Raw genomic sequence first — 115,343 nt, 5'->3', positions numbered from 1 at the left:
GTATCTGGATACCTACTCCTGCGTTGGGGTCTGCGGCAGCGGTATTCGAAATGGTCAGACCAGCTACCTTACCTTCCAGCATCTGCAAAGGGCTGTTAAAAGCTCCCTGCTGCAGTTCTTCGGCAGTTACGGTAGTAATGGCGCTGCTCACTTCTTTCTTTTGCATGGTACCGTAGCCCACTACCACTACTTCTTCGAGGGCCTTGGCATCTGTCTCGAGCTGCACATCTATCACCGACTTGTTGCCGATCGGAATCTCCTGCTTCACAAAGCCAATGTAGGAAAACACCAAGGTGCCATTTTCCTGGCCATCCGGCACGCTTAAGCTGTAGTTACCATCCACGCCTGTAGTTGCACCGATGGTGGTTCCCTTCAGCACCACAGATACGCCGGGCAGCGGCATGCCTTTCGCGTCTGTTACTTTACCATTTACTTGCACAGCAAATGCAAAGGAGTGATTTGCTGATAACCCCTTTTTGGAGGCTCCGGTAGAACTGTCTGGCCGAGGTAGCTCAGCCGCCCGGCTTTGTGTAGCAGTTAAGCCTGCACATAATGCAAAAGAAAGCACACCGGTACAGAAGTACCGGCCTCTTACTCTCACATATTCACCGTCGAACAAATTTGTAAATTTGTGTTTCATACAACTACATTTAAGTGAAATTAAAACTAAGCTAAACCGTTTTAGCAGATAAAACAATTTATTTTTTCATTAAGTCGAATTAAACGTTAAGATTGTGCTGACAGGCTACTCCCAAGCCCCTAAATAATGATTCTTCCCTGGTACTTCTCACACGCACCTGCCCTCTTCTTCGTGATTAATCACTCAGTTATATACAGGTATAATAAAATAACACTAGCCCGCAATTAGCACCGCAGAAAATGATAGTATAATTTTATCGTTTGTTTATCTAAATTTAGCAAATAAATTTTAAAACAAAACACTTAGCTCCACTTTATTTTAAACCAATACCTGTTTTTCAGGCGTTTAAACAATTACTGCTCGGCATAAGATGAACGTCCCTGTTCCGTTCTCCTACAACTCTTGCACGCAAGCATTTCTCCTGGCTTTGCTCTAGTAAGTAAGCAGACGTTTAAAATTAAAACTGTTTGCAGGTATTCCGCTCCTCTCCTGCTTTTACTGCTCAGTATTCCTTCACTCATACTTTGTCCAGCCTCGAAGAGTCCCGAACAATCAAGGTGGCCGGAAGCACCACCTGTTGTACTTTCATTTTATGATCCGGTTCGTCCAGGGCACTCAGCATAAGTTGGATTACCTGCTTTGATATCTCTACTACAGGCTGCGCAATAGCTGTAATAGGCGGATTATACAACTTAAAGAGGTCCAGATCATCAAAAGCGACTACCCCCATGTCAGCCGGAATCCGAAGGTTTAGTTCTTTAATCGCCTGCAGCCCCCACACCCCAATGTAGTTGGTAGCGAAGAACACAGCATCAATCTTTTTATTCTTCTTCAGGTAAGCGGCAATGGCAGCAATGTTCTTTTCTCCAGCAGTATGAAAGTCTAACTTTTTCACAAATGGCTTCAGTTCATGTTCTGCCAACGCTTTCTGGTAGCCACTCAAACGATCCATCATCTGCCCTTGGGTAGAGTTCAGGGTGATAAAGGCAATGCTCCGGAAACCCTGCTGTATCAGGTGGTTGGTCGCTTGGTAGGTGCTGTTTACGTTATCAATCACCACGGAACTGGACTCCAGTCCGGGGATCATGCGGTCAGCTAACACCACCGGCACATTTTCTTTTAGAAGCGCCTGGATATCTTCTTCCACCCCTTCGGGGGGCGTAATAATATAGCCATCTATAAGCCGGTCTCTGAAAATCTTGATCAGTTCACGGGTTTTCTCTGCATTATTTTCAGTGCTGCAGTATAAAATCCGATACCCTTTGTTATGCGTTTCTTCTTCAATCAGCCGGGCAACCTGGGCAAAAAAAGCGTTTGAAATATCCTCCACCATTAGGCCAATAATCCTGGATTTACCTGTTCTAAGCCCCTGGGCTATTGAATTTGGCTTGAATCCCACTTCCTCCACAAAGTCCAGCACTTTTTTCGTCAGGCTTTCACTGATGCGTTTCTCTTTGGCTTTCCCGTTAAGTATAAAAGAAACTGTGGTAATAGATACGCCTAATTCTTTCCCTATATCACGGATCGAAAGCTTCTTACTCATTCGTTGGTTGCATTAATTCTATCCTAAGCAAGCCATGGCGCCCCATGCTCTTTCGTGTTCCTACGGCCTACCTTTATCATGGCACTATACCTTATAATGCCCCTCAAAGGTAAGGCTTTAACCCTATACTCTGTTAAAACTATTGCTTGCTGCAGCAGAAAGTAAGCCACGGAAAAGCAGATTGCCTACAGGCGTTGGGGCGGCACGCCTGTTTTCGTAATCTTCACCGGTTTGATATAGCCCTGGTCATCAAAGTACATCCTGTCGATGCTGGTTACCCGGTGGTTGGCGTCCGTTTCACCCAATGGTCTCCGATGATAGACAATGTACCACTGATCCGCTTTTTCGTTGTGAATTACGGAATGATGGCCGGCTCCGGTAGCCACCGCTGCATCCTGCTCCAGTACAGTAGCTACCCGCTTGAAAGGCCCCACAGGCGAATCTGAGATAGCATAGGCCACTTTATAGTTAGGGCCTGTCCAGCCTCCCTCCGACCACATAAAGTAGTACTTGCCATCTTTTCGAAACATGAAAGGTCCCTCCACATACCCTTCGGGCGTGATTTCTTTAAATGTGGTGCCATCAGCAAATGGCACGAAGCCGGTGAAGTCGTCCTTCAGTTTGGCGATGTTGCAGTGACCCCAGCCACCATAAATCATATAATAAGAACCATCTTTATCTTTAAACACAAACTGGTCGATAGGTTGTGCCCCGTTGTGGATCTCACCAATGAGCGGCTTGCCCAGGTAATCTTTAAAAGGTCCCTCCGGCTTATCGGCCACCGCCACACCGATACCCCCCACTTCGCCTTCGTGCACGTCGTTCGCCCCGAAAAACAGGAAGTACTTGCCGCCCTTCTCCACAATGGCCGGTGCCCACATCGCCCGCTTCGCCCATTTCACACTTGCCGTGTCCAGAATGCTGGGGTGCTTGGTCCAGTGCACCAGGTCGGGAGAGGAGAAGGCATCAAAATGCACCTGCTGCTCATAGGGAGCCGAGTAGGTGGGATATATCCAGTAAGTATGGTCAAAAACGACACCTTCAGGGTCGGCGTACCACCCCGGGAAAACAGGATTACCGGAAGTTGCTTTTTTCGTTTCGGTACTGGCAGTAGCCGGTGCTTTTCCCTGTTGAGCCGTGCGCTGTGCACAGGCCTGCAACATTATACTTCCCAGAAAACAAACGATCAATGATTTTCTCATAATTACTCTTAATATTATACTTCTTATGCGACTAACTATTAAGACTACGTTATACTTACTTTACCACCGGAAAAGCGGAGATTCGAAGCCTGGCCCCTCCCATCGGCACCAGCGTTAGGGGCTCCGTTTGCTGGCTGGTTTGCACAGGGCTTTGCGGCAGCACAGCAACCAGGCCATACTTGTCAAGCTTCCATCCGGGAATCTGCTTGCCCATAGCCTTTAGCTGGATGGGAGCATGGGCGTTGGTGAACGGATTGTTATCGGCTGGCCAGTCCTTTTTCACCACCTCAAACGACTCTGCCGGGTGCTGCTCATTTAACACAAGGCCATAGTTCCAGTCGGAGGCGGGGTGTATCTCAAAAGAAGGCCATTTCTGCGGGTCTGCGCCGGGCTGCCACTTAGAATCTCCGATGGCAGTTTGCTTGCTATCCTTCTGCACGTAGTGCTCGTCGATTTTGAGCGAGAAGGTCAGCGGCCCATAATTGACGCTCACACTGTTTTTGTTTTTGGCCCACTCGCGCACCTTCACCTCCATCGGCAGCTCCAGCGCCACTTCGTCGCCGTTTTTCCAGGTGCTGGTGAGTTTTACATATTCCCCCGGCTGCGTTGTAACTGCTACCAACTGGCCGTTCACCCGCACCACTGGTTTGTGGCACCACGACGGGATGCGCAGGTAAAGCGGAAAGCGCACAGCTTTGGGCGTACTTACGGTAAAGTTAACCTGCTCCTCAAACGGATACTTCGTATTCTCCACTAGCTTCACCTCAGTGCCATCGCCCACTTTCGCCGTTACCTCACCCTCGGAGTAGAGTTGGGCAGCCAGGCCGTTGTCGGGTGTAGCCATCCAACTGTTCTCAGCATAGTATACCCAGCCGGCGGCGTGGTTATGTTGGCAGCAGCGGCTACTAAAAGGGTTCATCATCAAAAAAGGGCCGGCATTCTGAATACCTGGGCTATGATCTCTGCTGTCGCTGACCACCATGTTGGGAGCTGTCAGGTAGCGCAACGCCCGGTAATCGGGCGTAAAAGCAGCCGGAAAGGTATTGAAGGCGATGTCTTCGGCATTATCAGCCCAAAAACTATCGCCGGTATACCGCAGCAGCATTTCATCAGAGGTGGTTTGCTCTACCATGCCACAGGTTTCCACAGCCTGCCGCGGGTCGGCATACCCTTCGCGGGCGTTCTCGTCGGCCCCGAACATGCCGCCAGGCACCTGGCCATACAGCTCCCGCACCAGCTTGAAATCATGGTAAGTTGCTTTCAGGTCGGTTGAGTCCGCGCTCTGCTCATAGTAGGTGGCGGGCTCCCGGAAGCTCTGCGCGATGTTGACGTTGTGCCAGTTGGGCAGGTTGTTTTTCTGGCGCCAGTCAGCCGTGTTCCTGTCTATTTTAGAGGCCAGGTCCAGCAGCCATTTGTCGCTGGTGCGGTTGTAGAGCCAGTACACGCTGTAGAGGTTGTCGCCGCCGCGGCTGTTCTCCCAATAGTCCTCCAGAAATTTATCATCCGGTATCGATAGTTCCCATTTAAAGTACTTTGTCATCAGGCTGAGCACCCGTGGGTCTTTGGCATACTCATAGTATGATTGCAGGCACCAGAGCATGGGCATGTTCGTCCACAGGTCGCGCTTGCCCTCACCTTTCTCCACATTCGGACCAAAGTCACCGCTCTCCCGCTGGTTGGTCAGCACAGCCTCCAGCCAAAACTTCGATTTGTCGATTATCTCCTGGTCATCGAGCATGTAGCCGATGTTGGCGTAGCCTTTGAGCCAATAGGGCAGTTCTTCCCAGCCATACTTGCCTGTTCCGGCTTTGTTGAGCCAGGCGTTGTCGTCTTTGGAGAGCCAGATGCTGATCTCCCCCAGGTTGCCCGTTAGGCCGTCGCGCTGCAGCTCCAGTTGCCGGCGCAGCCAGCCACCGGGTTTGATGCTGGTGACAGGCAACTTTACGAAATACTGCGGCTGCAGCGGCGCTTTGTTGCTGACGTAATACCTGTTCGTCTCCTCGTTTGTAGGCCGGCGCACTGCCTCAGCCTGCACGTTGTCATGCACCTGGCCAACGGGTGTTTTGCAACTGCCTGCACATAAAAGCACGGTAAACAGGAGGAAGGACTTTTTCATAAGCTTACAAGTATAACCGCATGTTTCTTCAGGCTAATTCCGGCGTTATAAGTATAAGATCCGGGTTTACCGGCTTTGCATTTTCGTCTCCAGTAGCTTCATAAAATAGCCGCCAACTACCGAGCGTGCCCGAAAGCCCACCGAGGCACCGTCTGTTGTTTCATGCCAATCACTTAGCGGTATCCTGTCTTTTGTTTCGTTGGCATACTTCCACACCGGCTGCACAAGCGCTTTAAAGTCCGCCGGGTTGTCAGTCAATGTTGCGGTCCAGAGTATCCAATCTGATTTGGTGTATGTCTTACGGCTATCTAGCGGCAACCCATAGGCGCCCTGGTGTGCCAGGTAATAAGCTATTTCCTTTTCACTCACCACTTTTGGAAATACGTTCAGGTCCAGGATATCATCCCAGGCCAGGTTATACTTCTGGCTCCAGGTGCCCGGCTTGTCAAAGGCCAGCGTGTAGTGGTCGCCATCGTTGGCCAGTTGCATCCATTGCTTCGCCATCTCTTTAGCTAATGTTCTATACTGTTTCTCGACGTCGGCTTTACCCAGCATACCGGCCAGTTTGCCGTAGCAGGCCAGGGCTTCGATGGCTTTTACTGAGAGGTTGGCATTGTGGGCCAGGTGACCTGCAAAATCATCGGTCGACAGCTGGTTGGCGGGGTCAAAGCCGCTCTGCTTCAGGTATTCGGCCCAAGTGGTGAGGGTTTCCCAGTGCTTTTGCGCATAGGTGGCATGGCCTTCGGCTTCGGCAAGGGCTCCGGTCAGGATCAGCACATTGCCCGCCTCTTCCACCGGCATGTCTTCGCCGTAAGTCTGGCCGTTGGCAACGGGGTAGGTGCCCAGGTCATGGGCCGGGAAAGGCTTTTTCCAAGCGCCGCTCTCGCTATAATAGAAAATGCCGTTGAGCATTCCTTCTACCAGGCGGGGATTATAAACCAGGAAGAGCGGTGCCGATGGGTAAGTTATGTCCACGGTGTTGATAGAGCCGTTGCTGAAGTTCTCTTTTGACAGGAACAGGAGTTCACCGTTCGGGCTCTTGACCAGCGTATGGGCAGCAACAGCCTGGCGGTAGGCCACTTCACACAGATCTGCGTACGCCTTACCGCCTGCTTTCAGGGCGTCAGCGTATAATTTTTTGTCAAATGCCTGGCACTGCTTCGTTACCTGCTGGTAGTCTGCTGCTGCTTGCGCCAGTTCTTTCTCCATCGTGTCGGAGGCATCCTGCTTCCACCAGGGCTTCAGGTTTTCATGAAAATACTGCACGGCGTATAGCTCATCATAGCCCAGCAGGAATACTTGTTCTTTGGCCTTGGCACCAACTTTACCTAACGAAATGATGGTATTTAGCACCAGCCCTTTACCTGTTTTAGCCTCTGTGAACGAAGCTTTTTCCTGGGCCGCGAAAGGCAGTACCGCCTGTGAGGCAGCTGATACATACTGGATGGGGTTTGCAGCCTCGGGTACCGCTACATACAGGTAGCCCCAGTTGATGCGCACGTCGTCGCCTTTCTGCTGCAGCACGGGTTGTGCTTTGGTGCCTGCCTTTAGAATAGAGAGCTTGTCAGACGTATACTGCACGGCGCTTACTTCTTCCTCCGGCGTGTTGACAGCCAAAGCAGTAGAAGCGCCCAGGTATAGTTGCACCTGGTGGGTAACCTTATCGTTGGCTTTAACTTTTACTGAGATGTAGGATACCGGCCTGGCCAGCACCTCGAGGTGTTGCAGCAACAGCGGCGAAGTAAAGGTAGCTGTTACGTCCACGCTGCCACAGGTAAACAGGTAGGTCGTTTGGGTAGCATCAAGTGCCACGCTTTTCTGCACGGCAGGCGTAATTTCTATAAGCTGCTGTGATGTTTCCTCCACTACCAGGCCGGCATCAAGCCACCGGCCACCAGCGGTGTTGGCGACGTGAATGGCCAATACGTTTCCCGTTTTCTTCAGCTTCCGGGCCACGGCATCACTCACAGGAATGTATACATACTTGTTTGTCCAGCCGGTGCGACGGTAAATCTCTTCGCCGTTCAGGTATACTTCCACGTTGTCATCGTGGTTCAGTTTCAGGTAGAGTTTGCCTGGTGTGGCATCCGGGAGAGAAAATGTTCGCCGTACCCACAGGTTGTCGCTTGGCCAAACCGTGCTGGCACGTGCCGGGTCATCACCAAAGGGAGCGTTGCCTGTTTTCCAGTCGCCGGTAGCAAAGGCAGTATTCATCCAGCCTGCTTCCGGGGCCGATTCGGTGTAGGCAAAAGTATAGGGCTGCTCATCCGAGGCTGGCAGTATACTACGGAATGTTTTTGCCTCTTTGCCCAGAAAGCGGTATACTTTCCCGTCTACCTTTACCATACCTGTCAGTGCCTCCTCCTGCCCTGTCCAATGTTTGGTGACCGACTGGTTGAGCGTATCGCTGAACGACCAAAGGCTGAAATAGGGATCATGCGTCAGCAGCGGGTAAGCGGGTGCCCGCAATTCCTGCCCTATGGCGACAGCGGCCGATAGCCAAAGTATGGACAGCAACAGTAGTACTCGCTTCATGCAGTATAGGTAATTACGTCTTGCAATGATTTCCCAAGGGCATAGTAAGAGGGAGACGTTTGCCTCCCTCTTGCTATGTGGGTTAGCTGCTGTATTCGCCACTTTTTATCGGCAGCCGGTGCTTTGCACGGCTATCCGGCAGAAGTATAACGTTATACTTGCGGCAAAGGCAGCCTGGCGTCTTTCTTAAGGTTTATTTACTATCCAGGGAGTTTATCCACTGGGCAATCTTGAGCGCATCTTCCTTCGGCACCTGCGGCATAGGGGGCATCTCGGTGGCATAATCCGGCCAGTTCTGCGGATTCGGATTGTGGATCAGCTCTACAATTTTCTGGTTAGTATACTTGCGCTTGGCTACATCAGTATACGCAGGGCCTATCTGTTTTTTGGTTGGGTTGTGGCAGGCCAGGCAGGTATATTTTGCCAAAATTCCTTTCACATCGGCATACGTTGGCGCTTTCGCTCCTTTCCCGGGCTGCGCACTGGCTTTAGCTGCAGCTGGTTTTGTTGTCGTAGCTTTTGCGGTTGTCTGCGTTGCTTTCGCCGGAGTACTTTTTGCTGCTGTCGTAGCACTGCCTCCTCTGCTCAACTCACTCATCGAGAGTTTCTGGCCATCTGGAATATTATTCAGCGTGTAGTAAGCAGTTGGGTGCACCAGCGAGTAACTGTTATCCCGCTCCCGAACGCCTTCAAGTGTAATGTTGTGGATGTAGTACCGGCGGAGGTTATCGACTACCAAACGGGCTTTCATGCCGTCAGCTGAGACTTTTACACCTTTGATCGGGCACTCCTCCGTGTTCACAGGTGGGCTACCGTAAACAGGCTGGTACTTATAGATGAAGCTGGAAACGGAATAAGAGTTAGGGTTTTCAGCCGTTTTCTTATCGACAGGCTTTGTAAATTCTATCTCAAAGCCATCCGGCATTGCCCGGACAGCCCGCATTTCAAAGGGCACGTTGTTGTTCCATACTACACGCTGCAGGCCCATACTTGCATCACCGGCAGATCCCCAGCCCCTGTTTGTTTCGCCTACAAACAAAGAGCCGTCCTTAGCCCAGGCCAGGCGCAGCACACCCGATTGGAAACCGCTTCTGAACATGAAGGAAGCACCCTGGTATTCGCCATTCACCTTCTCCATAAACACACGTGAGATAATGCTCATGCCCTGGTCTCCTATCAGCACCTGGCCACCAAAAGGGCCGAAGTTGTCTTTTGGTATTTCCACAGGTTCGGAGGTAGAAATGCCCAGTATACCATGCGGCAGCCACACGGCAGGCAACTGCAAAGATGGAATAGCCTTCTTCACCTCGAACAGGGTCTTGAAATCTTCATTCACCCTGTTCTCTGGCTTAATATAATGCCCTTCCGCATCTTTGATAGCACGTGGATCTACCTGGGCATAGAGTTGTTCTTCCGTAACTTTTACCGGCGAGTTAGGCAAACCAGCCCAACGCAAACCGGCCGGGTTGTTCGTAAAAGCCCCCTTCGTGATGTGCCAGATGCCGCCGGAGCCTACCCAGTCGCCCTGATTTTCTGTGTAAAACAGTTCGCCATCTATAAAACCGATGCCGCAAGGCGAGCGCATGCCCGTTGCCCAGGGTTGCATCTGCCCTTTTTGGTTGATGTTCATGATCCAGCCACGCCAAGGCACACGGCTTTCGCCCCGGTACCACTGCTCGTCGCCAAAGGCTACATTGGCCGAAACAAAGAAAGAGCCATCCGGTGCGATCTTCGGCCCGAAGCTATACTCGTGGTAGTGCCCGGACAAAGGCCATTCATACACGGTTTCATACACATCGGCCTTGCCATCGTTGTTGGTATCTTCGAGCCGCGTCAGTTCGCCGCGCTGAGCGCAGTAAAAGGAGCCATCTTTGTAAGCCAGCCCCAGAATTTCGTGCAGGCCAGAGGCAAACTTGCGGAAGTATGGCCGCGGGCTGGTCGGGTTTTCGGCAATGTATACTTCTCCGCGGCGGGTAGAAACGCCCAGATCGCCATTCGGCAGCGTCACCAACCCTCCTACTTCCAGCAAGACGCCTTCGGGTACGCTAACACCGGTGATCCGGAAAAAATCTTCTTCCTTGGGAGCTTCCTGCGCCCATGCAGGCGTACCGATGCCTGCCAGTGTAGCAGCAGTAAACAGCAGTGGCAGCGCGGTTCTCGAAAATAATTTTTTATAGGTATACTTCATCGGAATTACATGTCAAGGTTAGAAAAGGATAGAATAGCTTATTTTACCCTGCACAGGCAGGATAAGCTCTTTCCGGCCATTTGAGTCGCGGATAACCGGCTTTGCTCCGCCGGCATCATCTACCCGCAGGTAATAGGATTTGCCATCCACCAGGTAAGTATCTTTCGAAACCGGCTCGATGGTGGAGCCTTCTGCCAGTCTGGCGTACAGGCCTCCCGAAGGGTTCTGCACCGTTAGTTCGCGCTGAAGGCCCTGGCCGTTTTCCAGCACCCTGATCTGGTCCTGTACCGGGCTACCATAGGCGACATAGCGGAAGGTAGGCTGATCGTTTGCATCCAGCACATAGCCTTTGGGGCGATAACCGGTGCCTGCCGTATCTGTAACCCATGCTGCTTGCGGGGAGGCAAGTTTGGCAAGTGTAAAGGAAGGTTTCCCAAAGGACTCTACAGCGCCTACCGGTCGGGAAGACCCGTTGCCGCGGCTGTACCACATGGGCGTCGCGTCGAGAAAGCCCCCGCGCCATACTTGTACCATGTTCCCGTGATCCAGGTCATACGTATAGTTCACATTAGCCGGATTGCCAACGTTAACGGCATGCACCACCCGGAGGGCCTGACCTTCATCTTCCGGCATAGGCAGGTCCATGAAGCTGCGCTGAATCGTATTAACGGGTGCATTGATCAGGATAGGACCGGCTGGCTGGTAATTGCGGTTAAGCGGGGCCACCGCATCGCCAATGATATATTCCCGGATGCCGGGGCCTACCACTGCCAGTCCTACGGCAGGCTTGTCCCATTCCACAGCCTTCGTATAAAGTAGTTCAAACGGCACATCACCGGCTGGCAGCTTTACGCTCGCCCGCTGATTCCGGGCCTCCAGCGGAATAACCACTTCGTTATTGAGTTTCATCAGCCCCTTGCCGCCTGAAGCATTCAGGTTAAACGTATACTCGCCTGCTTGCGGCACCCGCAACGAACCGGTATACCGGATCAGGAAGTCTTTAGGCAACGCTTTGATAGCCCCGGTCATCAGCACGGAAGTACCCTCAGCCTCTCGTGGCAGGTTCTTAAAATCCGGCACGGTCTCAAACTTACCATCATATACAGTATACTTCAGGTCAACCAGTTCGGGGCGCGGCTTGCTATAGTCTGTTACCTGGATGTTGCGGAAAGCAACAGCGCCATGGTCGCCCTGGAACCGGAGTGGGCCGGTGGGCACCTCCTGCGCAGCCATGGCGCCGCGGGTAGGGCCAAAGAGCTCTACGTTTTCCTGTATAAGGACACCGTTTAGTTCCACCCGAAGCATTTTGGCATTTTCTGTTTTCTTGCCGCTGGCATCAAAATGAGGCGCCTGGAAAGAGATCTTCAAGTGCTGCCACAAGCCGGGGGCGCGGCTCACGTTCTGGCGGGGAGCATACCCCTGGTATCCCTGCTGGCCATTTGGTTTGCTATCGTCCCAACGCTCGTAGATACCGCCGTTAGTGGCTGCTGTTGGCACTGCCTGCGGCCAGCTATCCTCCAGTTGCACCTCATAACGGCCTTGCAGGTAAATACCGGAGTTCGCATTTTTAGCCATCATATAATCCAGCTCTACATCTACGTCGCCGTATTCAGCGGTCGTATACAGGTCGTCGCCATGGTTCTTCTTTGTTGGCTGATTCACCAGCACACCTGTTCCGTCAGAGGTGTGCAGCACGTTAGGCTTCTTCATATCAGCCGACACATCGCCAACAATACTCCAGCTCTTGCTTGGGTTCTTGAAAGCGGACATATTCGTCAGGGGAATCTCATCCTGCCGCGCCGCTGCCGGCTGCGCAAAGGTCAGCCCAGAGCTGCAGGCCCATGCTAAGCCCACCAGTAGCAGCCGGGTGGGAGAAAAAGCTAATCTTTTCATACTTTAAGTTTGAGGGATGTATATAACAACTGTTTGGTTTTAGATGGAAATAACTGCTTTAAGTATGGCAGCAGCAACACTTTATAGCAACGCAGCCAGCATAAGGTATTCGGATGACAAAATGTACGACTGCTGCTCCGTAGGTAAATCAGCGCTTTACAGCACCGTTGAATGAAGAAAGCATTCCCTTAGATAGGGAATGCTTTAACTTTCATCTAACTAACCAATTTAACTAACCTAAATAAATCTAAGAACATACTTGCCAGCCTCTTTAGCGCTTCTGATAAGGCTACGATCCACCCCCTGTAGTTGCAGGGAACCAGGTGTTAGCGGCAAAAGCATTCACTAAGATAACTAAAACGTTTTAGCTTCAAAAGAAAAACATATATTTTTTTTAATGAGTACTCACTTTTTTGTTGCATAACGAGATAAAGTATCCTGCTTGTACAAAGCTTTGAAGTATAAGAGATTCCGACGCTACTGGCTCCAAAGCGATAGCAGGTGACCACGTAGGGCTTACGTGCTGGCTTCAGCTGCTTGCCGGATCGCCCTGATCTTGTTTTCATCGGCTACCTGCAGCGCATACTCTGAAAGTGGTGGCGTAACAGCCATTGCCAGATCGTTTCGGCGGAAAGCCATCTGGCTGGCTGTTGTGAGACGGGCAGAAGTATGAAACTCCTTTGCCCCTGTTTTAGCAAGCAGCTCGCCAACGTTGGTTTCGTTGATACCACTGCCGGGCATCACGACGATCCGTTTTCCGGCTTTCTGAATCAAGTCGCGGATCAAGGCGGCTCCCTGCAGTGCCGTTTCCTGCTGCCCCGAGGTGAGCAGGCGTGGCACTTTCAGTTCCAGCAGATCTTCCAGGGCGCTGAAAGGATCAGGCGTCATGTCAAATGCCCGGTGGAACGTAACGCTGAGCGGATAAGACAGGTTGATCAGTTCCCGCATCCGTTCCTTGTCGATGTTGCCATCAGCTTGTAGTATACCTATTACAATGCCATCAACTCCCAGCGCTTTTGCCACCTCTATGTCCTTTTTCATGATCGCAAACTCGCTATCAGAATACAGGAAATCACCTCTTCTGGGGCGGATGAGCACGTGCAAACCGATATTGATACTTTTTCGGGTAAGCTCAATCATGCCCGCGCTCGGCGTTGTTCCGCCTTCACTCAGCCCGGCACAAAGCTCTACCCGCTGGGCACCACCCTTTTCAGCTGCCACTGCAGACTGTACCGATTCGACGCATATCTCCGCCACCGGCTGCCCACTCTGCACCGGATTAGAGTTTATACTTTGCATCGATCAGCTTATTCGTTGTTTTATCCAGCACAGCATAGTTAAAGCCTTTGTGGATGCAATAACCGCCATACTCGCCCTGCTTGTTTAAGGCGATGTAGCCCACCTGCAGATCCGCTACATCTTTGTTCTGAGCTACAATCCGCTCCACAGCCAGGCGACAGGCGCGCTCCGGTGAGTTGCCCTGCCGCATCAGCTCTACCACCAGGTGGCTGCCCACGGTGCGCATTACGGCCTCACCCAAACCGGTAGACGTAGCGGCACCCACTTCGTTGTCTACAAAAAGGCCCGCTCCGATAATGGGCGAATCGCCCACGCGGCCGTGCATTTTAAAGGCTGCGCCACTCGTGGTACAGGCACCCGCCAGATTGCCCTGCGCATCCAGCGCCAGTAGCCCAATGGTATCGTGGTTTTCGATGTTGATAACCGGTTTATACTTGGATTCCTTCAGCCACTCCCGCCACGCCTTCTCCGAAGCAGGTGTCAGCAGGTTCTCTTTTTCAAAGCCCTGGGCCAGCGCGAACTGCAGCGCTCCCTCGCCTACCAGCATTACGTGCGGCGTATTTTCCATTACTTTTCGGGCAACGGAAATCGGGTGTTTGATATGCTCCAAAAAGGCCACCGAGCCGGCATTGCCGCGATAGTCCATGATGCAGGCGTCCAGCGTTACGTGGCCTTCGCGGTCCGGAAAGCCGCCGTAGCCTACGGTTTGGATGTTGGGATCGCCCTCCGGCACCCGCACCCCCGCCTCTACCGCGTCCAGCGCTTGCCCACCCTGCGACAGGATTTTCCAGGCTGCCTCGTTGGCAGGCATGCCGTGGTTCCAGGTCGAAATAACTACAGGCTTGTTCGCGGCTCCTTTCGCTATAGTTCCGGCAAAAGCTCTTCCGACTGGGTAAAGCCCGGTCAGGAAAGTGGTACCTAAGGCAGACAACTTCAGAAAATTTCTTCTGCTTTTCATTTGATTTTATTTTTTATGAAAGTTAAGATGATTTTTGTTAAAGCTGCAGGTGCTCCGGAGCATTACTATTTGCTACAGCGCGCAGGTAGTTAGCAGGTGCGCTGCCTATACTTAGTTTAATTGCTGCCTATTACTGATTGCAGTTCTCTACCGTGCACCACCTCTGCATGCTCTTGGGCAACGATCACTTTTCAACGGCTGCTCCACGGTTAAAATAGTCAATCATAAAACAAGGGTTCATACTTAAGCAACTGTTAATCAATGACATAACCCATTTGTTTAAGGATTGATTACGCTGAAATTAAAGAGATTTTTTTTCTTAACGACGAGTTCTGCCATAAATTTGCCACTCCCCTAACCTTTCGCAGGGCAAATCAGCAGCTGCACAGGCAATTTATACTTGCTGTAGTTCAGCGAGTAGCTCCCAAGTAAATTTCGGAAAATTGCCGCTTCTTGTGTAACATTTGCCAATGCGCTGTATCTAACACGGCATAAAAGAAAATAGCAAGGCAGCTTGATACACCATGACTGATTTTAAGGAGATATATGAAACGTATGCGCCCAAGGTTTTCAGGGTATGCATGGGCTATATCAATGATCAGGACGAGGCGAAGGACCTTACGCAGAAAACCTTTATCTCAGTGTGGGAGAACCTGCCTTCCTTTCGGCACCAGGCACAGCTAAGCACCTGGATCTTTCGCATTGCCACTAACAACTGCTTACGCGCCCTCGAAAAAACAAAACGCAGGCACACCACAGAACTGCCATTTCAACTAGCAGAACTGGAGGAGGAGCCGCAGGAGGAAAAGCTGCACTTTTTATACAGCTGCATTGCGCAGCTACCTGAAACAGAGCGCATCATTGTCTCCCTGGTGCTGGAGGACGTGCCGCAGGCGGAAATAGCCGTGATCGTAGGACTGAGCAGCGGGAATGTGCGGGTTAAGATTCACCGGATAAAGGAAAAGCTGGCTTTAAAATTTAAGGCGCATGGACAATTTGAATGATATAAAAGCTATCTGGCTCACTGCAAAAACGGAACGCCTGTCTACTTCAGTGGAAGTGGTAAAGCTTGCCAAAAAATTTCGCAGGCAGAGGCTGCTTAAAAAAGCGATGGTGATTGTGATGGCTTTTGTAGCGGCCTTGCTCCTGGCTACCGTAATGGTTGTGTATAAATCTACGCTGGTTTCTACGCGGTTAGGCGAATTGCTGCTGTTAGCGGCATGCGCTGTGCTGGCAACTACAAACATTCGTTCTATCCGAAGATTTTACAAGCCTCAGGTGCTGAGCAACAAGGAGTTTCTTCAGTTTTTAGAGCAGACGCGACAGAACCAGATTAGCTACTACCGGAAAACGCAGGTCGTGGGCCTGCTGCTCTGTTCAGCGGGCTTGCTGCTGTATCTCTATGAATTTGTTTACCAAAACAGGTTGCTGCTGCTATCTGTGTATACAGCCACGGTGGCCTACCTGCTCTTTCTATGGCTTTTTCTGCGGCCGCGGCTTTTCAGGAAAGGGGCTAATGAATTAAAGGAAACCCGGGAGCGACTGGAAGAAATATCTGATCAGCTGAACGCCCCATCATAATTCTGCCGCTTACAATACACCATGCAGGGTCACTTGTACTGCTGCGCTATCATTCTTCGAAACTTATACTATCAATAAATGAATCAAATGAAAAATAAACAACCATCAAAAGCAGTTAGGTTATACACGTTCCTTTTGATAATTGGCCTCCTGACAGCAACTGTTGCGCCATTCATTTCCCGTCGTTTTGAAATCCCTGACTTCTTTGTGGGAAGCATCGTGGGGATTGGAATCGGAATAGAGTTATTGGCTGCCGTGCAGCTTTTCCGCTTTAAAAGGAGTCAGCGCCATTGTGCGTAAAGCGGCGCTCTCACCAACGCGTAAGCGCCATACCAATAGCTCTGCTCCTACTCTTTCCCCTGCGTTTATACTATGACTGAAAGCCACCATCCCAGAACAGCCAGGTAGTCACGTTCTTCTCTTGATTTTGTCAGCTGATAAAGATGTACATCACCGGATCTAAAGCAAACAAGCCTGTTTCAAGTATAAACCTGCTTTCCACTGGCTGGATTAACATGCGCACCTACGCTGCTTTGCCTGACACGCATCCTGTAAAGTAAATGGGAGCACAAGAAAGAAGTTAGTCTTTGAGTACCAGTGGTACCTGGGAAAAGGAAGATAATGGAATGATTTAGCAGCACATAGAAACGAAAGAGCCCGCAAATCAGTGATTTACGGGCTCTTTGCTCTTATTGGTATTGCTACCGGCAGAGAGTGAGGGAGCGGGAGAACAGCAGCTTGACCTTCTTGCCGATGAAGCGGTAGGGCACGCTGTAGTAGTGCTTGTCTGCGCCCAGGCACACGTGGCCGTTCTTCATCATGGTGGCGTGGCACTGCCTCTTGAACTCGTAGCGGAGCATGGGGAGCGGCGCGAGCGCCTGTCGCTCCACCTCCTCAAACTGCAGCCTCCTGCTGTAGTTGCGGCCTCTGAGCGGCTGGCTGTTGTGCGCCTCCAGGGCCTGGAGAATGGCCGCGTTCAGCTCCGGGAGCGAGCTGTGCACCTGTTTCCTCAGGGGCGCGTAGATGCGGCTGTAGACGATCTTGACGGCGCCCTCGACAAGGGCCTTGTCACGGGGGCGGTAGGCCCGGGCGGGCAGCACGGCCGTGCCATAGTGGTCGGCAAAGTCAGCGAAGGCCTCGTTGAGGGTGGGCTCGTAGCGGTTGCTCTTGGTCACGGCCGCCTTCAGGTTGTCGGGCACGATGGCGGCGGGCACCCCGCCGATGTAGTGCAGCGTGTTCTCGCAGGCGGCGATGAAGTCCTCCTTCTGCTGGCTCATCACCGCCTCCACGTACGTGAGCTGGCTGGCGCCCAGTATGGCCACGAACACCTCCACCTGGGTCTGCTCGCCGCTTTCCCTGTCGGTCAGCCACAGCCGCTCACCTGCGAAGTCCACGTACAGCTTGTCGCCGGCCTTGTGGTCCAGGTGCATCACCGGGTTGACCCTGGCCTTCCACTGGCTGTAGTGAAAGCAGAACTGGCTGTACCGGAAGCCCTCGGGGAACTCCTCCCGGTAGGCCTCCCAGAGCGTGCGCCGGGTGACGCCGGTGCGTTTGAGCTCCTTGTCCACATGCGGGAAACAGCGCTGCAGGGCCAGCAGGCGGCTGTCCGGGGAACGCTCCCTGCTTTTGCCGAAGAGCTCCTCCAGCTCCTTGTCATTCAGGGCGTTGACCTCCTGGTAAGTGAATCCGCTGGCATCGAAGGCGGCCAGGTACTTCTTGACCGTGTTGCGGGACGCGCCGGACTGGGCAGCGATGGAAAGGCGGCTGCGGCCCTGGCTGTGCATTCTCAGAATCTGTCTTATCTTACTCATGCTGATTGTAGTGTTAGCCATACTCCTGGAGCTTTGTTTGCTCCAAAGGTATGGTTGCCGCTACAGCATGCATGCCTGGCAGGGTGGTCAGTTTGGTCCGGAATCCCCTGGTCGCTTTCCCGCGGAACCGGTGGTCACATTAACACGGAATGAGGTGGTCAATATATGCGGATTCTCCAGATGAGTGGGCGTATCGAGGTCAGCAGTCAGGTGAACATAGGCACCAGGTTTTCAATTTATTTCCAATAATACCACATGAAAATATTTCTCATTGACGATGATAGCCTGAGCCTCTTTCTGACGCAACGCTTGCTGATGCTGGAGGGATTCAAAGACATCCGGACTTTTCTTTCGGCGGAAGAGGCGTTAGAATTTTTAGCCAGTAGCAGCGTAGAGGAGATCCCTGATGTCGTGCTGCTGGATTTGAACATGCCGGGCATGAGCGGATGGGAGTTTTTGGACGCCCTGCCTCCCCTTGATTCGAAGCTCCGGGGGAAATTTAGCCTTTACATCTTGACGTCTTCTCTTGATGTGTCGGATACAGCTAAAAGCCAAGAGTATTCAATAGTGTCGGGTCTTATTCATAAGCCCATTACCCCTGAAGACATCAAGATGATTGCCCAACAAGTTTCTGAGGGACCTCATCCCAATTTAAAGACAGCGCAAAAGTAGCGGATTCGAGTTTCATTATATTCTCTTGTATCCATTCCTGCGGCGTCATATCCTGAAGCGGCCTTTTGGGGCCGGAAGCCATTATATCCCAGTCTCCATGCCTCTGTCTTCTCCCTTGCATCCTCCATGCTGAGAAACCCGTTCACCTTCAGGCACTCATCCCGAAAGCTGCCGTGGAAGGACTTGGTAAAGGCGTTGTCCGTCAACTTGCCGGGCCTGGAGAAGCCCAGTGTAACCAGGTTATCTTATGCCCATCTTTCTAGGGCCTAGGAATTAAACTCTCTCCCGTTATTCACTTTGATTCGCGCAGCAACCCTGCCGCGTTCCTGTCACCTTAGATGGCCTGATCCACCCCAGTGGCCAGGCATTGTGCTTGCTGCACAGCCCACTCAAGATAAGCGCAAAAGGAGATGGGACCAAATCGATGGTATTATGCAGGGCAGGAAAACTTTTGAGGACGAGTGTGCGCTATTCGCTCAGGCACACGTGCCGGAGCATAGCTTTTATAGACAGCTGAAGCAGTATCTGAATCTGGGCTTTCTCTACGAACTGACCGGGGAGCTCTACGGGTGTTGTGGCCAGCAGCATGTAGGTAGAACTAAATCAATGCCTTATCGTAAAAAATAATACCTTTTGTTTTACTGCTGTATTCAGGCTTCAGTTTAAAGCAACTTGAACTTGTCCAAAATAGGCGGGATTTTGTAGCCTTTCCTCTTATTCAAGCACTGCACCCTCAAGCACTGCACCCTCAAGCAATCCCCCTTTTAACTCTTTTGACGCCAGGGTTTGAAAATTACTTCTGCTTAATTCTATTCCCTTTAAAAAAAACAAGCTTATGTTAGCAATGAATTTTCGCGGGCCCCGTCAAATCAGGGTAGACCGTAACAAGCCCGAACCGGAGATCGAGCATCCCAATGATGCCATTGTCCGCGTTACCCGATCTCTGATTTGCGGCTCAGACCTGCACCTGTATCACGGTCGGGTACCTGATACACGTGTGGGCATGACCTTTGGCCATGAGTTTACCGGCATAGTCGAAGAAGTAGGCTCAGGAGTGCAAAAACTCAAAGTGGGTGACCACGTGCTGGTGTCTTTTAACATTGCCTGCGGCACCTGTCCGCATTGCAAGCAGGAACTCTATGGTAACTGCAATGAGTCGAATCCGGAAGCCACAGCCGTAGGCGGCTTCTTCGGTTATGCTCATATAGCAGGTGGCTATGACGGCGGGCAGGCCGAATACGTTCGGGTACCCTATGCCGATGTGAGCCCCACCAAAATACCGGAAGGGATGGACCTGGAAAATGCCGTGCTCCTGACCGATGTGGTGCCCACCGGCTACCAGGCTGCAGAGCAGGGTGGTAGCCAGAAAGGCGATACCGTGGTCGTGTTTGGAGCCGGCCCGATAGGGCTTATGGCTGCTCGCTTTGCCTGGTTTTTTGGTGCCGCACGGGTCATTGTTATCGACCACATAGACTACCGACTGGAGTTTGCCCGCAAATTTTCCTTTGCCGAGGCTTACAACTTCAGGGAAATGAATGACCCCGTGGTATTTGTAAAAAAAGCGACTGATTACTTTGGCGCTGACGTGTGTATCGATGCAGTAGGCTGCGATGCCACCGGCAGTACCTTTCAAAACATCACCGGTAAAGGGTTACTTCTGCAAGCCGGCAACTCCACCGCCCTGCATTGGGCCATTAATTCGCTTAAAAAAGGGGGCATCTTATCTATTATTGGGGTATACGGTCCGCCCTGGAACCTGGTACCTGTCGGTAGCCTGATGAACAAAGGTATTACGGTGCGGGGCGACCAGGCCTCGGTAAAACGGCTGCTGCCCAAACTAATCGATCACATCATGAGCGGCAGGATCAATCCAAAAGAAATCATTACCCACCGGTTGCCCCTGGAAGAAGTGTCGGATGCCTACCGGATGTTTTCAGATAAGCTGGACCACATCGTTAAACCTTTATTGATTCCTCCACGTGCCGCCAATGTGGCTTAAAACCTTTTTATCATGAAAAATGCATTAGAAAACAGAATAGATGAGTTTCAGGACCGGGTTATTGCCAAACGCAATATGGCCGAACTCACCAAAGATATACCTGGCTGGGGCATGGATGCTGATCCGGAAAATGATCCCACTTACCCGATGAAACATTCCAACGGAGCGGATCACCAGCGTCTTGATTATGAAAAGGCGCCTCAGCAGCCTATAGACATTGAGATCTTTCATTCCATAGAGCGGCCCGACGTTACCCGGGTATTTGGCACGTCCACACCGCCTGCAGGCCTGAGTGGCGCTGTGCGTCGCTATGCCTATAAGTATAGCGAAGCCACCGCTACGCACTGGATGACGCTCATATTGGCAGACCGGATAAACGTCATTGAGGGAAAGATCAATGATCTAAAACACGGCGTTCTCCCTAATCCCTGGATTGAAAGGGGCTGGCGGGCCGAATGGAAGTATAACCGCACGGGTTTTATTGGCAAGGCAGCTACAACGGCTTTGCTTATAACTGCTGGTATCATGCTGATGTCAAAGAAAAACAGAAGTAAGCAATATTAGGAAGAAGGTAGTATAATTCGTGTCAACCCAAAAGCCGGCACAAGCTGAACAGCTTTTGGGTTGACCCTTTATTGAGCCCTTCTGTTTTACAGGACAGCCAGACATTAAAACAGGAGAACTATGCTGGGAAAAAGGCGCTGCACCTGGCTGCCTTGATCATTTGTTTGTGGAGAGTACCTTTTAGTGTTATACCTATATTATTGTTATACATCAGTTTTGCCCTACCTCGGTTTATTGAAAAAAGGGTAAAAGCAAGGAATCATTCAATTATGAATAGGCAGGGATAGGAACGCATTTATTTGTAACACTTTAACATACGAAATTTAAAAGAATCACATTGATACATTGAACCATGACAACGACTACAAAAGGATTACTCGTCCGTTTAGAGGCGAAACACGGTAAAGATGACGAGGTGGAAGATTTTCTTTCTTCTGCCCTTCCATTAGTACGGCAGGAGGCCGGAACAAAAGCCTGGTTTGCCATACGTTTTGGCCGGTCTGAATACGGCATCGTCGATTTTTTTCCTGATGAAGCATCCCGTGATGCACATCTTAACGGGGCAGTTGCCAGCGCCTTACTGCAAAAAGCAGATGAATTATTTGAAACCTCCCCGGATATCCAGAAAATAGAGGTACTTGCCAGCAAACTACCATCCCAGCCGCCAGCTGAACCTGATACAAAAGGATTATTGCTCACATTTAAAGCGAAAGAGGGCCACGAGCAGGAGGTGGTACAATTTTTAAAAGATGCCCAGCCTTTGGCCATGGCAGAAGAAGAGACTATTGCGTGGTTTGCTATCCACCTGCCTAATGATGAGTATGGCATTTTCGATGTTTTCCCTGACAATGGTGCCCGTTTAAAACACCTCACGGGCCGTATTCCCCAGGAGTTAACCAAACATGCGCTTTCGTTGCTTGGCAGTTTCCCGGATATGGATTTGCTTAAGGTTACGGCGGAGAATTTTAATCCTTGATTAAATTAAAAACAACCGGACTGCTTCGGCCGATAACGGCTATTTCATCAGATGTATGAGGCGGAAGACTTCATTGCTTCTCGTTGGGAGGGCCGTATGTTAGCATTAGTTAATTAACTATGGAAGAAAATGAAACACTTCGCTGGCTGCAACAGGGGTTAGGAGCCATAATTCTAGTGTTGGTTTTGCTGGATATTTTCCTTACCATTTTATATGCGCGGATCGGGGCTAGCGTTTTCAGCAACAAAATTGCCCGGCTGGTATGGCGCTTATTCCGTTTAATTTCAAAGCCGTTTGGCAGGCGGGCCGGAGAAGTGCTGACTTTCTGTGGCCCGATAATTCTTATTACCTTGTTAGGTTTTTGGTTCTTAGGCCTAACGTTTAGCGTAGCGCTTATTATTCATCCGGCGCTTGGTTCTGCAATTAAAACCAGTAACGGCCATACTTCCACTGATTTTATAACGGCCCTTTATGCAGCCGGTAACAGCATTTCTATTGTAGGCGCCGGCGATCATTCTCCGCAAACAAAACCGTACCGCATCTTTTATATATTCACTTCAATGGTGGGTATGTCGGTAACTTCCTTAACCCTTATTTATTTAATGCAGGTGTATAATGGGCTGCAGCGGCGCAACGCGCAAGGGCTGAGAAGCTATCTACTCAGCGATGAAACCGGCGATGCTGCCGAATTGCTCTGCGGGCTGGGCCCGGAAGGTAAATTCGATAACGGCTTAGATAGCCTTGCCGAAACAGCCACGGGATTAACCCAGTCAAAAGAAGCGTATCATTTTTACCCGGTGCTATTTTTTTTCCGCTTTCGCGAGCCGTATTACTCTGTTTCCAAATCTTTGCTAATGGCCTTCGATACGGCAAGCCTGATCAAGAGCGCATTAGACGATCAAGAATACAATACCATAAAAGAATCGGCGGTGGTGGCTGCGCTTTGGCGGGGAGCCAGGCTCGAGGTAACTTCCTTAGAAGATACTTTTCTGCCGGGGGGCGTACCTGATGATAAAAAGGAGCCCGATACCCAAACGTATGACCGCTGGGCTCGGCGCTTTACTGCTGCTTTAGAGCGGTTTAAAGAGGCGGGCATTAAAACAATTGCCGATGAGCAGGAAGAAATAAAAAGATATGTTGAGTTACGTTCCCGTTGGGAGCACCACATTACCGCCCTTGCACCCGTTTTGGCCTACCGTATGGAAGAGATAGATCCAGCGGGTTTTAACCCGGAAAGCGCTAAAGACCGGCAGGAATTCCGGAGACGGTTGTATGCTTTTGATTGAAGGGTCATTTTTGAATTTAGATTTTCTTAGTTCAATCTTTCTGAGATTGGTAACATTTCACTTAAAACTACCCACTCATGAGTTCACGCAGTACAAGTGTTTTCAGATGACACCTACCAGCTAACCGGTGTGGCGGTATCCAAAGATGGTCGTTTGTTTACTTGTTATCCTTTATGGCCCGGACCACATAAATACGATGTGGTAGAAATCTTGCCTGACAACCAGGTGAAACCTTATCCGGATGAACAGTGGAACAGTTGGAAGGAAGGAGAGGATGGCAAAAACAAATGGGTTTGTGTGCAGGCGGTGTATGTAGATGAGGAGAATTACCTGTGGGTGGTGGACCCGGCCTGCCCCAAGATGGAACAAGTATATGACAATAGTTTTAAGCTGGTAAAGTTCAACCTGGCTACCAACAGCATAGAAGAAGTATACAGGTTTGATGGCGTATTAAGCAACAAAAGCTATATCAACGATTTGCGGGTCGATACCCAAAGAAGAGTAACTTATTTAACGAACTCCAATGAAGGGGGAATCGTGGTAGTTAATCTTGAAACGGGAACCATCAGGGAGTTACTGCGCAATCATTATTCGGTGAGACATGACCCTTCCTTTAAACTGATCGTGGATGGGAAAGAATTTAAGAAGAACGGTAAACCGGTACATCTTCAATCAGATGGCATTGCCTTAACACCGGATGGCGAATGGCTGTATTACAAACCCCTCACCGATAATAAACTTTACCGCATTAGAACGGAATTTCTGCGTGATGAAGAATTGCCTGAAGATAAAAGGGAGGCTGAGGTAGAAGATCTGGGAAGGTTTTCGGTTACGGATGGGATGATCTTTGACAAAAGCGGCAACCTGTACCTGGGAGATTACCAGAACTACAAAATGGTAAAAATAACGCCTGCGCATAAACAGGAAGATGTAGTGGCAGACGAAAGGCTCATATGGCCTGACAGCTATTCCATTTCGGAGGATGATTATTTATACATCAGCTGCTCCCAAATCAATAAGCAACCCGAATACAATGAAGGCGAAAATAAAAGAACAACACCTTATGCCATTTACCGGATGAAGTTGCCAGCCACTTAAAAAGAGGCTTCCCTGGTAAATACGGACTACTGTTATTTAACGCTTTAACTAGCGAGTTCACGTTTTTCTAAGTATGGAGAATCTCTTTTCACATCTGATCGGAGGAAGCGCAGAGCTTGGTTGGGTAGCAATTAAGGCGCTCCTGCTCTACCTCACAGCCGTGTTCGGCTTTCGGATCAGCAATCGCCGCGCCCTTGCTGAAATGTCTCCTTTTGACTTCGTTGCTGCTGTCGCAGTTGGAGCCATTGTAGGACGTGTGCCGAATTCCGATACCACCAGCTACCTTGCCGGAGCTGTCACGCTATTGACATTGCTCCTCGCGCACAGGTGCATCACGCGGCTGCGCCGGTTCCCCACAATCGCTAGACTGGTCGATCACTCTCCACGCCTGCTTGTATCGAAGGGAAAGGTACTTGATCACGAACTCCAAAGGTGCGGGCTAACCCACAGCGATCTTTATGGTTTGCTCCGCCAGCAGGGAGTAGATGATTTGAGAGAGGTACGGTACGTGATATTCGAACAACGGGGACAGGTCTCTGTCATTCACCACTCGGAACAGGAAGCAAGCGATAAGGGACTGGTGGAAGATATTGTGGCGCGTACGTCATCACAAGCTTAACCAAAGAGCTACAGCGGTAAACACCGTTGCCTGATGAGAGGAGCAGGGCAAGCAGAACCAGGTACCAGATCGGTGAAAACTTTCAAGTAGCCCAGGCTTCTGTGTCTGCTCAATTTGTAGAAAATGTAAATGTAGCGTTCAAATGGATGTCTTTCTTCAATTAGCCGGAAGCGTGCTTGTATTTATCGTGCTGCTGGATGTTTTCTTTACCGTACTTTTCCCCGCCAGCGGACATGGCCCTATACGAAAGCCCCTAGCTCGCTGGATCTGGCATAGCTTCCGGTTTTTCGGAAAGATGACCAGCGGCCAGCGGCGCCGTAACATCCTCTCCTATAGCGGACCCATTCTCATCACAGTCACCTTGACTGTCTGGTTCTTACTACTTGTAATTGGATGGGCCATGATCTTTAAACCAGCCTTAGGATCGGGAATCCTGGCTTCGTCGGGAACGACCGATACCGGTTGGGCAAACGCCATGTACTACAGCGGCTTCAATCTCACGACCCTCGGCGTTGGCGACCTGTCGCCAAACACGGACTTATACAGGATCCTCACGGTTACCGCGGCCGCGGTCGGCTTTGCCTTTTTCAGTATGGCCATCACGTACTTTCTATCGGTGTACTCCAGCCTGACGGGTCGGAATGCGTTTGCCCAAGGGCTGCATCATTTGAGCGGGAATACCGACGATGCCGCCGAGCTCCTTGCCAGGCTGGCCGATGGCGCTGACTTGTCGGAGGCGCGACAGCACTTAGCTTCCAAAGCCGAGTTTCTCCGGCAGATACACCAGACACAACGTTTCTACCCAATACTCCGGTACTTCCATTACCGGGAGCCTTACTACGCGTTGCCGCGAATTCTGCTTACGGCACTTGACACGGCAACGCTCATCCGAAGTGCGCTGGATCAGGAACGATATGCTCGCACGATCCACTCCCCGGACCTCAACACGATGTTTGATGCTGCCATGATGCTCATGCATGAACTCACCTCTGATGCGCAGCCCAGTCCACCATCTAAGCAAGAGGTCAAAATTTGGCGGGAGCGTTATTTGGCCGCCCTCCCCCGGCTCGCCGACGCCGGGCTGCACATCCGCGTTGACACTGTGGCCGGAGCAGACGAGTATGTCACGTTCAGAACAAAGTGGGACCGGCCTGTTCACAAGTTGGCGGCAGCGATGCTTTATGAGTGGGATACCAATACGCGGGCATCATCTGCTTAAGTCGGCAGTCATGATGAAAATTCATCTAGTCATACAATTGTCTAGTCCTGAAATAGGTTGACAAAAAAGTCAACAAAAATGGAGGACAAAGCATTAAGAGAACGTATTGTAGCTGAGTATCTCACCTCCGGGCAGAGCTACCGGGAAGTGGCCGAAAGAAATGGTGTTGATTACCGTAGCCTGCACCGTTGGGTCAAGGAGTACCAAGGGCGCATGAAAAAACCACACAAAATCAGAAGAGCCAGGCTGCTGCGGGAACTGCCCACAGACAAGTTGCCGACCAGTGTCGAAACCCTGCAATCGGAGCTGCGCAAAGCCCGTCTCTACAACCAGGCCCTGCAGGAGGCAATCCTCATAGCCGAGGAGGAGCTCGGAACCCCCATCCTAAAAAAGTCTGGTACCAAGCAATCCTGAGAGTGGAGCAAAGAACGCTCCTCCAAGTAGTTGGAGTGCTTTGCCGCTTGTTTGGTTACAGTAGACAGGCGTACTACCAGCACCTCAAAGCCCAGCAGCAGCAAGCGCTGCAAGAGGACCTGCTGCTGCAAGAGGTACTGCGAATCCGTTGCACGCAGAAGCGCCTGGGAGCGCGCAAGCTGCTGGTGATGATGTCACCCTTCATGGCTGCCCATGGCATTGAGATAGGCCGAGACGCCTTTTTCGAGCTCCTGCGTGAGCGCTGTCTGCTAGTCAGGAAGCGAAGGCGCTCTAAGCCCCAGACCACTTTCTCTGGTCACTGGCTGCACAAGTACGAGAACCTGACAGTGGGTTTTGTGCCCAAGTCAGCCGGGCAGCTGTGGGTGAGCGACATCACCTATATTCACCTGAAGGAAGGCTTTGCCTATCTGAGCCTTGTTACCGATGCTTACAGCCGTAAGATCGTCGGCTTTTACCTGAGCGAGGATCTTACCGCCTGTGGATGCATCCGGGCCTTGGAGATGGCCCTTGCCAGCTGCCCCATGCAGGGCTACCTTATCCATCACTCCGACAGGGGCATTCAGTACTGCAGCCAAGGGTATGTTAGGCTGCTGCAGGAGCGGCGCATCGCTATCTCCATGACACAGAGCGGCGACCCGCTGGAGAATGCGCTGGCCGAGCGGGTGAACGGTGTCCTCAAGCAGGAGCTCCTGGAGGCAGTGTACCCTGACTTCGGGGCGGCCCAACTAGCCGTGGCCACGGCAGTGAGCATCTACAACTATCAGCGCCCGCACTCGAGCGTGGGCATGCTCACGCCTGTGGAGGCGCACGGCAGGACCGGCGAGCTGAAGAGACACTGGAAAAACTATTATACTGACAAGAAGGGAAAGGAGGTGCCCATGTAGTAAGGTGCAGGCCAGGAAGGTTTGTGGTTGCCAGAACCCCTTACTTATGGTGAGGGTATAAGGTGTAAAGGGATGGCAGGATTAAGAACCAGCTGTCAACCTGGTATAGGATTAACAATGTAAACTGTCAACTTTTTTCAGGACGAGTCAAAGGGGGGGCCTTATGTTTAGCACCTAATCTACCTTTGTCTCATAAAACCCTCGTGGCTGTTGCACAACTCAGCTTCCAGCATACTTTTTAGCAGCTTTTATTCTGAATTAATTTACAACGCTCCTCTCTCTGATTGTGGGCAAGCGACAGGGGTGAAACCAATAGCTGAAGGTATGAGCATGTGGCTGCTCCCTTTCCATTGCTATTGCCATGCTCACAGACTTCTTCGGCTTGTACCTCATGTACTTTCTTATATTAAATGCAGCGGCAGCCAGGAGCATGGCTTTATGGGCACCCGACTTTCCCAGCACGCCAACTCTGCGCAGCCCATAGTGATCTACCAGGCTCCCGAAGACCGGCTCCACCGTGCTCTGGCGAAGCTTTTTCATGCGCTTGCCCCGCCTGCTTTGCTGCCGGGCATATGCCCTCAGGTACTGCTCGTCATAAGCTGTGCGGGTAATTTTCCGGCACCGGGCCTTGGGGGCACACGTGGGTTTGGACGCGCACTGCCTGCAGTCCTTGGGCGCTGCCCAGTAGTTTCTCAGCAGCCTGCCGTCCGCAGTGCGGTCAAAGCCCTTGAAGGGGAGTGGCTTTCCCATGGGGCAGATGTAGCGGTCCTTCTCCTTGTCATAGGGAAAGCCGGCAATCTCGGGCTTGTACATCCCGAACACGGGGATCCAGCCTGTGATGCCCTGCTGCTCGAGCATGAAATAGTTAGAGCCGTTGGAGTAGCCGGCTTCGGCCAGCAGTTCCTGCATGAGCAGCGCATTCTCCTTTAGCCTTCCTTGCACCTGCATCACCAGGGAAGGCAGGTGCTGGCTGTCCCTGCCGTCGGCAAAGTCCGCCCGGATGTGGGAAATAACACCTTTGGCCGTATCGACCGCCATGCTGCAGTGGTAGTTGAGCTTCCTAGCTTTGCCGGGCTTGACAGATATGCGGGCATCGGGATCGTGCGGGGAGTAGTGCGTCTTATTACTGAGCAGCTGCGCCTTTTCATTCGATGCCCCGATAGCCCCTGTGGGGCGCTCGTAGAGCCGCTGCTGGCGCCTCACTAACCGCTTAAGGTGGTGTTCGGGAGCCGTGATACACTGCCTGGTAGAAGGATTCTCTTCTTTATTCAAATCCTGATGCTATGTACCTGCTTTTTGTAAGCGGTTTTCTGCTGATGCGGCATCTTGCTTGGGAACCAGGTTCTCCATGGAGGCATTGGCCTTGATGGGGGCTGAGTCTATGGCTTGTGTACTGCCCGCTACCATGTCTTTTTCCACGCACAAGCTGAAGACTTTGTCAAAGAGCATCTCGAACAAGGCCTCCGGGTAAAGCTTACGGGTACGGGAAAGGGTAGAGTGCCATGGCAGAGGCTCGTCGAGCTGGTAGTCCAGAAAGTAGAGCAGGTCCAGCCTTAGGCTGCAGTGCTCGAGAAGGCGACGGTCGGAGACGATGTTCTCCAGGTAGCCCACCAGGCAGAGCTTAAAGAAGACCACCGGATCGATACTGTGCTGGCCGCAGCCGCCGTAGTACCCCCGCGTCATATCATAGAGAAAGTCAAGATTTAGATGTTGCTTGAGCTGTCTGTAAAAGTTGTGCTCCGGCACGTGCGCCGAGAGCGAGAAGTGCAGCTCCTTCTCATCCCTGAAAGTCTTCTTGCCCAGCATAACACCAAAGGTTTAACTCTTATTCTTACGGCTGTATTCGGACAGTTGTGCAACAGCCACACAGTTTGTTTTACAGCCTCCATGCGCCTGATTAGAAAAAGGTGATAACATCTACAACCCCTACTATTGTTTATACTTTTTGTATTCCTTACGAAGTCCAGAAGCCAACTTCATACGTTTCACTGTTTTACACTTTGACTTATCAGTTTAATTAAAGCTTCCTTCTAAATTCCATCAACCCTAAAAAATACAAGAATTAACCATCTGTTTCGAGGCTGTGGAGGAGGACTACAGTATAACAGCGGTTATGTATTCAGGGAAATGGACTGAACAGTTTTCTCCTACTCATTTAAATTTGATATTTACGCAACAGCTTGTTGCGCAGTGACAACAAGCGTCTTGTTAAGTAATCCCGAACATACCTATCAAGCGCAGGCTTCTTATATCTGATACTGGAAGAAATACAGTACAGTATTCTACTTTTAATTTAAGAACTTAACGCGCTTAGCCAGGAGGTAGTGGCATGGTGCGATTAGTCTTAACTAGCTGGTAGGAAAACGCATTAATAAGGAGTTACAAAAACAACTCTACCAGCAAACCGGACAGCAAGCAATCTACAAGGCAGAGGGTATGCGGAAAACACCACTGGGTGTCCCACATACCCTCTGCCTGTTGTTATGATAAAAGCAACATGCCATTCGGCTTCTCTAAAACAGCCTTCTTCAAGCTACAGAAACGCAAAAATCCACTGTCATTCATTCTTGTGCAAAGTTCGCCTTGCGGGCCGGACACGGGAGCAAGGTTGTCCGAACAAAAGGGGTATCCCCCTGGCGGGGGACCCTCCACCTTTTCTTCGGCTCCACCTTGCCCTTAGTCCGACCCGAAGGCAGCGGGGCACCATAATCAATTCCTCACACTTAAAAACCAGATGATTATGGAAAAGCTCCTGAAAAACCCGTCCTTCCAAGTAGCTGAAGTTAAGCTCTCCTACCGCGCCCGCGTGAAGCCCTCCCAAAGGCCGCAGGTTACCAGCTCCACCGATACTTACAACATCTTAAAGCAAAGCTGGGACACTGGCAAGCTTGAATTCGTCGAGCAGTTCAAGGTCCTGCTCCTCAACCGCGCCAACCGGGTGCTGGGCATCTACGAACTCTCCACAGGAGGCGTGGCCGGTACGGTGGCTGACCCCAAGCTCGTCTTTGTGGCCGCACTCAAAGCCTGCGCCTCCTCCCTCATCCTCTGCCACAACCATCCCTCCGGAAACCTGAAGCCCAGTGCGGCAGACCTGCAGCTCACCAAGAAGCTGAAGCAGGGAGGCGAACTGCTCGACATCGCCGTCCTGGACCACCTCATCCTCACCAGCGAGAGCTATTACTCCCTCGCGGACGAAGGGCTACTCTAGCCCTTCCTTTCCCATGCGGAGCCTCAGCGCTTCAAGACAACCTTCCTTAAAACTTAAACTTTATCTCTATGAACGCTTATCAGAAATTCAACCAACTGGCCCAGCAGGTAACCAGTGAAATCATTGCGCAACTACAGCAGGACATCGCCATCTGGCACAAGCCCTGGACCTGCTATGGCCTTCCCAAGAACTATAGCTCCGGCCGCCCTTATGAAAGCTTCAATGCCTTCTACCTAAACTACATCACGGAAAAGCACGGCTACGCCTCGCCTTACTTTCTCACTTTTAAGCAAGCCCTCGAGCTGGGCGGTCACGTGCGGAAGGGGCAGAAAGGTACTCCCGTCGTCTACTGGAAGGTTTATGAGCAGGACGCAGAAAAGCGAGCCGGTGAGCCTCAACCAGCCCGGGGAAAAGATCGTCAGGAAAGAAGGCTCGTTCCCTTCCTCTGGACCGTGTTCAACATCGACCAGATAGAGGGTGTGGACTTTAAGCTTCCGACATTTGCCGAGCGGTCCGGGCAGCAGCTCATTGAAGCTTGCCAGCGCGTGGTAAACAACTACCCCAATCCCCAACCACAGATCCTGCACGGCGGCTCACAGGCCTACTACGCACCTGATCAGGACACCGTACAGGTACCGGAACTAAAGCACTTCGTCTCCTCCGAAGCCTATTACGCCACGCTCTTCCACGAACTGATCCACTCCACCGGACACTCCGACCGGCTCAACCGCTTTACTGATGAAGAAAAGGCAAGCCGCTTCGGGGATGAGGTCTACAGCAAAGAGGAGCTTATCGCTGAGATGGGGGCCAGCTTCCTGTGCGCCTTCACCGGAATCAAAGAGGAAGTGTTTCAAAACTCGGTCGCTTACCTGCAAGGCTGGATCACCAAACTCTGGGATGACAAGACGATGATTATCTACGCCGGCACCAGGGCTTTTAAAGCAGCCAGCTACATCCTCGGCCAGCAGGCACAGACAGCGCAGGAGGAAACGCCCGCTAGGGCTGCCTGATATAGAGAAAGGCTGCTCCATGTTACAGAGCAGCCTTATCCTCATTCTATTTGCAGCGCTTCGCATCAAAGCCTGCATGCTTCAATAGCAGAACAACACATGCTTTGACACAACTGGCAACTGCAGGGAAGATCCCGTTGCAACAGGCTGTGCCCCTTCGCTTGTTTTATCCTGTTTAACGGTTTAGTTTCTCCCGTAGCAACCGCATGTCCTCACTTACCTTAATATCCAGGATCTTCGCATAATGTTGGGTGGTCCTCAGGTTAGTATGTCCCAGCATCTTGGAAACGCTCTCCATAGGGACACCGTTGAGCAGCGTGATGGTCGTGGCAAAGGTATGGCGGGCAATATGGAAGGTGAATGGTTTGTGGATTCCGCACAGGTCCGCTATTTCCTTCAGGTAGGCATTCATCTTCTGATTACTTAGCACAGGCAGCAGCCTGTTTTCATTTACACACTGGGCATGCTCCCTGTACTTCTCCAATATCATCAATGCTGTCGGGAGCAAGGGTATCCGGGAAGGAGTATTGGTTTTCTGCCGTTGCTTGATGATCCACTTCTCGCCGTCAATCCCCGTGCTGATCTCGGTGCGCGTGAGTTTGAGCACATCCACATAGGCCAGGCCTGTAAAGCAACTGAAAACAAAGATGTCCCGCACCTGGGAAAGGCGCTCCACATCAAATGCCTTTGAAGCGACTGTATCCAACTCTTCTGCAGTGAGAAATTTGCGTACCACCTGCTTCACCTTCGCCTTGTAGTTGAGAAAGGGGCTTGCTACCAGCCAGCCGTTGGCCAGGCAGATGCGAATGATCTTGCCGAAGTTCTTGATGTATTTTACTGCCGTGTTGTTGGAACACTTGCGCACGCTGCGCAGGTAGAACTCGTAATCTGTAACAAAGGCATGGTCAATCCTTTTTATATCGATATCAGTAGCCTGATACTTCCACTGCAGGAAATCCAGGGTGTGCTTTAAAGCGGTGTTGTAGCGCTCCAGGGTCGCGGGGGTAAACTCTTCTCCGACCAGGGCCTCCATTCTGCGATTATGATCCCTGAAGATTTCGATGAGGCTCCTGCCTTTCTCCTCCTTGCCAATAACCCTGTTCCTGATCCCAGCAGCAGACACCAGCCCTGTGGCTTCCACCAACTGCCGGTGGGCCTCGTACACTTTTGCCCGCAGGTTATCCAGGTAGGCATTAAGGGATTTGGAGGAAGCCCGGGTGCCAATAGCCCGTCCTGCGGAGGCATGCCAGCAGTCCGGTTCGCACTCTCTCCCGGTGGCTAATTCGGCACGTTGGCCAGCAGCAGTAATGCGCAGGTAGACAGGAACAGGGCCTGTGTGGTAGTTCTTTTGTTTCTTGAGGTAAAAGAGCATGCTGAAGTTAACACTCATAACAGTGACTTTAGAAGTTAAACAAATATAGCTTTGCAGTCAGTCACAGTCAAGATGCACAGCCTCTGTACATCTTGTAAATCAAGCTGTTATCCTCGTTCTGGTGAGTTGAAAGACCTTTTCGTTGAACTCACCGAATTACGCACCTTTCGTTCGCAAAAAAATGAATAATTTGGTACAATTCTAAAAACAAAAAAGCCTGTAAACGCTTTGTTTACAGGCTTTTAGCTGATTTTGGTATTGCTACCGGCAGAGAGTGAGGGATTCGAACCCCCGGACCTGTTACAGTCAACGGTTTTCAAGACCGCCGCGATCGACCACTCCGCCAACTCTCTGTCTTATTTCGTGTACAAAAGTATGGCCCTGTACCGAACTTTCAAAGCTATACGCCAAAATTTTTCTTCTGTTCTGCTGTGTCCGGGGGTAAGCTGTTGGTTCTGAAACAGAAATCTTCTATCAGACTTTGTAAATACAGTAGCTGCAATCCCTTCACACATGGCCGTACTGAAAGATTCAGGAATAAAGTCCCTGTTCTAAGTATAATGTGATTCACCCAAAGACAGCTTATACTGCTCTAAGAAGCTCTAAGAGGCCGCTTTGACGACGCGCTCTTCTACCTGGCTGCGCACCAGGCGCTTTGTTACCGAGTCAATGCTTACGTTAATTTCAAACCCCAGAATCAGGATTACGCAAATAAAGTCGAGCCAGATCATCAAACCGATCAGCGCCCCAATGGAGCCATAGAATTTGTTGTAACTATCAAAGGCGCTGATGTATAAAGAAAACAGTAAGGATACGATAAAGATGAGCCCCGTTGCCACCACAGCCCCCGCCGACACAAAAGGCCATTTGTCTTCCACGGCCGGCACATAATAATATATGAGCGAAGTGGCCAGCAGAAACAGCAGAACAACGGCAATATACTTCAGCAGCACGATTAAGGTATAGGTATAGCTCTCGGTCACCACCTCATAGTATACCAGCACATCGAGTATCCACTGCCCGAAAAAGATAGTAGATACGGCCACCAGCAAAATAGCCGAAAGCGCCAGAGTCAGGAAAGTGGCAATAACCCGTTTGCGCAGATACGTTCGTTTGTAAAAGGTATGGTACTTTTTATCAAATGCATCCATCAGCGACATGATCCCATTGGTGGAGAGCACCAGCGCAAAGAAGAAACCAAAGGAGAGCAGCCCCCCACGCGGCTTGTTCACAATATCCTCAATGGTGCCGTACGCCACGGTATACATCTCCTTGGGCATAAAATCGGCAATAAAGTTGAGGATGCTTTGGCTCAGATCGAGGTTGAGCACGCTTGGGATGTAGGGAATAAGGGTGAAAAGGAAGATGATGGTCGGGAAAGTGGCCAGCGTAAAGTTAAAAGCCATGTGGGCCGCCCGGGTAGTGATCGAATCAAGCCGTAGTTCTCCTATCAGCACGTCCACCACGTCGTATGCCGAAGACCGGCCATCATTGAAGCGCCACTTCTTCAGAAACACAATGAACTTCCGGTACGCGCGCCTGCGCCGCAGATATTGCTGGTTCAGCCTCATTCGTTAAAATAGCTGTCTAACTTCTGGTGTATCAGTTCGGGTACAGCCGTTGGCCTTCCGGATTTCATGTCCACAAATACCATGGTGGTCTCTCCTTTGTTGAGCAGCGTTTGTTCCTCGTTGTACACCTCATATTCGAACAGTATACGAGAACCGGTAGGCTTGCGCTTCAGCAGCAGCTTAATCGTCAGCAAGTCGTCATACTTGGCCGGGCGGATATACTTGCATTTCAGCTCCAGTACCGGCATCATGGTGCCGGTAGCTTCCATTTCTTTGTAGTGGATGCCCAGCCGCCGAAAAACTTCTGTACGGGCTACCTCATAGTAGGCGGCGTAATTGCCATAGTATACATACCCCATCTGGTCGGTCTCGGCGTAGCGCACCCGAAGCTGTACTTCTGATTCAAACACTGCGTTTGGTTTAAGTAGTTGAAATGCTAAAGTATAAAAAAAGAGCCCGCTGCGCCAATAATACGCAAGCGGGCTCCCTCCTTTACAACTTTTACTTCAGAATGTTTCGCTCGTTCAGGGCGCGCTGGTAGCGGTGGGCGTTGTTGATGTGCTCCCGCTCCGTAGCAGCAAAGTTATGATAGCCGGAAAAGTCTTCTTTAGCACAGAAGTAGAGATAATTATGTTGCTCCGGATTCAGAACAGCATCTATGCTGGAAATATTGGGCACGTTAATAGGCCCCGGAGGCAGGCCTTTATACTTGTAGGTATTATAAGGCGAGTCGAACCGGAGATGCGTGTTGAGCACACGACGGATGGTAAAATCATGCACGGCAAACACAACCGTCGGATCGGCCTGCAGGAGCATGCCTTTCTTCAGACGATTCAGGTATACTTCGGCCACGCGGGGTTTCTCATCATTTTTGATGGTCTCGGCCTGCACAATAGAAGCCAGCGTGCTCACCTCTTTCTGCGACAGCCCTATTTCCGCTGCTTTAGCCTGGCGCTCGGGAGTCCAGAATTTATCGTATTCCTTTTTCATCCGCTCCATCAGTTCCGGCGCTGTAGTTGTCCAGTATACTTCGTAAGTGTTCGGGATGAACATACTCACCACAGTAGTAGTATCGAAGCCCAGTGAAGCCAGGTATTGCTGGTCGTTGAGCAGGCTGTCGATGGTCGCTTCGCTTGGCTCTACCTCTGCGGCCAGCTTTTTGGCCAGTTGGCTGCGTAAGCGGACGTTATTAAAGGTCAGCTTTACGGGCGTCTGCTCACCGGAACGTAACGAACTGATCAGCTGCCGGTTCGTCCAGCCATTCACTAACTTGTAGCGGCCTGGTTTCACGGCTTTGTCATAGTCCATGAGTTTGGCCAGAAACCGCATCGAGAGCCGGTCGACTACTACGCCGGTAGCCTCCACCGAATCCATGGCCTGCACAAACGTAGCGCCTTTTGGGATGTACACATAGGTATCCTGGCCCTTGGTGTCTACATTGGGGGTATAAACGATCTGGTAAGCGTAATAAGAAAAGCTTACGAACAGGAACAGAAACAAAGCGACCAGCACCGGTACCAGGCTGCTGCTCTGTTTTCTTTTTCTTCTGGTATTGACTTCTTTAGCCATAATAAGTATAAAGGCAAGGAAAAGGGTTAAGGTTCCGCAGCCACCGCTTAGCGGGCAGCAAAATTACATTAATTGCCGCATTGTTTTATAAGTGGTGCTAATTTGTTGCTTTACTGTTCGCGCCTTCCGCTGCCACAGCCCTAAGCCTGCTTTTCCTTTCGCCTGATTTTTTATCCCTGCAAAACGCTAGTCTGTTAAATTAAGTATGAAGAAGGTATACTTCTACCTTTAACTTCAGCAGCAACATGAGCAGCGCAACTTTAATACAGATCCATCCCGATAATCCACAGGAAAAGAAAGTACGAGAGGTCGTGGAAGTGCTCCGGAACGGCGGCATCGTAATTTACCCCACCGATACCATCTATGGCATCGGCTGCGACATCCACAACACGCGGGCCGTAGAGCGGGTTTGCCAGATCAAGGGCTTTAAGCCCGACAAGGTAAACCTCTCCTTTATCTGCTATGACCTTACTCACATCTCTGACTATGCCAAAATAGACACGCCTACTTATAAAGTGATGAAAAAAGCGCTTCCGGGGCCATTTACGTTTGTGCTGGAGGCTAGCAGCAAAGTACCCAAGTATGCGGGCAGCAAAAAGAAAACGGTCGGCATCCGGGTACCCGACAACAACATTGCCCTGATGCTGGTGCGCGAGTTAGGCAACCCTATCCTTTCTACCTCTGTGCGCGACGACGATGAAGTGGTGGAGTATAGTACCGATCCGGAGCTTATTTATGAGAAGTTCAAAAATCTGGTGGATGTGGTGATCGATGGCGGCTACGGCAACAATGTCGCCTCTACGGTAGTGGATGCAGCAGACAATTTTGCCGTGCTCCGCGAAGGCGCCGGCGACATTGAACAGTTTTTATAATTAGAAAGTTGGAAAGTTAAAGGAGAGAGAACAGCCTGAACGTAAATTGCTATTGCACAAAGTTAGTTCTGCTTGACAACGTCTAAATACAGGACTCCAGTTGATCAATTTTACAACTTCTCAACCTTTTAACTTCTTAACTCTTTAACTTTCTAACTTGCCGCTTCGCGGCTGTGTTTCCAGCGGCGGTGAGTCCAGAGGTAGTCGGCGGGGGCGCGGTGCAGGGTATTTTCCAGTGCCCTTGCAAAAGCCTCTGTGATGGGGTACGCCTCGGGGTTCTCCTCCTGCTGCCTGCCATCAGCCAGTTGCACGAAGGTGAGGGTATAATGGCCACGGCGGGTGCGACGGACATCCATATACAGCACCGGGTAGCCAAACCTGTTCGAGAGCTTTTCGGCACCTGTATAAAAAGGAGTTTCCTGGTGCATAAACTCCGTCCAGAAAGTAATATCGTGTTTGAGGGGCGTTTGGTCGGAGAGCAGGGCCACCATGCGCGGCAGCCGCCGTTTGGCCACAAAATCACGCAACGTATCTTTCATTTTGATGAGCCTGCCGCCGAGCCGGCTGCGCGTGTGCAGCATAAAAGCCTCGAAGAACGGATTGTTCAGCGGCTTGTACACGCCTTCTGCCGGAAAGTTAAAGTTAACAGCCGCTGCAGACAGGCACCACTCCCAGTTGCCTACATGCGACCCAAGTATGATCACCGGTGTACCAGTTGCTACGTAATCTGCCGCTACCTTCGGGTTTGTAAATATCAGGCGGCGTAGCATCTCGTTGCGGCTCATAGCTGCCAGGTGCAGGATTTCCACAATCACATCGGCAAACTGCTTGTAAAACGCTTTGGCTATATTCTGCTGCTCTGCCTCGCTCTTTTCCGGAAAAGCCAGCTGCAGGTTTTGCGCTACTACTTTACGGCGGTAGCCGGTTATGTAATAAAGCAAGCCGTAGAGCACATCGGCCAGGCCGTAGAGCACGGGCAGCGGCAACAGCGCCAGGCCCTTCAGCAGCAGCCAGAGCGGATAATATAGCGGTGGTATGGAGATGCGGTTCTTCATCGGAGCGGCAGCAAAGGTACAACCAACGCCCGTATTATAAAATCAGAGAACTTGTGCTACTTTTGGCCTTTCGTGCAGTATAAGGCTCATATCAGGTAACACGCTCAAAGGTGCTATACTTGGTTTTAAACTTACCAATCGAGTTTATACTTGCAGAGGCTTTTATACTTGTTTTCAAGCGCATCACTCCCAAAGGCTTTAATCCACAAACTTTCTAAATTTTAACTTACTTTCTAACTTCCAGACTCAATTGCTTCTTCTCACTGAAACGTTCTACCACCCGCCGATTCAATACTTCTGGCATGCTATTCGCTCAGAAGGTATACAGGTAGAGGCGCACGAAAATTATATAAAACAAAGCTACCGCAACCGCTGCCACGTGCTGACAGCACAAGGGGTGCAGCCGCTGAGCGTGCCGGTGCTGCGCGGCGGCAGCAAAGACAAAACGCGTATCTCAGAGATAGAGATCGATTACAGTCAGAAATGGTACAACGTACATTGGCGAACGATTCAGGCAGCTTACGGGCGGGCGCCTTATTTTGAATTTTACAGTGACTACCTGCGGGAAGTATATGAGCGGCAGCCAAAATTTTTATTTGACCTGAACATGGATTTATTGCGGCTTTATGCTAAATTACTAAAACTGAACAGGCCACTGACACTAACAGAAGAGTACCAGGCAGAAGCTCCTGAAAACGTGCTGGATCTACGAAATAGGATACATCCTAAAATCTATCCTGACAATTTGCACGTAAAGCCATATACGCAAGTGTTTGGCAAACAATTTGCATCAGAGCTTAGTATAATTGACTTGTTATTTACACAAGGGCCAGCGTCTGTATCATACCTGCAAGAAGGCAGCCGATAAGCTGAACATTTATGTTCGCCCACTTGTTTAGATAGTAGGCAAATTCTGTAAGCCTCAGCCAATTACCACCTTTAGATTTTTAGATAGATAGAGTATACATGGAAGCTAAATTCTCAAACCGAGTGAAAGAGGTTATCTCGCTCAGCCGTGAGGAAGCTATTCGACTTGGACATGACTACATCGGTACAGAGCATCTGGTGCTGGGCATGATTCGGGAAGGAGAAGGTACAGCCATAGCCCTGCTTAAGAAGCTTGGCGTTTCGATAGATGAGTTAAAGTACGCTTTAGAGCAGGCTACACGAAATACAGCAACGCAAAGCAGCAACATCACCGGCAGTATCCCGCTAACCAAACAAACGGAGAAGGTGCTGAAGATCACGTACCTGGAGGCCAAAATCTTCAAGAGCGACATCATCGGCACAGAGCACCTCTTATTATCCATCCTGCGGGATGAAGACAATATTTCTTCACAAATCTTAGCGAAATTCAACGTGAACTACGAAGCCATAAGAGACTCCCTGGATTATCATAGCAATAATCCGTTAGCATCGTCAGACACAGATGACTCTGATGATTCTGATAAATTATTCGGCAGTTCGTCCCGTTCCGGCAGCAGCGCCAGCAAAAAAGCCGGCGAAAAGTCGCGCACACCAGTGCTCGATAACTTTGGCCGCGACCTGACAAAGCTTGCCGAAGAAGACAAACTGGACCCGATTGTAGGTCGTGAAAAAGAAATCGAACGTGTGGCCCAGGTACTGAGCCGCCGCAAGAAAAACAACCCCATCTTAATTGGTGAGCCGGGCGTTGGTAAAACAGCTATTGCCGAAGGCCTTGCTCTGCGCATTGTGCAGAAAAAAGTAAGCCGTGTGCTGTTTAACAAGCGCGTGGTAACCCTGGACTTAGCCTCTTTAGTGGCTGGCACCAAGTACCGTGGCCAGTTTGAGGAGCGTATGAAAGCGGTGATGAACGAGTTGGAGAAATCTCCGGACGTGATCTTGTTCATCGACGAATTGCATACGATTGTGGGTGCCGGTGGCGCTTCCGGCTCTTTGGATGCTTCAAATATGTTTAAGCCGGCGCTTGCCCGTGGCGAGATCCAATGCATCGGCGCTACTACGCTGGATGAGTACCGCCAGTACATCGAGAAAGATGGTGCCCTGGCCCGTCGTTTCCAGATTGTGATGGTAGACCCAACCACAGCGGATGAGACCATCGAGATCCTGAACAACATCAAGGACAAGTACCAGGACCACCACCACGTAAACTATACCGATAAGGCTATTGAGGCCTGTGTGAAGCTGAGTGACCGCTACATGAGTGACCGCTTCCTGCCAGACAAAGCGATCGATATTATGGATGAGGCTGGTGCGCGCGTGCACATCAACAACATCATTGTGCCGGATGATATCCTGAAGCTTGAAGAGCAGATTGAGAACATCAAAGGCGAGAAAAACCGCGTGGTGAAGAGCCAGAAGTATGAAGAGGCTGCCCAACTGCGCGACAAGGAGAAAAAACTCATCGACCAGCTCGAACAAGCTAAAAAGAACTGGGAAGAGGAGACAAAGAAGAAGCGCTATACCGTAAAAGAAGAAAATGTGGCAGAAGTTATTGCCATGATGACAGGTATTCCGGTGAAGCGTATCGCTCAGAAAGAAGGTGTAAAACTTCTGAACATGGGCGAAGAGCTGAAGGGCAAAGTAATTGGCCAGGACAAAGCTATTGGCCAGTTGGTGAAAGCCATCCAGCGTACGCGTGTAGGTCTGAAAGATCCGAAAAAGCCAATTGGTTCATTCGTGTTCCTTGGCCCTACGGGTGTAGGTAAAACAGAGCTTGCTAAAGTGCTTTCTACTTACCTGTTCGACAAAGAGGATTCTTTGGTGCGAATCGACATGAGTGAGTACATGGAGAAATTCAGTGTATCGCGCTTAGTGGGAGCGCCTCCGGGATATGTGGGCTACGAAGAAGGTGGCCAGTTGACCGAGAAGATCCGTCGCAAGCCCTACTCTGTGGTGCTGCTGGATGAGATCGAGAAAGCGCACCCGGACGTGTACAACCTGCTGCTCCAAGTGCTGGATGATGGTATCCTGACAGACGGCCTGGGCCGTAAGGTGGATTTTCGTAACACGATCATCATCATGACCTCGAACATCGGTGCCCGCGACCTGCAGGACTTTGGTGCCGGTATCGGCTTCATGTCGAAGACCAAGCAGGAGAACGTGGACGACATCATGAAAGGCACCATTGCCAGCGCGTTGAAGAAGACGTTCTCGCCTGAGTTCCTGAACCGTTTGGACGACGTAATTGTGTTTAACTCACTGAACCGTGAGGACATGCACAAGATCATCGAACTTTCGCTGGACAAGCTGTTTAAGCGCGTGGAGACGTTGGGCTATACGATCGAGCTCACCGACAAAGCAAAAGACTTTGTAGCTGAAAAAGGGTATGATCCGAAGTATGGTGCCCGTCCGCTGAACCGTGCGATCCAGAAGTACATCGAAGATCCTATTGCTGAGGAAATCCTGAAAGCAGAAGTAAACCAGGGTGACACCATCCAGGTGGACTATACCGAAGGCGAAGAAAAGCTGACGTTCCAGTCGAAGAAGAGCAATGGTAAGAAAACCAAAGGAGCTTCTGATGAAACAGAGGAAACGGAGCCGACGAAGTCTGATAAAACAAAAGAGTAGTATACTGTAAGTATAGATAAAAGGGCTGCCAGGTATGGCAGCCCTTTTTGTTTTGTAGCAGCCACACTTGTTAACTACTACTACTTCGTTGTACTTCACTGTTATAGTTGCTGGCTATACTTGTTAGCCGTAGTTTATACTTTAGCAGGCAGGCTATACTTGCTAGCAGCTGTTTGATGCGCAGTTTATACTTGTCCTGTTTTATCTTTGGCTTTGGTGCGCTCTAAGCCCGCGAGGGCACGTCCTGGGGGTGCAGGGCCCCCCGAAAAGGGCATCGCGCGGTGGCGTGAACCTGCGCTGGCGCGCTGCCTTGCAGGCACCGGAACCCGCCAAGGCGCTCCACCCAAAGACTGGAAGCTTTCTCATAGCTGCAGCTTATACTTGTGCTCAAGTATATAAGTACACTGGCGCGAAACTTATACTATAACACTTCTGCTTCTCTCCCATCTACAATAGACTCCCCTCTTTAAACAAGCGAGAACGTGAGTTCGAAGCTTGCGAGCGCAGCTCTGAGGGGCCGGGGTGGTTGGATTCAGAACTATAACATTTATACTTCATTCCAAAGCAGCTATAGCGCACCCTCTTTACACGCAAAGGAGAGCTGAATCTTCAAAAGTATTCTCCTGCATTCAAAAAAATATCCAATCATAGCGTATTTAGGATCAGAGTTTTTAAATTTGAAAAATTGATAATTTAATAATATTCGCATATATACTCCTCTAATGGCAGAAGACATCAGGCAGGGCCAACTACAGACACTTGAACGCAAGAACGCCGAAGCACTACTGGGTGGCGGGCAGGACAGAATTGAAGCACAACACAAAAAAGGAAAGCTGACGGCACGGGAACGCCTGGACCTGTTGCTCGACCAGGGCTCCTTTGAAGAGATTGGCAAGTTTGTGATGCACCGCTCCAAAGATTTCGGATTAGACAAGCAGTATTACCTGGGAGATGGCGTGGTAACGGGTTACGGCACCATCAACGGGCGCCTGGTATATGTTTTTTCTCAGGATTTTACCGTACTTGGCGGCTCTCTTTCCGAAACACATGCCGAAAAGATCGTCAAGATCATGGAACTGGCCATGGATAACGGCGCGCCCGTTATTGGTCTCAACGACTCAGGTGGCGCTCGCATTCAGGAGGGCGTGGTATCGCTGGGCGGCTATGCCGACATCTTCTACCGCAATACTTTGGCCTCCGGCGTTATTCCGCAGATCTCGGCTATCATGGGCCCTTGCGCCGGCGGTGCCGTTTACTCGCCGGCCATTACCGACTTTATTATGATGGTGCAGGACACCTCCTACATGTTCGTAACCGGCCCAAATGTGGTCAAAACGGTGACGCACGAAGAGGTAACCTCTGAGGAACTGGGGGGCGCCAGCACACACAGCAGCAAAAGTGGTGTGACGCACTTTTCCTGCGCAAACGAGATGGAGTGCATCACTTATATCAAGACGCTGCTCAGCTACATCCCGCAAAACTGCGAAGAACTGCCGCCATCAGTGCCTTACGAAGCTGCTGAAGACGAAACCCGGGAGGTGCTGGATACCATTATTCCGGAAAATCCAAACCAGCCCTACGATATCCGCGAGGTGATTGAAGGCATCATCGATGCAGATACTTTTTTTGAGGTACACAAGAATTTTGGCGATAACATCGTGGTGGGTTTTGCTCGGTTAGGTGGCCGAAGCATTGGCATTGTGGGAAACCAACCAGCTGTGTTGGCCGGCGTACTCGATATTAACGCCAGCACTAAAGCTGCCCGTTTCGTGCGTTTTTGTGATAGCTTTAACGTGCCGCTGCTGGTGCTTGAGGACGTACCGGGCTTTTTGCCGGGCACCGACCAGGAGTGGCGCGGCATTATTACGAACGGCGCCAAGCTGCTTTATGCCTTCTGCGAAGCCACTGTTCCGCGCATCACTGTTATTACCCGCAAGGCGTATGGCGGTGCTTACGATGTGATGAACTCCAAGCATATTGGCGCTGACATGAACTTTGCCTGGCCTACTGCCGAGATTGCTGTGATGGGTGCGCAGGGAGCCGCTGAGATCATCTTTAAACGTGAAATAGCCGCTGCCGAAGATCCGGAAGCCAAACTGGCGGAGAAAGTGCAGGAGTATAAAGAGAAGTTTGCTACCCCCTACCGTGCTGCCCACCGGGGCTTTATCGACGAGGTGATCCTCCCTTCTGAAACGCGGGCTAAACTGATTAAAGCGTTTAAAATGCTGGAGAATAAGGCGGTGAAGCTGCCCCGCAAAAAGCATGGAAACATTCCGCTCTAAACATACATAAACTATACTTGAAGCGCAGGTACGCTGGAATTTCTGCCATAGCACCTGCGCTTCAAACCCCTACAGCAAACAACTAACTACACCTGAACACATGCGACAAGAGTCTTTTGATTTTTTAAAAAAGTACCTCAACAACTCCTCTCCTACGGGCTTTGAGGTAGAGGGCCAAAAACTATGGCTGGAGTACATAAGGCCATATATAGAGGAATACTTCGTAGATACCTACGGCACAGTAGTAGGTGTTATCAACCCCAAAGCCGAGTACAAAGTAGTGATCGAGGCGCATGCCGACGAGATCTCCTGGTTTGTAAACTACATCACCCCGGAAGGCTACATTTACCTGAAGCGCAACGGTGGCTCTGATGCCCTGATCGCGCCTTCCAAGCGCGTAAACATTTATACTGCCAAAGGCGTGGTAAAGGCTGTGTTCGGCTGGCCGGCCATTCACGTGCGCAAAACTGAGAATGACAAAGCGCCAACCTTGGATACAGTGTTCCTGGACTGCGGCGCCACGAACCGCGAGGAGGTGGAGGCCATGGGCATACACGTGGGCTGCGTAGCTACTTTCGAAGACGAGTTCATGGTGCTGAACGACCGCTATTATGTAGGCCGCGCCCTCGACAACCGCATCGGTGGCTTTATGGTTGCCGAAGTGGCGCGTCTGCTGAAGGAGAATAACAACACGCTGCCTTTCGGCCTGTACATTGTAAATGCGGTGCAGGAAGAAATTGGCCTGCGCGGCGCCGAGATGATTGCGCACCGCATTAACCCGAACGTGGCCATCATTACCGATGTGACGCACGACACGCAGTCGCCGATGTATGACAAGAAGAACAGTGGCGATATTCACTGCGGCAAAGGTCCTGTTATTGCCTATGGGCCTGCGGTACAGAACAATGTGCGCGATCTGATTATCACCACTGCGCAGGAAAAGGAGATTCCGTTCCAGCGGTCTGCCGTTTCGCGGGCTACCGGCACCGACACCGATGCTTTTGCCTATTCCAACGCAGGTGTAGCTTCTGCCCTGATCTCCTTGCCCTTGAAATACATGCATACTACCGTAGAGACTGTGCACAAAGACGACGTAGACAATGTCATCAAAATGATTTATGAAACGGTGCTGAAGATCAAGGATCAGCAGGATTTCCGCTACTTGAGCTAAGCAGAACTAATACTTTACAACAAACCCGGCAAGCTGTAAAACCTGCCGGGTTTTAACTTTTTTGCCAATGACGTTTACCGATCAGATGGGCTTTCCGGTTGTGATGCCATACTTACCACAGCGCATCGTCTCGTTGGTGCCCTCCCAAACGGAACTGCTGTTTGACTTGGGCCTGGCTGACCGGATTGTGGGCGTCACCAAGTTTTGCATTCATCCGGAGGAAGCCACAAAGCAGAAAGTTGTGATTGGCGGCACCAAGAACTTCCACTTTGACAAAATCAATGCGCTACAGCCCGATCTGATAATCGGGAACAAGGAAGAAAACTACAAAGAAGGCATTGAAACGCTGCAGGCGAAGTATCCTGTCTGGATGAGCGATATTGCTACCTTAGAGGATGCCCTGGTAATGATAGAGCAACTGGGGCAGCTCACTGGCACGAATGCCAGAGCAGCAGCAATAGCGCAGCAGGTATGTTTTGAGTTCCAGCAATTGCAACCAGCTCAACCAAGTATAAGCACTGCTTATTTCATCTGGCGCAAACCTTACATGGCCGTTGGCAGCCACAACATCATTCACCATATGCTGCAGCGCTGCGGCTTTGCCAATGTTTTCGCCTCTCTATCCCGTTACCCGGAAATCACTCCGGAGCAACTGCAGGAGGCAAACCCGCAGCTTATACTACTCTCATCGGAGCCATACCCGTTCCAGGAGAAACATATAGCCGAGTTCCGTAAGCTATGCCCGCATGCGGTTATAAAAGTCGTAGATGGCGAACTCTTCAGCTGGTACGGCAGCAGGCTGCTGCAAGCACCGGCATACTTGCAGCAAGTGGTACAGGAAGTAAGACAATAGATAAAGCTTGCTCCTGTTAAAGTTTTGTCCCTTGGGCCAGTGAAGAGAATTCACCCTTCAGTTCAAGTCACTAATCTAGAGATTCGCGCCAGTAAAAGGGAGCTCTTGTACTATAGCTTAGGCTCCAGCTCCCTTCTACCAAGATCCTTGCAGGATGACAAATGGAAAAAGGAAGAAGTGGAAGAGAAAGAATAAAGCATTGAGTTATACTTCATAAAAGAGAATCTATACTTGAGCTACAGTATAAACAGCAGCTATTGGAAAGCTTACAGTCCTTGGGTGGAGCGCCTTGGCGGGTTCCGGTGCCCGTAGGGCAGCGCGCAAGCGCAGGTTCACGCCACCGCGCGATGCCCTTTTCGGGGGCCCCTGCACCCCCAGGACGTGCCCTCGCGGGCTTAGAGCGCACCAAAAACATGAAACAGGACAAGTATAAAACTGAGGAAGAACGGCAGCTAACAAGTATAGCTTGCCTGCTAAAGGTATAAAGCAATTGCTAGCAGGTATAACCTGAGTTCCTCAACACTTACAAAATACTGGCAACTTTAAAATCTTAACCTTCCTCATTTATTACCACCTCAAAACCTACTTTCTCCAGATCTTCCCAGAACCTTGGGTAAGATTTTCGCACGACACTAGGTTCCTGCATTTGTACCGGCTCCAGCAGTGCTATTGGTGCAAAGGCCATGGCCATGCGGTGATCCTGGTACGTGCGGAAAGACAATTCCTTTCGGGTGAGCAGGGCCGGCTCCATCCGGAAAACGCCCGGCGTAATTTCTTCCAACGAGGCGCCCATACTTAGCACCTCAATCTGAAGCGCCTGAATGCGGTCTGTCTCTTTGATGCGGAGGCTTTCAAGACCGGTCATTTCCAGCGTTACGCCAAGCGCTGCACACAGTGCCACAATGGTCTGTGCTAAATCCGGGCAGTCCGAGAAATCATACGCCAGGTACTTTTCGTGGTGCTTTTTAGTGAGATGCACGCCTTCTACTGTAAACGAAGTATAAACGCCCAGCCGGTCCATGATCTCCACAATCGCTCTGTCGCCCTGAAAAGACTGCTCTTTGAGTCCCAGCAAAGTTATGTCTGCCTCACGGGCCAAGGCCACCAGGCTATACCAGTAACTGGCAGCTGACCAGTCCGACTCTACGCTAAACTCGGCAGCTTTGTAGGCCTGATGCGGTACGGTAATGCTGTTGCCCTCAAACGTAGCCTCCACGCCAAAATGCTTCATCAGCGAAAGCGTCATTTCAATGTAGGGCCGGGAACCGATCTTGCCTTCTAACTCCAGTCTGAGCCCCTGCGGCAGCAAGGGTCCTACCATCAGCAACGCGGAGATATACTGGCTGCTGATATCGCTACGCACGCGCAGTTGGCTGGTACCATTGCCCTGAAAGCCTTTCATCTTGAGCGGCGGAAACCCTTCTTCTCCAAGATACTCTATACTTGCTCCCAGTTCCCGGAGCGCCTCCACCAGCACTTTCAGCGGACGCTGGCACATGCGTTCTGTGCCCGTCAGTGTCTTTTGCTGGCCTGTAACAGCATAGTAGGCCGTCAGGAAGCGCATCACAGTGCCGGCGTCTTCAGCGTTAATTGTTTCGTTGTCGCTCTTTAGCAGGCGCTGCAGCAGTTGCGTATCATTTGCTTCCGACAGGTTGTGCAGCGCCGACTCCTGTCCTGCCAGGGCGGCAATGATCAGGGCGCGGTTGGCCTCGCTTTTGGATGCCGGCAATTTTATACTTCCTTTCAGAATACCACTGGGGTGACGCAGCGTAAGACTTTGACTCATAGTAAGATATAATAGCGTAGTGATTCCTGGATTTCCTGCGGAGTTACAGGTTGGTCATAAACAGCATTTCCGATGCCGTTTAATAAAGTACAATTAATCGTGGAGTGGGTATTCTTTTTGTCCTGCAGCGCCAGCTGGGCGATGCTTTTAATATCCGCATCCGTTAGCGATACTTTCTCATACACCGACAGCAGGAAAGTCTCGATCTTGTCCAGCTCTTTCTCCGACAGCAGCTCGTGCTTTACGGATAGCCATGACTCGCAAAACATTCCTACGGCAACAGCTTCGCCGTGCAGCAGTTCGCGGCCTCCCTGGCCCATCAGGTAAGTTTCAACGGCATGTCCCACGGTATGGCCAAAGTTCAGCACCTTCCGGTATCCGCCCTCCAGCGGGTCTGCCTCCACAACTTGCTCTTTTATGGCTACCGACTGCCGGATCAGTTCCTCCCAGTCTTCGGTGAAAAGGCCAATTTGCCGCTGCTCCTGAAAAGCCGCCGCATCAGCGATCAGCCAGTGCTTAATAATTTCGGCATAGCCTGACTTTATCTGCCGCTGCGGCAGCGTTTGCAGGAAAGCAGGATTAATGAATACCGCCTGCGGCTCTTTGTACACGCCAATGTGGTTTTTAAGGCCATGAAAGTCGATGCCGGTTTTGCCGCCCACACTGGCATCTACCTGCGCCAGCAAGGTGGTAGGCACCTGCACAAAGTATAAACCGCGCTTAAACACCGCCGCACAGAACCCGCCCATGTCGCCGATCACGCCGCCGCCCAAGTTTACAAGCACTGCCCAGCGGTCCAGGTGCAGTTCCGTCATGCGCTCCCAGATGTATTCGCAGGTCTGCAGCGTTTTATACTCTTCCCCGCTCCTGATTTGTATAAGGTCGTGCTCGGGCAAATATGGTTTTAACAGCGGATAGCAATGCAGAAGTGTATTATCGTCTGCCAGCACCACCACCCTGCTAAAGGCCCTGTTGCGCAGCAGCTCCAGCAGTTCCTGCAAGGCGTTACGCCCTATATGTATGGTTTCGGTCATATAAATATTGCTAAAACAAATCCGTTATACGATGCTCCTGCCCCGTTATTCATTCTCCAATTACAAGTAAATTAACCAAGGAGCAAGGTATTGATTTGGCATACCCCTGCATGCTTTACGGTTACCTGCTCCAGCACATGTTAGCCGAAAAGCTGTTTTGAACCTACCAAACCCTAAATTAAGGCTTTTTGCGAAACTGCATGCGTTAAATTGTACGCACAACAGGTGCGCTGGCACTGCATACGGCGAATATACTTCCACAGCAGCTCTTTTACTCGCAGCATCGGCCCACTTTTCACAAGGCTGGTATTAACAGGTGCCGCGCCCGCTCCTACGAACGCCAACACGCCTAAAGCTGTACCGCCATACGGGAAAACCGGCCTGATTCGTGCTATTCGTATAACTGAAAATAGTACTGACTAGCCGTACAACTATCTTGTAAAGTGGTTGTGAACTGTAGCCGATCAGCTATCTTTGCACCACTAATTTAACCCTACATGAACCCGGTTACCAACGTTTCTTTTGATAATACTGCTGTCGCATTTTCTTCTAAATCCGATGCGGAGCTTTACAAAATGTACCTGCTGTTTCAGTCGATGAACAGCAACACATTTGTAAAAATAGGTGGAGGCCTGCTGAACGCGGCGATTAACCTACACCTGCCTGTTAAGTTTATGATCAAGCCGACCATCTTCAACCATTTTTGCGGCGGCGAAACTATTCAGGAGTCGGAGCATGCTATACAGGAGCTGGCCAAATACCATATCGGCACCATACTGGATTATTCGGTAGAGGGTGAAGGTGATGAAAAAAGCTTTGACGCCACGCTGCGCGAGCTGTTGCTTACCGTGGAAAAGGCCCGCGGCGATAAACGGATTCCTTTCTCAGTATTCAAGGTAACCGGCTTAGTTGATATTAACCTACTGGAGAAGGTACAGGCCAGAAAAGAGTTGAACGCGGCAGAGCGCGGCGCTTTTGAGCGGGGCCGCGACCGGGTAAATACTATCTGCCAGCGCTGCCACAAAGCGGGCGTGCGGGTATTTATAGATGCCGAGGAAAGCTGGATACAGGAAACGATCGACAACCTGACGTATGAAATGATGGCGCTTTACAACAAGGAGACAGCCATTGTTTACAATACTTACCAACTATACCGCCACGACCGGCTGGACGTTATCAAACGTGACTATGAAGAGGCGGTGAAACAAGGTTATTACCTTGGCTGCAAGCTGGTACGGGGCGCATACATGGAAAAGGAGCGCAAACGTGCTACCGCTGAAGGCCGCCCCAGCCCCATCAACCCGACCAAAGAAACCTCTGATGAGCTCTTTGACGAAGGCTTGCGCTTTTGTATCCGTCACCTCGACCGGATTTATTTCTGTGCGGGCACGCACAACGAGGCAAGCTGCTATAAGCTGATGCAGCTGATGGGCGACAACTTTATAGAGCCGAACGATGAACGCGTATACTTCGCCCAGCTCTACGGCATGAGCGACAATTTATCCTACAACCTGGCGCACAACGGCTATAATGTGGCCAAGTATGTACCCTATGGCCCGGTAGAAAAAGTAATGCCCTACCTGCTGCGCCGCGCCAACGAAAATACGGCCGTTTCCGGGCAAAGCAGCCGCGAGTTCTCGCTTATAAAAAAAGAGATGGACCGGCGTAAACGAGCCAAACGATCTAAGTAAGCACCTGTAATATAGCAAAAGCCGGCCTGGTGGAGCCGGCTTTTTTTTAAGTATGTTATCCACTTGCAGCAGCAGTTACCATACGGGGCATAAAAACAGCGGGGCTCCGCGCTAATGCACGGAGCCCCGCTGTGTGTTTCAGAACTATAAGTAAATACTCAAGTTCAAATTTTAATTACTGAACTACAGTAGTGTCAACAGTTGTAGTAGCAGCAGTATCTACAGTAGTAGCTTCAACTGGAGCAGTAGCATCAGCTGGAGTAGTTTCTTCTACTGTAGTCTCAGTAGCTTCAGTTTCAGTAGCAGCATCTTGGTTACCGCAAGCAGTGAAAGCAGTAAGAGCAACAGCAACGAAAGCGAATTTGAATAGATTTTTCATCTTGTGTTTGTGATTAAGTATTTTGGTTTCGATTTTCACTTCATACAAAATACTGCCCCAGGTAACCCGCCTTTCAGAAAAAAATTAAAAAGTTTTTTTCGGGTTACAAAATGATGCTTTTTGTATTAAAAAACAGAATGGAATGAAGAAGAGCTTGTATGATACGGATGAAGCGATCATAGAGGGGATCCGACATAATGACGACAGTGCGCTGGCCCAGTTGTACAAACTTCACTTCCCGATGATTTCTCACTTTATTCTGAGCAACAGCGGAACTGACGACGAGGCAAAAGACATTTACCAGGAAAGCGTGATTGTTTTTTATGAGAAGATAAAAGACAACACGCTGGAGCTGAGCTGCCAGATCAAAACGTACCTCTATTCAGTTTGCCGGCGGCTGTGGCTGAAGCGGCTTGCTGAGAAAGGCCGCTTTGCCAGTAAGCTGGATGATTCGGAGAGCTTTATGCGTGTGGAAGAGGACCTGCCTGAGCACGAAGAGCAGGAACGGCAGTTCGGGGTAATGACGGCAGCACTAGAGCAGTTGGGAGAGCCTTGCCGCAGTTTACTGGAAGATTTTTACATCCGGACACAAAATATGCAGGTGATTACCGATAGGTATGGCTACGTGAATACGGATACGGCCAAGAACCAGAAGTATAAGTGCCTGCAACGCCTGAAGAAGTTATTCTTTGCCACCTATAAGCCCGAGGTATAACAGGGCAAACCAGCATTCAGGGTTCAGCAAAACCCACAAGAGGACGACGATGTTAGAATACCGCACTTACGAGCAAATTGAACGCTACCTGAACGGCAATATGGCCGCGGAAGAGCATGCCGCTTTTGAGGCCTTGCTCCGCACAGACGCACGCTTGGCAGGGCAGGTGCGCGAACACAAGCAGTTGCTGCAGGCTTTGCAGCAGTATGGCCGGCGCAAATCGCTGAAAGAGCAGCTTAACCGCCTGCACAGCACCATGGAGCAGGAAAACCTTCCGGACGATTCACCTGTTCCTGTGGCTTCCTCTCCGGCTGCGGCTGCCAAATGGCGCGTGTTTATCAACCGCCATACCCAGACAATGGCAGTAGCTGCCAGTGTGTCGCTGCTCTCTGTATTTGGCACCTTGTGGAGTGTGCAGCAAATACGCAAGCCGGTGCAGCAGCAAACAGCCCGTTATGTAGAGCTCCGCCGCGAAGTGGAACGCCTGAAGAAAACACAAACTGCCATTATCAACGGTATCAATGATGCCTCTAAACCGGCTGCTACGCGGGCTGCAACATTCAGCGGCACTGGCTTTGCCATCAGCGCGGACGGCTACGTCGTAACCAACTCGCATGTGGTGGAAGGCGGCGACTCTATTTACATCGAAAATAACAAGGGCCTTAAGTATAAGGTAAGCGAAGTATACCGCGATCAGATCCATGACCTTTCTATCCTGAAAGTGGAGGACCCGAATTTTAATGGCTTCAGCAAGCTGCCGTATACATTTAAAACTGCAGAGTCTGATCTGGGTGAGCATGTATTTACGCTCGGGTATCCGCGGGAAGATATTGTGTTTGGCGAAGGCTCCCTGAGCTCTACCTCCGGTTTTGAAGGCGACACAACAGCATACCAGATCTCTATACCACTTAATCCCGGCAACAGCGGTGGTCCGCTTCTGGATGATAAAGGTAACATGATTGGGGTGATCAGTGGCAAACAAGCCGGCCAGGAAGGAGCTGCTTTCGCCATCAAGTCAGCCTACCTGCTACAGATGGTGGAGGAGCTGCCTAAAACAGCCGCTATCGCTCCGCTTATACTCCCGAAAAGTAATACTTTAGCGGGTTGTTCACGCCCGCAGCAGCTTAAAAAATTAAAAGACTACGTATTCGTGGTTAAGGTATACAATTAATTAGTCAAGGCCTTCTATACATAAGTATAAGGAGGACTTGACTCGCTTTCTCCTCTCTGTTTTGCTCCCCTGGCTTAACATTTTCTCATAAAAAGAGTTAAATATATAGTGTATGGTAATACATACATTATCAATAAATTAACCGAACAAAACTATGAGAAAGACAATCTTAAAACCTATGGCCGCTTTTATAGTGGCCACCTTTACGCTGGCAGGGTGTGCCAGCTCTAACGACAATATGAACACAACCGCCATGGACGATACTGTTTCCATGTCGGAGACACAGACAATGGCAGGCTCTACTTCTGATGCTAACAATGGCAAGGAAGTAGAAGTAGGCATGGTAGCCTCTGTACCAGTAGCCGTAATGCCTATTGCAAGCCTGTCGATGGAAAATACAGTTCCGGTGGGCGAAATGTTCGAAGATGTGGATAACACCGAGCAGTATGATGTGCTGGCCTTGGCTCAGAAGAGCCCGAACCTCTCCACCTTTGTAAAACTCATCGAGCTGGCAGACCTGCAAAATGATCTGCAGCGTGTGGGAGATGTAACGATTTTTGCTCCAACAAACGAGGCTTTTGCCAAGCTGCCCCAAGACCAGTTGAAAATGCTGTTAGACCCGGCCAACAAAGCCCAGCTGATGCAGGTGCTGCAAGCACATGTGTTGCCTAACAAAGTGGCTTCTACTGAGTTTAACACCATGCAACGCATCACACTTTCTGACGACCGCTATATTCCGGTAGATGTGTCGATGAACGGAACCGTTGTTACTATTGGCGGTGCTACCATTGTAAAGCCAAACATCGAAGCGTCTAACGGTATCATACATGTTGTTGACAATGTGATCTTGCCGCAACAAGTCGCTCAGGAAGACTCTGGTTTATAATATCGTGGAAGAAGTATACAGAAGAGCTTTTCCTTTTGGAAGAGCTCTTCTGTTTTATTTTTCCTTATACAGACCACCAGATGTGCTTCAAAGCATTTAACAACCTATAGCTACCCACCTGTTCAGCTTCCTGTTTTTATACCAGAGCGCCAGGTGAAAAGCAGCTATACTTTATACTTCCCCTTAAATGGGGTGATCAAATAATTTACAAAACTTAAACTCAAATACTATGAAAAAGAATCTTATAACTCCTATAGCTGCCATGGCGATAACAGCCTCTATGCTGTTTGGCTGTGCCAGTTCGAATGAAAATATGGACGCTACTGCCACCGACAGCACTACTATGAGCGAAACGCAAACAATGGGTGGCGATATGCAGAACAGTACCACCACAACAACATCGGACATTTCTGCTACCAACACCACAACAGACATGGCCGGCAGCTCAAGCGCTGCTACAACGGATATGTCGTCTGACATGAACTATACCACCATGTTCAACGATATCAGCAACACGAAAGCATACGATATACTGGCGCTGGCAAAAACGAATCCGCACTTATCTACTTTTGTGCAGCTGATGGAAACTTCCGGCCTGGCAAAAGGCTTGGAGCGTAGCGGTGCCTCATTTACCGTATTTGCGCCAACAAACGAAGCTTTTCAGTCGCTTTCTAAAGAAACGTATGACAACCTGACGGACCCGCAGCATAAAGCAGAGTTGGTAAAGATCCTGCAGGCGCATGTGCTACCAAACAAGGTGATGTCATCACAGTTCAACGAAACGCAGCGTATTGAAACAGCAGATGGCAACTACATCGCCATCAGCACGAACACTAGAGTTGGCTCTAATGCTCCTGTTACAGTTGGCGGAGCTACTATAGTTAAACCGGACGTAGAGGCTTCGAATGGCGTACTGCATGTAGTAAATGCGGTAATTATGCCAGAAGAAAATAACACGCCAGGTGGCATAATCAGGCAATAACATTGCATTAACAAGTATAAAAGTAAAGGGGCTCTTCCAGTGAAGAGCCCCTTTACTTTTATACTTGCTTTATACTTAAAGGTGCTGAAGAAAGGTACTGTTTTAAATTAACACATCTCAGTGCACTTCAAATCGGTATAATAAGAAAACCAAGCTTATAAAACAATGATGTATAAAATGACTTTACAACTTGTGGTACTCCTGGCTGCAACAAGCCTGCTGAGTGGCTGCGCTACCTCCGATACGAACATGGAGACCGAAACAGACACCGTGGGAACAGTGCCTGAAATGGAAAATCCGGCGAACCCGGACAAAACACATGATACAGAAATGTATCCGCCGGACAGCGTTGGGCAAGCTACAGTTTCAGCCAGCAACCCGATCGGGCGTGAACAAAACATTGTGGCCCTGCTGCAGAGCGATCCTAACATGTCGACATTGGTGAAACTGATACGTGCCGCTGACATGATCACCGTATTGGAAAGCCCCGCCACCTATACCTTATTTGCACCCAATAATGCTGCTTTTGCAGCCCTGCCTGCCGGTACTTTAGAAGCGCTGGAGCGGCCGGACAACAAACTGGAACTGACACGCCTGCTGCAGGCACATCTGATACCCAACAGGGTGATGTCGTATGAGTTAAAAGATAACATGCAGATGAGCACTGCGCAGGGTGAAGCCGTTCCTGTGCAGGTAGATGAGCGTGGCATTGTGGTGGGAGGCGCGCAAGTGCTGACACCAGACATCAAGGCATCGAATGGCGTGGTACATATAATTGATAAGGTACTGGTGCCGAAAGAATAAAGCGGGCAGTTTTGGCTATCCTGCTTCTGAGGCCCGTTATGATACGCTGGAATAGGGCTGTCGTAACTATACCTTGCAGGAGCCGTTAGTATAACTGTAGCGCAGCTTATGCCTGCTATGCCGGTTTAAGCTGCAATGCAAAAACCGAACTTAACTATAACAAAAAAAACTATGATGAACAAAACAGATAACGCGGGTATGATGACCGCTATGTTTAGAGACCGAGAAAGTGCTGAACGTGCCTTTGAAGAATTACGTGCGCGCGGATATGACAAAGATGATATTAACGTAGTAATGTCGGATGAAGGCCGTAAAAGACACTTCGGAGATGACGATAAAGATGATACAACAGAACTAGGTAACAAGTCGCTGGAAGGCGCCGGAGCCGGATCAGCCATTGGTGGTACACTAGGTGCCATTGTGGGTGCCATTGCCGCAATCGGTACTTCTGTAGCGATACCTGGTTTGGGCCTGATTGTAGCCGGCCCGCTGGCAGCAGGACTAGCAGGTGCAGGTGCAGGTGGCTTAACAGGTGGCCTGATAGGCGCTCTGGTAGGTGCCGGTATACCTGAAGAACGTGCCAAAGTATATGAGACCGGTATCAAAGAAGGTAACATTGTACTTGGTTTTAAACCGCACAGTTCAGAAGATGCCCGTTACTTCGAAACGCACTTCCAGAACAACAGAGGAGAGCACATTTATTACTAACCTCTGGTAATTCATAAATAAAGCAAAAGCCGGGGATCCTTCAGATCCCCGGCTTTTGCTTTATCTGGCAGCCACAACACAGTACCGAAAGTCCTAATTACTGCAGCTTTCTGCTTGTATGATCAAACTATATGCATATTATTGAATATAACTTAATTGAAAGCCGGCTAAGTTTCGGTATATTGAGCACGCCAGTAAAATACCTGCAGAAAACATGAGCGCAGCCTATTGCTTAGCAAGCAGGCCACGCGTTATACAAGCGCCAGATGAACCGACTAAAGCACATCCTCATCATTGACGATGACCAGATAAATAATCTGTTTTCACAGATAGTGCTGGAGGATGCGAACATAAGTGATCTTATTTCTGTGTGTCAGAGCGTACCTGAGGCGCTGGAATTCCTATACAACATTACCTCCAACTCAGATACGCTTTTCCCCGATATGATTCTGCTGGATATCAGTATGCCCACCCTGGATGGCTTTGATTTTCTGGACAGCTACTATGCCCTGGGTTATCATACCCGCTACCAAACCTTTATCTCGATGTTTACTACATTTAAAGAGCAGGAATTCCGGGTACGGCTGGAGCAGTACGAGGTCGTGGTAGGTTTTATCAACAAGCCGCTTTCCATGCCGGCTCTGCAAAGTATACTTGCCATTAAAGCAGGCAGCAATCCGGAAAATAACCTGCCGTAGTTCCATTCACTTTAGGTCAGCACCAGCATTACGGAGTAACAGAAAATAGCTCAGCTTTGAACAGAGAACCGCTAATCGCTGCAGTACCTGTCTATACAATTGGCACAGCTCCTACCTTTTCGTTTTGGCGCCAGCCATTATAATATAGCTTTTAATACTGCCCATACGTGCTCGGCCAGTAGCTTCTGCCCTGCTGCATTCGGGTGCACGCCATCGGGCAAGTTCAGGTGGCGCATCCCGGCTACGCCTTCAAGCAGAAAAGGTATAAAGACAAGGTTATTGGCCAGCGCCAACTCCCGGAACAGCTTCCGGAACTCGGCAGCATAGCGACCGGGCACAATGTCAGGTATCTCCATGCCTGCTAATATCATCTTTACCTCGGGGTAGCGGAGTTTCACTTTATCAATAATGGTCTGCAGGTTTTGACTTGTTTCCCGGGCCGGTATGCCGCGCAAACCGTCGTTCGCTCCCAGCGCCAACACAAAAATATCGATGGGCTGGTTAAGCCAGCGCTCTACACGGTGTATGCCGCCGGCTGTGGTGTCGCCGCTCAGGCCGCCGTTCAGTACCTGGTAGGCATTTCCGTTTTCCTTCAGCCGCTGCGCTATCAGCGAGGGGTAGGCTTGCGCAGCAGGCAGCCCATACCCTGCAGTTAAGCTGTCACCAAAAAATAAGATTGTTTTCATGTACCTTGTTTAAAAGAAGAGTGCCTTCCCACTTACCCGCTCCAGCAAAAAAGGGTTGCCCGCTAGGGCAACCCTTTCAGTAGAAAAGCGGCGGTACTTACTCAGCAGCGTCTTTCATCTGGCGCAGGCGCTGGCTAGTAGCCAGCGAGGCCTGCTTCTGTTTCTCTACCATCTGCACAACTTCGCGCGGCAGCTCTGCCTTGTGTTCCAGCGCATCGTTGTAAGCTTTCTGCGCCCACTCCTCCCCTGTCAGGTTCGATTGGATTACTGCTTCTTCGTCGCTGCCGGTTACGGTAGATTTCACATCCATCCAACCCCGGAATATTTTACCTTTGGTAGTCGTACTATGCTCAGTATCTCCCCCTAATCTGCTGATCGTGCTATTGATCTCACTAGCGAACTGGCGGCTCTGGTTGATCAGATCCTTATAGTAAGCCTGATGGGCTGGGTCTTTCGTCATCTCTGCGGCATGCGTATACCCCTGCGTTCTATCGTTTACAAAAAGGTTAAGTTCCTGAAGAACATCTACGGTCTTTTCATTGTTGTTATTCATAGTTTGGTTTTAAATGGTTAAAAAGTGTTACTCTCTTTGTAACAAGCATCGCCTTCAATTTGTTATACTTATACTACCGGCTCCAGCAATTTGCCGGACCTTCTGCACATTGTGTTTTGGCAACTTTTATACTACATTACAAAATCTTAAACTTAATCGCTGCCCTCGCACAATCTACGGCACCACTTTTGCGTATTGTAATTTAGTTCAACATACTTATTTAGATGCTATCCTTGACAACCCGATTCAAAATTATATTATCAGTTCTGGCAGTTGTACTGCTTTCTGCTTCCTTTATTCTGTATAACAGAAGCACCGGCATGCCAGATGGGAAGAATGAAATTCTGCTTAAAGCGCTGATGCAGGGCCTGAGCACAGGCCATTATCAACCTGAGAAAGTAGATGATGCTTTCTCTAAAAAAGTGTTCAAGCTTTACTTAGACCGCCTGGACTACAACAAGAAATTTTTGCTGGCCTCTGACGTAGACAAGCTGCGCAAGTATGAAACGGCGATTGATGATGAGCTGAATGAAGGATCATACGAATTTTTCAACCTCTCTGCTGACCTGATGGACCAGCGCATCAAAGATTCGCAGGCATACTATAAAGAGATTTTAGCCAAGCCTTTCGACTTTACAAAAGATGAAAGTGTAGAGTTGGACGGTAAAAAGCTTGCTTTTGCAAAAGACGCTGCAGCCCTGAAAGAAGAATGGCGTAAGCAGTTAAAGTATCAGACGCTCACCCGCCTGGCTAGCATCAAGGAAGAGCAGGAAAAGGCGATTGCCAACGGCGATAAGTCTGCTGTAAAAACCCCGGAGCAGATGGAGAAAGAAGCCCGCGAAAAAGTGCTCAAGTCTTACAACGACCTGTACGACCGCCTCTCCAAAGTCAACCGCGACGATAGGCGCGCGACGTTCATCAATGCGATCACCAACGTATATGACCCGCACACCGACTATTTCCCACCAAAAGATAAAAAAGCGTTTGACATTGAATTTACCGGCCGTCTGGAAGGTATAGGCGCCACTTTGCAGGAAAAAGACGGACAGATTAAAGTAGTGGACATTGTACCTGGCAGCCCCTCTTACCTGCAAGGCGATCTGAAGCCGGGTGATGCCATCCAGAAAGTAGCGCAAGGCGATCAGGAGCCCGTATTGATTGAAGGCATGCGTATTGACGATGCCATTCAGCTGATTCGTGGCAAGAAAGGCACCGAGGTTCGCCTGACGGTGAAAAAACCAGATGGTACCACCAAAGTTATCCCGATTGTACGTGACGTGATTGTGATTGCCGATACGTATGCCCAGTCTGCAATGGTGAATGATAAAGCGAAGATCGGTTACATAAAGCTGCCTGGCTTCTACGCCGATTTTGAAAATAATGGTGCGCCGAGCAGTGCCGAAGACGTGAAGCGTGAGATTGCCAAACTGAAGGCTGCCGGCATGAAAGGCCTGGTGCTTGATCTTCGGAATAACGGCGGCGGTTCCCTGGCCGATGCTGTTCAGATGAGTGGTTTGTTTATTGACAAAGGCCCAATTGTACAGGTGAAAACAGCTACCGGCAAAGCCGTAGTGCTCGATGACCGCGACCCACAGGTACAGTATGATGGCCCACTGGTGATTCTGGTAAACTCCAACAGCGCCTCTGCCTCTGAGATTCTGGCAGCTGCCATGCAGGACTACAACCGCGCCGTGATCATGGGTACGCCTACTTATGGCAAAGGCACCGTGCAGCAGTTCTTTGAGCTCGACGATGCCCTGCCTTCCCAGTTCAACGCCTTTAAACCTTTTGGGGCCCTGAAGCTGACAACGCAGAAGTTCTACCGCATTAACGGCGGCACCACCCAGCTGCGTGGCGTTACGCCAGATGTGATTCTACCGGATTTATATAGCCAACTGGAGTTTGGTGAGAAGGAAAATGATTACCCGCTGCCATTTGACGAGATCTCACCGGCCAACTATAAACCATGGCCTAACACCAAGCTTAACGTTGCCGCCATCAAAGCAGACAGCCGTAGCCGCATTGATAAAAGCAACAGCTTTGGCCTGATTGAGAAAAGCGCAGCACGTCTGAAGCAACAGTCGGATGATACCATGCGCTCGTTAAAGCTGGACAAGTATATGGTGGAAGAGAAGCAGAATGAAGCTGAAAGCAAGCGCTATGAGGAAGCACAGAAGCTGGCACCAACACTTGATGTGGTGCGTCTGCCACAAGACCTGCAGGCCATTGGTACCGATACAGCCAAAGTAGCCCGCAGCACAGAGTTTCTCAAAGGCTTGAAAAAAGACATATACCTGGAAGAGGCAGTTAATGTAATTGAAAAAGACATGATCTAAGCCTCCTCTCCGGAGCAATACCAAAACGCTGGCTATGAGAAGTAGCCAGCGTTTTTTATATTACCCCATCAAACGAACAGATATGCAAAATATATCTCTATACTTCCGAATGCACCGCAATAAACTGGTCCGTATGGCCTGGGTATTACTGATTTCGCTGCAGCCGCTGCTGTTTAGTGCTTGTACTGGTAGTTCCAAGGTGCCTGATGCTGCCGACCGCGGCTATATTGCCGATAAGGCGATGGTGGTATCAGCGCACCCTGATGCCTCGCGCATAGGAATGGAAATTCTGCGGAAGGGGGGCAATGCCTACGATGCTGCTGTGGCCACGCAGTTTGCTCTTGCCGTCGCGTTTCCGGTAGCTGGCAACATTGGCGGTGGCGGCTTTTTAGTTTACCGCGACCACAACGGCCAGACAGGTGCATTGGATTACCGGGAGAAAGCACCCGCCGCTGCTACGGAAACCATGTACCAGGACAGCGCCGGCAATGTGATTGAAGGGCTCAGCACCGGCGGCCATTTGGCAGCAGGCGTGCCTGGCGCTGTAGATGGCATGGTGGCGCTGCACCGGAAGCTGGGAAAGCTGCCTTGGGAAGCACTTGTGCAACCAGCGATAGACCTGGCAAAACGGGGTGTGGTGCTGTCGGCGAAGGAGGCCGAGGGGCTGAACAGCAATAAAGAGAACTTCATCCAGTTTAACAAGCATATGCCGTACCTGGTGCGCGACCGCGAGTGGCAGGCAGGTGATACATTACACCACCCGGCGTTGGCGCAAACGTTGGAGCGCATCCGCGACAGAGGCCGCGAAGGCTTTTATGCCGGCGAAACAGCTGCTTTGATTGTGCGCGAAATGCAGCGCGGTAATGGCATTATCACGCTAGAGGACCTGCAGAACTATCATGCCACCTGGCGCACGCCGGTCACCGGTAAGTATAAGGATTATAAAGTAATCTCTATGTCTCCGCCTTCCAGTGGCGGTATTGCGCTGTTGCAACTCCTAACCATGATGGAGCCTTACGACCTAAGCAAGTATGGCTGGCAAAGTGCCAAGAGCGTGCAGCTGATGACAGAGGCCGAGCGCCGCGTATTCGCTGACCGGGCCAAATACCTGGGTGATCCGGATTTTGTGCAGGTGCCCGTGCAGCAGCTTTTAAACGAAGCCTACCTGAAAGACAGGATGGCTACCGTTGACCTGGCCCATGCCACCCCATCTACTGCCATCAAAGCCGGAGAACTGGCAGTGCACGAATCTGACCAAACGACACATTTTAGCATTGTGGACCCTGAAGGTAATGCCGTATCAGCTACTACCACCCTGAATGGCGCTTACGGCTCGAAAGTAGTGGTAGAAGGAGCCGGTTTCCTGCTGAACAACGAAATGGATGACTTCAGCGTGAAGCCCGGCGTACCCAACATGTTTGGCCTGGTAGGCGGCAAAGCAAATGCCGTAGCCCCTAACAAACGCATGCTCAGCTCTATGACCCCTACCATTCTGGAAAAGGACGGCAGGCTATACATGGTGGTGGGCACCCCCGGTGGTTCTACCATCATCACCTCCGTGTTCCAGGCTATTGTGAATGTGGTGGAGCATGGCATGACGATGCAGCAGGCAGTAGCCGCTCCCCGTTTCCATCACCAGTGGCTACCTGATGAGATCATGCATGAGCCAGATGCCATTGCACCCGACGTACGCGCTACCTTGCGTAGCAGAGGCTACGAGCTGCAGGAGCGAGGCCGCTACGGCCGCGTTGACGCCATTCTGGTGCTGCCTAGCGGTAAGCTCGAGGCTGGTGCCGATCCGCGCGGAGACGACGCCGCAGCAGGTTTTTAGGCAGGTTCACCGGCCTTTTGGCGCTTCGCTATAAAGCCGGCCACGTATACACCCATTGTAGCGATACCTGTCAGGGTCATCAGCCCGAAGGTAGCCGCACGGCGGGTGCGTACTTCTTTGGTGAACTTCAGCTCTGCGGCAGGCGCTACCGATTTAGCCAGCAGTATGCCCGTCATAACGGTTAGCAACGAGGTTACGCCCACTGCTGCATGTGCCACGGCCCTGTCGCCGGCTTTAACACCTGCATTTAGCAGCAGAAGTGCACCACCCGCTACCGGCGGAATCAATGCTGTTTTTGGGCGGTTTTCATTCAGAAAATAACTGGTAAGGCCGGCTCCGATCAGGGTAGCGGCGTTGGCTGTATTAGCTATATCGGGTCTTTCTATGATGTCCATTGTCTTTATTGTTTGATCATTTAGTGTACCTCCCGGAGCAACCGTAGGTTATACTTTCGTGCAGCAGCAAACAACAAGTATGCGGTTAGCTTCTTCCTTTTAATGTAAGCTTTGATTAACCTGCCCTTCTCAGGGAAGGGAGTTTTGCCTAACTATAGGTGATTCCCGCTTGTAAGGGGACAGGAGGGTTTATACCTGCAAAGCACTTATTGATCGTTACAGGTTTCTAATTCTCTCCGGTGCTCACAGTTTAGCCAGCGCATGCTCTATATCTTGTATCAGGTATTCGGGTTCTTCCAGGCCCACATAAAATCGAATCAGGTTTACAGGTAGATCTGTTTTCATGGTGTCTGAAGTATAAGTGGCCGATACCGGAAAGATCAGCGACTCATGCCCGCCCCAGGAAGCTGCCATCAGGAAACGTTTCAGGCTGTCGCAGAACAGGTCTACTTTGGTGGGCTCAGTAGTTTGTAGCAGAATGGAGAACTGCCCGGAATTGTTGTGCATCTGCTTTCGCGCCAGTTCATACTGTGGGTGCGAGGGAAGAAACGGAAAGAGCACCCGCTCTACTTTCGGGTGCTGAACTAAATAGTCCACCACCTGCCTGGCAGTCGCAGCTACACGCGCCATACGCAGCGGCAACGTGCGCAGGCCGCGCAGCAGCAGCCAGGCAGCATGCGGCGCCAGCACAGCGCCCAGTGTCATATACTCCTGCCGAAATATCTTATTTATACTTGCCCGCGCGCCGCACACCACGCCGCCCATCACATCCGAATGCCCGCCAATATATTTGGTACAGGAGTGCACCACCAAGTCTACGCCCAGTTTTATCGGTTGCTGATACAAGGGGCTGGCAAAGCTGTTGTCGATGATGGTGGTGCAGCCGTGCTCTTTGGCAATGGCTACTACAGCCGCAATGTCCTGCAACTCAAAAGTGAAAGAATTCGGGCTCTCTAAGTATAAAACTGTGGTGTTGGGGCGGATGGCCTGCCGGTAGTTGCCGGCGTCAGTGCCATCCACAAAGGTAGTCGTTACCCCAAACCGCAGTAGAAACTCGTGGAGCAGCTTATTGGTCCAGCTATAAGGATGGCGCACGCACACCACATGGTCACCGGCTTTTACCTGCGAGAGTACGGCTGCGGAAACAGCTGCAATGCCACTGCCAAAGGCCAGCGCATGCTCGGCTCCTTCCAGTGCCGCCAGTTTCTTCTCCAGTATGGTAACGGTGGGGTTGTTACCGCGCGAGTACATGTATTCGTCTACCTCATGCTGCATTTTGTGCCGCATCTCCGCCACAGTGCTGCAAGCAAAATTGCTGCTCTGGATGATAGGTGGTGCCACAGCATTAAAATACTGCTCCCGCTCTTCCCCGAGTTCATTGATGATGTAGGATATATCCATTTGCATGCTTTCTGCTGCTATTTTACTCCAAAAGTATACTTCAAGTTATACCGCTTTCCCCTTTAAATTAGGTCTTTCGAATTGCTAATTATATTAGTCTATACATTGAAACCACCTCCTCAGAAATAATTTTTTAAAATTGTACAACAATGTTAGCAACTAACTGATTGTCAATATAATAGTTAATGTTACATCAGCAAAAAACATACACTTTTTGCAACTCACTTTATACTAATTTTGTTAGTTATACATGAAAGAGAAAGAAGAAGAAAACGTATTTTCGATCTATCCGGAAGAGGAGAAACAAGCTGATCAGGAGTGGCAAAAATCCATTCCGGCCCAGATATTTCTCAACTACTTTTTCGCGATAAGTTATCACATCCAGCACTTCAACAGCAACGGCCTGGATAGCCTGGCATTTTTCAGGGAGGCAAAGCCGGAACTGAGCGAGCAGGACCTGGAAGCTGTAAAGCGTCTGCTGCTTAACAGCTGGAGCACGGAGTATGCGCTGCGTTCTACAGCGGAGTTGGGCGACGAAGCCTATATGCGCAATGCGCTGCACTGGACGTTTCCGCAGGCGTATTATGCGGTATTTGCCAGCCTGCAGGCGTTCCTGCATACGCGTGGCGTAAAAACCAACAACGAAGCCTGGGTACTACGCGAAGCAGGCCGCCTTGTGGTGAAAAATGCCTATCCGCAGGCGATGAGCTTTTATGCCGCCGGTCATTACGACGATTTTAACATCCGTCGTTTGCCGCTGGCGCACTATAAGCCAGGTTTGCAGATAGCAGGCAAGGAACTCGAAGCGCAGGCGCAGATTGGGCAATTCCTGAAAACCACACGCCGGCAGAAGGCAAAAGTTGTGCGGCAGCAGGTGCAGGCAAACCAGGCTACAGCTATCCGAAGCAGTAAAACAGGCGACGTACTGCAGAAATTTGGCCCGCAGCACTGGCAGCAGCTTACCTGGCGCATGGGTTATACTACGCTGTTCGACCTGATGGCACGTTTGCGCATCTCCTCTTCGCACCGCGAGATAGAGCGCTTCGTGCAAGCCGACATCGACTTCAAGTTATTCCATGAATCGCTGCTACAGCTTGTGAGTTACCTGAATGGCATACATGAGTGCTACATTGCACAGGCAATGGGCTTGCAGCAGTATGAGGCTTTTGTAAAAGAACTGCCCACTCACCTGCAGAATTCTTTTGTAACGGCACGCCTACAGCAGCAGATCAGCCCGCTGCTTAGCAGCGAATACCAACTGGGAGCAGCTGCTTAATACAGCTTATATTTCCTTCTATCGTATGCCCTTGTAGGTTCTGCTTGCAAGGGCATTTTTATGTCAGCTCTGCATAGGAACCTCTCTAACCGGCATAATTCACTACCCCCGGCAGCGCATGCTTTTGCGTTTATACTTCCTGCTTCCCTACAGCTGTTCAGGTATCGGGCAATTAATCGAGCAACCGCTCAACAAATAAACAATTACCTTTAAAAGCTGCCGAATATTTCCGAATTTTACATTTTGTTATAAAACATACACTTAGAGTATAAGAATCGCATGCAACTGAGCGAACAGGAACTACGCAGGCGCCATGAGCGCGAAGAGTTGGAGAAAATGGGCATCAACCCCTATCCTTCTGAAACATTTGAAGTTACTGCCACTGCCAAAGAGATAAAACAGCATTTCGATAAAGAGAAGAACAACTACCAGGAAGTGAGCTTGGCCGGCCGTTTGATGAGCCGCCGCATTATGGGCAAGGCTTCGTTTGCCGAGCTCATGGACAGCACCGGCCGCATCCAGATCTACGTGTCGCGAGATGATATTGCCCCGGGCGAAGACAAGGACCTTTACAATACGGTGTTCAAGAAAATGCTGGATATCGGCGACTTTATCGGTATCAAAGGCTATGTGTTCATCACGCAGGTAGGCGAAATATCAGTGCATGTAACTGAGCTCAAGCTCCTGACAAAATCGCTGAAGCCGCTGCCGGTCGTAAAGCGCGAAGTGGATGAGAACGGCGTGGAGCACGTGTATGATGCCTTCAGCGATCCGGAACTGCGCTACCGCCAGCGCTACGTAGACCTGATTGTAAACCCGGAAGTACGCGAAACCTTTAAAAAGCGTACGCAGCTGGTGAACTCCATGCGCCAGTACCTGAGTGGCCAGGGTTATCTGGAGGTAGAAACGCCAATCCTGCAGCCTTTGTACGGCGGGGCTGCGGCGCGTCCGTTCAAAACACATCACAATACGCTGGACATGACGCTGTACCTGCGCATCGCCAACGAGCTATACTTGAAGCGCCTGATTGTGGGCGGTTTTGATGGCGTGTTCGAGTTTGCCAAAGACTTCCGCAACGAAGGCATGAGCCGCTTCCACAACCCGGAGTTTACGCAGGTGGAGCTCTACGTGGCCTACAAAGACTACAACTGGATGATGAACCTGGTGGAGGAGATGGTGGAGAAAGTAGCCCTGGACCTGCACGGCACCACCGAAGTAAAGGTCGGCGACAACATCATCAATTTCCAGCGCCCCTGGAAGCGTTTTACCATGTTCGAAGCCATTGAGCACTTCACCAAGATCGATATTTCGCAGATGGAGGAGCCGGAACTGCGCCAGACAGCCGAGAAACTGGGCTTTAAAGTAGATCCGAAACTGGGCAAGGGCAAGATCATTGATGAGATCTTCGGCGAGACGTGCGAACCATACTTGATTCAGCCAACCTTTATTACGGATTATCCGGTAGAGATGAGTCCGTTGGCTAAAAAGCACCGCGACAAGCCGGGTCTTGTGGAGCGCTTCGAAGCCATCTGCAACGGCAAAGAAATTTGCAACGCTTTCTCGGAGCTAAATGACCCCATTGACCAGCGCGCCCGCTTTGAGGAGCAGTTGGAGCTAGGCAAACGCGGCGACACCGAAGCCATGGTGCTGGACGAGGATTTCCTGCGCGCTCTGGAGTATGGCATGCCGCCAACTGCAGGCTTGGGCATTGGCATCGACCGCCTAAGTATGATCATGACCAACTCGCATTCTATTCAGGATGTGCTGTTCTTCCCGCAAATGAAGCCGGAGAAGCAGGACGAATAACATTACTCTAAGTATAAAATACAAGCGCCCTGCAATATTGCAGGGCGCTTGTATTTTATACTTTATAATATGGGTTACAGGCCAGGTGTGTTCTTGGCTGTATCCGTCATGTTCTTCACTTCCTGATCTTCCCATTTATTTGGGTCGGTGTAAGGGCTCTTGTGTACTGTGCCTACACTGGAAGTGCTGGTTGAACTATCCTTTTTACCTGTCAGGCTGCTCACTTTTTCTTTTACCTGGTCTCCTACTTTAGTGGCGGAGTCCACTACCTGCTGCCGCAGCACTTTGCCTTTGTCGGGCGCCAGTAGCATTCCTGCCAGCACACCTACGCCAGCTCCTGCCAGCAAACCAACTGCCAGCTTTCCGGTACCCGAATCGTTCTGCTTGTGACTTTTGTGGCCATTTCCTGATCTGCTGAAGTCAGTGCTTTTCTGCTTTATCTGTCGTATGCTGGAGTTGCTGAAGTTTCCTCTTTCCTCCCCTAGTGTTCTGCATTCCATATTCGTTCTCATAAGTTTATTTTCTTTTAGGTTAATGTATGACGTACGTAATTAACAAAGTCATACTTTAATTAACGGGAGTGCTGCCTGAAGGTTGATAAGAAGCTCTTCTAAAAATTAAAGAAGGCCTGCTCCTAAACAGGAACAGGCCTTCTTTTAATGCGGCAAATGAAATTCCGGAGCACCTAACCTTTCGGAGGAAACCCAGGAAATCATGCCGATATATACGACAGTGGTATACTATACGCGGCCACCACTTGTAGAACCTCCGCCAGTGCTGCCAGCACCCGAAGTTCCGCCTGTTGTGCTGCCCCCGGTAGATGAACCACCGGTTGCAGTACCACCTGTTTTCGCTCCGCCTGATGCAGAAGAACCACCTGTATTAGATGATCCGCCAGTATTAGATGAACCACTGTTATTAGACGATCCACCGGCATTTGATGAACCACCGCCCATCACATCCCCGGCCATGTCGCTAACTTTGCTATAAGCATCCGTGCTCATATTTTTGATTTCATCCAGCCCCGCCTGCAGGTTTTTCTCTAAGTCTTTGCTTAGTTTGCCAGCCCATTTTTTCACGCTATCACGAGTTGCCTCGCCTGTATCGGGGGCCATTAGCAAGCCTGCGATAACGCCGGCACTTGCGCCAGCTAAAAGGGCAAGTAATACCTTTCCGCTATTGTCTCTCATAGTTCTGTTATTTAGAAATGAAAATTATTTTCTTTATCTGATGGTAATAACGTGAAGTATAGCATTAAGTTATATCTATACTTTAAAACGTAAGTATTACAGGATCAATCCCATAAAAAAGCCCGACCTGCTGCGCCGGGCTTTTTTAGTGCTATAGCCTATAGGTCTGAAATCAGCTTTACGATCTCGTCTTTTGTTTTGCCTAACCGGCGCTGCAGGCGGCCGAACAGTTCGTCTTCCTGGCCTTCTGCATACGTTAAATCATCGTCCGTCAGGTCGGCATAGTTCTTCTTCAATTGTCCTTTCACATCATCCCAGGAGCCACGCATCACCAGGCTGCTGCCGGCATCTGTCGTGCCACTGCTTTCCAGGCTGTCCATCCACTTTTTCACTGTACGCTCCATATCTTCCCCTACTTTCGAAAAGCTGCGTTTTACGCTGTCGCGGGTAGTGCGGCCGTTATCGGGGGCAAGCAATACACCGGTTACAATGCCGGCACCAATACCGGCCAGGGTAGCCAGCAGTATTTTTCCTTTGTCTTCGTTCATGTTCATTCTTCTTTTAAAGTTCTCTTTGTTAGCAAAGCGCCGTTTAGCTTGTTTGCCGCTGCCGGCATACAGAAAACGTTGGTTTATTTCTAAATTTACGCTTCAAGATAAATACGGCAGAAGCTTTGGTAAGTTCAGCTTTGGCCAGAGCAGCACCTCCGGGCGCCGGGCGCGTATAAGGTTCTGCGCCCACACCATCCTACTTATGAAAAGAATAACCGCGGCCATTCTCTTTGTTTTTTTGTGTGCCACGTTTGCCTGTACCAGCACTAAAGTGGCAACAGTCTGTATTGATCCTGCTAAAGTAAATCCTGACCAGATCTGCACTATGCAGTACGAGCCTGTGTGCGGCTGCAACGGCAAGACCTATGGCAATGCCTGCGAAGCCGACCGCGCCGGGCTAACCGCGTATACCCAGGGTGCCTGTGCCCTGAAACAATAATTTATACTTAGCTTTAAGACTATGAGCGACAAAAAATACTTTAAGCAAACAAAGCCGTTCCGGGTACCTACCCATGATGGTAAAATGATAGAAGAACATTTTGGCCATGCCTCCACCCGTACCTCCGGCTTTAGTGTAGCCCACATGATAGCTCCGCCGCATTGGAGCGAGCCGCACCAGAAACCGGAGTTTGATGAAGTGACCATTGTGCTGCGCGGCCGTAAACTGATTGAGATTGATGGGGAGGAAGTGGAAGTAAAAGCCGGCGAATCCATCCTAATCAAAGCTGGTGCCCGCATCCGTTACGCCAACCCATACGATGAGGAAACAGAATACTGGTCTGTTTGTGTACCGGCGTTTGATATCAACAGCGTACACCGCGAAGACGATTAACTTACCGGCTTTCTACTGAAACAGAGTAGCAATTGAGCTGGGCCCTTTCTGGTAAAATTCACCAGCACCGGGCTGCCAGTATACTTTCAACTTAACTAACCTACATGAAGAACACGTTTACAAGCCTGCTGTTAGCCGCCACACTCCTGACGGCATGCAGCCCAAACACTCCTGTCAGTTCCGCTGCCCCTATTGCTTCGGCGGGCACCGACTCCAATACTCCAGCCTTCGGTGCTATTACAGAAAGTGAGCTGCGCCAGGATCTCTTCGCGTTGGCAAGTGACGACATGCGCGGCAGAAGGGCCGGGTCTGCCGACGAACTCCGCGCCGCAGCCTGGGTAGCCGAACAGGCCCGAAAAGCCGGCCTTCTACCTGCCGGTGAGGACAGCACTTATTTCCAGTTTTTCCCGATCCACCGGGTGCGGGTAGCCGATAACAGCCAACTGAAAGTGGGCAATACAGCTTTGGCCTTGTGGAAAGATGCCTGGGTAGCATCGCCGGTACAGGCGCGCATTAATGCTCCCGTGGTGTGGCTGAACGCCCTGGCCGATACGGCGAAGTATAACCTGAAAGGCAAAGTAATTGCCATGCCGCTGCAGGCGCCAGACCCACTGCCTGCGCCGGGCATCAGCTTAAGTGGTTACCGCTATACTTTGTCGGCGTTGCGCCAACAGAACAATGCCCTTAAAAATCAGGGCGCTGCCGCCATTATACTTGTTGCAGACCCCACCTCTGAAGCAAGCCTGGCTTTTGCAGGACACGGTTTTGAAGAAGGGCAATACCTGCTGGAGAGTCCCTCCGGCCCCCGCCCCACTACCCCGCTTATACTTGTAAAACAGGAGACTGCTCCCAAGCTAAAGCAGGCCAAAGCCACGCTTACTGCCGACCTAACGCTGGAAAGCTTTATTTACCCGTCGGTTAACGTTGTGGCGGTTGCGCCGGGAGCCGACGCTGCACTCAAAAAGGAATATGTGCTCTACAGCGGCCACCACGACCATGACGGCATCGGCACGCCCATCGCCGGCGACTCGATCTGGAACGGCGCTGATGATAATGCATCTGTTAGTGTGGCGATGCTGGCCATTGGCCGGGCGTGGGTAGCGAACCCGGGCAAGCGCTCCGCCCTGTTTGTGTGGCATGGCGCCGAAGAGCGTGGCCTGCTCGGCTCTCGCTGGTTTGTAGAGCATCCTACGGTGGATAAAAGTGCTATCGTGGCTGTGCTGAACGGCGACATGATCGGCCGCAACGCGCCGGATTCAGCCGCACTGTTGGGCGCTACGTCCCCGCACCGCAACTCTACTACGCTGGTTGATGCTGCAATGCAGGCAAACAAGCAGTATACCAACTTTACGATAGATACAAGTTGGGATGATCCGAAGCACCCTGAAGGCTGGTACTTCCGTAGCGACCATCTTCCCTACGCCCGCGCCGGCATTCCGGCCATCTTCTTCACCACGCTGCTGCACCCCGACTATCATACACCAAAAGATGAAGCCGAAGGCATCGATATACAGAAACTGGCTAAGATGACGCGCTGGATGTATGCCACCGGTTGGGCCGTGTCGCAAGCGGCGCAACGCCCTGCCGTAGACCCGGGCTTTAAGCTGGAGCGGTAAGTATAAGTTGTTCCTTCCTACCGCAAATTTAGCGACATAAAGACTATAAAACAGAAGGGCCTTTGCTGGTTAGCAAAGGCCCTTCTGTTTTATACTTCAGGATGTGATATCCACATCATTTATACTTACTTTTGAATCATTTCGATGATGCCTTCCGAGATACCCATGCTGCTGAAGCCGCCGTCGTGCATCAGGTTTTGCATGGTTACCATGCGGGTCAGGTCTGAGAAGAGCGTGATGCAGTAGTTGGCGCAATCTTCCGCAGAAGCATTGCCCAGCGGCGACATTTTATCGGCATACTCATAAAATACGTCAAAGCCCCCTACGCCGGTACCGGCTGTGGTTTTGGTTGGCGACTGCGATACGGTATTTACGCGCACGTTTCTTAGCTGGCCATAACGGTAGCCATAGTTGCGGGCAATAGACTCCAGCACCGCTTTAGCCTGCGACATATCGGTATAATCAGGGAACACGCGCTGGGCAGCGATGTAAGAAAGTGCCACCACAGAACCCCACTCGTTAATGGCGTCCAGCTTTTCAGCTACTTGCAATACTTTATGAAAAGAGAGGGCCGAAACATCCAGTGTTTTCTGGAACCACTCGTAGTTCATGTCGCCGTACGATTTGCCTTTGCGGATGTTCGGGCTCATACCAATGGAGTGCAGCACAAAATCCACTTTGCCACCCAGCACTTCCTGCGCCTTTGTGAACAGGTTTTCCAGGTCTTCCACTGAGGTCGCATCCGCAGGAATGATCTCTGCGTTACATTCTTCCGCCAGCTTCTTGATCTCGCCCATACGCATCGCCAGTGGCGCGTTGGTCAGCACAAACTCGGCACCTTCTTCTTTGGCACGCTTCGCTACCTTCCAGGCGATAGACTTCTCGTCCAGTGCGCCGAAGATGATTCCTTTCTTTCCTTTAAGCAGATTGTAGGACATGTGTTTCTATTGTTATTTTAAATTGCTCGGTTTAAGGCGGCAATATAGTAATAAACCTTATAGCGAAAGCAACTCTTTCGCACTTTGATAGGCATTGGCGCTCGGGTTGGCTCCTGCAATCATGTGGGCAATCTCGTTTACACGCTCCTCTTCGTTCAGGCGCTTTACACGGCTGATGGTGCGGTCTTCCCGGTCTTCCTTGTATACAAAGTAATGGGCATTGCCTTGCGCAGCGATCTGTGGCAGGTGCGAAATGGCAATGATCTGGTGCTTTTGCGCCATCTGCTGCATCATCTTGCCTACCTTCACGGCCACCTCACCAGATATACCTGTATCAATTTCATCAAATACGATGGTCGGCAACGCTGTCTTATCAGCCAGCATATACTTTATACTTAGCATCAGGCGCGAGAATTCACCGCCCGAAGCCGCTTTGATAAGCGTTTGCGGCTGTGCGCCTTTGTTAGCACTGAACAGGATGCTGATCTCATCAGTACCGGTGGCAGTTGGCGCTACTTCATTGTGCTGAATCACGATGCGGGCGTTCGGCATGCCCAGGTCAGCTACCAACGTATAGAGTTCCTGCTCAAACGTATCAAACGAGGCCCGGCGCCGCTCCGAAAGTATGGCCGCTTTTTCGTGCACCTCTTTCTCCGCTACTTTCATCGCCTTCTCGGTTTTGGCAATGGCGGTATCCAGGTTCAGGACGCTGCCTACTTTTTCCTCCAGTTCGCGCTGTATCTGCAGTAACTCGGCAATGGTCAGGGCCTGGTGCTTGCGCTGCAACGTATAGATCAGGTTCAGGCGCTCCTGCACTTCCTCCGTCCGTTGCGGATCGGCTTCAGTATTACGCTCGGCATCTTCCAGCTCGCCTGCAATATCGTTGAGCTCGATCATGCAACTTTCGGTGCGCGTGCGCAGCTCCTCATACTTACCGGAAAACTGCGCCAGCTGCCCGATCAGGTGCACGGTATCTTTTAGCGCCGAGGTGATGTTAAACTCCGACTCTGTGAGGCTTTGCACGGCCTGGCTTAGCTTCAGCTTGATGTCTTCGGCATTCTCCAGCTGCTTCAACTCTTCCTCCAGCTCTTCCTGCTCGTGCTCCTGCAGGTTTGCCTCGGCCAGCTCGTTCAGCAAAAAAGCATGGTAGTCGTGCTCCTTTTGCGCCTGCGCCAGCTGTTCGGTCAGTTTTTTATAGTCATTTTCCAGCTTTTTATACTGGCGGTAACGCTCGTTGTAATCCCGCAGGTACGACAGGTTGCCAGCATAAATATCGAAGGTAGTGTTGCCCATGGCTGCCGTGTTGCCGGCATAAATATCCAGGATATTAAGCTGATAGCTCGTGTCGCCCAGTTGCAGGGTATCGTGCTGCGAGTGGATGTCCATTAGGTTATCGCCTATTTTACGGAGCACATCCAGGGTAACAGGTGTGTCGTTGACGAAAGCGCGTGATTTGCCGCTGGGGCTGATCTCGCGGCGCAGGATGCACTGGTTATCAAAGTCCAGGTCCTCGGCTGTAAACACCTCCTGCAGGTTGTAAGAAGAGATATCAAATACGCCTTCAATCACGCATTTCTCGTCCTGCTTAAACAGGAATTTAGAGTCGGCACGGTTGCCCATCAATAGGCCGATAGCACCCAGCATAATGGATTTACCGGCTCCGGTTTCGCCCGTAATAATATTGAGTACCGGCGATGGGTTCATCTCCAGTTTCTCAATCAGGGCATAATTTTTTATTTTAAGGTCTATCAGCATATTTTAAGACACAAGGCTTTAGCAGTAGAGTAAGAATTTTGCCTCTGCTAAAGTTCGATAATTCTGCTTTTTTGGTACGGAAAATTTGAGAAACTGTACGCGATAGTATGCCGGCAGCTTTTATACCTGCTCCGGTTAAAAGGGCGCCTCCACATCATAGATGACTTCATCGACCTGGTCCAGCGGCAACAAATGGCGGCTAAAACGTTGGTCCTGCAGCTGTAACTGCTCCAGAGTGAGCTTTTCCAGTAAGCCGTGCAGCACTACTCTGCTACGGAGCACCACCTGCACGCCAGGTTGTCGCAGCAGCTCATCGGCATGATTTACAAGGTCTTTGCGGAAGATGCGGATCTGGCGTTTGCCCATAGGTATACGAATTAGCACAGCAGCCTGCTATGCCCCGTGAAGATACGTGCTTTTCCGGAAATTCTAAAAAATTTAGCGTTTTAGCAAAACCTCGTATTTGCTGTTATTGGTAGGGTCTACCTGTGAGAGAATAGTGTAAGCCTGCTGTTTATCTGCCGGGGCAGCCGCTTTGAACATGTTGACCAGTTCATCGGCCTTAGCATCAAAGAACGAGCGGACTAACACGGAGCCTGGTTTCTGCTGTTGTAGCTTCTGCATGTCTTGCAACACGCTTAACACAGCTTTGCGCGCCTGTTCCGGCTTGTCGAGCATCAAATCCAACCCTTGCCGGTGCATGGTATACATGCCCTGGCGGAAAGGCGCAAACTGCGGGTCCTGCAGGTTGTCGATGAGCCAGTAACGGTTGCGGTTGCTTTCAAAGGGCTTCCAGCCTGGGTAGGCGGCTCCCTGAGAGGCAGCCAGGTTGAGGATGCTGCGGGCCTTATCAAAGTTTGGGGCTCCCCCCAACTTACCGAAGCTGTCATTGTCCATACCAATGATCATGTTGGCGTAAAAAGCCAGCATCGACGACAGATTGGAAGTATAATTGTTCTCTGCGAAGTCCAGCGGCTGCGCGTCACTGAACTGAAAAGTCCAGTCTTTATCTACAAACGAGAACAGCGTTGATTCGTAGCCGGTGCCATAGGCCGGCCGTACCGAGAGCACCTGCACATTGGCTTTAAACGTACCAATCTCAGGCATCTCCGTCAGGCTGATGAGCAAACGGCATTTGATTCGCTCATCAGGCGCGTAGGGCTGGTTGGTCCAGCGGCGGTTGTTCATAAATTCGAAGATGCGCGTCTGCATATCCGTGAACAGCTGCTTGTCGGTCGACTGTACCTGCTCGCTGTTCACCACCACATCACACTGCAGTTCCTGCGCGCGGGCTACCCAGGCCGAAAGGCACAGCAGCAGCATTATGAATATCTTCTTAGCCATGTAGTCGCTCCCAAATCAGACAGACGATATCCTCGGCCACTTCGCTCTTCGGCTTCAGCGCAAAAGGGGTAGTAGAGGCTTCTTCTATCACCGTTATTTTATTGGTGTCGTGCTTAAAACCTGCCCCCGGATCATTGAGGGAGTTAAGTACGATCATATCCAGGTTCTTCTTATGCAGCTTTTCGCGGGCGTTAGCGCCTTCGTTGTCTGTTTCCAGCGCAAAGCCAACCGAAAACTGGTCCGTTCGTTTCTGCCTACCCAGTTCTGCTGCTATATCAACGTTCTTAACCAGCGCTATTGTCAGCTCGTTCCCCGATTTCTTTATTTTTTTATCTGCTACCTCTTTCGGCCTGTAGTCGGCTACAGCAGCGGCAAAAACAAGTATATCTGCCTTTAGGGCACGCTCCCGCACGGCCTCATACATCTGGTTGGCGGTGGTTACAGGTATAACTGTAATGCTTGGGTGTTGTGCCAGCTGGTTGGTAGGGCCGGAAACTAATTGCACCTGCGCTCCATGCGCCGCAAAGCTTTCGGCCAGAGCATAGCCCATTTTGCCCGTAGAATGGTTGCCAATAAAACGAACCGGGTCGATGGGCTCGTAGGTTGGGCCGGCGGTCAGCAAAACAGTTTTCCCCTTAAACGATCTTTTGGTCACCTGCAAAAAAGTTCTCAAGCACTTGTATGATTTCTTCCGGCTCGGCCATGCGCCCCTGTCCTACCAGGCCGCTGGCCAGTTCGCCATAACCAGCCTCTATGATGCGGTTACCGTAACCCTGTAGTTTCCGGAAATTGCTTTGAACCGCCGGATGCCGGTACATGTCCAGGTCCATGGCAGGTGCTACAAACACCGGGCAGCGGGCCGACAGGTAGGTGGCGGTAAGCAGGTTATCGCAGAAGCCGTTCGCCATTTTAGCAACGGTATTAGCACTGGCAGGCGCCACCAACAGGGCATCGGCCCAAAGGCCCAGTTCCACATGGTTGTTCCATACGCCGGTTTCGTCCCGCACAAACTGGCTGAGCACTGGCCGCTTCGAAAGCGTTGCCAACGTGAGCGGGGTTATAAAATCAGAAGCAGAAGTGGTCAGGATTACCTGCACTTCTGCTTCTGATTTTACGAGTTGGCGAACCAGCAGCGCAGCTTTGTAGGCTGCTATACTGCCGCAAACTCCCAGTATGATTTTCTTTTGCCGGAGCATTAGCCTGTATTACAGGTTAATTTCTTCCTGCTGCTCTTCGTCCGGTTTACGGAAGTAGATGTTCTTCTCCAGAAACTCCTCAATAGCCAGGTTGGTTGGCTTCGGCAGGCGCTCGTAGTACTTGGATATCTCGATCTGCTCGCGGTTCTCGAAAACTTCTTCCAGGTTATCTACAGTCGTGGCAAACTCTGCCAGTTTGGAATTAAGCTCTTCTTTCAGCTTCACCGAGATCTGGTTCGCTCTTTTAGAGATAATGGCCAGGGACATGTATACATTACCGGTTTGCTCAGCAAGATCGGCCATGTTACGGGTAACGATAGATGATGGTACTATTGCCATATATACTAATTTATGAATTTGCTTGATTTTGTTTTTTTACTTTCTGCAGCTCTGCCAGAGCATTGTCGTAGATCTGCTCTGCATTACGCTTATACTTGCTCTCAGGATACTGATCTATAAAACTCTGGTAATAATCAATGGCCTCCTGATAGCGCTCCTGCTGCTTGCTGGCCACACTCTCCGTTGCAAAGCGGTACTGCGCATCCAGGCGCAGGAAAGAAGCCTCCTCGCTATACGGCGAAGACGCATGCTCTTTTATAAAGTTGTTAAACGCCACCACCGCAGAGCGATAATACCGGATCTGATAGTATAGCTTTGCATTATCGTACGATTTACGGTCCAGCTTTACATTCAGGTTTTCGATCATCGTATCTGCTTCCTTGTTCAGATCGCTGTTCGGGTAGCGCACCTTAAACTCCTGCAGGGCATCAATGGCGGTCAGGGTGCTGGTCTGGTCCTGCTCATAGCTCGGCGACTGGTTGTAGAGCGACTTGGCCTGCATAAACAGGGCCTGCTCGGCCAGCGGGCTGCGCTGGTAGGTATCGTAAAAATTCTTGAAATGGAAAGCACTCAGCAGGTAATCGTGCTGCTGGAAATACGTGTTGGCGAAGTAGAATTTCGCCTGTTCAGCCTCCGGCCTGCCAGTCATTAAAGGCAGTACCTGCTCAAATAGCTGGTTGGCCCGGTAGTAGTCGCCTTTCTCGTAGTACTGCAGGGCAGCCTTATACTTTTCGTCAACATTGTTGCTTTTAAGTATCTTCTGAAAGTCGCTGCAACCAGTAGCAAACAGCAACATGCCGATCAGGGCAATGGTATGGATTAAGCCTCTATTCATGAACGGGCAAAATTATAGAATATATGCGTGATTTACAAACCAGAAATATACGCGGGCCGCTGCAGCCTAAAGCGGCTTATTTTTTTTCTTCTTTTCTTTTTTAGACTTTTTGGCCGCTCCCTTGTCCGGCACGGCCTTCGCTGCGACGGGCGTTACTTTGGGCGCCACCTGGCTATGGAGCACCGATGCTTTGGTCGGCCGCAGCTCTGCCTGCCAGTTAAAGCCCTCCAGCTGCTTTTCTTCGGGCTTCAGTTCGTGCGGTGGTATAAAGCTGGCCTCAGGCTGCACCAGAAACGAGATTGTCTTCAACTTATTATCCCCGAACTTCAGAATCATGTTGCTGCAAATAGCCTTGTTCATTCCCGTTACGGCCGTGTCGCCTTCCAAGGCAAAGTATAAACTTTCGCCATTGCCATTTACATCTACCCGCTGGATATCGCCCTTGCGGAATTGGGCTACCATATCCCGCCCTTTTACCTGGTTATAGTTGCGAATGGTATCTTCAGAGGCAATAAAGGCATTGCTAAACAGGTACATCTTGTCGATGTTCTTGTTGCGCAGGTGAATACGGATAGTGTCTGAAACCATCTGGGTCCTGTCGTTCCACAGCACCGGCTTTCTATTCATGTACATCACCGAATCCGTGCGGTTAAAGCTCAGCGAATCACACTTGCCCTGCAGGTCCTGCTTGTATATTTTCACGTTGTGGTAGGCATACAGCATACTGGGCATCACAGGCGTTTTAGACTCCCGCGAGATCAGCGTATCAGCCGACATGTACAGCGTGTCCTTTTCCATCACCGTTTCCATTACCGGATTGCCGTATACTTTGGCCAGTCCTCTTTCGCGCCAGTAGCGCCCTTCTTTGCCGCGCACCGTAATGTTGTCTTTCAAGGACTTAAGCGTGACGTTCTGTTGGGCGAAGCCGTAACCGGTGTTCTGGTCATAGTATAGCTTATCGCCTCCCAGGCGGTATTCCGGTGTCAGAATATAGGCATTGCGTCCGAAATTGGATATTTTGGTAAGCGTGTTGTAGGTACCTTCCTCGGCATACAGGTCGCCCTGCTGCCCTTTGATCACGGTTGGCCCCTGGAAGTATACGACCTTGCTGAGCGTGTTGTACTGCATGTTCTCAGCGGTAATGTTGTAGTCTTTCGTGAACACTTTCACGTTCTGCTGAAAGTTGAACATCTTCGACTGTGTATCATAGGAGCCGCGCTGGCTTTGCAACCTGTTTTCCGGATCTACAATGGTGCCGCCCTCTGTATATACGGCTGTTTTAGTGGTCATATCATAGTCCAAGCTAGGGGTGGTGAGCGTCATACGCGGGTCTTTCATCACCACGTTGCCTACCATGCGGGCGGTGCGGGTATTGCCGTTATAGGTGGCCTGCTGCCCCGTCATCGTCACTGTGTCGGCCTGGTTTACGCGCACGTTGCCATACGCCTCCAGCACGTTGCGCCCCTTAAACTGGTACACCGAATCAGCATACAGGTAAGCATCATTTTGTTTGAAAGCAACGTTGCCATACAGCTTGTTTACTTTTTCGCCGTTGATAACGCCGCCGACCAAAGAATCACTTCCCGGCAGCAACTGCACCTCAGCCGACTGTGCCTGCACTTTGCCCGATGGCGTACTCTGTCCGAAAACTGACAGGGAAAGCAGGGTAAAGACAAGAGAATACAGTAGTTTTGTGATCTTCATTTGTTCTGCTGCAAAAGGCTGTTCGACCAAAGATAAAAGACGCGCAAAAGGAGCCCGTAAGAGTAAACGCTTTTGTTTTTTGCCAAATAGCTTTTCGTTCTATTTTAACTTCAAAATTACAAAAAATACCAGCCGCTTCCTTATGTTACAGAAAGTTTTAGGTTTTATACAAGCACAGCAGCTCTGCTCCCCTCAGAGCAGGATACTGGCAGCCGTTAGCGGCGGCATCGACTCGGTGGTGCTGTGCGAGGTGCTGCACCAGCTCAAGTATGATTTTGCCATCGCACACTGCAATTTCGGGCTGCGTGCCGAAGAGGCGGAGGCCGATCAAGTATTTGTCAAAAAGCTGGCCAAAAAGTATGAAGTGCCTTTCTTTACCGAAAACTTCAACACCGTAGCGTTTGCGCAGCAGGAAAAGCTCTCGATCCAGATGGCCGCCCGCACGTTGCGTTATCAATGGTTTGAGCAGGTGCGCCGGCAGGAAGGCTACGACTACATTGCTACGGCCCACCATAGCAACGACACCACCGAAACGATATTGCTGCACCTGACCAAGGGCACCGGCATTGCCGGCCTGCACGGCATTCCGCCACAGAACGGTGCTATCATCCGGCCGATGCTGGCTGTAACCAAAGACGATATTTACGACTTTGTGACGGCGCAGCGGCTGATATGGCGCGAAGACAGCTCCAACGAAACCACCAAGTACCAGCGCAACAAGATCCGCCACGAGGTAATTCCGGTGCTGAAAGAGATCAACCCAAACCTGGAGAAAACGATGCAGCACACAGCAGAGCGCGTGAGCCACGCCGAAGCTATTGTAGCGGGGTACATCGAAAACCTGCGCAGCCAAAGTATAACAGAAACGGCGGAGGCCGTGTATGTATCGCTGGAGCCGCTGCGCCAGGCCAAGGGCCTGCCCGTGGTGCTGCACGAGCTGCTGCGTCCTTACAACTTCAGCTACAGTGTGGTGCTGGAATTGGTAGAGGCGCTGGAAGGCATCTCAGGTAAAGAGTTCCTCTCTCCTACTCATACGTTGGTGAAAGACCGTGACCAGTTGGTGCTCACGCCCCGCGACCTGAGCAGCTTCGGCAGCATCCTTATCAACGAAGGCGATACTAAGGCGGAGGCCGGCACAGTACACTTCACCATCAGGTATGAAGCAGCCGATACTTATAAACTCAACACCAAACCGTATGTAGCTGCGCTGGATGCCGATCAGCTGCGCTTTCCGTTGAAAGTGCGAGCCTGGCAGGAGGGCGACTGGTTTGTGCCACTTGGCATGAACGGCAAAAAGAAGATTAGCGATTTCCTGATCGACCGGAAGGTACCGGCCAACCTTAAAAGCCAAATACTGGTACTAGTCTCTAACCAGTCTATTGCCTGGGTAGTAGGCCAGCGCCCTGATAACCGCTTCAAGGTGACAGAAAAAACGACGCGGGTCGTGGAGATAGGTATGAACCGGACTTCGTAACAGGCAGCACGGCTTCTGCAGCAGCAGTTTGGACCGGTTGGGATGCCCTACTTTTCAGGCTGAAAGTATAATTTAGTTTAGCTGTGCTATGGGCGGTGTGATACTTGCGCCGAAAGGTGCTATTCCCGATAGATTTTTCTAAATTTACAGGAGTTTATAGAATTTCAAACTAAAATAAACTATATCCGACAATGAAAGTAACCGTAGTTGGAGCTGGTAACGTTGGGGCAACATGTGCCGACGTACTGGCTTACCGCGAGATCGCGAACGAAGTAGTACTAGTGGATATTAAAGAGGGTTTTGCTGAAGGCAAAGCACTTGATATCTGGCAAAAAGCGCCTATCAACTTATATGATACCCGCACTGTGGGTGTTACCAACGATTATTCCCGCACTGCCGATTCTGACGTCGTGGTGATCACCTCCGGTTTGCCGCGCAAGCCCGGCATGAGCCGCGACGACCTGATCTCTACCAATGCGGGCATCGTGAAATCTGTTACAGAGAATGTGGTGAAATACTCGCCAAATGCCATCATCATTGTGGTTTCTAACCCGCTGGATGTGATGACGTATGCAGCCCACATTACCTCGAAGCTGCCCCGCACCAAAGTTATGGGTATGGCCGGCATTCTGGACACTGCCCGCTACCGTGCTTTCCTGGCCGAGGCACTGAACGTATCTCCGAAAGACATTCAGGCTGTGCTGATGGGCGGCCATGGCGACACGATGGTACCATTGCCGCGTTACACTACTGTAGGTGGTATTCCGGTAACCGAGTTGATCGAAGAAGATAAACTGAACGCCATTATCGAGCGCACCAAGTCTGGTGGCGGCGAACTGGTGAAGCTGATGGGCACCTCTGCCTGGTATGCCCCTGGCGCAGCCGCCGCACAAATGGTAGAAGCCATCGTACGCGACCAGCGCCGCGTGTTCCCGGTCTGCGTGAAGCTGGAAGGCGAATACGGCATGGACAATGTATACCTGGGCGTTCCGGTTATACTTGGCAAAAACGGCATCGAGAAAGTAATCGAACTGCAACTGAACGACGAAGAGCAGCAACTGCTGGAGACATCCCGCGGCCACGTAAAAGAAGTAATGGAAGCGCTGGACAAGATCAACGCCAACGCGTAGGCCTTCGCCATACTTAGTATAAACAGCAACGCCGCTCCTGTGCAGGAGCGGCGTTGCTGTTTATACTTATACTTGTTTATACCTGTAGCGCTCTCTAATAACTCTGTAAAAGAGCACCGTAAGCTCTGCTATATTTATAGTTTCGGAAGGCTTGTCCACTCATGCGGGTTCCAGGGCAAGGGTTTGGCTGCGGCAGTCGTGTAGGTAGCCTGTGCAGCATCCACTTGTACCAGCGTCAATACGCGCTCACCTATTAGCAGGTGGTATCGGGCGTTCTCTGCCAGTGTATCGAGCAGAGCCTGTGCGGTTTCCTGTGCCACCACATCCAGATGATGCAGCACAACGACCAGCCCGGCGCCGGTGATGTTAAATTCCGTTAAGCTGTCTTTCAGGGCATCCAGGTTACTGTCGAAGCTCTCCGGTAGCCGGAACCGTAACTTCAGGTCGGCCTGCATGGCTGCTTCATCTCCCCACCTGGAACAGTCGAACTCCACAACCCTGTACCGCTCTTTACGAAACCAGCTGATGTCGATGAGCAGGAACTCCGGGCGATGATACAGGCAGGCCCAGCCATTCCGGAGGATCTGCCAGTCCAGCCGCTGCCACTCCCCGGGCTCATTTCTGAAAGCTGCCATGTATACTCAGCTATCCTTTTGGCTGGCCTGAAAGAGCTTTTGTTTCTCTTCTTTGGAGAGGCTTTCATAACCGGAACTGGAGATCTTATCCAGGATGCGGTCTATCTCGTCCTGATCAGGTTTGCCGGGATAATTAGCGGAAGCAGTACGGCCACTGCCATTGGTGCGGGAAGAATAAGCTGCCTGCCGGTGTGTTACTTTAAGTTTAGGGCGCCGCGAAAAGAGCCTGCTGAAAAAGCCGGTTACGGCGAGTACCGGCCGGCCCAGGTCGTTGCCGCGCTGCAGCTGCCGGATGAATACCCAACCGATCAGGGCGCCGCCCAGGTGGGCCAGATTACCGCCGGCATTGTCGCCCACAGCGCCGGAAATAGAAAGCAGCAACAGAAAAGCCGCGATATACTTGATCTTGACAGGGCCGATGAGGATAAGGTTAAAAGAGAAGTCTGGCAGCAACGTCGCCGCGCCCACCACAATGGCCAGCACACTAGCCGACGCCCCGATCATCAGCGAAAAAGAAGCCCTGTCGGCAAAGTATGGGATAAAGTTGTAACACAGCAAGTATAAAATACCGCCGGCAATACCTCCCAGCACATACAGGCTCAGCAGCTTTTTATCGCCCAGGTACTCGCGCACCAGCTGCCCAAACCAATACAGGTTCAGCATGTTGAAGAGAATATGCAGGAAGCCTTCGTGCGTAAAGAAATAGGTGATCAGCGTCCAGGGGCGGGTAAAGAAGTACGCCGGCTCCGAGTTTAGGGCCAGGTAGCGCATCAGCAGGTTATACATGCCCGAGTTCTCAGACAAGTATAGGACGGTTCGCAGTACAATGAGCACCACAAACACGATCACATTGATCAGTATAAGTTGTTTAAGGGTATTATTAGGTTGCCGGAACGAGTCCCTGATATCTTCAAAAATGCTCATTATGGTCTGCTAATGTTCCTGGAAATTATTTCGTTGCCACATTCTCACAAGTATATACGCAAACAGCATGCCGCCCAGGTGTGCGAAGTGCGCCACATTATCGCCCGGCATGCGGTTAAAGCCTGAGTAAAGTTCAAAGGCACCGTAGATCAGCACAAAGTATTTAGCTTTAATTGGTATGGGCAGAAACAGTAGCATCAGTTCCAGGTTAGGGAACAGCATTCCGAAAGCCATCAGAATAGCGAATACAGCACCTGAAGCACCCAGCATCGGACTGTTATAAACGGTATTGTATACGCGGCTTACCATTTCTTTGCTGGCTTCCACATATTCTGCCTGGTCAGCATTGCGCAGGTATGCTACAGCCAGCTCCCGTCCTGCGCCCGGCCCTACATGGTCATCCATGTAGCTGTTAAACGCTGCCGGTGAGGGGTTTTCCAGGTAAAGAGATGTTTCCTGCTTCAGCCCGTTCAGTTCATAAGCGCGCGCACCGGAGTATAAGAGGCTGGCCCCAAGGCCGCAGATCAGGTAAAAAGCCAGGAACTTCTCGCCCCCCCAGTAGCGCTCCAGCATAGGCCCGAAAATAAAAAAGCTGAACATGTTACCAAACAAGTGTCCCCAGCTGCCATGCATAAACATGTGCGTCAGCAGCTGAACCGGCCTGAAATAATCAGAGCCGAAGTAGTGCAGTGCAAATGCTTCAGTGCTGATGATGCCCCCTAATTGCAACAGGAATACGACTACGTTTACGATCAGGATATTCCTGACCATCGGAGTGATGTTGAACATATTTCAATTGTTTCTTCACGTATACTTACCGCTGCGCAATAGCTATTGCGCAGCGGTAAGTATACTTGTTATGCATGCGTGGTTCGCTTAACCCCGATCGTGCTTTTTTATACTTGCTCCGGGTTAACAACCCAATAACCAGTTCTTTAGAATTCTGTTCAGCCTTTCAGAAACAACTCCTGCAACTGGCCCAGTTCTATAATCACCAGCGTTTTCTGGCCACCGGGGGTATAGTTGGGCACCTGGCAGGCGAAAAGCTTGTCTACCAGCGAGTTCATCTCCAGGTCTGTCATGCGGGGCTGCAGGCGCGAGGCCAGCCGCTTGGCCATAGCACGGGCCAAGTTCTCACGTTTATCCAGCTTTAACGTAGCTGAATTATTTTTGTATTGCTCGATCAGTTCCTCCAGCAACTCTTTCTCGTTGGGGGCATGGATGTCGGCTGGTATACCATTCAGAATGATGGTGTTGCCCCCGAAATCCTCGAACTGAAAGCCCATGTCCTGAAACTCCGCTGTGAGCTCTTTAATTAAGGCAGCATCAGCCGGCGGCAGATCAATGGTCTGCGGAAAGAGGAGCGCCTGAGAGGTAACGGATTTCTTCTGCAGCGTAGCCACATACTTCTCATACAAGATACGCTCCTGCGCAGCCTGCTGGTCCACGATCATCACCCCTGACTTAACCTGCACCAGCAGGTATTTCTGGTGAATCTGAATTGCTTTGGTAGCAGCGGCAGGCATATCGGTAGCAAAAGCATCGTCCAACAGCCCCATCCCCGACGAAGCAGAAGTATAATGCTCTCCCTGTGCCGGCTGCTCCCGCAGGGGCTCATACAGTTGCTCCCAGCCCCTGGAGGTAGCGCGTTTCGGGGAGGCAGCCGGAGCTGTAAAGCCCGAAAAACTGCTCCCGTTCTCCGTACGCGGCGCATCATCAAACTCGTTTTGCCCGCCTTGTATCCGGATGGGCTGCAGCGGCGCAAAGTTCACATCGCCGTCAAAATCTAAAGAGGGAGCAATGTTGTGTGTGCCCAGCGCCTTTTTAACAGCGGCATGTACAATGGCATACACCGTTTTCTCGTCCTCAAACTTGATCTCCGTTTTTGTAGGATGTACGTTGATGTCGATCTTCTCCGGCTCCAGCTCAATGAACAGCACATAAAACGGGTAACTGTCCTTGGGCAGCAGGCCCTCGAAGGCCGTCATCACGGCATGGTTCAGGTAGCCGCTCTTCACAAAGCGATTGTTTACAAAAAAGAACTGCTCGCCACGTGTTTTGCGGGCAAACTCCGGCTTGCCGATGTAGCCGCGCACAGCCAGGAAAGTCGTATCTTCCTCGCAGTAAGCCATCTGCTCCTTGTAGTTGCTGCCAAACATGTTCACAATGCGCTGGCTCAGCTTGGTAGCCGGCAAATTAAACACTTCCAGGTCGTTGTGGTGCAGCGTAAACGTTACTTCGGGGTATGCCAGCGCCACCCGCTGAAACTCATCCAGAATATGGCGCATCTCCACCGCATTTGATTTGAGAAAGTTGCGCCGGGCAGGCACGTTAAAGAACAGGTTCTTCACGCAGATCGAGGTGCCGGGGGGCACCGCTACGGGCTCCTGTACGACGATGGCCGAGCCCTCTACCACCAGGCGCGTGCCGATGTCGGACTGGTGCGGCCTGGTTTTCATCTCCACCTGCGCCACTGCCGCAATTGAGGCCATGGCCTCGCCCCGGAAACCCATCGTGCGGATGCGGAAGAGGTCTTCGGTAGTACTGATTTTAGAGGTGGCGTGGCGCTCAAAGCACATGCGGGCATCCGTTTCTGACATGCCGATGCCGTTGTCTACCACCTGCAGCAGTTGCTTTCCGGCTTCTTTTACGAGCAGTTGCACACTGGTGGCCCGGGCGTCGATGGCATTCTCCAGCAGCTCCTTTACCACAGAGGCAGGGCGCTGCACCACCTCACCGGCAGCAATCTGGTTGGCCAGGAAATCAGGCAATAAATGTATAATGTCGGGCATTCGATTCTAACGCTCCTTTAAAAAGTATTTCCCTTCTGATGCAATTTCATTTGCCTAAACAGGCCAGAAAATTGCTTTTACTAAATTGTAAAAACAGAACTTAATCAGAAGTAAATTTATTATTAATTTACAGACCAGTTCTTAAAAGAGGCTGGAGCTTCAGGTACTGATTCGGTTTGCAAAAGCTGCGGTTTACCTGACTGCTTGTATCAATACCGGTACTTATGGCGTTAGCATACATAACAGCTATACTTAACTGGCCATCTTTGATCTCAGGCAGACATTTGAATAGTCCAACTTCTTTTACGATCTGCAGAGGCTGCACGGCAGCGCCTCAAATTTGGCTGATGTACCGTGCTGCCTTTCGCAAAAATAGGCTTAATTTTGACTTGTTCCAATTATAATACACCGGTGCCAGGATGTTGAAGCGTTTTACTTTAGGGTTGTTGATTTTAGTTATTTTCTCGATGGGGCCACTGATGTCTTTAAAGTCATCGGATGAACTGGTTGTGAACCCACAGGAAAAAAACTGGGTCGACAGCGTATATGCGTCCCTCACCCCGGACCAGCGGCTGGGCCAGCTTTTTATGGTGGCCGCTTACTCCAACAAAAACGAAAAGCACTTTCAGGAGCTCGATACGCTGGTGATCCGCTACGGCATTGGCGGTATGATGTTTATGCAGGGTGGTCCGGTGCGGCAGGCCAAACTCACCAACCGCTTTCAGGGCGAGGCAAAGGTGCCCCTGCTGATTGCGATGGATGCCGAGTGGGGCCTGGACATGCGCCTGGACAGCAGCATGCACTTTGCCCGCCAGATGACCTTGGGCGCCCTGGACAGTGACAAGTATATTTACCTGATGGGGCGTGAGATTGCTCTGAAGATGAAGCGCCTGGGCGTAAGTGTGAGCTTTTCGCCGGTAATGGACGTGAACGTGAACCCGGCGAATCCGGTGATCGGCAGCCGCTCCTTTGGCGAATCGAAAGAAGAAGTAACCAAGCGCGGTGTGGCCTACATCAAAGGCCTGCAGGACTACGGCGTCATAGCCGTGGCCAAGCACTTCCCCGGCCATGGTGACACCGATACCGACTCGCACCTGGCACTGCCGGTGGTGCAGCACAGCATGAAGCGTCTCACGGAGGTAGAGCTTTACCCGTTTAAAAAGGCATTTGATGCCGGCGTTATGGGCGTAATGGTGGCGCACCTCTACATGCCCGCTATCGACTCGACCAAGAATCTGGCTACCACCCTCTCCCGCCCGTTGGTTACCGGCCTGCTCAAAGATAAAATGAAGTTCAACGGGCTGGTGTTTACCGATGCTCTGAACATGAAAGGGGTGAGCAGCTATTTTGCGCCGGGCGAGGTAGACATGCGCGCGCTGATGGCCGGAAACGATGTATTGCTGTTCCCCGAAGACGTGCCCACGGCTATTATGCGTATAAAAGCTGGCATAGCCAAAGGCCTGGTACAGGCAGATGAAGTAGAGCAGCACGTGCGCAAAATTCTGCATGCCAAATACTGGGCCGGTCTGAACAAGTATAAACCGGTGGAACTAACAGACCTGAAAGAAGACATGGACCGGCCTATCAGCAACGTGATACAGGAGGAGCTATACGAGCACTCCGTAACCGTAGTGGAGAACGCCGACAGCCTGCTGCCGTTCAAAAACCTGGATACCATGCGCATTGCTTCGGTGGCGGTAGGTGTACCGGCCGACAACAAGTTTCAGCAGATGCTGGGTAAATATGCGCCCGTTGACAAGTTCGCCATTCCCGACCGCTTTGCGCCCGACTCTGCTTTCCTCAAGATCATCCCCAAACTGAAAGATAACGATGTGGTGGTGGTAAGCGTGCATAACATGAACCTGACACCCTCCAAAGACTTTGGCGTAGGGGTGGGCACACGGGCCTTTATCCATTACCTGCAGGAGCGCACCAACAAAAAAGTAGTGGTGGTGGTGATGGGCAATGCCTATAGCCTGAAATTCTTTGAGAACAGCAAGTGGCTGGTGTGCGGCTACGAAGATAACCCGGTATCGCAGGAGGTGGTGCCGCAGGCGCTGTTCGGTGCCCGCGCTGCCAAAGGCAAGCTGCCGGTTACGGCATCGGCCAAGTATAAAGCGGGTATGGGCCTGACTACACCCGCCATCAACCGCCTGAAGTATGGCACCCCGGAAAGTGTGGGCATGGATTCAAAAACGCTGAAGCAGATCGATAACATTGCCCTGGAAGCTATTGCCTATGCTGCCACGCCCGGCTGCCAGGTACTGGTCGTAAAAAATGGCACCGTGATCTTCGACAAGGCCTATGGCTACTATACTTACGACAAGGAGAAGCCAGTGACGGGTAACACCATTTACGATATTGCCTCGATCACAAAAGTGGCGGCTACGCTGCAGGCCATCATGTTTCTGAAAGACCAAGGCAAACTTAACCTGGACGCCAAAGTAGCCCAATACCTGCCCGAACTAAAGAATTCCAATAAGAAGGACCTGGTACTGCGCGATGTGCTGACACACCAGGCAGGCCTGCTGCCGGGTCTACCGGCCTGGCAGAAAACGCTGGCTTCTGTTAAAACAAAAGATGTGTACTACGCCAGCACCCAGACTGATTATTATCCGAACGAGGTAACGCCGGAGATCTTCTCGGCGAAAGCTATAGAAGACTCGGTGTGGACCTGGATCCTGAACTCCCGCCTGCTGCCGCGCCGCAAAGATGGCAATGGCTATGGCTATACGTATAGTGATCTCGACTTCTACGTGCTGAAGCGCGTGGCAGAAAAGCTGCTGAACCAGCCGCTGGACGAGTTTATGGAGCAAAATTTTTATGAGCCGCTGGGCCTGAGCACCATGGGCTATAAGCCGCTCCTGGAGCACCCGATGGCTTCTATTGCCCCGACGGAAGATGATACCTATTTCCGCCATAACCTCATTTGGGGCACAGTGCACGATCCCGGCGCTGCCATGCTGGGCGGTGTGGCAGGCCATGCCGGCTTGTTCTCCAACGCCAACGACCTGGCTATTTTATTACAGATGGACCTGAACAATGGCAAGTATGGCGGCCACGACTACTTTAACACCAACGTGGTGACGGAGTTCTCGAAGAAGCAGTTTCAGGATAGCCGCCGCGGCCTGGGTTGGGACAAACCAGAGCCCGAGGGCGGAGGCCCTACCTCTGCCCTGGCGCCCCCGAGTACCTTTGGCCATACCGGCTTTACCGGTACCGGCGCCTGGGTAGACCCTGACAACCAGCTGATCTATATCTTCCTGTCTAACAGAGTGTACCCGGATGCAGGCAATAATAAACTCGTCAAGTACAATATCCGCACACGCATACACGACGTAGTTTATAAAGCCCTCATACCTAAAACATAAAAGATAATTGGTAGTTTAGCAGGTGCAGCCACCCTCGTAGGCTGCACTTGTCGTTTACACAGAAACAGAAAATGAGAATCGGAATAGTTTGTTACCCTACTTTCGGGGGGAGCGGCGTAGTAGCCACAGAGCTGGGAAAAGCTCTGGCGCTGAAAGGTCATAAGATCCATTTTATTACCTATAGCCAGCCGGCACGCCTCGATTTCTTCAACGAAAATCTCTTTTACCACGAAGTATACATCCCCTCTTACCCGCTATTCCAGTACCCGCCTTATGAATTGGCGCTGGCCAGCAAAATGGTCGATATCGTTCGATTTGAAAAGTTGGATGTGCTGCACGTGCACTATGCCATTCCTCATGCCTCGGCGGCTTACATGGCCAAGCAGATCCTGCGCACCAAAGGCATCAACATCCCGATCATCACCACCCTGCACGGCACCGACATTACGCTGGTGGGCAAAGATGCTTCTTTTGAGCCCGTGGTTACCTTCAGCATTAACCAGTCGGATGGCGTTACGGCCGTGTCGGAGAGCCTGCGGCAGGAAACGTACGAATACTTCCAGATAGAGAAAAATATCGAAGTGATCCCCAACTTTATCAACCTGGATAAATTCAAGCGCCAGAAAAAGGATCATTTCCGGATGGCTATCAGCCCGAACTCCGAAAAACTGCTGGTTCATACGTCCAACTTCCGTACGGTAAAACGTGTGCAGGACGTCATCCGCATTTTCGCTAAAGTGCGTGAGCATATCCCGAGCAAGCTGCTGCTGGTAGGCGATGGTCCCGAACGGCCCAAGATGGAGAAACTCTGCCGCGAACTGGAAATTTGTCAAGACACCCGCTTTCTGGGCAAGCTAGAGGCCGTAGAGGAGGTGCTGTCGATTGCGGACCTGTTCCTGATGCCATCGGAGAAAGAGAGCTTTGGTCTGTCAGCCTTGGAAGCGATGGCCTGTGAGGTGCCTGTTATCTCGACTAATGCCGGCGGTATTCCGGAGCTCAACATAGATGGGGTGACCGGTTTTGTGAGCCCGGTAGGAGCTGTGGATGAGATGGTGCAGCATGCTTTGTATGTGCTGGACGATGCGCATTTACCAACCTTCAAAGCCAACGCGCTCGCGCGGGCGCGGGAGTTTGACGTCGACAAGATCGTGCCACGCTACGAAGCGCTTTACACCAAAACCATTAACGAGCAAATGGCTGTTTTGTAGTATAATTTAATATTATCATACAAAAAACACCACTTCTACCTAAGTCTCCGTAATTTTTGTGTAAATTTTCAGAAATTTTCACAATTCCCTCGTAGGCATGCACGGTATGCCCGCCGGGCATCTTCCCAAAACTTTAAAAGCAGTTTCCATGAGCAAGGAAAAGTACTTTATAATTGATTTTGACAGCACCTTTACCAAGGTGGAAGCCCTCGACGAGTTGGGCGAGATCACCTTACAAAGCGACGACAATAAAGAGGACATACTGCAGCAGGTAAAAGAGCTAACCGATAGCGCCATGAATGGCCAGAGTTCTTTTGCAGAAGGATTAGAAAAACGACTGGCCCTGCTGCAAGCCAACCAAAAACACCTGCCGCTGCTCATCTCCCGGTTAAAAGACAAAGTATCGGAGTCGGTGCGCCGCAATAAAGAATTTCTGACACAGTTTGCCGATCATATTTTTATTGTTTCCAGTGGTTTCAAGGAGTTCATCACGCCTATCGTGACCGAATATGGTATAAAGCAGGAAAATATTTATGCCAACACCTTCAAAACCGATGAGCAGGGAAACCTTGTTGGCTTTGACGAGCAGAACGTACTTAGCCTGGACAAAGGCAAGATCAAACTGCTGGAGCAACTGGCCCTGGCAGGCGATGTGTATGTGCTGGGTGACGGCTACACAGACTACGAGATCAAAGAAGCCGGGCTGGCAAACAAGTTCTACGCTTTTACAGAAAACATTACCCGCGACAAGGTGGTGGAAAAAGCAGAGCACATTGCTCCCAGCCTGGATGAATTCTTATACCAGAACAAATTACCGATGGCTATCTCCTACCCTAAAAACCGTATTAGTGTATTGCTGCTCGAAAACATCCATCCGCAGGCGGTGGAGCTGTTTCGCCGCGAAGGCTACCAGGTAACAACGATACCCGGCGCGCTAAGTGAAGATGAACTGTGCGAGCGCATACAGGGCGTGTCTATACTTGGTATCCGTAGCAAAACGCACGTTACCCGCCGGGTGCTGGAGCATGCCAACCGCCTGATGAGCGTAGGGGCTTTTTGTATCGGCACCAACCAGATTGACCTGGATGCCTGCCTTGAAGCCGGTATCACAGTATTCAACGCGCCTTATAGCAACACGCGCAGTGTGGTAGAAATGGCCATAGGTGAGATCATTATGCTAAGCCGCGGCATACCTGACAAGAGCAGTAAAATGCATGAGGGCATCTGGGATAAATCAGCAGCCGGCAGTTACGAGGTGCGCGATAAGAAGCTGGGCATCGTCGGCTATGGCAACATTGGGGCGCAGCTGTCGGTGCTGGCAGAGGCCATGGGCATGGAAGTATACTACTACGATGTGGTGGAGAAGCTGCAACTGGGAAATGCCCGCAAGTGCGATACGCTGCATGAGTTGCTGGAGAAGGTTGACTTTGTGACGCTGCACGTGGACGGCCGCCCGGAGAACAAGAATATATTCGGAGCCGCAGAATTTGCCGCCATGAAAGACGGCGCCTTATTCCTGAACTTGAGCAGGGGCCACGTAGTGGATATTGCAGCACTGGTAGAAAGCCTAAAATCCGGTAAACTTCGTGGCGCTGCCGTGGATGTATTTCCGGAAGAGCCAGCGACCAACAGCGAGCCTTTCGTGAGTGAGTTGCGGGGCTTACCTAATGTAATTTTAACACCGCATATTGGAGGCAGCACATCGGAGGCGCAGGTGAACATCGCCAACTTTGTACCGAACCGCATCATGGATTATATCAACTCGGGCAACACCTACCAAAGCGTTAACTTCCCGAACATCCAGCTGCCGGAACTTAAAAATGCACACCGCCTTATCCATATTCATGCTAACGTGCCGGGCGTGCTGGCTAAAATCAACCAGGTGCTGGCAAATAACCACGTTAACATTCTGGGCCAGTATCTGAAAACGAACGAAGGGATCGGCTACGTGATCACCGACATCGACAAGGCGTATGATAAGCAGGTGATCAATGACATGCGACAGGTACCCCATACTACCAAGTTCCGCATACTTTACTAACGCGTAGTGCGTACCACCATCATGAACAATAAAGTATACTTTACACCCGGCCCTTCAGAGTTATACCCGACGGTGCCGCAGCACATGCATACGGCCCTGCAGGAAAAGATCGGCAGTATTTCGCACCGCAGCCAGCAGTTCAAAGACATTTATGCCAAAGCAGAAGCAGGGCTGAAACAGCTGCTGCAGCTTCCGGATAATTACGAGGTGCTGTTCATGTCTTCGGCGAATGAGATCTGGGAGCGCGCCATTCAGAACACAGTGGAGCAGGAAAGCTTCCATCTGGTGAACGGTTCCTTCTCCAAGCGCTTCTTCCAGGTGGCCGTGGAACTGGGCCGCAAAGCAACCAAGTATGAGGCGCCCTTCTGCCAGGGCTTTGAGGTGGATGGTATAACTGTACCGGCTTCTGCCGAACTGGTGGGGCTGATCCAGAATGAGACCAGCTCCGGTGCCTGGCTGCCTGTCGCAGCGATTAACAGGTTCCGGGAGAAAGTCAGTGCGGATGCCCTCATTTTTGTGGATGCCGTTTCATCTTTGCCTATTCCGGCTTTCGATTACAGCAAAATAGATTCGGTCTACTTCTCGGTGCAGAAATGCTTCGGGCTACCGGCCGGACTGGGCGTGTGGCTGCTCAACGAGCGCTGCATTGCCAAAGCGGAAGCGATGCAGGCCAAAGGTATTTCGCTGGGTTCCTACCACAGCATTCCGGCGGCACTGAGCAAAGCTAAAACCAGCCAAACCGTCGAAACGCCCAACGTGCTCGACATTTACCTGCTGGGCCAGGTGCTGGACGATATGCTGCAAAAAGGGATTGAGACCATCCGGGAAGAAACGCAGCAAAAAGCCGATCTAATTTATACTTTCCTGGGTAGCAGCAAAGCCTTCTCTCCTGCTGTGGAAAATCCGGCGCACCAGTCTAAAACTACGATCGTAGCTAACACCACCGTACCTGCCTCCGAAGTAAACAAGCAGTTGGCCAAGTATGACATGCAGGTAGGCAGCGGCTACGGCGACTATAAAGAAAAGCAAATCCGCATCGCGAACTTCCCGGCCCATTCCGTGGCACAGATGCAACAGTTAGTAGCAAAGCTAGAAGAGCTGTTTTGAGTTTGGGAGTTTGAAAGTTAGAGAGTGAAAGATTGAAATAGAATGAGTGACTTTCTAACCCTTTAACTTTCTAACTCCTAAACTCTTTAACTCCCCAACTCAAAAAGCTTGTCCTATCTCTTGCTTTATGTAGCTGAGGGCGCGGGCGGTTGGGTCCTGCTCTGAGACAAGCACAGTCTCCAGGATGCGTTTGGCCAGATCAGTGCCGCGCGCGCCCTCGGGCAACTCATGGTAGGTTTTGTTGATAAGGCTCACCACCTCTTCGCGGCCATGCTTTACCTGCTGCCAGGCTTGCTCTGTCATGTACACCTGCTGCGAAAGGTTATGGTTGAATTCATTGCGTATCTCGGCGAGCAGCAAACGGTGAAACTCGGCTGCGGTGTGGCCGCCACCACTTACGCGCAGCAGCAGGTTGCTGGGCGTTATCCGTTCGAGCAGCAGCACCACGCGCTCATAAGCCTGCAGCCGTATCGGCAGCACCACCTCCGCATTTTTCTGACGTAGTTCCAGCAACCGTACTTTGTAGTCGCGCTCGTAATGTTTCTTTACCAGGTAATACATGGCGACAGCCACGATCAGAGCGGGTAAAGCAATTTTCAGAAGGTCTATGATAAAAATGAGGAATTGTTCCATGCAAGCGAAGTTAGAAAGTATAAATATCGCAAAAAATTAATTTTGGATACATGAATCATTTACGGGTGCAGGCTGTTTAAGTAGTACAAACGCAGACCAGCACACTTAATTCGGCAGAATTGTGTAAGTTTGTGCCTACAAATAACGAACAGCATACATAATGGCAACAGAAACAAAAACTGCTCCTATTACACTGACAGATAAAGCCTTGGTTGAGGTTAAAAATATAATGCAGGAAAAAAATGTACCGGCAGAATACGGCCTGCGCGTAGGCGTGCAGGGTGGTGGCTGCTCTGGCATGTCGTACCTGCTGGGCTTTGATAAGCCAAAAGATTCAGATGAAATTTTTCACCTGGAGGGCGTAGACCTGATCATGGATAAAAAGCACGCCATGTACGTACTAGGCATGCAGGTTGATTTCCAAGATGGCCTGAATGCCCGTGGCTTTACGTTTAACAACCCGCAGGCAACCAGCACCTGTGGCTGCGGCAGTTCTTTCTCCTCCTAAGTATAGGATCCTTCTTTCTCTTTAGATAAGTAACGCCCGGCACCTGTGCCGGGCGTTACTGCTTTCAGGCCGTTCTGCACGCGCTATATGCCTGCAGCGTCATGCTGGATCAGAAGCTTCCCAATAAGTAGCTTGAAGTATAAAACGCGATGGACAGCTGCCTGTTTTTGATTAGGCCAGCCTGCAGGTACTCTCCAGGCAGACCGCCGTTCTGAGCCATGCTGGCGAGACAGCTACTGCCTGCTTATACATACACAAGCCCGGCCAACGTATGGCCGGGCTTGTGCTACCCACTCGTTTCAGAAAACCAGTTACTTTATTTAAAGGCTGCCTGCGACAAGCCACTGTTTATCTTCACATCCTGTACTTCAAACGGTATTCCGGAGGTGATTTCGGTAAACGGAAGCTTGATGCCGCCTTCTACAGGCTTGTAATCACTCCACAACGTAGTAATTGCGCTGCCGGGCTCCCCTATCACCTGCTTTACTTTCAAGCCGGTTTCGGCATCGTAGTAGCTCTGCAGCTTTATGCCTTCCGGAGTCGTTACCGTAACCAGAAAAGCCAGCTGCCCTTTCACCACCTGAAGCACCGGATCTAACTGCATCTGGTATCCTTTTTTAGTATAGTCCAACTCGGGGAAAAGCTGGTAGGCTACCTTCATTTGTTTTCGGGCAGCACCATCCAGCGCCATGCGGTTGTTCCTTTCCTGCACCTTCACGCTGTCTCCATTCACAACCAGATGCATCAACGACATGTTGTAGTCCGGAATAGACATTTCTGCATAAAACTTATCCGGAAGTATGTACTTGGTCTGCATCAGCAATTCTGCTCCCTGCACCTGGCCCGTCGCGCTCATACTTAAGTCGTGTACGGCCTTTAGCTTATCAGCACCGCCAATAGCATTCAGGTAGGTTTGGATGACAGTCTGCGCTGTGATGCCTTTCTTAACAGGAATTGCACTTAACGCATTATTTTCAGGGTTTATGTCGGGGAGGCGGTGGTCCGGATCAAGCGTTACGGCTGTGATTTTAGAAGTCGATTTATATGGGAACGTCCAGGTGCTACCTTTTTGCCATATTTCTACCGGCAGCCGCACGGTATCTGCTTTCCCGTTCTCCTCCTGCACCAGGGCAGTAACCGGTAGCGCCATTCGGCCTTTGTTCTCCAGAGTAATCAAGGAGCCTTTGGCAGGGTCGTTCGCCACATACTGGATGCTCTGCACGGCCTGGTCCAGTTTCCAGGTTGTCATAAACCACTCGTTCCAGAACCAGCTCAGATCTTCTCCGGCGGCGTTGTCCATCGCATGAAAAAAGTCCCAGGGCGTCGGGTGCTTAAATGCCCAGTTGTCGATGTAGTTACGGAAAGCATAATCGAACCGTGCTTCACCTAATATCTGCTCCCGCAGGATCTGAAGTCCCAGCGCTGGTTTGTTGTAAGCGGCGTAACCCAAATAGCTGGGTTGAATCACATCCGGTATATTCATGATAGCGTCGGCATCCGGGCTAAACATCCTGGGAGCCCCCATTTGCACATCCTCCTTTTTGTAGTACTCGCCGTTGTTAAATACCTTGGTATCCACATCGTTGATGAACGTGTTAAAGCCTTCGTCCATCCAGGCATACTTGCGCTCGTTCGAGCCCACGATCATCGGGAACCAGTTGTGCCCGAACTCATGGTTGGTTACGTTCCAGAGGCTGCTGCCACGGCTTTTATAGCCACAGAACACAATACCCGGATACTCCATACCACCTACAATACCTGCCACATTAGTTGCAACAGGGTACGTGTATACATACCACTTATCTGAGTAGAGTTCGATGGCATGCTTTACATACTCTGTAGAACGCCCCCAGGCACTGTCGCCAGCACTTTCAACCGGGTAAACGGACTGTGCCAGTGCTGTTTTGCCACCAGGCAGGTTAATACGGGCAGCATCCCACAGAAAAGCTTTGGAGGCAGCCCAAGCTACGTCGCGCGAGTTTTGGCATTTAAAATGCCACGTTAGCAGGCCATTCTTTCCATTAGCCGTTGTGTTCGCACTTACAGCATCTCTGATAATAACTGTTTTGTCACTCTGTCTGGCCTTCTCTAACTGGTTGAAGGCGGCAGGTGTTAGCACCTCTTTGGGGTTTACCAGTTCGCCGGAACCAACTACTACCAGCCCGGCAGGAGCTGTAACAGTATAATCAAAGTCGCCATACTCCAGGTAAAACTCACCGGCTCCCAGGTATGGCAGCGTATTCCATCCCGACACATCATCGTATACTTCCATGCGCGGGTACCACTGAGCGATTTCATAAATCCACCCGTTCTTTGTGTTTAGCCGCCCCATGCGGTCGGTGCCGTATTCAGGCACCGTAAAGGCAAACTCTACTTTCAGCGTGATCTTTTTACCGGGTTCCAGCGGCTCCTTCAATTTTACCTGCATGCGCGTATCCGTGATCAGGTAAGTCGCGCTTTCTGATTTGCGCTTGTGCATGACGGATACTGATTTTATCTCTTCTCCTTGGGTGAAGGACTTATTGGCCCATCGCCCACCGGTTACCTCACTGGCTGCTTCTGCCCGGGAGTCTTCTTTGTAAATATTCTGGTCTACCTGCAGCCATAGGAAAGGCAGCGCATCGGGGCTGTTGTTGGTGTAAGTGATCAGTGAGGTACCGCTTACCCGGTGCTGTGCCGTATCCAGGACAACATTCAGCTTGTAATCGGCGCGGTTTTGCCAGTATTTCGGGCCGGGCTGTCCGCCCGAAGACCGGTACACATCGGTAGTAGCTGGGTAGAACAAAGGGTTAAACACCTCGTGCTGGTCATAGGCAGCAGTAGTGCTTTGCGACGTTTGCTGCTGGGCTTCGGTATGAAAAGCGCCAAACAGCAAGAGCAAAGACAACACAATTTTATACTTATTCATGTACACGTTTATTATAAATCAGACAATACGTAGTAGAGGCGCAGTGTCACTTTTAACTGCGCTGAGAGAGTAAACTGGAAGAAATGCAGAATAGTGTTAATGGACATTTTTATGATGCTCCCATTACGCCTACGTGGCACCTTGGGGAAAGGGTGCCCCTTCTGCCTTGTTACACAGAAAACTGCTGTGCCACAAGGCCTGAAACCTACTTCTAAATGGTTGTTTTATATCCTATAAAACAACCATTTAGACAATTCTTTGTAGCTTATTTTTTTACCATACATCAGAATGCCCACGCGGTAAATGCGGGATGCCAGCCAGGTGGTAAAGATAAAGCCCAGCACCAGCAAGCTCATCGACAGCACCAATTGCCAGGCCGGCACGCCAAACGGCACACGCACCATCATCACAATAGGAGAAGTGAACGGAATGATGGAGAGCCAGAAGGATACAGGTCCGTCGGGGTTTTTAAGCACCAGCGAATACGACAGGATGAACGACAGGATCAGCGGAATAGTGATAGGAAACATGAACTGCTGGGTGTCTGTTTCATTGTCTACAGCCGACCCGATTGCCCCAAAAAGCGAGCCATACAGCAGGTACCCCCCAAGAAAGTAAAACAGAAAGCACCCCAAAATCAGCGGCAGGTTCAGGTTGTTGATAGCTGTCAGGGTATCGGCCACCATTGCCGAGGCGCCGTCTTTCTGTGCAGCCACTTCCTCCTGATCAGGTGCTTCGCCCGCAGCAGCGGCCTGTCCGGCTGCCAGTTGCTCCATTGGTGTCGGTGCAGGCGCAATGTCAAACGCTGACTTCACCCCCGTGACAACGATCAACGAGAGCACCACCCATAGCAAGAACTGCGTAAGGCCAACAGCAGCTATCCCTAAGATCTTGCCCATCATCAACTGAAAAGGCTTTACCGACGAGATGATCACCTCCACAATGCGGCTGGTCTTCTCTTCAATAATGCCGCGCATGATCTGCACGCCGTATAAAAAGATGAAGAAGTATATCACAAATGCACCCGCCACGCCTGCTCCGGAGGTTACAAAGGCATTGTTGTCTTTCTCGCCTTCATCGCCCAGGTTTACAGAGGCTACGCTGATGTTGGCTTTTATATTTTTAAGAAGTTCCCGGTTTAGCCCCGAGGCAATCAGCCGTTGGTTTTCCACCTCTTTCTCCAGCATATTCTCCAGCCGTACTTTCGTCTGCAGGTTGGTGTTTTTCTTCGAGAAGATCCTGATGCCGGTTGGGTTGTCCAGCGTGATGTTCGGGATGTACAGCAGCGCGGTGTTGTCGGTCTCTTTATAGATCTGCTTGGCCTGCTCCAGCGTGCCGGTGATCGGCACGATCTTCAGGTCGTTCTTGCTCTCCAGTTTATTGGCAAACAAGCCACTTTCATCCAGCAGCATAATGGTTTCGGAGCTGTCGCCCGACATGGCGATCAGCAGGCCGGGCAGCACCATAAACACCGCCAGCAGCAGCGGCGTGACAAGCGTCATCACGATGAAGCTCTTTTTGCGCACACGTGTGATATACTCGCGCTGCACGATTAACCAGATCTTATGCATGGTGTGTTTCTTTTACTTTCCGGATAAAGATATCATTTATACTTGGCACCAGTTCCACAAACGAATGCACTTCTACCCGGCTGATGAGGTAACGCAGCAGGTCGTTGGGGCTGGAGCCATTCAGCAGCTTAATGTTCGTCCTGAAAATGCCGTGATTCTCGTGCTGCTCCAGCACTTCAAAGTCCGGCGACAGCACCAGTAGCTGTCCGTTGCCAATTACTTGAAAGGTGTTGGTCTTATAGGCATTCCGGATCTCCTTCACCGGTCCGTCCAGCACTTTGTGCGCATGGTTGATCAAGGCAATGTTATCGCATAATTCCTCTACCGATTCCATGCGGTGGGTAGAGAAGATGATGGTAGCGCCCCGCTCCCGCAGGCGCAGTATCTCGTCTTTGATCAGGTTGGCATTGATAGGATCGAAGCCGGAGAAAGGCTCGTCGAGGATGATGAGGGAGGGCTCGTGCAGCACGGTGGCAATAAACTGCACCTTTTGCTGCATACCTTTCGAGAGGTCCTCAATGTTTTTGTTCAGCCACTCCCGAATTTCAAAGCGCTCTACCCATGCCTTGATGCGTGCAGTTGCTTCACTTCTGCTGAGCCCTTTGAGCTGCGCCAGGTAAAGCAGTTGCTCGCCTACCCGCATCTTTTTGTAGAGACCGCGCTCCTCGGGCAGGTAGCCCATGTCTTTGATATGCGATGGCCGCAGGCGCTCGCCTTTGAAGTATATGTTGCCGGTATCGGCTCCCGTAATCTGGGTAACAATGCGGATAAGCGATGTTTTGCCAGCGCCGTTCGGCCCCAGCAAGCCAAAGATACAACCTGCCGGTATATCAAAGCTCACGTCGTCGAGCGCCATGTGGTTAGCGTAATGCTTGCTTACGTTCTCAATTTTTAGAATGCTCAATGCCGGTCCTATTAAAGTTTAATCAAAAATAGCTTTATCCTTTCATCCGGCAAATATATTCTGTTAAGAATGTTTGTCTCAAAGCCATACTTCACAGCGCGTGCGCACATCATCTGCCCACCCAAGTATAAAAGCCGGCCTCTTCGCGTGAAAAGGCCGGCTTTTATACTTATGTAAACGGGTTAGCTTTACTGAAAGTAGTCTTTTACTTTCTCAAAGAAGCCTTTATCGCTTTTGCCGGGGTGCGGTGCAAAGTTGTCAGACTCCCGCAATCCTTCCAGCAGCGACCGCTCTTCGTTGTTCAGCGTCTTCGGCGTCCATACATTGATGTGGATCAGCTGATCGCCTTTGCCATACCCGTTCAGGTCTTTGATGCCTTTGCCACGCAGCCGGAAAATCTCGCCGCTTTGCGTACCGGGCTTTATAGTGATCTTCACCTTGCCTGAAATGGTTGGTACTTCAATATCTGCGCCCAAAGCAGCATCTACAAAACTGATATACTGGTCGAAGATAACGTTGTTGCCGTCGCGTTTAAGGGTTGGATGTGGCTCCTCTTCAATCTGGATCAGCAGGTCGCCGGGTACGCCGCCGCGCTCTGGCACATTACCTTTGCCCCCCATCGACAGCTGCATGCCATCCATTACGCCAGCCGGCACATTGATAGAAATTACTTCTTCCTGCTGCTCGCGGCCGGTGCCGTGGCACACTTCGCAGTTATGCGTTACAATACGGCCTTCGCCGTTACAGGTAGGGCAGGTAGTAGTAGAGACCATCTGGCCCAGCATGGTGTTTACCACCTGGCGTACCTGGCCTGAACCCTGGCAAGTGTTACAGGTCTGCATGTCGGTACCGTTTTTAGCACCATTGCCACCGCAGGCGGCGCAAGCTACATAGCGTTTTACCTTGATCTTTTTTTCTACGCCGTTGGCTACTTCTTCCAGGTTCAGCTTCAGCTTGATGCGCAGGTTACTGCCTTTGCGCGTCCGGCGTCCACCACCGGAACGGGCACCACCAAAGAAGCTTTCGAACGGACTTCCGCCGCCACCACCAAAAATATCGCCGAACTGGGAGAAGATATCTTCCATGTTCATGCCGCCACCGCCGCCAAAGCCGCCGTTCAATCCCTGATGACCAAACTGGTCGTAGCGCTGGCGCTTTTGCTCGTCGCTCAACACTTCGTACGCTTCAGCCGCTTCTTTAAACTTATCCTCCGCAGTCGGGTCGTCCGGATTTTTATCCGGGTGAAATTTAATGGCTATTTTGCGGTAAGACTTTTTGATCTCCTCTTGCGAGGCGCTCTTGCTTACCCCCAACACCTCGTAATAATCTCTTTTAGCCATTGCTTACGCTCCTATAATAACTTTTGCGAAACGGATAACCTTGTCGTTCAAGGTATAGCCTTTCTCAATTACATCTATAATTTTGCCTTTCAGCTCCTCAGATGGGGCAGGCACTTGTGTCACTGCCTCATGCAGGTCGCTGTCGAAGTCGTCGCCCACGTTAATCTCGATCGGCTTCAGGCCTTTTTGCTGCGTTACATTTTTCAGTTTGTGGAACACCAGCTCCAGCCCCTCCAGCACCGCTGTAGAGTCTTTCGCTGTTTCAATGGACTGGCGCGCGCGCTCCATGTCATCCAGCACTGGCAACAGGCTCCCCATCAGGTCCTGCGTAGCCGTTTTAGACAGATCGATACGCTCCTTGGCAGTTCGGCGGCGGAAGTTCTCAAATTCAGCCATCAGGCGGATATACTTGTCCTTCATCTCTGCGAGTTCAGCACCGTCCTGTTTGGTTGCTCCCGCTTCTTCCTCCTGGTTTTCTTCCTGTCCGTCGCTGTTCGCTTCCATATTGGCAGCATTGCTTTGCTGCTCAGCCTGCTCCTGTTCTTTCTGAATATCTTTATCTGACATAATGCCCTAAATTTTTAGATTTATAAGTCTACGTTGTTTTGTCAATTAACTTGCCAAACCTGCCTTCGTGACATTCTGACACTCGTTTAGTTTTAGAAAGAGCAGCAATCAATGATCATTGTGCCGCCTGTCAATCCTAACCCCTGCTTCCGAAACCGCCCCCTCGCGCAGGCGTTTTAAGAGCACTCCGCAGCTATTTTATACTTGTATTTATACTTGTGGAAACTCACCTGTATTCCCAATCCTAGCCACTTATACTTTTATATGGCTGCCAAGCCGTATAAAAAAATCGGTAGACAACTTTGCAGCTTCTACCGATCGGTACTTTTATACTTGCAAAATCATGTTTAGCTGTTAAGCGCGTTCCAGATCATATCTTTCAGCGGCGTAATATTTTTGCCAGTCATGCTGGATATAAAAATAGCAGGCAATCCGTCGGGCAGCGTTCTTCGCATTTCCTCTTCCAGTTCCTCGTCCAGCATATCAGATTTGGTGATGGCCAGGATGCGTTTTTTATCCAGCAGTTCCGGGTTAAAGGTCTGCAGCTCGTTCAACAGCACCTTGTACTCTTCGGCAATGTCGGCACTCTCACAGGAAACCATAAACAGCAGCATGGAGTTCCGCTCAATATGCCGCAGAAAGCGTAAGCCCAGACCTTTGCCCTCCGATGCGCCTTCGATAATGCCGGGAATATCGGCCATCACAAATGACTTATAATCACGGTAAGCTACCACGCCCAGGTTTGGTGCCAGGGTGGTAAACGCGTAGTTGGCAATCTTGGGCTTTGCCGCCGATACCACTGAAAGCAATGTAGATTTACCGGCGTTCGGGAAGCCTACCAGGCCTACATCGGCCAGCAACTTCAACTCCAAAATCACCCATTCCTCTATTCCGGGTTCGCCGGGCTGCGCATGGCGCGGTGTTTGGTTGGTAGGCGATTTAAAATGGGCATTTCCTAGACCGCCACGGCCACCTGGCGTCAGAATAATCTCCTGACCATCTTCTACCACTTCACACATTACCTCGCCGGTGTCGGCATTTCGGGCAATGGTGCCAAGGGGCACTTCCAGCACATCGTCTTTTCCCTGTGCTCCGAATGAATGGTTAGGGCCACCGTTGTGGCCGTTCTCGGCAATTACGTGCTTGCGGTACTGCAGGTGCAGCAGCGTCCACAGTTGGGAGTTGCCACGCAGTATGATGTGGCCGCCACGGCCGCCATCGCCGCCATCAGGACCGCCTTTGGCTGTAAGTTTGTCGCGGTGCAGGTGCGCTGAGCCAGCGCCTCCGTGGCCGGAGCGGGAGCAAATTTTTACGTAATCAATGAAGTTGGATGAAGCCAAATTATGTGGTTCTTAGGTGCTTGTATAGCTATTTCCCTGCCTGCTTTTCTTTCAGGGAGTCGATCTGCTGGCAAAGTTGTTTGAATATACCCTCTATCTCGCCGATGCCATCTACCGCGCAGAATTTTCCCTGCCCGGCATAATAGTCAGCCACAGGGGCAGTTTTGGTATTATACTCCAGCACGCGCTTGCGGATAAGCGTTTCGTTCTGATCGTCAGGGCGGCCGGAAGTCTGGCCACGCAGCAGCAGGCGCTTCGTCAGTTCTTCATCATCTACCCCCAGCGCAATCATACAGGATATTTCGGTGCCATGCTCCTGCAACAGTTTATCGAGGCCCTGCGCCTGCGGTACGGTGCGCGGAAAGCCGTCGAAAATAAAGCCTGCTGCCTCCGGATGCTCCTTTACTTTGTTTTCGATCATACCGATCACCACTTCGTCGGGTACCAGCAGGCCGCTGTCCATAAGTTTTTTCGCTTCCAGGCCCAGTCTGGTGCCAGCCGCAATCTCGGAGCGAAGCAAATCGCCAGTAGACAGGTGGATGAGGTTGTACTTGTCGATCAGCTTTTGGCTCTGAGTTCCTTTACCGGCTCCTGGAGGGCCGAACAAAACGATGTTAAGCATATCTAATAGCTAAATAAAAGGCAAATGTATGTATAAATTCAATGTGCTTTCTGCATTTCAGGCGCTTGCCGCAATGCGGCTGCCCAAAGACCTGCTAACGCGTGTGTACTAATCTGGTTACGACACGATTTTGTAAATATCGCGCAGGTTACGGCCCAGGTTGTTGTAGTCCAGGCCATAGCCTACCACAAAGTCATTCGGAATGGTTTTGGCCACATACTTCACATCCAGCGGGTGCTGCAGGCACTCGGGTTTAAGCAACAGGGTGGCTACCTCTACCGAGGCCGGCCCACGTTCCTGTAGTTGTTTCAGCAGGCCATGCACAGTATGGCCGGTATCTACGATATCTTCCAACACCACCACATGCCGCCCTTTTACGTCTTCGCTCAGGCCCAGAATTTCTTTCACTTTGCCTGTGCTCTGCATGTCCTGGTAAGAAGACAGGCGGATAAAGGATACCTCGCAAGGGATGGAAACACGTTTCAGCAGGTCGGCTGCGAACATAAAGGAGCCATTGAGCACGGCTAGAAAAAGCGGCTTTTTCTCAGCATAATCTTTATCTAACTGTTCGGCCAGCATCACAACGCGTGCTATAATCTCTTCTTCGCTGATATAAGTGCTAAAGCTGCAGTCGTGTAGTGTAATCGTACGGGGATCCATAAGTTGCTTGTTGGTACCTAGACAAAGGTAAGTATAAATTAAAAAATAAGCCCAACGCAATGGCTGGGCTTATCAAAGTATACGGTATAAAAAGTTATTTACCTGCTGTAGCAGCAGCTACAGCGACAGTATTCTGAGGCGTTACCGCCGCTTTGGCTGTGCCGGGAGCTCCTTTCGTAGCATCCAGGTTAATTTCTTTCAGCTCTCTGTTGATCTTGATCGGTGCTTCCGGAATGGCCGGTTCACGGTTGAGCGCGATATGCGGCGCAATCACCAGCGACACAATGGACATGAGCTTAATGAGGATGTTCATACTTGGGCCTGAGGTATCTTTGAAAGGATCACCTACAGTATCACCGGTTACGGAGGCTTTGTGCGGTTCAGAGCCTTTATACTCCATCACGCCATTAATCAGCACTCCTTTCTCAAACGACTTCTTCGCGTTATCCCAGGCACCGCCAGCGTTGGACTGGAACATTGCCATCAGCACGCCAGACACCGTTACGCCGGCCAGTGTACCGCCCAGCACCTCGGCAGAAGAAGTATCCGGGAACACGCCTTTGAGACCGAAACCGATGATGAGCGGCACGATAAGCGCAATAGCGCCTGGCAGCAGCATTTCGCGGATTGCCGCTTTAGTGGAGATGGCCACGCATTTCTCATACTCCGGCTTGCCTGTTCCCTCCATTATACCTGGAATTTCGCGGAACTGGCGGCGCACTTCGTGTACCATGGCCATGGCTGCCCGGCCAACTGCGGCAATCGCCAGCGCCGAGAAGATGAACGGAATCATGGCTCCGATAAACAGACCAGCCAGTACGGGCGCTTTGTATAAATCTATACTTGGAATGCCGGCAATACCGACGAATGCTGCGAAGAGAGCCAGTGACGTTAGTGCGGCAGAAGCAATGGCAAAGCCTTTGCCCGTAGCGGCAGTCGTGTTTCCTACAGCATCCAGAACATCGGTACGCTCCCGTACTTCTTTAGGCAGCTCGCTCATTTCGGCAATACCACCGGCATTGTCCGCAATCGGGCCGAACGCGTCAATGGCCAGCTGCATGGCTGTGGTGGCCATCATACCGGCAGCGGCGATAGCCACCCCGTAAAGACCTGCGGAGGCGTACGAAAGTACGATACCTGCTGCCAGCACAATAATAGGCAGCACAGTAGAATGCATGCCCACCGCCAGACCGGCAATAATGTTCGTCGCATGCCCTGTAGAGGACTGCTGCACAATGGAGTTGACAGGTCCCTTACCCATGGCCGTGTAGTACTCTGTAATGATACTCATCAGCGCACCTACGACAAGCCCTACCAGCACTGCCAGGAAAACGCCATTGGCTGTAAAGTCAAAGTTGCGCAGGGTCAGGTTATCTGGCAGCAGCCAGTGAATAACAAAGTAAGCGGCAACAGCGGTGAGAATAACCGAGATCCAGTTGCCACGGTTGAGGGCAGCCTGCACGTTTCCTCCTTCACTCACGCGCACAAACAACATCCCGATCAATGAAAAGATAATGCCCAGGCCCGCGATCATCATCGGAAGTATAACCGGTGAAATACCGCCATAATTATCTTGCACTATCACTTCGCGACCCAATACCATGGTTGCCAGGATCGTTGCCACATAAGAGCCAAAGAGGTCAGCACCCATGCCGGCTACGTCGCCTACGTTGTCGCCTACATTGTCGGCAATGGTGGCAGGGTTGCGGGGGTCATCTTCCGGAATGCCAGCCTCTACTTTACCAACCAGGTCAGCGCCAACATCCGCTGCTTTGGTATAAATACCACCGCCTACACGTGCAAAAAGAGCTATACTTTCAGCTCCCAGCGAGAATCCGGTGAGTACTTCCAATGCGCGCTCCATCTCTACCCCGTTCACATCAGCTCCTGTGCGCTGCACAAAATAGTAGTAGAACACGATGAACAGCGACCCCAGCCCCAGCACTGCCAGACCAGCCACGCCCATCCCCATTACGGACCCACCCGCAAAAGACACTTTTAGCGCACGGGCAAGGCTGGTGCGGGCAGCCTCAGCAGTGCGGACGTTCGCCTTGGTGGCGATGCGCATACCAATAAAGCCTGCCAGCACAGAGAAGAAGGCACCTATTAAAAACGCAACAACAATAACAGGGCTTGATTTTTCGCCGGTATAGCCCAGATAAAATAAAAACAACGACGCAATAGCAGCATAGATGGCCAGTACTTTGTACTCGGCTTTGAGGAAAGCCATCGCACCATCTGCAATGTATTGGGCAATACTACTCATCAGCTCATTGCCGGCGGGCTGCTTTCTTACCCAGGCAGCGCGAACCCAGGTATAAAGCAGGGCTGCCACGCCAAAGGCCGGGATAGCGTAAAGGATAGGTTCCATTCAGTCAGTTTAAGGGTTAAACACACAAGTATATAGTTATTAAAGAAAGAGTATTCTATTGACTTTTGCAAGAGCAAGCCGCCAAAGCTTATCCACACCTGATGCCGTAAAAGAAATGCTTTTACAAAGTTACAACATTGATAATCTAGCTAGCTGTCAGCTTCCCTGAAAACGCTGTGCTACAAAGCCAAAGCGGCCGGCCTTTCGGCCAGCCGCTGCTGCTCTAGTATACTTTATACTTAGTAAACCGCTATTCCGGGCACTGCAAGTATAGGTCCGCTATACTGCTACAAATCCGGCCCTGCCTGTACTAATAATCTGCTATTTCCAATCTTCTTGTAGCTCCGTTACAATTTCTCCATCAGCACCCGGTACAGGGCCACCATGCTCTCTATGTCTTTTTTGTGCACGATCTCGTTTGGCGTATGTACATTATCTTCGGGCGCTCCTACAAAGCACCAGTCCCAGGGGTAGGCACTATGCTGTAATTCCTTGGCATCGCTGCCACCCGACCCTTCCACCTCCAGTTGGAACGGAATGCCTGCCCCTGCTGCTATAGCAATGATGCGCTGCACATAAGCGCGGCGCGGTATCAGGCTATCCCTCAGCGAGATCACCACCCCATGCCCTGGTTGCACGCCTTCCGTAACCCACGTAATGTCTGAGATTAGCCCCTGCTTTACGCCATAGTTTTCATAGATGTAGCGGGCCAGGTAAGCGACAGAGCCACCGCCATGTTCTTCCCAGCAGCTAAAAGCAATAATGCCATGCTCCAGGGTTTCGGCTACCTGCAGGGCACTCCAAACACCCAGCCGGTTATCCAGGTAGCAGGACTGCACTGTCGTTTCCGTCTCCCGGAAATCGCACTTAAAAACCAGCTCCGTGCCGCGTGCAATCTCACGTTCATACTGGTACGTTAGTGCATGGGCTGCTTCGTTGTAATCTAAGGTGCATTCGATCTCGCCCTGCGCATCCTGCCCTACCAAGGTATAGCCTGTCTCCAGGTCAGGCCCGCCGATCTTCACCAGTTCGTTGCCATAACGCACCGTAAAACCAATGGAATCCATGTGGGCAAAAATTGCACTTCTTGGCTTACCGAACACCAGCAGGATACAGTCCTGAAATTGTTCTCCGCTTAGCACCTTCGGCTCGGTTTTCCAATGAACTTTCTGCTCCTGAATATAGTTTAGCAGGAAATCTGAAAGGCTTTTTTCGTTGCCTGAAGGGGCGTGTATCCGGCAAAGTTTCTTAAGAAGGTTCATAGGTATTTCTTTTTTAGGGAATTCAAAATTAATAATATTGTTGTACTTTTAGTACTTCCGGACGAGGCAACGTCTGCAGCACCTGAAAGCACCGAATAGTCTTATTTTGCATGAAGAAGTTATTATTCATCATCTTCTCCTTTGTACTACCTGCCCTGGCCGTGGCGCAACAATCCGACACCACAGCCATGCGCAACATCACCATGGAGTCGATTGAGGTGGTGCCGGAAGCGGCGAAGATCAGGGGCATGCTGCTGCTCAACAAGGACATCCAGTATGAGTTGGAAGGCGCCGTGGACAATATGTACAACTTTAAGTATGAGCGTGCCGAAAAGCAGTTCAAATCGTTGCGCCGCCGTTACCCTGATCATCCGCTGCCTTACTTTCTGATGGGCCTCAGCCAGTGGTGGAAGATCATACCGACTAACATCCAGACGCTGAAGTATGACGATCTGTTCTTTGCTTACATGGACACCACCATTCAGAAGGCTGAGAAGATGTACGATGCAAACGAGCATAACGTAGAAGCAGCTTTCTTTCTGGCCGCAGCTTATGGCTTTGAAGGACGCCTGCACTCGGAGCGCAGCAACTGGCGCAAAGCAACTGTGGCCAGCAAACATGCGCTGGACTTTATGGAAAAAGCCAAAGCCGGCAATGGCCTGAGCCCTGAATTCCTGTTTGGTGAAGCTCTCTTCAACTACTATTCTATCTGGATACATGAGAACTATCCGATGCTGCGGCCGGTACTTCTCTTTTTTCCCGACGGCGACAAGCGGCTGGGCCTGAAGCAACTGCGGTATGTAGCTAACAGCGGCTTTTATACGGGTACAGAGGCCAAGTTCTTTCTGATGAAGATTTATGCCAACGAAGAAAGTAACACGGAGGAGGCGCTTAAAGTGTCGCAGTCGCTGGCGCTGAAGTATCCTGACAATGCTTATTTCGAGCGGTTTTATGCCCGGTTATTGTTTGTTCAAGGCCATTTTACGGCGGCCGAGCGTGTATCGCTGGATATCCTTAGCAAACTGGAGCAGAACATGCCGGGTTATGAAGCGATCAGCGGGCGTTATGCGTCTTATATTCTGGCTTACATTAACCAAAACAAGTATAGCGACCTGAACAAGGCCAAGCAGTACTACCAAAATTCTATTATGTATGCCGAGATGACGAATGAGCGTGATTCCGGCTATTTCATCAACTCCTACCTGAACCTGGCGCGTATTGCCAAACAGCAGAACGACTTGTCGCTGGCCAAGCGGTATTACACGATCGTGATTAACGCCAGCGCAAAGGACAAAAAATCTGCTACTTTTAAAGAAGCACGCACCTTTCTGAAAGAAAATAAAAAAGTTAAGTAAACAGCTGCAGAAACGAGTGTAGCTGTGCCTGCACTGAATAATGCTTCTCTACCTGTAGCTGTCCCTGCCGCCCGAACTGCTGCCGTAATGCAGGCTGCTGTAGTAGCTGTTCTAACCGGGCGTACCACTCCTCCGATGTTGTGCAAGTATAGCCGGCTTTGCCGTCGGGCACTGCTGCCAAGTTAGCGCCTACCGCCGATACAACCGCCGGGATACCCAAAGCCATGTACTGCAGTGCTTTAAACGCACATTTACCCTTCGCCCACTCTGTATCTGGTAAAGGCATCACTCCGATGTTTATCCGCTGCAGATCTTCCAGTTCAGTTTGCTTGCGCCAGGATATAAACTCTAATGAGCGCAACTGGAGAGCCGGCTCTTTATCCGCTATCACTAAGAAGTCAAAGTCGTAGTGCTGCTCCAATTGCTGCAGCACAGGTTCAATCAATTTTAAGTAGGGCAAGGTAGAGTGCGAACCTGTCCAACCAATTGTTAGCCGTGCTGTTCGTTGTTTTGGTTTGAGAGAAAGGGCTTGCGTGTTGAGGCAGGTAGGCAGGTATACGGCAGCCGTGTTATACTTACTGGCGAAATCCTGCAGAAAATGGTTGCCGCAACTTACTTTATAGCTCCAACTGCAAATAGCTGCTGTTTTCTGTGGAAGTTTATACTTCGCTACGGCCTTGTTATCATCAGTGGTGTTGGGCAGCCAAATGGCATCATCAAAATCAAAGATAATCCGCTTGCGAAAGATGTGTATTGCGAACCATTCAAACCACGGCGGCCCTAAAGGTGTTGCTTCGCGGTGGAGGAATACAAAATCGTAGAAAGGTAGCTGGTATAATAGCCCAAGGCGCTTCAGAAAACCAACAGCTAGTCCGGCGGCTTTTTGCCAGGTATGGCCGCGCTGGTAAAGGATAGCCCAGGCACGCTGGCTCCAGAAAGGTGCCAGTTTGTAGGTGATTCCCTGCTTTTCAAGCTCCGGCAGCCACTGCTCTACCCGGAACCGCTGTGAGGCGGCCTGCCCCTCCGGATAAGGCACTACAAAAAGCACCTTCACCCTTTGTCCTCCCCCTGCTGCCCGAAAAAATACTCATATGCTTCCCGCACCCGCTCCGGCGATCTGTACTTCTTTGCCAGTTCGGGAATCTCCTGCCTGTGGTTTGGATTTTGTATGATCTGCAGTATTTTACCAATTGCCTTATCTACACTTCCCTCCTGCTGCAAGTTAAACGTAGCTCCTCCACCTTCATTCTGAATGATATCACTGTCGTCACCCACCCCTTCCGTCAGCAGCACCGGCAAGCCATTAGCCCAGTACTCCCCTATTTTAACGGGGGACAAATACTTTTTGGAAGGCCCCGGCTTATAGGTAGCGAAACCAAAGTCAGCAGCAGAAAGGTATTGCGGCACTTCTTCATGAGGCACGGCAGCAACAAACACCTTTGATGTGTCGATTTGCTGCCGTTGTAATTGCTGCTGTATCTTTCTCTGCTCTTGCGGAGAAAGTATGATCAGCCTGAAATCAGGTATAAGGCTGAAGCATCTTTTGTAAATGGCAAAAGCCTCTTCCGTATAGTATAAGCCACCATATTTGCCAACGTAAATGCCAATTGTAGCACCTCTGCCATTTAGCTGCTCTCTTATATGATCCCGGTGCTGTAACGAAAATTGAAATTTAGCAAGGCTAACAAAATTACCAAAATGTTGAACAGCTATTTTAGGTCTGAGCGAAGCTATTTCATTTTTAAATGCTTTTGACACCAAGATTAATCCTGCAGCCTTTTCATGTTGCTCTTTCTCCCATTTTCGCTGGATTATGTACTTTATGCCATACTTGCTCCATTCTCCTGCCTCCAGCATGTTTTGTGCGTGTGGTTCAAAAACAATATAAAAGGGGATGTGCAGTGATTTGGCCACCTTATTAGCTAAAGCGCCCGCCATTGCCCCACTTGCCACTAGATAATCAATTTTCTCCTGCTTTATGAGCCTCTTGATCTCTTTAGGAAATAGGATGAAATCTAATATTTTATTGAAAAAAGAATGAGATAAGTTGTAGCTATATACGGGGTGATGTAATAGGTTTTGTTCCTGAATAAGGTTCTGTGGCAGCCTGCCTCTGTGCTGATCTCTTTCAATCGTAACCAGAACAACTTTAGCTATACTTTTTATTTGTAATAAAATTTTTATGTGTGGTAATACGACTGAGCGGGTCAGTGGATCATTTATTCCCCAGTAACAAATAAAAAGGATACTTTTTTCTCTCATATTAATCAGCCTCACAATCATTTGGATTCAATTGGGCTTCGATGACGCAAGTATGCCCTGAGAACTCCCGGATAATTTGAAGCAACTGCTTTATATGTTGCTGAAACGAGAATTTTACCAGCAAGCGATTATCTACTTTAGCCCGATTGACGGCTACAGAGGCTCTATTCTGATATAAGTATAATAACTTCTGCAAACAATCTTCCACATTGCCTGCCCTAAACAGTATGCCTGTTTCCATATCTGTTATTACTTCCTTTATAGGATCAATATCAGATGCTAATATTAAGCTGCCCATTTGAAGTGCCTCAAGTATTACTAGCGGTAGCCCTTCATGTAGGGATGGGACAACAACTAAGTCCGCTTCGCCCATATACCGCATTAAAGCTAAGTTAGCTACCGCATCTGAAACTGTTACATAGCTATGCAGGTTACTGTCAGTTATCTGCCGTAAGATATTAATCTTTTCACTTCCTTCCCCTACTATATTCAGGTGCAGACTTTCCGTAGCGATATGCTGCTGCTGCACTAAGATTTTAAGGGCCTCAAGAAAAAGAAAATGGCCTTTGGTCACCTCTAGCCTGCCTGGTAACAAAATATTGAAACTGCTTCTGCTTCCTGCTTCATTCGTCTTTGCTGGCTGCTCACAATTAGCAGCAGGTAAGGCATTATATATAACTCTATGATTTTTATGCCTGATCAAGTTCAATTCTATATCATTCATGACGGCATTCGATACAGAAACATGCGCATCATCATACCTTTTTGCCAGTACTTGATTTATCGTGTTTATAGCTACTCTTTGCAAAGAATTCAGTGGGTATTCTTTATATTGTGTAATATGAAAATATTGAATAAGCTTGAAATTAAAAGAAGACAAGGATACTGCCTCTAGTTTTACCATACGCATTATAAAATGCGCGTACGGTGCATGTGCAAGCACCGTAGTAATATTGTATCTTTTAAGGAACTTAGAAACCGTGAGTACTACAGAAAGCGAAGTAAGCAATGCACGCCTAGACAAGTATGATACAGGCTGGTTTAACAGAAGCATATCTTCTGTGCTAAAACCTGGACAAAGCTCTGCAAGCACCTCGTGATTACAATCTGATATTACGATCAACTTAACTTTAATGCGAGCCTCCATCAAGCCCTTTATCTGGCATAAGACTTGTTTCGAGATGCCATCCCGCATAATAGCTGGTATTACAACTGCAATCCTGCAAGAAGCTTCTCCATAACTCTTTTTTTCCATTTTACAAGATAGCAGAATTAAGCTTTGTACTTACAGCACCCTATTCATTTATTATAATTAAGATGCCAGATACTGATAGATTAAGAAAGCAAAGGCTCCTTCTTATTTGTGACTATAATCGCCATGACTTTGTCCATTTATACAAAGATTGTTGCCCGTACTTTGAAATATTCTTTCTGGAACACACCTCCAGAACATCAATCTACAATCATTCTTACCTAAAGTATGGAACAGCTATTTTCTGGAAGGATTATAAAGATGTTGATGCTCTGCTGGATACAATACAGCCCGATAAACTTACTTTTCAATACCTCGACTCTTACAATCATATTGTACTAAATCTCGCCTGCAAGGCAAGAAAGATTCCGACATTTCAGGTAGAACATGGCTTAAGGGCTGATTACGTGTTAGGTTCCGATCCAGCAATTAGTCCCTCTCCAGATAGTAGCTATGGGAAAAAGTTTCACGAACTATTTAATAATGTGGTGAGTCTAAAAAGCAGAATTCAGACCAGGCTTTTCCTTTTAAACAGTATAAAAAAATTATCTCCTGAAGATGCTGCCTTTGCTAAACTCTTTATAAAAATAAGGCGAGCCTACTCTTTTGCTACCACAGTAAGGAAAATAAATTCTGCTAAAAGACAAGCAGGAGCACACATTTCTTTTAGTCCGAAAGTGTTTGAAGTTCACCAAAGAAATGAAACCCTCCCTCCAGATTTGAAAGTGTACTTTACCGGCATTCCATACTTCGATCATTTAGCAACTCTTAAGCCTGCCTCCCAACTATCCAGAGCAGTGCTGCTTATTGATCAACCCCTTGCTGAGCATGGCCTGCTTCAATGGGATAAAGCTTACAAAGCTACTTTTGTTGATACCATTACAAAGATTTTTAAACAACACAACTATAAACTATACATTAAGCCACATCCAAAGCAAGATTTAAAAGTATGGCAACGGGCAGAGCAGTTACAACTGTGCTGCCTCATCGATGATAAACAATTATATGATTTAACTCCAGAAATACCTATTCTATTGGGTTTCTACTCTACATACTTAATGCCATTTACCTCCTTTAAGCACACAACGGTTATCACCTTAGAAAATCATCCTGCGGGGAGACTTGATGTTTCCAAATCCTTTGTCGATGCCGGTGTAGCACATCCAATCTATGACTTAGAGGAACTCCACCATATTCTGCCTAACATTGAACAATTGCACCAGCAACAACTGCCGAATAAAGCGAAGTTTACAGAAGAGTGGATGTATAAATTTGATGGGAAGAGCGGCGAACGACTTCGTGATGTTTTGTTAAGGGATGAACTATAAAACAAGGAGGCTGCTGTAGCATTTACAGCAGCCTCCTTGTTTTATAGTTGCAAACTATGCTTGCTTTTTAGCAGGCGTTTGTACTTTCTCTTTAAAATATTCCAGCGTCCTTTGTAGGCCTTCGGCTCGGTCTACTTTGGGTTCCCACCCCAGAAGTTCATTGGCTTTTGAGATATCCGGCTGGCGCTTCTGCGGATCATCTTTCGGCAGCGGCTGGTATTCAATTTTCAACTCTACACCTGTCAGCTTACATATCTCTTCGGCAAACTCTCTGATGGTGATCTCAGAAGGATTGCCCACATTTACC

100 protein-coding genes, 1 tRNA gene and 2 pseudogenes (1 of these 103 running past the window's edge) are annotated in these 115,343 nt (G+C 50.5%); 46 read left to right on the top strand and 57 right to left on the bottom strand.

Translation table 11 applies throughout. The features are described from left to right. The 9 genes from ABDW72_RS17315 to ABDW72_RS17275 form a co-directional block, all read right to left on the bottom strand. Window positions 1-439: the start of a SusC/RagA family TonB-linked outer membrane protein gene (locus ABDW72_RS17315; protein ID WP_347159858.1), read on the bottom strand. Its footprint begins 2,432 nt before the window's first position; the window shows 439 of its 2,871 coding nt (coding positions 1-439); it begins with the start codon at window positions 437-439; the stop codon falls past the left edge of the window. A gap of 718 nt (window positions 440-1,157) precedes the next feature. Next, window positions 1,158-2,183, bottom strand: a complete 1,026-nt coding sequence (locus ABDW72_RS17310; RefSeq protein WP_347159857.1) for a LacI family DNA-binding transcriptional regulator — start codon at window positions 2,181-2,183, stop codon at window positions 1,158-1,160. Between the two features lie 185 nt (window positions 2,184-2,368). Then, the gene (locus ABDW72_RS17305; RefSeq protein WP_430438164.1) at window positions 2,369-3,388 is read right to left on the bottom strand and encodes a glycoside hydrolase family 43 protein; all 1,020 of its coding nucleotides are present in this window, start codon (window positions 3,386-3,388) and stop codon (window positions 2,369-2,371) included. Window positions 3,389-3,440: 52 nt separating this feature from the next. After that, complete coding sequence (locus ABDW72_RS17300) at window positions 3,441-5,501, bottom strand: beta-L-arabinofuranosidase domain-containing protein (RefSeq protein ID WP_347159855.1); 2,061 nt, start codon at window positions 5,499-5,501, stop codon at window positions 3,441-3,443. Between the two features lie 66 nt (window positions 5,502-5,567). Next, complete coding sequence (locus ABDW72_RS17295; protein WP_347159854.1) at window positions 5,568-8,036, bottom strand: glutaminase family protein; 2,469 nt, start codon at window positions 8,034-8,036, stop codon at window positions 5,568-5,570. 193 nt (window positions 8,037-8,229) lie between these two features. Continuing rightward, on the bottom strand, window positions 8,230-10,224 hold the full coding sequence (locus ABDW72_RS17290; protein WP_347159853.1) for a hypothetical protein: 1,995 nt from the start codon (window positions 10,222-10,224) through the stop codon (window positions 8,230-8,232). A gap of 18 nt (window positions 10,225-10,242) precedes the next feature. Further along, window positions 10,243-12,117 carry a 3-keto-alpha-glucoside-1,2-lyase-like domain-containing protein gene (locus ABDW72_RS17285; RefSeq protein ID WP_347159852.1) on the bottom strand — a complete coding sequence of 625 codons (1,875 nt, stop codon included), beginning with the start codon at window positions 12,115-12,117 and terminating at the stop codon, window positions 10,243-10,245. A gap of 516 nt (window positions 12,118-12,633) precedes the next feature. Next, window positions 12,634-13,416, bottom strand: coding sequence for a copper homeostasis protein CutC (locus ABDW72_RS17280; RefSeq protein ID WP_347159851.1), 783 nt, complete (start codon window positions 13,414-13,416; stop codon window positions 12,634-12,636). Then, window positions 13,397-14,374, bottom strand: a complete 978-nt coding sequence (locus tag ABDW72_RS17275; protein WP_347159850.1) for an isoaspartyl peptidase/L-asparaginase family protein — start codon at window positions 14,372-14,374, stop codon at window positions 13,397-13,399. The genes ABDW72_RS17280 and ABDW72_RS17275 overlap by 20 nt, the downstream gene beginning before the upstream one ends. 524 nt (window positions 14,375-14,898) lie before the next feature. Here ABDW72_RS17275 and ABDW72_RS17270 point away from each other — a divergent pair. The 3 genes from ABDW72_RS17270 to ABDW72_RS17260 all read left to right on the top strand — a co-directional run bounded on the left by ABDW72_RS17270 (window position 14,899) and on the right by ABDW72_RS17260 (window position 16,255). Next, window positions 14,899-15,378, top strand: coding sequence for an RNA polymerase sigma factor (locus ABDW72_RS17270; protein WP_347159849.1), 480 nt, complete (start codon window positions 14,899-14,901; stop codon window positions 15,376-15,378). Continuing rightward, window positions 15,362-15,955 carry a hypothetical protein gene (locus ABDW72_RS17265; protein ID WP_347159848.1) on the top strand — a complete coding sequence of 198 codons (594 nt, stop codon included), beginning with the start codon at window positions 15,362-15,364 and terminating at the stop codon, window positions 15,953-15,955. Before ABDW72_RS17270 ends, ABDW72_RS17265 begins: the two co-directional genes overlap by 17 nt. Before the next feature lie 87 nt (window positions 15,956-16,042). Beyond that, entirely contained in the window at window positions 16,043-16,255 is a 213-nt protein-coding gene (locus tag ABDW72_RS17260; RefSeq protein ID WP_347159847.1) for a hypothetical protein, read from the top strand. Between the two features lie 401 nt (window positions 16,256-16,656). Here the strand turns inward: ABDW72_RS17260 and istA are convergent, their stop codons facing one another. Beyond that, entirely contained in the window at window positions 16,657-17,766 is a 1,110-nt protein-coding gene (istA, locus tag ABDW72_RS17255) for an IS21 family transposase (RefSeq protein ID WP_347159846.1), read from the bottom strand. A gap of 255 nt (window positions 17,767-18,021) precedes the next feature. Here istA and ABDW72_RS17250 point away from each other — a divergent pair, with 255 nt between their 5' ends. After that, the gene (locus ABDW72_RS17250) at window positions 18,022-18,438 is read left to right on the top strand and encodes a response regulator (RefSeq protein ID WP_347159845.1); all 417 of its coding nucleotides are present in this window, start codon (window positions 18,022-18,024) and stop codon (window positions 18,436-18,438) included. On the opposite strand, the pseudogene ABDW72_RS20390 reads toward ABDW72_RS17250, so the two are convergent. Continuing rightward, window positions 18,408-18,674 (bottom strand): annotated as a pseudogene (locus ABDW72_RS20390) (integrase core domain-containing protein); the annotation flags it as partial. The gene ABDW72_RS17250 and the pseudogene ABDW72_RS20390 overlap by 31 nt on opposite strands. Before the next feature lie 599 nt (window positions 18,675-19,273). Between ABDW72_RS20390 and ABDW72_RS17240 the strand changes: the two are divergent. The 9 genes from ABDW72_RS17240 to ABDW72_RS17200 all read left to right on the top strand — a co-directional run bounded on the left by ABDW72_RS17240 (window position 19,274) and on the right by ABDW72_RS17200 (window position 27,518). Beyond that, entirely contained in the window at window positions 19,274-20,437 is a 1,164-nt protein-coding gene (locus tag ABDW72_RS17240; RefSeq protein WP_347159844.1) for a zinc-dependent alcohol dehydrogenase, read from the top strand. 12 nt (window positions 20,438-20,449) lie between these two features. Further along, on the top strand, window positions 20,450-21,001 hold the full coding sequence (locus tag ABDW72_RS17235; RefSeq protein ID WP_347159843.1) for a hypothetical protein: 552 nt from the start codon (window positions 20,450-20,452) through the stop codon (window positions 20,999-21,001). Window positions 21,002-21,353: 352 nt separating this feature from the next. Further along, window positions 21,354-21,977 (top strand): putative quinol monooxygenase, encoded by a 624-nt coding sequence (locus tag ABDW72_RS20385; protein ID WP_430438163.1) that lies wholly within the window; start codon window positions 21,354-21,356, stop codon window positions 21,975-21,977. 119 nt (window positions 21,978-22,096) lie between these two features. Continuing rightward, window positions 22,097-23,263, top strand: a complete 1,167-nt coding sequence (locus ABDW72_RS17225; RefSeq protein ID WP_347159842.1) for a potassium channel family protein — start codon at window positions 22,097-22,099, stop codon at window positions 23,261-23,263. A gap of 198 nt (window positions 23,264-23,461) precedes the next feature. Then, window positions 23,462-24,361: an L-dopachrome tautomerase-related protein gene (locus tag ABDW72_RS17220; protein WP_347159841.1), complete on the top strand. Its 900-nt coding sequence runs from the start codon at window positions 23,462-23,464 to the stop codon at window positions 24,359-24,361. A 73-nt stretch (window positions 24,362-24,434) separates the two neighbouring features. Further along, window positions 24,435-24,980 carry a DUF421 domain-containing protein gene (locus ABDW72_RS17215; RefSeq protein ID WP_347159840.1) on the top strand — a complete coding sequence of 182 codons (546 nt, stop codon included), beginning with the start codon at window positions 24,435-24,437 and terminating at the stop codon, window positions 24,978-24,980. Between the two features lie 142 nt (window positions 24,981-25,122). Next, window positions 25,123-26,199 carry a potassium channel family protein gene (locus ABDW72_RS17210; protein ID WP_347159839.1) on the top strand — a complete coding sequence of 359 codons (1,077 nt, stop codon included), beginning with the start codon at window positions 25,123-25,125 and terminating at the stop codon, window positions 26,197-26,199. A 78-nt stretch (window positions 26,200-26,277) separates the two neighbouring features. Further along, complete coding sequence (locus ABDW72_RS17205) at window positions 26,278-26,613, top strand: transposase (protein WP_347159838.1); 336 nt, start codon at window positions 26,278-26,280, stop codon at window positions 26,611-26,613. A gap of 2 nt (window positions 26,614-26,615) precedes the next feature. After that, window positions 26,616-27,518 carry an IS3 family transposase gene (locus ABDW72_RS17200; RefSeq protein ID WP_347159837.1) on the top strand — a complete coding sequence of 301 codons (903 nt, stop codon included), beginning with the start codon at window positions 26,616-26,618 and terminating at the stop codon, window positions 27,516-27,518. Window positions 27,519-27,776: 258 nt separating this feature from the next. Here ABDW72_RS17200 and ABDW72_RS17195 read toward each other — a convergent pair whose 3' ends face one another. Both ABDW72_RS17195 and ABDW72_RS17190 read right to left on the bottom strand, forming a co-directional pair. Continuing rightward, window positions 27,777-28,790: a transposase gene (locus tag ABDW72_RS17195; protein WP_347159836.1), complete on the bottom strand. Its 1,014-nt coding sequence runs from the start codon at window positions 28,788-28,790 to the stop codon at window positions 27,777-27,779. A 9-nt stretch (window positions 28,791-28,799) separates the two neighbouring features. Then, window positions 28,800-29,324: a transposase gene (locus ABDW72_RS17190; RefSeq protein ID WP_347159835.1), complete on the bottom strand. Its 525-nt coding sequence runs from the start codon at window positions 29,322-29,324 to the stop codon at window positions 28,800-28,802. A 934-nt stretch (window positions 29,325-30,258) separates the two neighbouring features. Here ABDW72_RS17190 and ABDW72_RS17185 point away from each other — a divergent pair. After that, on the top strand, window positions 30,259-30,726 hold the full coding sequence (locus ABDW72_RS17185) for a JAB domain-containing protein (protein WP_347159834.1): 468 nt from the start codon (window positions 30,259-30,261) through the stop codon (window positions 30,724-30,726). 68 nt (window positions 30,727-30,794) lie between these two features. Next, a complete protein-coding gene (locus ABDW72_RS17180; protein WP_347159833.1) occupies window positions 30,795-31,736 on the top strand; it encodes an ArdC family protein in 942 nt (313 codons plus the stop codon). A gap of 175 nt (window positions 31,737-31,911) precedes the next feature. Here ABDW72_RS17180 and ABDW72_RS17175 read toward each other — a convergent pair whose 3' ends face one another. The 5 genes from ABDW72_RS17175 to mltG form a co-directional block, all read right to left on the bottom strand. Beyond that, window positions 31,912-33,126 carry a site-specific integrase gene (locus tag ABDW72_RS17175; RefSeq protein WP_347159832.1) on the bottom strand — a complete coding sequence of 405 codons (1,215 nt, stop codon included), beginning with the start codon at window positions 33,124-33,126 and terminating at the stop codon, window positions 31,912-31,914. Between the two features lie 250 nt (window positions 33,127-33,376). After that, window positions 33,377-33,461, bottom strand: a tRNA-Ser gene (locus tag ABDW72_RS17170). 249 nt (window positions 33,462-33,710) lie between these two features. Then, on the bottom strand, window positions 33,711-34,679 hold the full coding sequence (locus ABDW72_RS17165; RefSeq protein WP_347159831.1) for a YihY/virulence factor BrkB family protein: 969 nt from the start codon (window positions 34,677-34,679) through the stop codon (window positions 33,711-33,713). Continuing rightward, the gene (locus ABDW72_RS17160; protein ID WP_347159830.1) at window positions 34,676-35,089 is read right to left on the bottom strand and encodes an acyl-CoA thioesterase; all 414 of its coding nucleotides are present in this window, start codon (window positions 35,087-35,089) and stop codon (window positions 34,676-34,678) included. The genes ABDW72_RS17165 and ABDW72_RS17160 overlap by 4 nt, the downstream gene beginning before the upstream one ends. Before the next feature lie 91 nt (window positions 35,090-35,180). Next, window positions 35,181-36,248 (bottom strand): endolytic transglycosylase MltG, encoded by a 1,068-nt coding sequence (gene mltG / locus ABDW72_RS17155; RefSeq protein ID WP_347159829.1) that lies wholly within the window; start codon window positions 36,246-36,248, stop codon window positions 35,181-35,183. Between the two features lie 245 nt (window positions 36,249-36,493). Between mltG and ABDW72_RS17150 the strand changes: the two genes are divergently transcribed. Further along, complete coding sequence (locus ABDW72_RS17150) at window positions 36,494-37,120, top strand: L-threonylcarbamoyladenylate synthase (protein ID WP_347159828.1); 627 nt, start codon at window positions 36,494-36,496, stop codon at window positions 37,118-37,120. 152 nt (window positions 37,121-37,272) lie between these two features. On the opposite strand, the gene ABDW72_RS17145 is transcribed toward ABDW72_RS17150, so the two are convergent. Then, window positions 37,273-38,175, bottom strand: coding sequence for a lysophospholipid acyltransferase family protein (locus ABDW72_RS17145; protein ID WP_347159827.1), 903 nt, complete (start codon window positions 38,173-38,175; stop codon window positions 37,273-37,275). Window positions 38,176-38,425: 250 nt separating this feature from the next. Here ABDW72_RS17145 and ABDW72_RS17140 point away from each other — a divergent pair, with 250 nt between their 5' ends. The 6 genes from ABDW72_RS17140 to ABDW72_RS17115 all read left to right on the top strand — a co-directional run bounded on the left by ABDW72_RS17140 (window position 38,426) and on the right by ABDW72_RS17115 (window position 46,518). Continuing rightward, window positions 38,426-39,043 carry a WbqC family protein gene (locus tag ABDW72_RS17140; RefSeq protein ID WP_347159826.1) on the top strand — a complete coding sequence of 206 codons (618 nt, stop codon included), beginning with the start codon at window positions 38,426-38,428 and terminating at the stop codon, window positions 39,041-39,043. Between the two features lie 98 nt (window positions 39,044-39,141). Beyond that, window positions 39,142-41,727: an ATP-dependent Clp protease ATP-binding subunit gene (locus tag ABDW72_RS17135; protein WP_347159825.1), complete on the top strand. Its 2,586-nt coding sequence runs from the start codon at window positions 39,142-39,144 to the stop codon at window positions 41,725-41,727. Between the two features lie 722 nt (window positions 41,728-42,449). After that, on the top strand, window positions 42,450-44,009 hold the full coding sequence (locus ABDW72_RS17130) for an acyl-CoA carboxylase subunit beta (RefSeq protein ID WP_347159824.1): 1,560 nt from the start codon (window positions 42,450-42,452) through the stop codon (window positions 44,007-44,009). Window positions 44,010-44,109: 100 nt separating this feature from the next. Continuing rightward, entirely contained in the window at window positions 44,110-45,180 is a 1,071-nt protein-coding gene (locus tag ABDW72_RS17125) for a M42 family metallopeptidase (protein WP_347159823.1), read from the top strand. A 67-nt stretch (window positions 45,181-45,247) separates the two neighbouring features. Then, complete coding sequence (locus tag ABDW72_RS17120) at window positions 45,248-46,033, top strand: ABC transporter substrate-binding protein (protein ID WP_347159822.1); 786 nt, start codon at window positions 45,248-45,250, stop codon at window positions 46,031-46,033. A 257-nt stretch (window positions 46,034-46,290) separates the two neighbouring features. Continuing rightward, window positions 46,291-46,518 carry a hypothetical protein gene (locus tag ABDW72_RS17115; protein WP_347159821.1) on the top strand — a complete coding sequence of 76 codons (228 nt, stop codon included), beginning with the start codon at window positions 46,291-46,293 and terminating at the stop codon, window positions 46,516-46,518. Window positions 46,519-46,583: 65 nt separating this feature from the next. Here the strand turns inward: ABDW72_RS17115 and ABDW72_RS17110 are convergent, their stop codons facing one another. Together ABDW72_RS17110 and aroB are read right to left on the bottom strand one after the other, a co-directional pair. Then, on the bottom strand, window positions 46,584-47,819 hold the full coding sequence (locus tag ABDW72_RS17110; RefSeq protein WP_347159820.1) for a 3-phosphoshikimate 1-carboxyvinyltransferase: 1,236 nt from the start codon (window positions 47,817-47,819) through the stop codon (window positions 46,584-46,586). Next, a complete protein-coding gene (aroB, locus tag ABDW72_RS17105) occupies window positions 47,816-48,853 on the bottom strand; it encodes a 3-dehydroquinate synthase (protein WP_347159819.1) in 1,038 nt (345 codons plus the stop codon). Before aroB ends, ABDW72_RS17110 begins: the two co-directional genes overlap by 4 nt. A 497-nt stretch (window positions 48,854-49,350) precedes the next feature. On the opposite strand from aroB, the gene ABDW72_RS17100 reads away from it, so the two are divergent. Continuing rightward, window positions 49,351-50,544 (top strand): proline dehydrogenase family protein, encoded by a 1,194-nt coding sequence (locus ABDW72_RS17100; protein WP_347159818.1) that lies wholly within the window; start codon window positions 49,351-49,353, stop codon window positions 50,542-50,544. 175 nt (window positions 50,545-50,719) lie between these two features. On the opposite strand, the gene ABDW72_RS17095 is transcribed toward ABDW72_RS17100, so the two are convergent. Then, window positions 50,720-50,923, bottom strand: a complete 204-nt coding sequence (locus ABDW72_RS17095; RefSeq protein WP_347159817.1) for a hypothetical protein — start codon at window positions 50,921-50,923, stop codon at window positions 50,720-50,722. 142 nt (window positions 50,924-51,065) lie between these two features. On the opposite strand from ABDW72_RS17095, the gene ABDW72_RS17090 reads away from it, so the two are divergent. From ABDW72_RS17090 to ABDW72_RS17060, 7 genes are all read left to right on the top strand, one after another. Beyond that, a complete protein-coding gene (locus tag ABDW72_RS17090) occupies window positions 51,066-51,638 on the top strand; it encodes an RNA polymerase sigma factor (RefSeq protein WP_347159816.1) in 573 nt (190 codons plus the stop codon). Window positions 51,639-51,687: 49 nt separating this feature from the next. Further along, on the top strand, window positions 51,688-52,809 hold the full coding sequence (locus ABDW72_RS17085; RefSeq protein ID WP_347159815.1) for a S1C family serine protease: 1,122 nt from the start codon (window positions 51,688-51,690) through the stop codon (window positions 52,807-52,809). A gap of 154 nt (window positions 52,810-52,963) precedes the next feature. Continuing rightward, window positions 52,964-53,695, top strand: a complete 732-nt coding sequence (locus ABDW72_RS17080) for a fasciclin domain-containing protein (RefSeq protein ID WP_347159814.1) — start codon at window positions 52,964-52,966, stop codon at window positions 53,693-53,695. 229 nt (window positions 53,696-53,924) lie between these two features. Continuing rightward, window positions 53,925-54,677 carry a fasciclin domain-containing protein gene (locus ABDW72_RS17075; RefSeq protein ID WP_347159813.1) on the top strand — a complete coding sequence of 251 codons (753 nt, stop codon included), beginning with the start codon at window positions 53,925-53,927 and terminating at the stop codon, window positions 54,675-54,677. A 177-nt stretch (window positions 54,678-54,854) separates the two neighbouring features. Next, window positions 54,855-55,481, top strand: a complete 627-nt coding sequence (locus ABDW72_RS17070; RefSeq protein ID WP_347159812.1) for a fasciclin domain-containing protein — start codon at window positions 54,855-54,857, stop codon at window positions 55,479-55,481. Window positions 55,482-55,655: 174 nt separating this feature from the next. Beyond that, the gene (locus tag ABDW72_RS17065; protein ID WP_347159879.1) at window positions 55,656-56,189 is read left to right on the top strand and encodes a hypothetical protein; all 534 of its coding nucleotides are present in this window, start codon (window positions 55,656-55,658) and stop codon (window positions 56,187-56,189) included. 266 nt (window positions 56,190-56,455) lie between these two features. Next, window positions 56,456-56,887 carry a response regulator gene (locus tag ABDW72_RS17060; RefSeq protein ID WP_347159811.1) on the top strand — a complete coding sequence of 144 codons (432 nt, stop codon included), beginning with the start codon at window positions 56,456-56,458 and terminating at the stop codon, window positions 56,885-56,887. A gap of 137 nt (window positions 56,888-57,024) precedes the next feature. Here ABDW72_RS17060 and ABDW72_RS17055 read toward each other — a convergent pair whose 3' ends face one another. Both ABDW72_RS17055 and ABDW72_RS17050 read right to left on the bottom strand, forming a co-directional pair. Next, a complete protein-coding gene (locus tag ABDW72_RS17055; protein ID WP_347159810.1) occupies window positions 57,025-57,573 on the bottom strand; it encodes an arylesterase in 549 nt (182 codons plus the stop codon). Window positions 57,574-57,670: 97 nt separating this feature from the next. Continuing rightward, window positions 57,671-58,126: a PA2169 family four-helix-bundle protein gene (locus ABDW72_RS17050; RefSeq protein ID WP_347159809.1), complete on the bottom strand. Its 456-nt coding sequence runs from the start codon at window positions 58,124-58,126 to the stop codon at window positions 57,671-57,673. 320 nt (window positions 58,127-58,446) lie between these two features. Here ABDW72_RS17050 and ABDW72_RS17045 point away from each other — a divergent pair, with 320 nt between their 5' ends. Then, entirely contained in the window at window positions 58,447-60,462 is a 2,016-nt protein-coding gene (locus tag ABDW72_RS17045; protein ID WP_347159808.1) for a carboxy terminal-processing peptidase, read from the top strand. Window positions 60,463-60,544: 82 nt separating this feature from the next. Beyond that, entirely contained in the window at window positions 60,545-62,293 is a 1,749-nt protein-coding gene (ggt, locus tag ABDW72_RS17040) for a gamma-glutamyltransferase (RefSeq protein ID WP_430438162.1), read from the top strand. On the opposite strand, the gene ABDW72_RS17035 is transcribed toward ggt, so the two are convergent. Both ABDW72_RS17035 and ABDW72_RS17030 read right to left on the bottom strand, forming a co-directional pair. Continuing rightward, window positions 62,290-62,688: a hypothetical protein gene (locus tag ABDW72_RS17035; RefSeq protein WP_347159807.1), complete on the bottom strand. Its 399-nt coding sequence runs from the start codon at window positions 62,686-62,688 to the stop codon at window positions 62,290-62,292. The genes ggt and ABDW72_RS17035 overlap by 4 nt on opposite strands. 243 nt (window positions 62,689-62,931) lie before the next feature. Beyond that, complete coding sequence (locus ABDW72_RS17030) at window positions 62,932-64,089, bottom strand: trans-sulfuration enzyme family protein (RefSeq protein ID WP_347159806.1); 1,158 nt, start codon at window positions 64,087-64,089, stop codon at window positions 62,932-62,934. A gap of 250 nt (window positions 64,090-64,339) precedes the next feature. Here ABDW72_RS17030 and ABDW72_RS17025 point away from each other — a divergent pair, with 250 nt between their 5' ends. Together ABDW72_RS17025 and lysS are read left to right on the top strand one after the other, a co-directional pair. Beyond that, entirely contained in the window at window positions 64,340-65,365 is a 1,026-nt protein-coding gene (locus ABDW72_RS17025) for a hypothetical protein (protein ID WP_347159805.1), read from the top strand. 279 nt (window positions 65,366-65,644) lie between these two features. Then, entirely contained in the window at window positions 65,645-67,171 is a 1,527-nt protein-coding gene (gene lysS, locus ABDW72_RS17020) for a lysine--tRNA ligase (protein WP_347159804.1), read from the top strand. Window positions 67,172-67,245: 74 nt separating this feature from the next. Here the strand turns inward: lysS and ABDW72_RS17015 are convergent, their stop codons facing one another. The 3 genes from ABDW72_RS17015 to ABDW72_RS17005 form a co-directional block, all read right to left on the bottom strand. Beyond that, on the bottom strand, window positions 67,246-67,671 hold the full coding sequence (locus ABDW72_RS17015; RefSeq protein ID WP_347159803.1) for a YtxH domain-containing protein: 426 nt from the start codon (window positions 67,669-67,671) through the stop codon (window positions 67,246-67,248). Window positions 67,672-67,911: 240 nt separating this feature from the next. After that, window positions 67,912-68,361: a YtxH domain-containing protein gene (locus tag ABDW72_RS17010; RefSeq protein ID WP_347159802.1), complete on the bottom strand. Its 450-nt coding sequence runs from the start codon at window positions 68,359-68,361 to the stop codon at window positions 67,912-67,914. A gap of 158 nt (window positions 68,362-68,519) precedes the next feature. Further along, window positions 68,520-68,915: a CsbD family protein gene (locus tag ABDW72_RS17005; RefSeq protein WP_347159801.1), complete on the bottom strand. Its 396-nt coding sequence runs from the start codon at window positions 68,913-68,915 to the stop codon at window positions 68,520-68,522. Window positions 68,916-69,114: 199 nt separating this feature from the next. Between ABDW72_RS17005 and ABDW72_RS17000 the strand changes: the two genes are divergently transcribed. From ABDW72_RS17000 to ABDW72_RS16990, 3 genes are all read left to right on the top strand, one after another. Continuing rightward, window positions 69,115-69,351: a Kazal-type serine protease inhibitor family protein gene (locus tag ABDW72_RS17000; protein WP_347159800.1), complete on the top strand. Its 237-nt coding sequence runs from the start codon at window positions 69,115-69,117 to the stop codon at window positions 69,349-69,351. A 21-nt stretch (window positions 69,352-69,372) separates the two neighbouring features. Then, entirely contained in the window at window positions 69,373-69,744 is a 372-nt protein-coding gene (locus ABDW72_RS16995; protein ID WP_347159799.1) for a cupin domain-containing protein, read from the top strand. A 104-nt stretch (window positions 69,745-69,848) separates the two neighbouring features. Further along, window positions 69,849-71,360 carry a M28 family peptidase gene (locus ABDW72_RS16990; RefSeq protein ID WP_347159798.1) on the top strand — a complete coding sequence of 504 codons (1,512 nt, stop codon included), beginning with the start codon at window positions 69,849-69,851 and terminating at the stop codon, window positions 71,358-71,360. 125 nt (window positions 71,361-71,485) lie between these two features. Here ABDW72_RS16990 and ABDW72_RS16985 read toward each other — a convergent pair whose 3' ends face one another. From ABDW72_RS16985 to ABDW72_RS16945, 9 genes are all read right to left on the bottom strand, one after another. After that, window positions 71,486-72,298 carry an enoyl-ACP reductase FabI gene (locus tag ABDW72_RS16985; protein WP_347159797.1) on the bottom strand — a complete coding sequence of 271 codons (813 nt, stop codon included), beginning with the start codon at window positions 72,296-72,298 and terminating at the stop codon, window positions 71,486-71,488. A gap of 57 nt (window positions 72,299-72,355) precedes the next feature. Further along, entirely contained in the window at window positions 72,356-74,053 is a 1,698-nt protein-coding gene (gene recN / locus ABDW72_RS16980) for a DNA repair protein RecN (RefSeq protein ID WP_347159796.1), read from the bottom strand. Between the two features lie 135 nt (window positions 74,054-74,188). Continuing rightward, a complete protein-coding gene (locus ABDW72_RS16975; RefSeq protein ID WP_347159795.1) occupies window positions 74,189-74,419 on the bottom strand; it encodes a hypothetical protein in 231 nt (76 codons plus the stop codon). Between the two features lie 72 nt (window positions 74,420-74,491). Then, window positions 74,492-75,397 (bottom strand): type IX secretion system protein PorD, encoded by a 906-nt coding sequence (porD, locus tag ABDW72_RS16970; RefSeq protein ID WP_347159794.1) that lies wholly within the window; start codon window positions 75,395-75,397, stop codon window positions 74,492-74,494. Next, on the bottom strand, window positions 75,390-76,052 hold the full coding sequence (gene coaBC, locus ABDW72_RS16965; RefSeq protein WP_347159793.1) for a bifunctional phosphopantothenoylcysteine decarboxylase/phosphopantothenate--cysteine ligase CoaBC: 663 nt from the start codon (window positions 76,050-76,052) through the stop codon (window positions 75,390-75,392). The genes porD and coaBC overlap by 8 nt, the downstream gene beginning before the upstream one ends. Continuing rightward, window positions 76,033-76,593 carry a flavoprotein gene (locus ABDW72_RS16960; protein WP_347159792.1) on the bottom strand — a complete coding sequence of 187 codons (561 nt, stop codon included), beginning with the start codon at window positions 76,591-76,593 and terminating at the stop codon, window positions 76,033-76,035. Before ABDW72_RS16960 ends, coaBC begins: the two co-directional genes overlap by 20 nt. 9 nt (window positions 76,594-76,602) lie before the next feature. Continuing rightward, window positions 76,603-76,932: a DNA-directed RNA polymerase subunit omega gene (locus ABDW72_RS16955; protein WP_347159791.1), complete on the bottom strand. Its 330-nt coding sequence runs from the start codon at window positions 76,930-76,932 to the stop codon at window positions 76,603-76,605. A gap of 10 nt (window positions 76,933-76,942) precedes the next feature. Beyond that, window positions 76,943-77,767 carry an outer membrane protein assembly factor BamD gene (locus tag ABDW72_RS16950; protein ID WP_347159790.1) on the bottom strand — a complete coding sequence of 275 codons (825 nt, stop codon included), beginning with the start codon at window positions 77,765-77,767 and terminating at the stop codon, window positions 76,943-76,945. A gap of 66 nt (window positions 77,768-77,833) precedes the next feature. Further along, the gene (locus tag ABDW72_RS16945; protein WP_347159789.1) at window positions 77,834-79,471 is read right to left on the bottom strand and encodes an OstA-like protein; all 1,638 of its coding nucleotides are present in this window, start codon (window positions 79,469-79,471) and stop codon (window positions 77,834-77,836) included. 142 nt (window positions 79,472-79,613) lie between these two features. Between ABDW72_RS16945 and tilS the strand changes: the two genes are divergently transcribed. Then, window positions 79,614-80,945, top strand: a complete 1,332-nt coding sequence (gene tilS, locus ABDW72_RS16940) for a tRNA lysidine(34) synthetase TilS (protein ID WP_347159788.1) — start codon at window positions 79,614-79,616, stop codon at window positions 80,943-80,945. 191 nt (window positions 80,946-81,136) lie between these two features. Then, window positions 81,137-82,075 (top strand): malate dehydrogenase, encoded by a 939-nt coding sequence (mdh, locus tag ABDW72_RS16935; protein WP_347159787.1) that lies wholly within the window; start codon window positions 81,137-81,139, stop codon window positions 82,073-82,075. Between the two features lie 134 nt (window positions 82,076-82,209). On the opposite strand, the gene ABDW72_RS16930 is transcribed toward mdh, so the two are convergent. The 4 genes from ABDW72_RS16930 to mutL form a co-directional block, all read right to left on the bottom strand. After that, entirely contained in the window at window positions 82,210-82,710 is a 501-nt protein-coding gene (locus ABDW72_RS16930; protein ID WP_347159786.1) for a barstar family protein, read from the bottom strand. A gap of 6 nt (window positions 82,711-82,716) precedes the next feature. After that, window positions 82,717-83,634 (bottom strand): rhomboid family intramembrane serine protease, encoded by a 918-nt coding sequence (locus tag ABDW72_RS16925; RefSeq protein ID WP_347159785.1) that lies wholly within the window; start codon window positions 83,632-83,634, stop codon window positions 82,717-82,719. Window positions 83,635-83,643: 9 nt separating this feature from the next. After that, window positions 83,644-84,423, bottom strand: coding sequence for a rhomboid family intramembrane serine protease (locus ABDW72_RS16920; protein WP_347159784.1), 780 nt, complete (start codon window positions 84,421-84,423; stop codon window positions 83,644-83,646). 158 nt (window positions 84,424-84,581) lie between these two features. Then, the gene (gene mutL / locus ABDW72_RS16915; protein ID WP_347159783.1) at window positions 84,582-86,426 is read right to left on the bottom strand and encodes a DNA mismatch repair endonuclease MutL; all 1,845 of its coding nucleotides are present in this window, start codon (window positions 86,424-86,426) and stop codon (window positions 84,582-84,584) included. Window positions 86,427-86,872: 446 nt separating this feature from the next. Here mutL and ABDW72_RS16910 point away from each other — a divergent pair, with 446 nt between their 5' ends. The 4 genes from ABDW72_RS16910 to ABDW72_RS16895 all read left to right on the top strand — a co-directional run bounded on the left by ABDW72_RS16910 (window position 86,873) and on the right by ABDW72_RS16895 (window position 94,153). Beyond that, complete coding sequence (locus ABDW72_RS16910) at window positions 86,873-89,797, top strand: serine hydrolase domain-containing protein (protein WP_347159782.1); 2,925 nt, start codon at window positions 86,873-86,875, stop codon at window positions 89,795-89,797. 71 nt (window positions 89,798-89,868) lie between these two features. Beyond that, window positions 89,869-91,005, top strand: coding sequence for an N-acetyl-alpha-D-glucosaminyl L-malate synthase BshA (gene bshA / locus ABDW72_RS16905; RefSeq protein WP_347159781.1), 1,137 nt, complete (start codon window positions 89,869-89,871; stop codon window positions 91,003-91,005). A 148-nt stretch (window positions 91,006-91,153) separates the two neighbouring features. After that, a complete protein-coding gene (gene serA, locus ABDW72_RS16900; protein WP_347159780.1) occupies window positions 91,154-93,046 on the top strand; it encodes a phosphoglycerate dehydrogenase in 1,893 nt (630 codons plus the stop codon). Window positions 93,047-93,052: 6 nt separating this feature from the next. Further along, entirely contained in the window at window positions 93,053-94,153 is a 1,101-nt protein-coding gene (locus ABDW72_RS16895) for an aminotransferase class V-fold PLP-dependent enzyme (RefSeq protein ID WP_347159779.1), read from the top strand. Between the two features lie 99 nt (window positions 94,154-94,252). Here the strand turns inward: ABDW72_RS16895 and ABDW72_RS16890 are convergent, their stop codons facing one another. Further along, complete coding sequence (locus ABDW72_RS16890) at window positions 94,253-94,786, bottom strand: DUF7935 family protein (protein ID WP_347159778.1); 534 nt, start codon at window positions 94,784-94,786, stop codon at window positions 94,253-94,255. A 160-nt stretch (window positions 94,787-94,946) separates the two neighbouring features. Between ABDW72_RS16890 and ABDW72_RS16885 the strand changes: the two genes are divergently transcribed. Continuing rightward, window positions 94,947-95,294: a HesB/IscA family protein gene (locus ABDW72_RS16885; RefSeq protein ID WP_347159777.1), complete on the top strand. Its 348-nt coding sequence runs from the start codon at window positions 94,947-94,949 to the stop codon at window positions 95,292-95,294. A 316-nt stretch (window positions 95,295-95,610) separates the two neighbouring features. On the opposite strand, the gene ABDW72_RS16880 is transcribed toward ABDW72_RS16885, so the two are convergent. The 10 genes from ABDW72_RS16880 to ABDW72_RS16835 form a co-directional block, all read right to left on the bottom strand. Further along, window positions 95,611-98,202 carry a M1 family metallopeptidase gene (locus ABDW72_RS16880; RefSeq protein ID WP_347159776.1) on the bottom strand — a complete coding sequence of 864 codons (2,592 nt, stop codon included), beginning with the start codon at window positions 98,200-98,202 and terminating at the stop codon, window positions 95,611-95,613. Between the two features lie 224 nt (window positions 98,203-98,426). Continuing rightward, complete coding sequence (locus tag ABDW72_RS16875; protein WP_347159775.1) at window positions 98,427-99,773, bottom strand: ABC transporter permease; 1,347 nt, start codon at window positions 99,771-99,773, stop codon at window positions 98,427-98,429. Then, complete coding sequence (locus ABDW72_RS16870; protein ID WP_347159774.1) at window positions 99,766-100,677, bottom strand: ABC transporter ATP-binding protein; 912 nt, start codon at window positions 100,675-100,677, stop codon at window positions 99,766-99,768. The genes ABDW72_RS16875 and ABDW72_RS16870 overlap by 8 nt, the downstream gene beginning before the upstream one ends. A gap of 188 nt (window positions 100,678-100,865) precedes the next feature. Beyond that, on the bottom strand, window positions 100,866-102,017 hold the full coding sequence (dnaJ, locus tag ABDW72_RS16865) for a molecular chaperone DnaJ (RefSeq protein ID WP_347159773.1): 1,152 nt from the start codon (window positions 102,015-102,017) through the stop codon (window positions 100,866-100,868). 3 nt (window positions 102,018-102,020) lie between these two features. Further along, window positions 102,021-102,584: a nucleotide exchange factor GrpE gene (locus tag ABDW72_RS16860; RefSeq protein WP_347159772.1), complete on the bottom strand. Its 564-nt coding sequence runs from the start codon at window positions 102,582-102,584 to the stop codon at window positions 102,021-102,023. Window positions 102,585-102,931: 347 nt separating this feature from the next. Then, complete coding sequence (gene obgE, locus ABDW72_RS16855) at window positions 102,932-103,924, bottom strand: GTPase ObgE (protein WP_347159771.1); 993 nt, start codon at window positions 103,922-103,924, stop codon at window positions 102,932-102,934. Window positions 103,925-103,952: 28 nt separating this feature from the next. Next, window positions 103,953-104,546 (bottom strand): adenylate kinase, encoded by a 594-nt coding sequence (locus tag ABDW72_RS16850; RefSeq protein ID WP_347159770.1) that lies wholly within the window; start codon window positions 104,544-104,546, stop codon window positions 103,953-103,955. Between the two features lie 117 nt (window positions 104,547-104,663). Beyond that, window positions 104,664-105,206, bottom strand: coding sequence for a hypoxanthine phosphoribosyltransferase (gene hpt / locus ABDW72_RS16845; protein WP_347159769.1), 543 nt, complete (start codon window positions 105,204-105,206; stop codon window positions 104,664-104,666). Window positions 105,207-105,300: 94 nt separating this feature from the next. Beyond that, the gene (locus ABDW72_RS16840) at window positions 105,301-107,577 is read right to left on the bottom strand and encodes a sodium-translocating pyrophosphatase (protein ID WP_347159768.1); all 2,277 of its coding nucleotides are present in this window, start codon (window positions 107,575-107,577) and stop codon (window positions 105,301-105,303) included. 347 nt (window positions 107,578-107,924) lie between these two features. Then, a complete protein-coding gene (locus tag ABDW72_RS16835; protein ID WP_347159767.1) occupies window positions 107,925-108,839 on the bottom strand; it encodes a M20/M25/M40 family metallo-hydrolase in 915 nt (304 codons plus the stop codon). A gap of 110 nt (window positions 108,840-108,949) precedes the next feature. Between ABDW72_RS16835 and ABDW72_RS16830 the strand changes: the two genes are divergently transcribed. Then, window positions 108,950-110,194, top strand: coding sequence for a tetratricopeptide repeat protein (locus ABDW72_RS16830; protein WP_347159766.1), 1,245 nt, complete (start codon window positions 108,950-108,952; stop codon window positions 110,192-110,194). Here the strand turns inward: ABDW72_RS16830 and ABDW72_RS16825 are convergent. From ABDW72_RS16825 to ABDW72_RS16815, 3 genes are read right to left on the bottom strand one after another with little or no spacing between them, the layout of a single operon-like run. Further along, window positions 110,187-111,248: a glycosyltransferase family 4 protein gene (locus ABDW72_RS16825; protein WP_347159765.1), complete on the bottom strand. Its 1,062-nt coding sequence runs from the start codon at window positions 111,246-111,248 to the stop codon at window positions 110,187-110,189. The genes ABDW72_RS16830 and ABDW72_RS16825 overlap by 8 nt on opposite strands. Continuing rightward, complete coding sequence (locus ABDW72_RS16820; RefSeq protein ID WP_347159764.1) at window positions 111,245-112,477, bottom strand: glycosyltransferase; 1,233 nt, start codon at window positions 112,475-112,477, stop codon at window positions 111,245-111,247. The genes ABDW72_RS16825 and ABDW72_RS16820 overlap by 4 nt, the downstream gene beginning before the upstream one ends. Then, window positions 112,458-113,711, bottom strand: a complete 1,254-nt coding sequence (locus tag ABDW72_RS16815; protein ID WP_347159763.1) for a glycosyltransferase family 4 protein — start codon at window positions 113,709-113,711, stop codon at window positions 112,458-112,460. Before ABDW72_RS16815 ends, ABDW72_RS16820 begins: the two co-directional genes overlap by 20 nt. Before the next feature lie 62 nt (window positions 113,712-113,773). Between ABDW72_RS16815 and ABDW72_RS16810 the strand changes: the two genes are divergently transcribed. Continuing rightward, complete coding sequence (locus ABDW72_RS16810; protein ID WP_347159762.1) at window positions 113,774-115,036, top strand: polysialyltransferase family glycosyltransferase; 1,263 nt, start codon at window positions 113,774-113,776, stop codon at window positions 115,034-115,036. A 54-nt stretch (window positions 115,037-115,090) separates the two neighbouring features. Here the strand turns inward: ABDW72_RS16810 and ABDW72_RS16805 are convergent. Then, a pseudogene (locus ABDW72_RS16805) lies at window positions 115,091-115,343 on the bottom strand (SDR family NAD-dependent epimerase/dehydratase); the annotation flags it as partial.

This window comes from Pontibacter chitinilyticus (assembly GCF_039748935.1).
GTDB lineage: Bacteria > Bacteroidota > Bacteroidia > Cytophagales > Hymenobacteraceae > Pontibacter > Pontibacter chitinilyticus.
The sequence above is the reverse complement of the archived record's forward strand: the minus strand, read 5'-3'. Positions and strand labels throughout refer to the sequence as shown.

Coding starts and splice junctions, on each gene's coding strand:
- ABDW72_RS17310 (WP_347159857.1), bottom strand. CDS start 2,183: ATGAGTAAGAAGCTTTCGATCCGTGATATAGGGAAAGAATTAGGCGTA.
- ABDW72_RS17300 (WP_347159855.1), bottom strand. CDS start 5,501: ATGAAAAAGTCCTTCCTCCTGTTTACCGTGCTTTTATGTGCAGGCAGT.
- ABDW72_RS17295 (WP_347159854.1), bottom strand. CDS start 8,036: ATGAAGCGAGTACTACTGTTGCTGTCCATACTTTGGCTATCGGCCGCT.
- ABDW72_RS17290 (WP_347159853.1), bottom strand. CDS start 10,224: ATGAAGTATACCTATAAAAAATTATTTTCGAGAACCGCGCTGCCACTG.
- ABDW72_RS17285 (WP_347159852.1), bottom strand. CDS start 12,117: ATGAAAAGATTAGCTTTTTCTCCCACCCGGCTGCTACTGGTGGGCTTA.
- ABDW72_RS17280 (WP_347159851.1), bottom strand. CDS start 13,416: ATGCAAAGTATAAACTCTAATCCGGTGCAGAGTGGGCAGCCGGTGGCG.
- ABDW72_RS17275 (WP_347159850.1), bottom strand. CDS start 14,374: ATGAAAAGCAGAAGAAATTTTCTGAAGTTGTCTGCCTTAGGTACCACT.
- ABDW72_RS17270 (WP_347159849.1), top strand. CDS start 14,899: ATGACTGATTTTAAGGAGATATATGAAACGTATGCGCCCAAGGTTTTC.
- ABDW72_RS17265 (WP_347159848.1), top strand. CDS start 15,362: ATGGACAATTTGAATGATATAAAAGCTATCTGGCTCACTGCAAAAACG.
- ABDW72_RS17260 (WP_347159847.1), top strand. CDS start 16,043: ATGAAAAATAAACAACCATCAAAAGCAGTTAGGTTATACACGTTCCTT.
- istA (WP_347159846.1), bottom strand. CDS start 17,766: ATGAGTAAGATAAGACAGATTCTGAGAATGCACAGCCAGGGCCGCAGC.
- ABDW72_RS17250 (WP_347159845.1), top strand. CDS start 18,022: ATGAAAATATTTCTCATTGACGATGATAGCCTGAGCCTCTTTCTGACG.
- ABDW72_RS17240 (WP_347159844.1), top strand. CDS start 19,274: ATGTTAGCAATGAATTTTCGCGGGCCCCGTCAAATCAGGGTAGACCGT.
- ABDW72_RS17235 (WP_347159843.1), top strand. CDS start 20,450: ATGAAAAATGCATTAGAAAACAGAATAGATGAGTTTCAGGACCGGGTT.
- ABDW72_RS20385 (WP_430438163.1), top strand. CDS start 21,354: ATGACAACGACTACAAAAGGATTACTCGTCCGTTTAGAGGCGAAACAC.
- ABDW72_RS17225 (WP_347159842.1), top strand. CDS start 22,097: ATGGAAGAAAATGAAACACTTCGCTGGCTGCAACAGGGGTTAGGAGCC.
- ABDW72_RS17215 (WP_347159840.1), top strand. CDS start 24,435: ATGGAGAATCTCTTTTCACATCTGATCGGAGGAAGCGCAGAGCTTGGT.
- ABDW72_RS17210 (WP_347159839.1), top strand. CDS start 25,123: ATGGATGTCTTTCTTCAATTAGCCGGAAGCGTGCTTGTATTTATCGTG.
- ABDW72_RS17205 (WP_347159838.1), top strand. CDS start 26,278: ATGGAGGACAAAGCATTAAGAGAACGTATTGTAGCTGAGTATCTCACC.
- ABDW72_RS17190 (WP_347159835.1), bottom strand. CDS start 29,324: ATGCTGGGCAAGAAGACTTTCAGGGATGAGAAGGAGCTGCACTTCTCG.
- ABDW72_RS17185 (WP_347159834.1), top strand. CDS start 30,259: ATGGAAAAGCTCCTGAAAAACCCGTCCTTCCAAGTAGCTGAAGTTAAG.
- ABDW72_RS17180 (WP_347159833.1), top strand. CDS start 30,795: ATGAACGCTTATCAGAAATTCAACCAACTGGCCCAGCAGGTAACCAGT.
- ABDW72_RS17175 (WP_347159832.1), bottom strand. CDS start 33,126: ATGAGTGTTAACTTCAGCATGCTCTTTTACCTCAAGAAACAAAAGAAC.
- ABDW72_RS17165 (WP_347159831.1), bottom strand. CDS start 34,679: ATGAGGCTGAACCAGCAATATCTGCGGCGCAGGCGCGCGTACCGGAAG.
- mltG (WP_347159829.1), bottom strand. CDS start 36,248: ATGGCTAAAGAAGTCAATACCAGAAGAAAAAGAAAACAGAGCAGCAGC.
- ABDW72_RS17150 (WP_347159828.1), top strand. CDS start 36,494: ATGAGCAGCGCAACTTTAATACAGATCCATCCCGATAATCCACAGGAA.
- ABDW72_RS17145 (WP_347159827.1), bottom strand. CDS start 38,175: ATGAAGAACCGCATCTCCATACCACCGCTATATTATCCGCTCTGGCTG.
- ABDW72_RS17135 (WP_347159825.1), top strand. CDS start 39,142: ATGGAAGCTAAATTCTCAAACCGAGTGAAAGAGGTTATCTCGCTCAGC.
- ABDW72_RS17130 (WP_347159824.1), top strand. CDS start 42,450: ATGGCAGAAGACATCAGGCAGGGCCAACTACAGACACTTGAACGCAAG.
- ABDW72_RS17125 (WP_347159823.1), top strand. CDS start 44,110: ATGCGACAAGAGTCTTTTGATTTTTTAAAAAAGTACCTCAACAACTCC.
- ABDW72_RS17120 (WP_347159822.1), top strand. CDS start 45,248: ATGACGTTTACCGATCAGATGGGCTTTCCGGTTGTGATGCCATACTTA.
- ABDW72_RS17110 (WP_347159820.1), bottom strand. CDS start 47,819: ATGAGTCAAAGTCTTACGCTGCGTCACCCCAGTGGTATTCTGAAAGGA.
- aroB (WP_347159819.1), bottom strand. CDS start 48,853: ATGACCGAAACCATACATATAGGGCGTAACGCCTTGCAGGAACTGCTG.
- ABDW72_RS17100 (WP_347159818.1), top strand. CDS start 49,351: ATGAACCCGGTTACCAACGTTTCTTTTGATAATACTGCTGTCGCATTT.
- ABDW72_RS17095 (WP_347159817.1), bottom strand. CDS start 50,923: ATGAAAAATCTATTCAAATTCGCTTTCGTTGCTGTTGCTCTTACTGCT.
- ABDW72_RS17090 (WP_347159816.1), top strand. CDS start 51,066: ATGAAGAAGAGCTTGTATGATACGGATGAAGCGATCATAGAGGGGATC.
- ABDW72_RS17085 (WP_347159815.1), top strand. CDS start 51,688: ATGTTAGAATACCGCACTTACGAGCAAATTGAACGCTACCTGAACGGC.
- ABDW72_RS17080 (WP_347159814.1), top strand. CDS start 52,964: ATGAGAAAGACAATCTTAAAACCTATGGCCGCTTTTATAGTGGCCACC.
- ABDW72_RS17075 (WP_347159813.1), top strand. CDS start 53,925: ATGAAAAAGAATCTTATAACTCCTATAGCTGCCATGGCGATAACAGCC.
- ABDW72_RS17070 (WP_347159812.1), top strand. CDS start 54,855: ATGACTTTACAACTTGTGGTACTCCTGGCTGCAACAAGCCTGCTGAGT.
- ABDW72_RS17065 (WP_347159879.1), top strand. CDS start 55,656: ATGAACAAAACAGATAACGCGGGTATGATGACCGCTATGTTTAGAGAC.
- ABDW72_RS17060 (WP_347159811.1), top strand. CDS start 56,456: ATGAACCGACTAAAGCACATCCTCATCATTGACGATGACCAGATAAAT.
- ABDW72_RS17055 (WP_347159810.1), bottom strand. CDS start 57,573: ATGAAAACAATCTTATTTTTTGGTGACAGCTTAACTGCAGGGTATGGG.
- ABDW72_RS17050 (WP_347159809.1), bottom strand. CDS start 58,126: ATGAATAACAACAATGAAAAGACCGTAGATGTTCTTCAGGAACTTAAC.
- ABDW72_RS17045 (WP_347159808.1), top strand. CDS start 58,447: ATGCCAGATGGGAAGAATGAAATTCTGCTTAAAGCGCTGATGCAGGGC.
- ggt (WP_430438162.1), top strand. CDS start 60,545: ATGCAAAATATATCTCTATACTTCCGAATGCACCGCAATAAACTGGTC.
- ABDW72_RS17035 (WP_347159807.1), bottom strand. CDS start 62,688: ATGGACATCATAGAAAGACCCGATATAGCTAATACAGCCAACGCCGCT.
- ABDW72_RS17030 (WP_347159806.1), bottom strand. CDS start 64,089: ATGGATATATCCTACATCATCAATGAACTCGGGGAAGAGCGGGAGCAG.
- ABDW72_RS17025 (WP_347159805.1), top strand. CDS start 64,340: ATGAAAGAGAAAGAAGAAGAAAACGTATTTTCGATCTATCCGGAAGAG.
- lysS (WP_347159804.1), top strand. CDS start 65,645: ATGCAACTGAGCGAACAGGAACTACGCAGGCGCCATGAGCGCGAAGAG.
- ABDW72_RS17015 (WP_347159803.1), bottom strand. CDS start 67,671: ATGGAATGCAGAACACTAGGGGAGGAAAGAGGAAACTTCAGCAACTCC.
- ABDW72_RS17010 (WP_347159802.1), bottom strand. CDS start 68,361: ATGAGAGACAATAGCGGAAAGGTATTACTTGCCCTTTTAGCTGGCGCA.
- ABDW72_RS17005 (WP_347159801.1), bottom strand. CDS start 68,915: ATGAACATGAACGAAGACAAAGGAAAAATACTGCTGGCTACCCTGGCC.
- ABDW72_RS17000 (WP_347159800.1), top strand. CDS start 69,115: ATGAAAAGAATAACCGCGGCCATTCTCTTTGTTTTTTTGTGTGCCACG.
- ABDW72_RS16995 (WP_347159799.1), top strand. CDS start 69,373: ATGAGCGACAAAAAATACTTTAAGCAAACAAAGCCGTTCCGGGTACCT.
- ABDW72_RS16990 (WP_347159798.1), top strand. CDS start 69,849: ATGAAGAACACGTTTACAAGCCTGCTGTTAGCCGCCACACTCCTGACG.
- ABDW72_RS16985 (WP_347159797.1), bottom strand. CDS start 72,298: ATGTCCTACAATCTGCTTAAAGGAAAGAAAGGAATCATCTTCGGCGCA.
- recN (WP_347159796.1), bottom strand. CDS start 74,053: ATGCTGATAGACCTTAAAATAAAAAATTATGCCCTGATTGAGAAACTG.
- ABDW72_RS16975 (WP_347159795.1), bottom strand. CDS start 74,419: ATGGGCAAACGCCAGATCCGCATCTTCCGCAAAGACCTTGTAAATCAT.
- porD (WP_347159794.1), bottom strand. CDS start 75,397: ATGGCTAAGAAGATATTCATAATGCTGCTGCTGTGCCTTTCGGCCTGG.
- ABDW72_RS16960 (WP_347159792.1), bottom strand. CDS start 76,593: ATGCTCCGGCAAAAGAAAATCATACTGGGAGTTTGCGGCAGTATAGCA.
- ABDW72_RS16955 (WP_347159791.1), bottom strand. CDS start 76,932: ATGGCAATAGTACCATCATCTATCGTTACCCGTAACATGGCCGATCTT.
- ABDW72_RS16950 (WP_347159790.1), bottom strand. CDS start 77,767: ATGAATAGAGGCTTAATCCATACCATTGCCCTGATCGGCATGTTGCTG.
- ABDW72_RS16945 (WP_347159789.1), bottom strand. CDS start 79,471: ATGAAGATCACAAAACTACTGTATTCTCTTGTCTTTACCCTGCTTTCC.
- tilS (WP_347159788.1), top strand. CDS start 79,614: ATGTTACAGAAAGTTTTAGGTTTTATACAAGCACAGCAGCTCTGCTCC.
- mdh (WP_347159787.1), top strand. CDS start 81,137: ATGAAAGTAACCGTAGTTGGAGCTGGTAACGTTGGGGCAACATGTGCC.
- ABDW72_RS16930 (WP_347159786.1), bottom strand. CDS start 82,710: ATGGCAGCTTTCAGAAATGAGCCCGGGGAGTGGCAGCGGCTGGACTGG.
- ABDW72_RS16925 (WP_347159785.1), bottom strand. CDS start 83,634: ATGAGCATTTTTGAAGATATCAGGGACTCGTTCCGGCAACCTAATAAT.
- ABDW72_RS16920 (WP_347159784.1), bottom strand. CDS start 84,423: ATGTTCAACATCACTCCGATGGTCAGGAATATCCTGATCGTAAACGTA.
- mutL (WP_347159783.1), bottom strand. CDS start 86,426: ATGCCCGACATTATACATTTATTGCCTGATTTCCTGGCCAACCAGATT.
- bshA (WP_347159781.1), top strand. CDS start 89,869: ATGAGAATCGGAATAGTTTGTTACCCTACTTTCGGGGGGAGCGGCGTA.
- serA (WP_347159780.1), top strand. CDS start 91,154: ATGAGCAAGGAAAAGTACTTTATAATTGATTTTGACAGCACCTTTACC.
- ABDW72_RS16890 (WP_347159778.1), bottom strand. CDS start 94,786: ATGGAACAATTCCTCATTTTTATCATAGACCTTCTGAAAATTGCTTTA.
- ABDW72_RS16885 (WP_347159777.1), top strand. CDS start 94,947: ATGGCAACAGAAACAAAAACTGCTCCTATTACACTGACAGATAAAGCC.
- ABDW72_RS16880 (WP_347159776.1), bottom strand. CDS start 98,202: ATGAATAAGTATAAAATTGTGTTGTCTTTGCTCTTGCTGTTTGGCGCT.
- ABDW72_RS16875 (WP_347159775.1), bottom strand. CDS start 99,773: ATGCATAAGATCTGGTTAATCGTGCAGCGCGAGTATATCACACGTGTG.
- dnaJ (WP_347159773.1), bottom strand. CDS start 102,017: ATGGCTAAAAGAGATTATTACGAGGTGTTGGGGGTAAGCAAGAGCGCC.
- ABDW72_RS16860 (WP_347159772.1), bottom strand. CDS start 102,584: ATGTCAGATAAAGATATTCAGAAAGAACAGGAGCAGGCTGAGCAGCAA.
- ABDW72_RS16850 (WP_347159770.1), bottom strand. CDS start 104,546: ATGCTTAACATCGTTTTGTTCGGCCCTCCAGGAGCCGGTAAAGGAACT.
- hpt (WP_347159769.1), bottom strand. CDS start 105,206: ATGGATCCCCGTACGATTACACTACACGACTGCAGCTTTAGCACTTAT.
- ABDW72_RS16840 (WP_347159768.1), bottom strand. CDS start 107,577: ATGGAACCTATCCTTTACGCTATCCCGGCCTTTGGCGTGGCAGCCCTG.
- ABDW72_RS16835 (WP_347159767.1), bottom strand. CDS start 108,839: ATGAACCTTCTTAAGAAACTTTGCCGGATACACGCCCCTTCAGGCAAC.
- ABDW72_RS16830 (WP_347159766.1), top strand. CDS start 108,950: ATGAAGAAGTTATTATTCATCATCTTCTCCTTTGTACTACCTGCCCTG.
- ABDW72_RS16820 (WP_347159764.1), bottom strand. CDS start 112,477: ATGATTGTGAGGCTGATTAATATGAGAGAAAAAAGTATCCTTTTTATT.
- ABDW72_RS16815 (WP_347159763.1), bottom strand. CDS start 113,711: ATGGAAAAAAAGAGTTATGGAGAAGCTTCTTGCAGGATTGCAGTTGTA.
- ABDW72_RS16810 (WP_347159762.1), top strand. CDS start 113,774: ATGCCAGATACTGATAGATTAAGAAAGCAAAGGCTCCTTCTTATTTGT.